General features: G+C 66.0%; 81 protein-coding genes, 3 pseudogenes and 1 riboswitch (2 of these 85 running past the window's edge). Of the genes and pseudogenes, 51 read left to right on the forward strand and 33 right to left on the reverse strand.

Annotated features, from left to right (window positions below; translation table 11 throughout):
- On the reverse strand, window positions 1-1,197 hold the 5' portion of the coding sequence (locus tag IDT60_RS05870) for an SDR family oxidoreductase (RefSeq protein WP_164201398.1). 315 nt of this gene lie to the left of the window's left edge; 1,197 of the gene's 1,512 nt are visible here — the first part of the coding sequence; the start codon lies at window positions 1,195-1,197; its stop codon lies beyond the left edge, outside the window.
- A gap of 230 nt (window positions 1,198-1,427) precedes the next feature.
- Here IDT60_RS05870 and IDT60_RS05875 point away from each other — a divergent pair, with 230 nt between their 5' ends.
- The 4 genes from IDT60_RS05875 (at window position 1,428) to IDT60_RS05890 (ending at window position 12,239) form a co-directional block, all read left to right on the forward strand.
- Window positions 1,428-6,287, forward strand: a complete 4,860-nt coding sequence (locus IDT60_RS05875) for a peroxidase family protein (protein WP_223883900.1) — start codon at window positions 1,428-1,430, stop codon at window positions 6,285-6,287.
- 348 nt (window positions 6,288-6,635) lie between these two features.
- The gene (locus tag IDT60_RS05880) at window positions 6,636-7,574 is read left to right on the forward strand and encodes a BTAD domain-containing putative transcriptional regulator (protein WP_223883901.1); all 939 of its coding nucleotides are present in this window, start codon (window positions 6,636-6,638) and stop codon (window positions 7,572-7,574) included.
- A 153-nt stretch (window positions 7,575-7,727) separates the two neighbouring features.
- Window positions 7,728-11,426, forward strand: a complete 3,699-nt coding sequence (gene mfd, locus IDT60_RS05885; protein WP_191081242.1) for a transcription-repair coupling factor — start codon at window positions 7,728-7,730, stop codon at window positions 11,424-11,426.
- Window positions 11,427-11,432: 6 nt separating this feature from the next.
- Window positions 11,433-12,239, forward strand: coding sequence for a metal-dependent hydrolase (locus tag IDT60_RS05890; protein WP_191081243.1), 807 nt, complete (start codon window positions 11,433-11,435; stop codon window positions 12,237-12,239).
- 84 nt (window positions 12,240-12,323) lie between these two features.
- Here the strand turns inward: IDT60_RS05890 and IDT60_RS05895 are convergent, their stop codons facing one another.
- The 6 genes from IDT60_RS05895 to nirB all read right to left on the reverse strand — a co-directional run bounded on the left by IDT60_RS05895 (window position 12,324) and on the right by nirB (window position 19,354).
- Complete coding sequence (locus IDT60_RS05895; protein WP_191081244.1) at window positions 12,324-12,569, reverse strand: hypothetical protein; 246 nt, start codon at window positions 12,567-12,569, stop codon at window positions 12,324-12,326.
- A gap of 51 nt (window positions 12,570-12,620) precedes the next feature.
- Complete coding sequence (gene deoC / locus IDT60_RS05900; protein WP_191081245.1) at window positions 12,621-13,346, reverse strand: deoxyribose-phosphate aldolase; 726 nt, start codon at window positions 13,344-13,346, stop codon at window positions 12,621-12,623.
- Between the two features lie 115 nt (window positions 13,347-13,461).
- Window positions 13,462-14,337 (reverse strand): FAD-dependent oxidoreductase, encoded by an 876-nt coding sequence (locus IDT60_RS05905; RefSeq protein ID WP_191081246.1) that lies wholly within the window; start codon window positions 14,335-14,337, stop codon window positions 13,462-13,464.
- A gap of 189 nt (window positions 14,338-14,526) precedes the next feature.
- Window positions 14,527-15,672, reverse strand: coding sequence for a uroporphyrinogen-III synthase (locus IDT60_RS05910; RefSeq protein WP_164201382.1), 1,146 nt, complete (start codon window positions 15,670-15,672; stop codon window positions 14,527-14,529).
- 14 nt (window positions 15,673-15,686) lie between these two features.
- Window positions 15,687-16,721: a uroporphyrinogen-III C-methyltransferase gene (gene cobA / locus IDT60_RS05915; protein WP_191081247.1), complete on the reverse strand. Its 1,035-nt coding sequence runs from the start codon at window positions 16,719-16,721 to the stop codon at window positions 15,687-15,689.
- A gap of 2 nt (window positions 16,722-16,723) precedes the next feature.
- Window positions 16,724-19,354: a nitrite reductase large subunit NirB gene (gene nirB / locus IDT60_RS05920; RefSeq protein ID WP_191081248.1), complete on the reverse strand. Its 2,631-nt coding sequence runs from the start codon at window positions 19,352-19,354 to the stop codon at window positions 16,724-16,726.
- 283 nt (window positions 19,355-19,637) lie between these two features.
- Here nirB and nirD point away from each other — a divergent pair, with 283 nt between their 5' ends.
- On the forward strand, window positions 19,638-20,012 hold the full coding sequence (gene nirD, locus IDT60_RS05925; RefSeq protein ID WP_164201376.1) for a nitrite reductase small subunit NirD: 375 nt from the start codon (window positions 19,638-19,640) through the stop codon (window positions 20,010-20,012).
- Between the two features lie 9 nt (window positions 20,013-20,021).
- On the opposite strand, the gene IDT60_RS05930 is transcribed toward nirD, so the two are convergent.
- Together IDT60_RS05930 and IDT60_RS05935 are read right to left on the reverse strand one after the other, a co-directional pair.
- Window positions 20,022-21,794, reverse strand: a complete 1,773-nt coding sequence (locus tag IDT60_RS05930) for a phospho-sugar mutase (RefSeq protein WP_191081249.1) — start codon at window positions 21,792-21,794, stop codon at window positions 20,022-20,024.
- Between the two features lie 66 nt (window positions 21,795-21,860).
- Entirely contained in the window at window positions 21,861-22,679 is an 819-nt protein-coding gene (locus tag IDT60_RS05935) for a purine-nucleoside phosphorylase (RefSeq protein ID WP_164201372.1), read from the reverse strand.
- 117 nt (window positions 22,680-22,796) lie between these two features.
- On the opposite strand from IDT60_RS05935, the gene IDT60_RS05940 reads away from it, so the two are divergent.
- The 3 genes from IDT60_RS05940 to IDT60_RS05950 all read left to right on the forward strand — a co-directional run bounded on the left by IDT60_RS05940 (window position 22,797) and on the right by IDT60_RS05950 (window position 25,039).
- Window positions 22,797-24,215, forward strand: a complete 1,419-nt coding sequence (locus IDT60_RS05940; RefSeq protein ID WP_191081250.1) for an NAD(P)H-quinone dehydrogenase — start codon at window positions 22,797-22,799, stop codon at window positions 24,213-24,215.
- 23 nt (window positions 24,216-24,238) lie between these two features.
- Window positions 24,239-24,424, forward strand: a complete 186-nt coding sequence (locus IDT60_RS05945) for a PspC domain-containing protein (RefSeq protein ID WP_164201368.1) — start codon at window positions 24,239-24,241, stop codon at window positions 24,422-24,424.
- Window positions 24,425-24,487: 63 nt separating this feature from the next.
- On the forward strand, window positions 24,488-25,039 hold the full coding sequence (locus IDT60_RS05950) for a flavodoxin domain-containing protein (protein WP_191081251.1): 552 nt from the start codon (window positions 24,488-24,490) through the stop codon (window positions 25,037-25,039).
- 21 nt (window positions 25,040-25,060) lie between these two features.
- On the opposite strand, the gene IDT60_RS05955 is transcribed toward IDT60_RS05950, so the two are convergent.
- The 4 genes from IDT60_RS05955 to IDT60_RS05970 all read right to left on the reverse strand — a co-directional run bounded on the left by IDT60_RS05955 (window position 25,061) and on the right by IDT60_RS05970 (window position 31,093).
- Entirely contained in the window at window positions 25,061-25,768 is a 708-nt protein-coding gene (locus IDT60_RS05955; protein ID WP_191081252.1) for a hypothetical protein, read from the reverse strand.
- 81 nt (window positions 25,769-25,849) lie between these two features.
- Complete coding sequence (locus IDT60_RS05960; RefSeq protein WP_191081253.1) at window positions 25,850-27,412, reverse strand: FAD-dependent oxidoreductase; 1,563 nt, start codon at window positions 27,410-27,412, stop codon at window positions 25,850-25,852.
- Window positions 27,409-29,616 (reverse strand): molybdopterin oxidoreductase family protein, encoded by a 2,208-nt coding sequence (locus IDT60_RS05965; protein WP_191081254.1) that lies wholly within the window; start codon window positions 29,614-29,616, stop codon window positions 27,409-27,411. The genes IDT60_RS05960 and IDT60_RS05965 overlap by 4 nt, the downstream gene beginning before the upstream one ends.
- Window position 29,617: 1 nt before the next feature.
- The gene (locus IDT60_RS05970) at window positions 29,618-31,093 is read right to left on the reverse strand and encodes an MFS transporter (RefSeq protein WP_191081255.1); all 1,476 of its coding nucleotides are present in this window, start codon (window positions 31,091-31,093) and stop codon (window positions 29,618-29,620) included.
- 275 nt (window positions 31,094-31,368) lie between these two features.
- On the opposite strand from IDT60_RS05970, the gene IDT60_RS05975 reads away from it, so the two are divergent.
- Window positions 31,369-32,781, forward strand: coding sequence for an MFS transporter (locus tag IDT60_RS05975; protein WP_164201357.1), 1,413 nt, complete (start codon window positions 31,369-31,371; stop codon window positions 32,779-32,781).
- Between the two features lie 136 nt (window positions 32,782-32,917).
- On the opposite strand, the gene IDT60_RS05980 is transcribed toward IDT60_RS05975, so the two are convergent.
- The 6 genes from IDT60_RS05980 to IDT60_RS06005 all read right to left on the reverse strand — a co-directional run bounded on the left by IDT60_RS05980 (window position 32,918) and on the right by IDT60_RS06005 (window position 40,078).
- Window positions 32,918-33,649 carry a glutamine amidotransferase gene (locus tag IDT60_RS05980; RefSeq protein WP_164201356.1) on the reverse strand — a complete coding sequence of 244 codons (732 nt, stop codon included), beginning with the start codon at window positions 33,647-33,649 and terminating at the stop codon, window positions 32,918-32,920.
- Between the two features lie 131 nt (window positions 33,650-33,780).
- Window positions 33,781-34,233, reverse strand: a complete 453-nt coding sequence (locus tag IDT60_RS05985) for a nuclear transport factor 2 family protein (RefSeq protein ID WP_164201355.1) — start codon at window positions 34,231-34,233, stop codon at window positions 33,781-33,783.
- Between the two features lie 18 nt (window positions 34,234-34,251).
- On the reverse strand, window positions 34,252-36,069 hold the full coding sequence (locus IDT60_RS05990; protein ID WP_223883902.1) for a biotin carboxylase N-terminal domain-containing protein: 1,818 nt from the start codon (window positions 36,067-36,069) through the stop codon (window positions 34,252-34,254).
- Between the two features lie 129 nt (window positions 36,070-36,198).
- On the reverse strand, window positions 36,199-36,870 hold the full coding sequence (locus tag IDT60_RS05995) for a nucleoside triphosphate pyrophosphatase (RefSeq protein WP_164201354.1): 672 nt from the start codon (window positions 36,868-36,870) through the stop codon (window positions 36,199-36,201).
- A 9-nt stretch (window positions 36,871-36,879) separates the two neighbouring features.
- A complete protein-coding gene (locus IDT60_RS06000; RefSeq protein WP_191081256.1) occupies window positions 36,880-39,405 on the reverse strand; it encodes an MMPL family transporter in 2,526 nt (841 codons plus the stop codon).
- Between the two features lies 1 nt (window position 39,406).
- Window positions 39,407-40,078: a TetR/AcrR family transcriptional regulator gene (locus IDT60_RS06005; protein WP_191081257.1), complete on the reverse strand. Its 672-nt coding sequence runs from the start codon at window positions 40,076-40,078 to the stop codon at window positions 39,407-39,409.
- Window positions 40,079-40,237: 159 nt separating this feature from the next.
- Between IDT60_RS06005 and IDT60_RS06010 the strand changes: the two genes are divergently transcribed.
- On the forward strand, window positions 40,238-40,810 hold the full coding sequence (locus IDT60_RS06010) for a hypothetical protein (RefSeq protein WP_191081258.1): 573 nt from the start codon (window positions 40,238-40,240) through the stop codon (window positions 40,808-40,810).
- Between the two features lie 89 nt (window positions 40,811-40,899).
- Here the strand turns inward: IDT60_RS06010 and IDT60_RS06015 are convergent, their stop codons facing one another.
- From IDT60_RS06015 to IDT60_RS06030, 4 genes are all read right to left on the reverse strand, one after another.
- Window positions 40,900-42,348: a dicarboxylate/amino acid:cation symporter gene (locus IDT60_RS06015; protein ID WP_191081259.1), complete on the reverse strand. Its 1,449-nt coding sequence runs from the start codon at window positions 42,346-42,348 to the stop codon at window positions 40,900-40,902.
- A gap of 154 nt (window positions 42,349-42,502) precedes the next feature.
- The gene (locus IDT60_RS06020; protein WP_191081260.1) at window positions 42,503-44,188 is read right to left on the reverse strand and encodes a DUF885 domain-containing protein; all 1,686 of its coding nucleotides are present in this window, start codon (window positions 44,186-44,188) and stop codon (window positions 42,503-42,505) included.
- Window positions 44,189-44,197: 9 nt separating this feature from the next.
- Window positions 44,198-44,452 carry an acyl-CoA carboxylase subunit epsilon gene (locus tag IDT60_RS06025; RefSeq protein ID WP_191081261.1) on the reverse strand — a complete coding sequence of 85 codons (255 nt, stop codon included), beginning with the start codon at window positions 44,450-44,452 and terminating at the stop codon, window positions 44,198-44,200.
- Window positions 44,449-46,032 carry an acyl-CoA carboxylase subunit beta gene (locus tag IDT60_RS06030; protein ID WP_191081262.1) on the reverse strand — a complete coding sequence of 528 codons (1,584 nt, stop codon included), beginning with the start codon at window positions 46,030-46,032 and terminating at the stop codon, window positions 44,449-44,451. The genes IDT60_RS06025 and IDT60_RS06030 overlap by 4 nt, the downstream gene beginning before the upstream one ends.
- Window positions 46,033-46,269: 237 nt before the next feature.
- Here IDT60_RS06030 and IDT60_RS06035 point away from each other — a divergent pair, with 237 nt between their 5' ends.
- The 24 genes and pseudogenes from IDT60_RS06035 to IDT60_RS06150 all read left to right on the forward strand — a co-directional run.
- A complete protein-coding gene (locus IDT60_RS06035) occupies window positions 46,270-47,199 on the forward strand; it encodes an NAD(P)-dependent oxidoreductase (RefSeq protein WP_191081263.1) in 930 nt (309 codons plus the stop codon).
- Window positions 47,200-47,263: 64 nt separating this feature from the next.
- Window positions 47,264-48,172 carry a biotin--[acetyl-CoA-carboxylase] ligase gene (locus IDT60_RS06040; protein WP_191081264.1) on the forward strand — a complete coding sequence of 303 codons (909 nt, stop codon included), beginning with the start codon at window positions 47,264-47,266 and terminating at the stop codon, window positions 48,170-48,172.
- Complete coding sequence (locus tag IDT60_RS06045) at window positions 48,165-48,764, forward strand: PH domain-containing protein (RefSeq protein ID WP_191081265.1); 600 nt, start codon at window positions 48,165-48,167, stop codon at window positions 48,762-48,764. The genes IDT60_RS06040 and IDT60_RS06045 overlap by 8 nt, the downstream gene beginning before the upstream one ends.
- Window positions 48,754-49,875 (forward strand): adenylate/guanylate cyclase domain-containing protein, encoded by a 1,122-nt coding sequence (locus IDT60_RS06050; RefSeq protein ID WP_191081266.1) that lies wholly within the window; start codon window positions 48,754-48,756, stop codon window positions 49,873-49,875. The genes IDT60_RS06045 and IDT60_RS06050 overlap by 11 nt, the downstream gene beginning before the upstream one ends.
- A 278-nt stretch (window positions 49,876-50,153) precedes the next feature.
- Window positions 50,154-51,218, forward strand: a pseudogene (locus IDT60_RS06055) (hypothetical protein); the annotation flags it as partial.
- 98 nt (window positions 51,219-51,316) lie between these two features.
- A complete protein-coding gene (locus tag IDT60_RS06060; RefSeq protein WP_191081774.1) occupies window positions 51,317-52,564 on the forward strand; it encodes an IS256 family transposase in 1,248 nt (415 codons plus the stop codon).
- A 64-nt stretch (window positions 52,565-52,628) separates the two neighbouring features.
- Window positions 52,629-57,701 carry an Ig-like domain-containing protein gene (locus IDT60_RS06065; protein ID WP_223883903.1) on the forward strand — a complete coding sequence of 1,691 codons (5,073 nt, stop codon included), beginning with the start codon at window positions 52,629-52,631 and terminating at the stop codon, window positions 57,699-57,701.
- Between the two features lie 163 nt (window positions 57,702-57,864).
- Window positions 57,865-63,972, forward strand: a complete 6,108-nt coding sequence (locus tag IDT60_RS06070; protein ID WP_191081267.1) for an Ig-like domain-containing protein — start codon at window positions 57,865-57,867, stop codon at window positions 63,970-63,972.
- A 44-nt stretch (window positions 63,973-64,016) separates the two neighbouring features.
- A complete protein-coding gene (locus IDT60_RS06075) occupies window positions 64,017-64,988 on the forward strand; it encodes a MoxR family ATPase (protein WP_191081268.1) in 972 nt (323 codons plus the stop codon).
- A gap of 53 nt (window positions 64,989-65,041) precedes the next feature.
- Window positions 65,042-66,373, forward strand: a complete 1,332-nt coding sequence (locus tag IDT60_RS06080) for a DUF58 domain-containing protein (RefSeq protein ID WP_191081269.1) — start codon at window positions 65,042-65,044, stop codon at window positions 66,371-66,373.
- Window positions 66,370-68,979, forward strand: coding sequence for a transglutaminase domain-containing protein (locus IDT60_RS06085; protein WP_191081270.1), 2,610 nt, complete (start codon window positions 66,370-66,372; stop codon window positions 68,977-68,979). The genes IDT60_RS06080 and IDT60_RS06085 overlap by 4 nt, the downstream gene beginning before the upstream one ends.
- A gap of 218 nt (window positions 68,980-69,197) precedes the next feature.
- Window positions 69,198-70,508, forward strand: a complete 1,311-nt coding sequence (locus IDT60_RS06090) for an RDD family protein (RefSeq protein ID WP_223883904.1) — start codon at window positions 69,198-69,200, stop codon at window positions 70,506-70,508.
- Entirely contained in the window at window positions 70,505-71,407 is a 903-nt protein-coding gene (locus tag IDT60_RS06095; RefSeq protein WP_191081272.1) for a PP2C family serine/threonine-protein phosphatase, read from the forward strand. Before IDT60_RS06090 ends, IDT60_RS06095 begins: the two co-directional genes overlap by 4 nt.
- A 1-nt stretch (window position 71,408) precedes the next feature.
- Complete coding sequence (locus IDT60_RS06100; RefSeq protein WP_191081273.1) at window positions 71,409-73,214, forward strand: FHA domain-containing protein; 1,806 nt, start codon at window positions 71,409-71,411, stop codon at window positions 73,212-73,214.
- Complete coding sequence (locus IDT60_RS06105) at window positions 73,211-75,007, forward strand: serine/threonine-protein kinase (protein ID WP_191081274.1); 1,797 nt, start codon at window positions 73,211-73,213, stop codon at window positions 75,005-75,007. Before IDT60_RS06100 ends, IDT60_RS06105 begins: the two co-directional genes overlap by 4 nt.
- Before the next feature lie 60 nt (window positions 75,008-75,067).
- Window positions 75,068-75,772: a hypothetical protein gene (locus tag IDT60_RS06110; protein WP_164201316.1), complete on the forward strand. Its 705-nt coding sequence runs from the start codon at window positions 75,068-75,070 to the stop codon at window positions 75,770-75,772.
- On the forward strand, window positions 75,769-80,214 hold the full coding sequence (locus IDT60_RS06115; RefSeq protein WP_191081275.1) for an FtsK/SpoIIIE domain-containing protein: 4,446 nt from the start codon (window positions 75,769-75,771) through the stop codon (window positions 80,212-80,214). Before IDT60_RS06110 ends, IDT60_RS06115 begins: the two co-directional genes overlap by 4 nt.
- Before the next feature lie 123 nt (window positions 80,215-80,337).
- Complete coding sequence (locus IDT60_RS06120; RefSeq protein ID WP_191081276.1) at window positions 80,338-80,931, forward strand: hypothetical protein; 594 nt, start codon at window positions 80,338-80,340, stop codon at window positions 80,929-80,931.
- Window positions 80,932-81,096: 165 nt separating this feature from the next.
- Window positions 81,097-81,360 carry a WXG100 family type VII secretion target gene (locus IDT60_RS06125; RefSeq protein WP_164201313.1) on the forward strand — a complete coding sequence of 88 codons (264 nt, stop codon included), beginning with the start codon at window positions 81,097-81,099 and terminating at the stop codon, window positions 81,358-81,360.
- 192 nt (window positions 81,361-81,552) lie between these two features.
- The gene (gene ligA / locus IDT60_RS06130; protein WP_223883955.1) at window positions 81,553-83,805 is read left to right on the forward strand and encodes an NAD-dependent DNA ligase LigA; all 2,253 of its coding nucleotides are present in this window, start codon (window positions 81,553-81,555) and stop codon (window positions 83,803-83,805) included.
- Window positions 83,802-84,620, forward strand: a complete 819-nt coding sequence (locus IDT60_RS06135; protein WP_164201309.1) for an inositol monophosphatase family protein — start codon at window positions 83,802-83,804, stop codon at window positions 84,618-84,620. Before ligA ends, IDT60_RS06135 begins: the two co-directional genes overlap by 4 nt.
- A gap of 26 nt (window positions 84,621-84,646) precedes the next feature.
- Window positions 84,647-85,150: a GNAT family N-acetyltransferase gene (locus tag IDT60_RS06140; protein WP_191081278.1), complete on the forward strand. Its 504-nt coding sequence runs from the start codon at window positions 84,647-84,649 to the stop codon at window positions 85,148-85,150.
- A 47-nt stretch (window positions 85,151-85,197) separates the two neighbouring features.
- Window positions 85,198-85,582, forward strand: a pseudogene (locus tag IDT60_RS06145) (RidA family protein).
- 66 nt (window positions 85,583-85,648) lie between these two features.
- Window positions 85,649-87,182 (forward strand): annotated as a pseudogene (locus tag IDT60_RS06150) (DUF222 domain-containing protein); the annotation flags it as partial.
- Window positions 87,183-87,237: 55 nt separating this feature from the next.
- Here the strand turns inward: IDT60_RS06150 and IDT60_RS06155 are convergent.
- Together IDT60_RS06155 and IDT60_RS06160 are read right to left on the reverse strand one after the other, a co-directional pair.
- Complete coding sequence (locus tag IDT60_RS06155; RefSeq protein WP_191081279.1) at window positions 87,238-87,900, reverse strand: response regulator; 663 nt, start codon at window positions 87,898-87,900, stop codon at window positions 87,238-87,240.
- Window positions 87,893-89,716, reverse strand: coding sequence for an ATP-binding protein (locus tag IDT60_RS06160; protein ID WP_191081280.1), 1,824 nt, complete (start codon window positions 89,714-89,716; stop codon window positions 87,893-87,895). The genes IDT60_RS06155 and IDT60_RS06160 overlap by 8 nt, the downstream gene beginning before the upstream one ends.
- Before the next feature lie 209 nt (window positions 89,717-89,925).
- Between IDT60_RS06160 and IDT60_RS06165 the strand changes: the two genes are divergently transcribed.
- From IDT60_RS06165 to IDT60_RS06185, 5 genes are all read left to right on the forward strand, one after another.
- Window positions 89,926-91,425, forward strand: coding sequence for a CitMHS family transporter (locus tag IDT60_RS06165; RefSeq protein WP_191081281.1), 1,500 nt, complete (start codon window positions 89,926-89,928; stop codon window positions 91,423-91,425).
- Window positions 91,426-91,568: 143 nt separating this feature from the next.
- The gene (gene gatC / locus IDT60_RS06170) at window positions 91,569-91,865 is read left to right on the forward strand and encodes an Asp-tRNA(Asn)/Glu-tRNA(Gln) amidotransferase subunit GatC (RefSeq protein ID WP_056348187.1); all 297 of its coding nucleotides are present in this window, start codon (window positions 91,569-91,571) and stop codon (window positions 91,863-91,865) included.
- 2 nt (window positions 91,866-91,867) lie between these two features.
- Window positions 91,868-93,430 carry an Asp-tRNA(Asn)/Glu-tRNA(Gln) amidotransferase subunit GatA gene (gene gatA / locus IDT60_RS06175; RefSeq protein ID WP_191081282.1) on the forward strand — a complete coding sequence of 521 codons (1,563 nt, stop codon included), beginning with the start codon at window positions 91,868-91,870 and terminating at the stop codon, window positions 93,428-93,430.
- A complete protein-coding gene (gene gatB, locus IDT60_RS06180; RefSeq protein WP_191081283.1) occupies window positions 93,430-94,938 on the forward strand; it encodes an Asp-tRNA(Asn)/Glu-tRNA(Gln) amidotransferase subunit GatB in 1,509 nt (502 codons plus the stop codon). Before gatA ends, gatB begins: the two co-directional genes overlap by 1 nt.
- A gap of 195 nt (window positions 94,939-95,133) precedes the next feature.
- The gene (locus IDT60_RS06185) at window positions 95,134-95,769 is read left to right on the forward strand and encodes a hypothetical protein (protein ID WP_191081284.1); all 636 of its coding nucleotides are present in this window, start codon (window positions 95,134-95,136) and stop codon (window positions 95,767-95,769) included.
- A gap of 9 nt (window positions 95,770-95,778) precedes the next feature.
- On the opposite strand, the gene IDT60_RS06190 is transcribed toward IDT60_RS06185, so the two are convergent.
- Complete coding sequence (locus tag IDT60_RS06190; RefSeq protein ID WP_164201293.1) at window positions 95,779-96,690, reverse strand: LysR family transcriptional regulator; 912 nt, start codon at window positions 96,688-96,690, stop codon at window positions 95,779-95,781.
- Between the two features lie 143 nt (window positions 96,691-96,833).
- On the opposite strand from IDT60_RS06190, the gene tdh reads away from it, so the two are divergent.
- The 5 genes from tdh (at window position 96,834) to IDT60_RS06215 (ending at window position 102,382) form a co-directional block, all read left to right on the forward strand.
- Complete coding sequence (tdh, locus tag IDT60_RS06195; RefSeq protein WP_191081285.1) at window positions 96,834-97,880, forward strand: L-threonine 3-dehydrogenase; 1,047 nt, start codon at window positions 96,834-96,836, stop codon at window positions 97,878-97,880.
- Between the two features lie 8 nt (window positions 97,881-97,888).
- The gene (locus IDT60_RS06200) at window positions 97,889-99,097 is read left to right on the forward strand and encodes a glycine C-acetyltransferase (RefSeq protein ID WP_191081286.1); all 1,209 of its coding nucleotides are present in this window, start codon (window positions 97,889-97,891) and stop codon (window positions 99,095-99,097) included.
- Between the two features lie 40 nt (window positions 99,098-99,137).
- Window positions 99,138-100,286, forward strand: coding sequence for an FAD-binding oxidoreductase (locus IDT60_RS06205; RefSeq protein WP_191081287.1), 1,149 nt, complete (start codon window positions 99,138-99,140; stop codon window positions 100,284-100,286).
- Window positions 100,287-100,297: 11 nt separating this feature from the next.
- The gene (hutI, locus tag IDT60_RS06210) at window positions 100,298-101,509 is read left to right on the forward strand and encodes an imidazolonepropionase (RefSeq protein ID WP_191081288.1); all 1,212 of its coding nucleotides are present in this window, start codon (window positions 100,298-100,300) and stop codon (window positions 101,507-101,509) included.
- Window positions 101,510-101,593: 84 nt separating this feature from the next.
- Window positions 101,594-102,382 (forward strand): DeoR/GlpR family DNA-binding transcription regulator, encoded by a 789-nt coding sequence (locus IDT60_RS06215; RefSeq protein ID WP_191081289.1) that lies wholly within the window; start codon window positions 101,594-101,596, stop codon window positions 102,380-102,382.
- 22 nt (window positions 102,383-102,404) lie between these two features.
- On the opposite strand, the gene IDT60_RS06220 is transcribed toward IDT60_RS06215, so the two are convergent.
- Entirely contained in the window at window positions 102,405-103,085 is a 681-nt protein-coding gene (locus tag IDT60_RS06220; RefSeq protein WP_223883905.1) for a histidine phosphatase family protein, read from the reverse strand.
- A gap of 142 nt (window positions 103,086-103,227) precedes the next feature.
- Between IDT60_RS06220 and IDT60_RS06225 the strand changes: the two genes are divergently transcribed.
- Entirely contained in the window at window positions 103,228-104,007 is a 780-nt protein-coding gene (locus IDT60_RS06225) for a CPBP family intramembrane glutamic endopeptidase (protein WP_191081290.1), read from the forward strand.
- 160 nt (window positions 104,008-104,167) lie between these two features.
- Here the strand turns inward: IDT60_RS06225 and IDT60_RS06230 are convergent, their stop codons facing one another.
- Window positions 104,168-104,806, reverse strand: a complete 639-nt coding sequence (locus tag IDT60_RS06230) for a VOC family protein (RefSeq protein ID WP_164201275.1) — start codon at window positions 104,804-104,806, stop codon at window positions 104,168-104,170.
- 204 nt (window positions 104,807-105,010) lie between these two features.
- Between IDT60_RS06230 and IDT60_RS06235 the strand changes: the two genes are divergently transcribed.
- Both IDT60_RS06235 and IDT60_RS06240 read left to right on the forward strand, forming a co-directional pair.
- Window positions 105,011-106,348 carry a bifunctional o-acetylhomoserine/o-acetylserine sulfhydrylase gene (locus tag IDT60_RS06235; protein WP_191081291.1) on the forward strand — a complete coding sequence of 446 codons (1,338 nt, stop codon included), beginning with the start codon at window positions 105,011-105,013 and terminating at the stop codon, window positions 106,346-106,348.
- A 67-nt stretch (window positions 106,349-106,415) separates the two neighbouring features.
- Window positions 106,416-106,530, forward strand: a riboswitch (SAM riboswitch).
- Window positions 106,531-106,543: 13 nt separating this feature from the next.
- Window positions 106,544-107,659 (forward strand): homoserine O-acetyltransferase, encoded by a 1,116-nt coding sequence (locus tag IDT60_RS06240; protein WP_191081292.1) that lies wholly within the window; start codon window positions 106,544-106,546, stop codon window positions 107,657-107,659.
- A gap of 49 nt (window positions 107,660-107,708) precedes the next feature.
- On the opposite strand, the gene IDT60_RS06245 is transcribed toward IDT60_RS06240, so the two are convergent.
- Genes IDT60_RS06245 through IDT60_RS06255 form a run of 3 tightly spaced genes read right to left on the reverse strand, consistent with a single transcriptional unit; the run spans window position 107,709 to window position 110,269 of the window.
- A complete protein-coding gene (locus IDT60_RS06245; protein ID WP_191081293.1) occupies window positions 107,709-108,197 on the reverse strand; it encodes a hypothetical protein in 489 nt (162 codons plus the stop codon).
- Between the two features lie 48 nt (window positions 108,198-108,245).
- Window positions 108,246-109,454, reverse strand: a complete 1,209-nt coding sequence (locus IDT60_RS06250; RefSeq protein WP_370590725.1) for a winged helix DNA-binding domain-containing protein — start codon at window positions 109,452-109,454, stop codon at window positions 108,246-108,248.
- 20 nt (window positions 109,455-109,474) lie between these two features.
- The gene (locus tag IDT60_RS06255; RefSeq protein ID WP_223883956.1) at window positions 109,475-110,269 is read right to left on the reverse strand and encodes an SGNH/GDSL hydrolase family protein; all 795 of its coding nucleotides are present in this window, start codon (window positions 110,267-110,269) and stop codon (window positions 109,475-109,477) included.
- Window positions 110,270-110,418: 149 nt separating this feature from the next.
- Here IDT60_RS06255 and IDT60_RS06260 point away from each other — a divergent pair, with 149 nt between their 5' ends.
- Window positions 110,419-111,069, forward strand: coding sequence for an alpha/beta hydrolase (locus IDT60_RS06260; RefSeq protein ID WP_191081295.1), 651 nt, complete (start codon window positions 110,419-110,421; stop codon window positions 111,067-111,069).
- A gap of 55 nt (window positions 111,070-111,124) precedes the next feature.
- Here IDT60_RS06260 and IDT60_RS06265 read toward each other — a convergent pair whose 3' ends face one another.
- Complete coding sequence (locus tag IDT60_RS06265; RefSeq protein ID WP_164201264.1) at window positions 111,125-111,358, reverse strand: RNA-binding S4 domain-containing protein; 234 nt, start codon at window positions 111,356-111,358, stop codon at window positions 111,125-111,127.
- A 33-nt stretch (window positions 111,359-111,391) separates the two neighbouring features.
- Between IDT60_RS06265 and IDT60_RS06270 the strand changes: the two genes are divergently transcribed.
- From IDT60_RS06270 to IDT60_RS06280, 3 genes are all read left to right on the forward strand, one after another.
- Window positions 111,392-112,354 (forward strand): DMT family transporter, encoded by a 963-nt coding sequence (locus IDT60_RS06270; RefSeq protein ID WP_191081296.1) that lies wholly within the window; start codon window positions 111,392-111,394, stop codon window positions 112,352-112,354.
- 159 nt (window positions 112,355-112,513) lie between these two features.
- Window positions 112,514-113,899, forward strand: coding sequence for a glycine--tRNA ligase (locus IDT60_RS06275; protein WP_164201260.1), 1,386 nt, complete (start codon window positions 112,514-112,516; stop codon window positions 113,897-113,899).
- 2 nt (window positions 113,900-113,901) lie between these two features.
- On the forward strand, window positions 113,902-114,930 hold the full coding sequence (locus tag IDT60_RS06280) for a GNAT family N-acetyltransferase (RefSeq protein WP_191081297.1): 1,029 nt from the start codon (window positions 113,902-113,904) through the stop codon (window positions 114,928-114,930).
- A 105-nt stretch (window positions 114,931-115,035) separates the two neighbouring features.
- Here the strand turns inward: IDT60_RS06280 and IDT60_RS06285 are convergent, their stop codons facing one another.
- On the reverse strand, window positions 115,036-115,343 hold the final stretch of the coding sequence (locus IDT60_RS06285; RefSeq protein ID WP_191081848.1) for an alpha/beta hydrolase. 487 nt of this gene lie beyond the right edge of the window; only the last 308 of its 795 coding nucleotides appear in the window; its start codon lies beyond the right edge, outside the window — the gene reads right to left on this strand; its stop codon occupies window positions 115,036-115,038.

Genomic DNA, 115,343 nt, shown 5'->3' on the forward strand with positions numbered 1-115,343 from the left:
GGAAACGAGGCTGCCGGGGTGCCGCCGGCCCCGCAGGAGCCCTGCGCCCCCGGTGAGTTTGTCCAGCCAGCCACGGACCTGCCAGGCCAGGGGCAGGGAGTACCAGCCGTTCCGGCCCCCGATTCCCTCGATGATCTTCCAGACGTGCGCGGGATCAACGTCCCCGTGGAACGTCCGCTCATCCACGAAGACCTTGTGCCCTGACCAGTCCGGATCGCTGGGCAGCGGATCGGCATCGGCGCCGGCATTGGCCCACGTGGTTTCCACCTGGCCGTCGCGTTCCTTGCCCAGTGCCAGAGCAACGGCCCGGCGGTACGGTGTCAGGCCGCCCTCAGGTGCGGGAATGACGGAGTCGATATCGTGCTCCCGGGACACGGCGTCGTGCTGCAATGACTGCACCAGCGGAAGCGACATGGACAGGGGAATCGGAGTCGTGAGGGCCACCCACAAGCCTGCGAGTTTCGGCGCAGGAACCGGCAGCGCGAGCACCACCCGGTACGGCAGACCGGCTTCGGCGGCGTACTCCTTCATCATGCCGGCATAGCTGAGGACCTGGCGGCAGCCGATGTCGAACGTGCGGTTGATGGGCCCTGTCAGGGACGCGGCTCCCACCAGGTAGTGCAGCACATCCCGGACCGCAATGGCTTCAATTTTGTTCCGCACCCAGCTCGGGGCCGGCATCAGGGGAAGGGTTTCGGAGAGGTGCCGGATCATTTCGAAGGACGCGGAGCCGGAACCGATCACCACCCCGGCCTGGAAAACTATCGCGTCAACCGGGCTGTCCAGAAACACCTTGCCCACAGCTTCCCGGGACCGCATGTGCGTGGACAGTTCCACGTTGGACGGATGCAGGCCGCCCAGGTAGACGATCCTGTCCACGCCTGCCTCGGCTGCAGCCTTCGCGGCCGTCTCCGCCATCGCTTTTTCCTTGGCCTCAAACCCTGACCCTGCGGCCATGGAATGGACGAGGTAGTAGAGCACATCCACGCCCTCCAGCGCATCGCGGAGGGCGGCGCCGTCGTCGAGGCCGCTCTGGACCACCTCCACCTGGTCCAGCCATGGCACGCCGGAGATCTTGGCCGGCGTCCGGACCAGCACCTTTACGGTGTGCCCTGCCTCAAGCAGCCGTGGAACCAGACGGCCACCGATGTAGCCGGTGGCGCCGGTCACCAGGACGGTCCTGCGGATGCCGTTCATGTTGATCTCCTCGGAAGCTGGTTCAAGGCGGAATTGCTAAGCCAGCGTAGCAATTTCAACTGGGAGGGCCAGGCGTTGAAGTCGGCGGCCCAAGTTTTTCCAAAGGCCGTTCCTCGAAGCTGGGCGCATCCAGTAAGCAAGCTGAGCGACCACGATGAGGGGGAAGCCGGTGGGTATTCGATGGAGGAAAGATCATGGCACAACATCGCAAGTCTCGAAAGGGGGGCAGCATGCCGGGTTCAAAGGCTTCAGTTACGGCAGTGACGCGTAAAGTCACCGCGAGTGCGTTAGCTTTCATCATCGGGGCGGGGGTCATACCCTCCGTGCTGGCGCCCGCTGTTTACGCCGCTCCGACCGGTCAGGGCTTTACGCTGAACGCCGGCGATATGCGGTTCATCCTCAAGCAGATCAAGATTGCAGAAAACCACGCCACTAAGGAGAACGCGCAAGGTCAGGATGTTCCGGGCCAGCCGCTCGTCGGGCCTGGCGCGAATCAGATAGCCAACCCGCTCCTGCCATACGGCCTTCGAACGGTAGACGGGACTGAGAATAACCTCATCGCCGGTCAGGAGGACTATGGCTCCGCGAGCCGGGAATTCCCCCGGCTGGCAGAGCCGCAGTGGCGCACCACGCCTGACGGCCAAAGCTACGAATCCGTCAACACCAGCGTCACTGACAACGGTCCGCGGTTTGTGAGCAACGCGATCGTCGACCAGACCATCACTAACCCGGCTGCAGTAGCAGCAGCCGGCAAGGCCCACCGGACAGTTAATGACGGTCCCACCGCTGTACCGTGCGAAAGCGAGGGCGTGCCGGAGAACTGCGTTCCGGAAGGTGAGACCCTTGATATCCCCAACGTCACTACCGACTTCGGCCTGTCGCCGCCCTACAACGGCATGTTTGCGCTATTCGGTCAGTTCTTCGACCACGGTGTCGACTTCACCAAGAAGACCAGCAACTACGTCATGATGCCGCTGTCCGAAGATGACCCCCTTTTTGTTCAGGGTGGCCGGACCAACTTCATGCTGCTCAGCCGTGCGGAAAACCAGCCCGGTCCCGACGGCATCCTAGGTACCGTCGACGACGTGCAAAACGCAACCAACACCGACTCACCATGGGTGGACCAGAGCCAGACCTACTCGTCACATTCGTCGCACCAGGTGTTCCTGCGCGAATATTCCCTGAATGAAGCCGGCGATCCCGTTGCAACGGGCGAGCTCCTCGAAGGCGGACCGGGAGGAATGGCCACCTGGGCCGACGTCAAGCAGCAGGCAAGGACACTGCTTGGTCTGGAGCTGTCCGATTACGACATTGCCGATATTCCCAAGCTGGCGACGGACCAGTACGGCCGCTTCCTGCGTGGCCCGAGCGGCCTGCCACAGTATGAAACCGCCAGCGGTCGCGTTGAAGGCAACCTGCAGGCACCCGTGGCGCCGCCGGCCGATGTGGAACGGATTGGCATCGCATTCCTGGACGACATCGCCCACAACGCGGCTCCGTTCAATTCGCAGACCGGCCGGCCTCTGCCGGCAGACACAGACAAACTTGCTAACCCGGTAGCCCAGCCGCTCACAGAGCCCGGGGTCTACGACAATGAGACGCTGGAAGCGCACTTTGTTGCCGGTGATGGACGAGTCAACGAAAACATCGGCCTTACTGCTATCCACCAGATCTTCCATTCAGAGCACAACCGGCTGGTGGACTACATGCAGACTCTTGTTACGTCGGAGAATATCGACGTCAACGAGTGGAAGCTTCCGAACGGGCAGTGGAACGGTGAGAGGCTGTTCCAGGCTGCACGCTACGTGACCGAGATGCAATACCAACACATTGTGTTCGAGGACTTCGCCCGCAAGATCCAGCCCGGCATCAACGCGTTCAACCCCTTCACCCAGTCGGACACGGCGATTGACCCGGCCATTATGGCGGAATTTGCACATGCCACATACCGGTTCGGCCACTCTATGCTGACTGAAACTGTTGACCGGAAGACGAACAATGGCACGGACATTGGGATGCCACTGCTAGATGCCTTCCTGAATCCGGCAGCCTACTACTCAAGTCCAACTGGCCCCTTGACCCCGGAGGCGGCGGCCGGTGCCATCGCCATGGGCATGACGGACCAGGTCGGTGCCGAACTCGACGAGTTCGTCACCGATACGTTGCGCAATAACGTCCTGGGCCTGCCGCTGGACCTCGCCTCACTGAACATTGCCCGCGGCAGGGAAACCGGCGTCCCGTCACTGAATAACTTCCGTACGCAGCTGTACGCATCCACCGGTGAATCTTCCCTGAAGCCTTACACGAGCTGGGTCGACTTCGGGCAGAACCTGAAGCACCCGGATTCCGTGGTGAACTTCATGGCTGCCTACGGCGAGCACGACACGATCAAGGCGGCAGCCTCCATTGCGGACAAGCGCATCGCTGCTCAGCGGTTGTTCGACATGGACACCAAGGACGCGGCCACACCGGCAGACGCCTATGACTTCGTCAACGCCACGGGAACGTGGGCGGGCACTGCCACCGGCCTTGACAGTGTTGACCTGTGGGTCGGAGGCCTGGCCGAATACCAGAACCTGTTTGGCGGCTTGCTCGGCTCGACCTTCAACTACATCTTCGAGCGCCAGATGACGGACCTGCAGGACGGGGACAGGCTTTACTATCTGTCACGCACTTCCGGCCTGAACCTGCGTACGCAGCTGGAAGGTAACTCCATGGCCGAACTCATCATGCGCAACACGGACGCCGCAGCGCTCAAAGCAGACGTCTTCGGCGTGGCGGACTGTGAGTTTGAGATCGGCAGGATTTCCGCCAGCACCGGTAACTCCGTGGCTGACGACTTGCTCTCCGCCTGCGACGAGTCCGCGCTCCTGATGAGGATGTCCGATGGCACCATCCGATACCGCCTCACCAACTCGGTGGACCGGCCGGGTCTTAACGCCCAATCCACGTTCAACGGAACGGAATTGGGGGACCGGATCTGGGGCGGCATCGACAACGATACGTTCTGGGGCAACGGTGGCAGCGACATCATCGAAGGCAACGACGGCGCCGACACGGTTCTGGGCGGCGACGGCAACGACCGCATCACCGACTCACATGGTGACGACGTCCTCAAGGGCGGCAACGGAAACGATGCCATCGACGCCGGGCCGGGACTGGACATCATCATGTCCGGTGAAGGCCATGACTTCTCCAATGGCGGCCTGAACGGCAATGAGACCTTCGCTGGAGAGGGTAATGACCTTGTCATCGCCGGCGACGGCCCCGACACTGTGTTCGGCGGTGGCGGCGATGACTGGCAGGAAGGCGGAAACGCCAACGATCTGCTGCAGGGCGACAGTGGAGCACCGTTCTTCGACGATATTAATGCTCCGGGCCATGACGTCCTGATCGGTGATTCGGGTGAGGACGATTATGACGCCGAGGGCGGCGACGACGTGATGGTTGCCGGGCCGGGCATCGAACGCAACCACGGCGTCTTCGGCTTTGACTGGGTCACGCACGCCCGCTCGGTCGAAAGGGCCGATGCGGACATGCGCCAAATCATCGTGGACGGGCCCAACGCCCTCAAGGACCGCTTCCTCCTGGTTGAAGCACTCTCGGGCTGGGACAAGGACGACGTGCTCCGGGGCGACGACGAAGTGCCGTCCGAACCGAACGGGGAAGTCAACGTCCCTGGCCTGACAAATGAACTGGATGCCGCCGGAATTGCGCGCATCAGGGGCCTGGCCGACCTCCTTCCTTCCGGAGCCACCAGCTTCGGTGCAGGCAACATCATCATCGGCGGTTCAGGCAGTGACGAGATTTGGGGCAATGGCGCCGACGACATCATCGACGGCGACAAGTGGCTCAATGTCCGTCTTAGCGTCCTTGATGCAGCGGGTCAGCAGATCAGGACAGCAACATCCCTGACGGAGATCCAGGCAGACATCATGGCTGGCAAAATCGACCCTGGCAACGTGGTGATCGTTCGGGAAATCCTCTCCACACCGGGCGCTTCCGACGTCGATACTGCTGTCTTCTCCGGAGCGCGGACCGAGTACGACATCACCACTGTCAACGGGGTGACCACCGTGGTGCATGCCCGCGGTTCAGGTGACGACGGTACGGACCGGATCACCAACGTCGAACGGTTGCGGTTCACCGACCAGACTGTGAACGTTGTGCCCGTCGAAGTTCAGGCTCCGCTGGCTCCGGCCATCGGGACGGCTGAAGCCGGTGACACCACCGCCACAGTGCGCTTCTCGGCTACTGCCGGTGAGTTCGCTGCCGACACATTTACCATCCTGGTCCGTGAGGGGGAGACGGTTGTCCGAACGATCGCGGATATCGCGTCGACGCAGTCCAGCCTCACGGTGACAGGCCTGACCAATGGTACGGCCTACAATTTCCAGGTGATTGCGGTCAATGCCGGCGGTCAAAGCCCTGCTTCGGCCGCATCCAACGCGGTGACGCCAACGGCATCTGTGGTTGTTCCTCCCGAATTCGTTCCGCCTGCGGTCTCGCCGTTTGCGGACGTGGCCACAGACCACACCTTCTACAAGCAGATTGCGTGGCTGTGGGACCAGAAAATCTCGCAGGGATGGAGTGAAAACGGAGTCGTGACCTTCCGTCCTGCAGAGCAGATCAACCGGGACCAGATGGCGGCGTTCCTCTACCGGATGAGCGGCACGACCGACGCCCAGTACACGCCGCCTGCGGTCTCGCCGTTCGCAGACGTGTCAACGGACCACACCTTCTACAGGCAGATTGCATGGCTGTGGGACAAGGAAATCTCCCGGGGATGGGTCGAGGGCAACCAGGTGACCTTCCGTCCTGCAGAGCAGATCAACCGGGACCAGATGGCGGCGTTCCTCTACCGGATGAGCGGCACCACCGACGCCCAGTACACGCCGCCTGCGGTCTCGCCGTTCGCGGACGTGTCCACGGACCACACCTTCTACAGGCAGATTTCGTGGCTGAGGGCACAGGGCATCTCCGAAGGATGGGTTGAGAACGGAGTGCGGACCTTCCGTCCCGCAGAACAGATCAACCGTGACCAGATGGCAGCCTTCCTTTACCGGATGAGCAACCCTACGGCAGGCTGATAAACAGCAGGCACAGGCAGGCCCCGGAGAAATCCGGGGCCTGCCTTTTGCCGCTTTCACCCACTTTTTGTACTTAGCGGGCTACTTACCTGCCATCGGTGATAGGCGGCAACGGTACTTGTTCGGAGCAATAAGTACCTGCCGGGGCTGCGGGCGGGTTACGGGTGCTCAGGGACCGTCTACGCGTCTTTGGCTCCTCGGCAAAAACAGGTACTGGCGAACCTTGTTGGCCACATCTCCCCGTGTCACGGTGGTTCTGAAAAGCCGGAACCAGCAGCACGCACTTCTGCTCTTCCGACCGGAAAGCCGCACTCAGTTTTGGGTGGCTTGGGGGATATGGGGACAATCGTGGGGAATACTCCTGTACCAAAAGAACTGGTCGCCGTACGCCTGTTCGGCACCTTTGAACTGCGCCGCAGGGGAGTTGCGCTTTCCGCGGCAGACATCGGCGGCCGCAAGCCAAGGCAGATACTGGAGATACTGCTGCTGAACCTGGGCAACCCGGTGTCCAAGGACCGAATCATTGAAACATTGTGGGGCTCCGGGGCCGGCAAGGGGACGGTCGCAACGCTCGAAAGTTATATCAGCGGTATTCGGCGCGCAATTCAGCCGGGAAACACCAAGACCGGACCGCTCCGCACCGCGAACGGGGGCTATGTTATCGACCCGGCGCTTGTGGACCTGGACCTCTTCCGGTTCCGCCAGCTAGTTGGGAAGGCGACTCAGGCACCGCCCTGCGAAGCATACTCATTTCTGACGGAGGCCCTGGAACTCGCTGCTGAGCCCTTTCTTGCTTCAGAACTGGCCTCCGACTGGGCCGACGAGGCAAGGGCACACCAAGGGGCAGAACGGCTGGCCGCGCAAATCCAGGCCGCGGAGACTGCTGCTTTGCTGGGCCTCGCATCGGATGCTGTCGGCTGGGCACGGCTGGCAGTGGCCTCCGATCCACTCAACGAGCGGGCCTGGACAGTGCTGGTGACAGGCTACGAGCAGTCCGGGCTGCCGGCAGAGGGACTGTCCGCTTACGCGCGGTGCCAACTGATCTTCGACCGCGACCTTGGCTGCGCGCCCGGTCCGTCGTTGCAGGCCGCGCACCTGAGGCTTCTGCACCAGCGCGCTGACGCAAATACTGAGCTCGCGGAGGCGATGGCGGCGTTGGTATATCTAGGGGACAGACTGTCCGGCCAAGGTCACACCCGCCGGTCCACAACCGACTACGGCTTCACCCATGAAGATGCGGGCAGGATTCTCGCCTCATTTCTCCAGAGGGCCAGGGCCGCAGTCTGACCTACAACACGTGGGGCGGGTCGTCCGTGGAAGCAGAGACGCGTTCCGAGTGGGCGCCGGGGCAGGAGTAGGCTGGGAGGACCCGGCATTCGCAGCGAATCTCGGGTTTTCGCGTTGCCTGCGCTGCCCACGAATCCCACAGGAGTTTCTGCCATGAGCCCGAGCGCCTCCCGCACTGGTGCCTCCCTTTCCGGTCCGTCGCTTGCCGGACTGCGCAGCGCCCTGGCCGAGGACCACACCTTCGCCCGGGTCAGAGCCGAGGCTGCACGGGGGTTCGATGTCCGCGGCCAGGACTACCAGATCAGCGCACCGGCCGGCCTCCGCGCCGCGCTGCTGGCGGAAATGGCAGACGGCCTCACCGCCGCGGGCGCCAGTGCTGCGGACGGACCGCCCGACGGCGGGATCCCGGCCGTGGTGCTCGCCGTCACCGCTACGGGACGTGAGGCTGAGGACCTGACGGCGGCCCTCCGGGCCTACCTTCCGGCGGATGCTGTGGCCGAGTTCCCCAGCTGGGAAACCCTGCCGCACGAGCGGCTCTCACCCCGCTCGGACACTGTGGGCCGGCGGCTGTCCGTCCTGCGCCGGCTGGCACACCCGGAAAGCTCGACGGCGGGTCAGCTGCGGGTGGTGGTTGCCCCGGTCCGCGCGGTGGTGCAGCCGATTGTCGCCGGGCTGGGTGAGCTGGTTCCCGTGACCCTGAAGGTTGGCCAGGACATGCCGTTCACCGATGTGGTGCGCCGGCTGGCAGACGCTGCCTATGCACGTGTGGACATGGTCACCCACCGCGGCGAGTTCGCCGTGCGCGGCGGCATCATCGACGTGTTTCCGCCCACCGAGGACCACCCCATCCGCGTTGAGTTCTTCGGCGACGAGGTGGACCAGATGCGCTGGTTCGCCGTCGCGGACCAGCGCTCGCTGTCGGCTCCGGGCATCCACCACCCCACGGAACTGCACGCGCCGCCCTGCCGCGAAATCCTGATTACGCCGTCGGTGATGTCACGGGCGGCCACCCTGAAGGCCCAGCTCCCGGCCGCCGCGGACATGCTGGAGAAGATCGCCGGGGGCATTGCCGTGGAAGGCATGGAGTCGCTCGCGCCGGTGCTGGTGGACGCCATGGTTCCCTTTGTGGAGCAGCTGCCCGCCGGATCGATCTCGGTGGTCATTGAACCGGAAAAGGTCCGCACCCGGGCGCATGACCTCGCGGCCACCAACGAGGAGTTCCTGGAAGCGGCCTGGTCCACAGCCTCGGACGGAGGCACGGCTCCCTTGGATCTGAGCTCGCAGGCGTCCGCCGCCCTGCACTCCGCCAGCTTCCGCTCCCTTGCCGAAACCCGCAGCTTCGCCCTGAACCATGAGGTGTCCTGGTGGTCCATCACGTCGCTGGCCACTGATGAGGAGCTGCTGCCGGAGATCGACGTCCTGAACCTGCATGCCCGGGAACCCCGGGGATACCAGGGCGACGTCGCCGAAATGATGGAGTTCATCGGCTCGCACGTCCGGGACCAGTGGCGGATCGTTGTGGTCACCGAGGGCCCCGGTCCCGCGCAGCGCCTGGCGGAACTGTTCCACGACGCCGACATTCCGTGTGCCCGGGTGGACACCCTGGAGAAGGAACCGCAGGCGGGCATCATCGAGGTGACCACTGCCGCCGTCGGACGCGGTTTTGTCCTGGACAGCCTCAAACTCGGGCTGCTCACCGAGGCCGATCTGCTGGGACGGACGTCTGCAGGCTCCACCAAGGACATGCGGCGCATGCCGTCCAAGCGCCGGAACGCCGTGGACCCCCTGCAGCTGGTCAACGGAGACCACGTGGTGCACGAACAGCACGGCATCGGCCGGTTCGTTGAACTCATCCAGCGCAAGGTTGCCGGAGGCGGGGACGGCGTCCGCGAATACCTGGTCCTGGAGTATGCCCCGTCCAAGCGCGGTGCGCCGGGGGACCGGCTCTTTGTTCCCACCGACCAGCTGGACCAGGTGACCCGGTACGTCGGCGGCGATACCCCGGTGCTCAGCAAGATGGGCGGCTCGGACTGGGCCAGTACCAAGTCCAAGGCACGCAAGGCCGTCAAGGAGATCGCGGGCGAACTCATCCGGCTGTACTCCGCACGGATGGCCTCCCGCGGCCACGCCTTCGGTCCGGACACCCCCTGGCAGCGCGAGCTGGAGGAAGCCTTCCCGTACGTTGAAACGCCGGACCAGCTGACCACCATCAACGAGGTCAAAGCGGACATGGAGCGCGAGATCCCCATGGACCGGCTCGTCTCCGGCGACGTGGGCTACGGCAAGACCGAGATCGCCGTGCGCGCAGCTTTCAAGGCGGTCCAGGACGGCAAGCAGGTGGCGGTGCTGGTGCCCACCACCCTGCTCGCCCAGCAGCACTACGAGACGTTCACCGAGCGCTTCTCCGGTTTCCCGCTGCGGGTCAAGGCCCTTTCCCGATTCCAGAACGCCAAGGAATCCAAGGAAACCGTGGAAGGTGTCAAGAGCGGCTCCGTGGACGTGGTCATCGGCACGCACCGGCTGCTCTCCAAGGACTTCGCATTCAAGGACCTTGGCCTGGTGATCGTGGATGAGGAGCAGCGCTTCGGCGTCGAGCACAAAGAGGCGCTCAAGAAGATGCGCACCAACGTGGACGTCCTGGCCATGAGCGCCACACCGATCCCGCGAACGCTTGAGATGTCCCTGACCGGCATCCGGGAAACGTCCACCCTGGCCACTCCGCCCGAGGAACGCCACCCCGTGCTGACCTACGTGGGCCCGTACACGGACAAGCAGACCTCGGCGGCCATCCGGCGTGAGCTCATGCGGGAAGGCCAGGTGTTCCTGGTGCACAACCGAGTGTCCACCATCGAACGGACCGCCGCGAAGGTCCGCGAACTGGTTCCGGAGGCGCGCGTGGAAGTGGCGCACGGGCAGATGTCCGAGAGCCGGCTGGAGCAGATCATCGTGGACTTCTGGGAGAAGCGCTTTGACGTGCTGGTGTGCACCACCATCATCGAAACCGGCCTGGACATCTCCAACGCCAACACCCTGATTGTGGACGGGGCGGACAAGTACGGCCTCTCCCAGCTGCACCAGCTCCGCGGCCGTGTGGGCCGTGGCCGCGAACGCGCCTACGCCTACTTCCTCTACCCGTCCGAGAAGCCGCTGGGCGAAGTGGCGCTGGAACGGCTCAAGGCCGTCGCCACTCACAACGAGCTGGGAGCCGGCATGCAGCTGGCCATGAAGGACCTCGAGATCCGCGGCGCCGGCAACCTGCTCGGCGGCGAGCAGTCCGGGCACATCCAGGGGGTGGGCTTCGATCTGTACATCCGGCTGGTGGGCGAGGCCGTGGCGGACTACCGCGGCGACGCCGAGGAAAAGGCGGCCGAAATGAAGATCGAGCTGCCGGTCAACGCCCACCTCCCGCACGACTACGTACCGGGGGAACGGCTGCGGCTGGAGGCGTACCGCAAGCTGGCCTCAGCACTGACCAACGAAGCCATCGAGGAAGTCCTGGCCGAGCTCGTGGACCGCTACGGGGAGCCGCCGCTGCCGGTCCAGAACCTGATCGCCGTGGCCCGCTTCAGGGTAGGGGCCCGCGAGGCCGGCCTGTCCGACGTCGCGCTCCAGGGGAACTTCATCAAGTTCTCACCTGCCCAACTGCCTGAGTCGAAGCAGATGCGGCTGACCCGGATGTACCCGGGTTCGCAGTCCAAGCCGGCCCTGGACGCCGTGCTGATTCCAAAGCCCAAGACCGCCAGGATCGGCGGCCGGGACCTCCAGGACGCCGAAATCCTGGAATGGGCCAACGGCGTCATCCGCAACATCTTCTCCGACACTCCTTTATCAGCCACGCAGGCGGTGAGCTGACCGTTGATGGGAGGACATCACGCCGCGTCGGGAGCCGCGGCGTGGGTAGCTATTGCCTCGACAGGGCCGTACACCCTGGGCTGGTATCCGTTGGATGCCACCGGCATCCTGATCGGGGGCATGGCGACGGCGGGCACAGCCCTGGTGTGCGACTGGGACCACCGGCACAGCACGGTGGCGAACTCGCTGCCCCCGCTGTCCAACGTCATTGCCAGGGGAATTGAGAACGCCAGCGGCGGACACCGTCAAGGCACCCACTCCATCCTCGGAGCGGCCTTCTTTGTGGTGCTGGCCATGATGGCGGGACAGATCCAGCTCCAGACCGACTGGGGCCTGCTGTCCGTCGGTGCCGGCCTGCTGTGTATGTTCATGATCAACATCGCCGCCAAGGCGCTGAAGCTGTTCCCCAGGTCGGGCTTCATCAGCAACTGGATTTTCGCCCTCACAATGGCCGGGCTGGTGACGTGGTTTGCCCCGCACCAGTGGACCTGGCTGCCGGTGTCCATGCTGACCGGCGTGGTGGTCCACATTGTGGGGGACATGATCACCACCGGCGGCGTGCCTCTGCTCTGGCCAATCGTCATCAAGCCACCCCGGTTCCTGCGGAAACTCCCGGTGTTCAACGACATCTGGAAGTCCAACGGCGCGTTTTCCCTGCCTCTCCTCGGCCGGGCAGGATCACGGCGGGAGTGGCTGGTGCTGATCCCCGTGAGTGCTTACGCCATGGTGGGGATGTGCGTGGCGGCCTGGTCTGCGGCAAAGCAGCATGGCCCGGGAGTTCTCGCCGCGCTCGGCAACGTGATCCGCACTTAAACAACCAACGCGGGGTCACATAATGCCCAATGCATCCTTGAGGATGGGCATTATGTGACCCCGCGTTGCTGTGGAAAGCAGGTCTTACTTCTCGCCCGCTGAATCGGAGCGGCCCAGGATGGTCTGCGGAATCCAGTACGCCAGGAAGAAGAGGCCCAGGCAGACGGCCATCGGCCACGGGTTGTCCAGGGTGAGGAAGGACAGCGAGTAGACGGAGCCCAGGAACAGGGCAATCATGACCAGAAACAGGCCAATGCTCGTGACGAGGCTGTTCTCGTTCTCCGGGGTCTGGACTTTCGTAACGCCGGACGCTGTGGTCTTGCTGGACATTCGTTCCTCCTCGGCCCCTGGGGGCTCAAATCTAGGGCGGCTCCGGCAGCGTCAGTAGCTGGTTGAACCCTGTTCACCCTTGACGATTGCAATGCCGGAGCTGGCACCAATACGTGTTGCACCAGCAGCAATCATAGCCTGAGCGTCAGCCAGGGAGCGCACGCCGCCGGAAGCCTTGACGCCCAGATCAGGGCCGACGGTCCGGCGCATCAGGGCGATGTCTTCTGCCGTGGCGCCGCCGCCGCTGAAGCCGGTGGAGGTCTTCACAAAGTCTGCCCCGGCCTCAACCGCAGCCTGGCAGGCAAGGACTTTCTGGTCGTCGGAGAGAAACACAGTTTCGATGATGACCTTCAAGGCGGCCCCGCTCGCGTGGACAGCCTCGGCGACCGCCGAAATGTCCTCCACCAGCGCGCCCTTGTCCCCGGCCCGTGCAGCGGCGATGTTGATGACCATGTCGATTTCATCTGCGCCGTCGAGTACGGCACCGCGGGCTTCGAATGTCTTCACATCGGTGGGCGTGGCGCCCAGTGGAAAACCGATCACCGAACACGTCAGCACCCCGGAACCCTTGAGGGCCGTCTTGACCGTCTTGACCCACAGGGGATTCACGCAGACCGACTTGAAATGGTATTCGGCGGCCTCGGCACACACCTTCAGGATGTCCGCTTCGCTGGCTTCGGGCTTCAGCAGCGTGTGGTCAATGTAGGACGCTATGTTCCCCGGTGCTGAGTCCGTGCCGGCTCCGCGCTGGCCGGCAGAAGTGGCTTCGTTGCTCATGGTGGTCCTTTTCCTCGTGGCCTTGCGGGCCGTCGGCGGGCTGCAGCGTGCAGGGCTCTTTCGGGAACCATCTTGCCACAACGGCGATGCCGCCATGAGGGGTGCGCGCAGGAGCTCAGGCCGCTGCCTGCAGGACCGTTCCGGCCGAGGACGCCGACATCAGCTGTGCGGCGCAGGCACCGGCTGCAGAGGCCGCGGCCACCAACAGGCCCAGCCGGACGCCGTCGAACGTTGCGGCGTCACCAATGGCCCAGATCCCCGGTACGGAGGTCCGGAAGTCCTGGCTGATGGCAATGCCACCGCCGGGAGCCGTGCGGAGGCCGGCGCTGGCAGCGAGCCCGTCCCGGGAGACGCGTTCCTCCGCCAGGACCACAATGTCGCCGTTCATGCTGCTGCCGTCGGCGAAGACGATCCCTGCGGTGTTCAGCTCCGGGCCAGGCTTTCGCGGCTTCACCACGGCAGGCCGCACCGTGGTCCGGACCGGGCGGACGCCGCGGGCGCGCAGCACCGCCTCGGCCTGCCCCGCGGCGGCACCGGTGCCCACCAGGATTCCCAGCGGCCGCCTGCCCAATTCACTGGTCAGGTCCTTCACCGCTTCGCCGATCCGGGCGGCGTCATCGATTGTGGAGTAGCTCAGGCAGTGGCCCGAACCCTCAACAGGGGCTTCCTCCGGCGCGGAACCCGTTGCGATGACCAGCTGGTCGTAGCTGAATTCCATCCCGTCAGCCGTGGTCACGGTCCGCGTTGCGGCCTCGATGAAGCTGGCGGGCTGGCCGAACCGGAGCGAGACCTGCGGCAGGGCTGCCACCTCCAGGAGTTCCTCAGTCACGTCGTCACGGTTGCTCAGGATGGTGATGGTTCCGGTGAACCGTGCACGGTCCAGCTGCCTCGCAAGGGCCTGGGCCGCCGGGCCGGCACCTGCAATGACGATGCGTGGCGCGGTGCTGGAGATGGCGGCGGAGTGGGAGATGGAGGATGCCGGAGCGGACATGTGCTGGCCCTTTCGCTGGCGGCCGCAGGCTAGCCCCGGCCGGGAAGTTCGTGATGTTCCCCAGCGTAGGGTGCCCGTTTTTCCAGCGTGTTTCGCCCCAATTACGGGAGCGGGAGTTTTTGTCCAGATGATGTGCTTACCGTATGGCCTTGGTCACATTATTCGGACAAAAACTCCCGTGGGGACGGTTCAGACGCGGATCCGGTAGCCGCGCTTGACTACCGTCTCCACCAGGCGGCCGTCCGGCAGCGAGGAACGGAGCCGGCTGACAGTCATGTCGAGGGCGTGGACGGAGCCTTTGAGTTCGAGCAGGTCGGAGAGGGCCTCCCGGGAGAGGACCGCCCCGCCGGCCCCCAGCAGCGCACGCAGCAGCAACAATGGCGCGGGCGCCAGCTCAACGGGCTGGCCATCGATCCGCAGGCTGCGGCCGCGGAGTTCGATGTTGCCGGAGGTTGTGTCGAGGCGCCGCACGTGGTTCAGGGCGAGGTGCTCGCACACCAGGCGGATCAGGGCGCCCATCCGGAACCGCTCGGGAATGAGCGGGGTGACACCGGCGTCAAGGAGCGGCTGTGCCGTTACGGGGCCCACCACGGCCGTAGTGACGTTGGTCTTCAGGCTGTGGATCAGCTCTTTGTACAGGCCCATCTCGTGCGCGGTGCTCCACATCGCGTCCACGGCCGGCGCGCTCGTGAAAGTGAGCACGTCCAGGTTGCCGCTGCACGCGGCCTCAATGAGGCGCGGAAGCCGGTCTTCGCCGTCGGGCTTTACCCAGCGGTAGGGGGTCACGGTGAGGACGGTTGCCCCGGACATGCGCAGGCGCTCGAGTTGACGGACGTCGGTGTAGCCGTGCAGCTGCACGGCCACGGTCTTGCCGCGGACGCCTTCGGCGAGCAGCATGTCCACCAGCGTTGCGGTGGTTTCGTCGCTGCTGATTCCGACGTCGGCGAGACCGGCGGCGCGGACGGCGCCGCGGGCTTTGGGGCCGCGGACGAACATCCGGCAGGCGCCGAGTGTTTCCAGTAGTTCCTCACCAATCCCGAACGAATCGGCCGCCTCGCACCAGCGGCGCATGCCATACGCGGTGGTGGCGATGCAGAGGTCAGGGCGGGCCGCGATGACGGCCTTGGTGTCCTCAATCAGGCGGATGTCTTCCTGGACGGGCGCGATCTTCAGTGCCGGGGCGTGCAGTACTTCAGCGCCGCGCCGTTCCAGGGCCTCGATAAGGTCGCGGGACCGGCGGTGCGAGGTCACCCCGATGCGGAAGCCCTCCAAGGGGGAGCTTCCGGCATCCGATGCTTCGTCTGCCTCGGGTTCAGCTGGTGCCAGTGCGTTCATGGGGGTCAATCCTTTCACGAACCCAGCAGCGAGGCCGCCAGCCTGTCCAGGTCGGCGGCGGCCTCAGCATGCCCGCGGTTGGCTTCAGCCACCCGGACCACCTCGCCGATGACCAGCACGGCGGGGTTGTTGCACCCGGCCGCGGCGGAGGTGATGGTGCCCAGGTCGGCGATGGTGGTGCGCTGGCCGGGACGGTAACCGCGTTCGACGACGGCCATGGGCATATCGGGGCGCATGCCGGCTTTGCGCAGCCCGGCGGCGAGCTGGTGCAGCGTGCCGATGCCCATGAGGACCACGATGGTGCCGCCCAGGCCGGCAAGATGCATGTGTTCTTTTTCGGTGAGCGGGGCGTGGCCTGAAACCACGGTGAACATGTGGCTGACCTCGCGGTGCGTGACCGGGATGCCTGCCGCCGCCGGGACGGAAATCGCACTGGTAACGCCCGAGATGACGCGGACGGGTACGCCGGCGGCGACGCAGGAGGCAACTTCCTCGCCGCCGCGGCCGAAGACGTAGGGATCGCCGCCTTTCAGCCGGACCACATTGTTGCCTTCCAAGGCGGACGCGACCATCAGCTTTTCGATGTCAGCCTGGCTGACCTTGTGGTGGCCGGGCTTCTTGCCCACATCCACCAGTTCGGCCGAGGTCAGGACAGGCAGGTCCTGGCACGGCGCGAGGCGGTCGTAGAACACCACATCGGCATCGCGGAGGGCGTTGACCGCGGCGACGGTCAGCAGGTCCGTGGTGCCGGGACCGCCACCCACCAGGGTTACGTGGCCTACGGGGCCGGCGGCCGGTTCGGCCGCGACCGGGATACCGGTTACGCGGCACCGGCCGAGCAGGGCCTCCCAGCCCGGCTGGCCGTCGTCGACTGCTGCCACCAGGAAGGGACGCTCGGGAAGCGGGCCGTCATGCGCGGCACCCTGCGGGGTGCTGAGGCGGTAGACGACGGCGCCCGCGGCTTCGTAGCGGCGCACCGCCTGGCGTGCGGCGTGGTCGGAGCCGGTGACCAGGACTTCCCGGCCGGTCAGATCAATGCTGAGCTGCATGGCTATACCTCGTTCTCGTCGCGGGGCCGCATGGGGATGGAAGCGCCAATGAGGACCTTCCCTTTTTCTTCAGCGGTGGCCGGCCGGAACTGGCCGCGCTCGTCGGAGACGAACGTGATGGAGTCGTCCTTCTGGTCCGGGGCGTTGACGAAGGACCGGAACCGGCGCAGGCGCTCGGGGTCCTTCAGGGTGTCGGCCCATTCGTCGACGTAGGTGTCCACGTGCTTGGCCATGGCTGCTTCGAGTTCCTCGGCGATGCCCAGGGTGTCCTTGACCACCACGTCCTCGACGTGCTTGATGCCGCCGTCGAGCTCTTCCTGCCAGCGTGCGGTGCGCTGCAGTCGGTCGGCGGTGCGGATGTAGTACATGAAGTACCGGTCGATGTACTTGATCAGCGTCTCGTCGTCCAGGTCCTTGGCCAGCAGCTGGGCGTGGGCCGGGGTGGCACCGCCATTGCCGCCGACGTACAGGTTCCAGCCGTCGGCGGTGGCGATCACGCCAACATCCTTGCCGCGCGCTTCGGCGCATTCGCGGGCACAGCCGGAGACGCCCATCTTCAGCTTGTGCGGGCTGCGGAGGCCGCGGTAGCGCAGCTCAAGCTGGATGGCCATGGCCACCGAGTCCTGGACGCCGAAGCGGCACCAGGTGGAACCAACGCAGGACTTCACCGTGCGCAGGCTCTTGCCGTAGGCCTGGCCGGACTCGAAGCCTGCGTCCACCAGTTCCTTCCAGATTTCCGGCAGCTCTTCGAGGCGGGCACCGAACATGTCGATGCGCTGGCCGCCGGTGATCTTGGTGTACAGGTTGTACTTCTCGGCCACCGCTGCGATGACGCCGAGCTTCTTCGGGGTGATTTCGCCGCCGGCGATGCGGGGGACCACCGAGTAGGTGCCGTCCTTCTGCATGTTGGCGAGGGCACGGTCGTTGGTGTCCTGCAGGGTACCGCGGCCGGCGTCCAGCACGTAGGCGCTGTTCTGGCTGGCGAGGATGTTGGCGATGGTGGGCTTGCAGATGTCGCAGCCGGCGCCGGTGCCGTACTTGGCCATGATCTCTTCGAAGGAGGTCAGTTCCAGGACGCGGATGGCGTCGAACAGTTCCTGGCGGGAGAGCTCGATGTGCTCGCAAAGGGCCTTGGAGACCTCGACGCCGGACTTGGTGAGCTCGGTTTCCAGCAGCTTCTTGAGCATCGGCACGCAGGAACCGCAGCTGGTGCCGGCGCGGGTGCAGCCCTTCAGCTCACCGAGTTCCTGGACCGGTGCGTTGCCGTCGCAGGCGCCGCAGCCGTTGACCGTATCGCGGATGGTTCCGGCGGAGACGTTGTTGCAGGAGCACAGGATGGCGTCGTCCGGGAGCTCGGTTTCCGGGGCCTCGCCGCCGCCGGCCGCGGTGAGGTACGCGCCGGGCTCGGCGCTCAGTTCGCGGCCCAGGAGCGGGCGGAGGCTGGTGTAGGGGCTGGCGTCGCCCACGAAGATGCCGCCCAGGAGGGTCTTGGCGTCGTCGGTGGTGACAATCTTCTGGTAGACGCCGCGGGCGGGGTCGGCATAGACGATCTCGAGCGAGTGCTCGGTCCTGGCGAAGCCGTCACCGAAGCTGGCGACGTCCACGCCCGAGAGCTTGAGCTTGGTGGCGGTGTCGAAACCGGGGAAGGTGGCCTCGCCGCCGTGCAGGCGGTCGGCCACGATCTCGGCCATGGTGTTGGCGGGGGCAACGAGGCCCAGGCACATGCCTTCGAAGTTGGCGACTTCACCGATGGCCCAGATGCCGTCTACTTCGGTGGCGCAGTAATCGTTGATGACCACACCGCCGCGCTGGCCCAGGCTGAACACCTGTTCTTCGCCGTCGGCGGCGCGGAAGAGTTCGTCGCGGGGCCGGACGCCGATGGCAACGATCACCATGTCGGCGTCGATGATGCGGCCGTCCGCCATCAGGACACCGGTGACCTGGCCCTCGTCGTCGGAGAGGACTTCCGAAGGAAAGACGCCGCCGTGAACTTCGAAACCCTTGGCTTTGATCAGCCGGCCCATTGCCTGGCCCGCACCTTCGTCCAGCTGGGTGGCCATCAGCCACTGCGAACCGTCGATGACGATCGGCGTGGCCCCGAGCTGCTCCGTGCCTGCGGCCGATTCGAGCCCGAGGAGGCCGCCGCCGATGGTGACGGCGTTGACCTTGCGGCCGAGCTTCTCAGTGAGTTCGGTGATGGTCTTGTTAATGGCCCAGACGTCTTCGAGGGTGCGGTAGACGTGGGTGAGCTCGTTGCCGGGGATGGGGAGCCGCGCAGCATTCGAACCGGTGGCGACCACCAGGTCGTCATATTCGAAGGTGCTGCCGGCGGCTGTTTCCACCGTCTTGGCCCCGGCGTTGATCTTCACAACGCGCTCGCCGGTCTTAAGGTCCAGGGAGGCGTGGTCCCACATGGACGCTGATCCAAGCGTCAGGTCGACGTCGGTGTCGGTGAGGGCCTTGGACAGCGCCACGCGGTCGTAGGGGAGGTGGGCTTCCTCGGTGAGGACCGTGACATGCCAGCCTTCGAGGCCACGGGAGTGCATGGCATCGGCGAAGCGGTGGGCGGCTGGACCGCCACCGGCGACGACGATGCGGCGCGTGTTCTCTGTGCGTGAAGTCTGTTCGGTCACTGTGGGCCTTTCGCATGGGCCGCAGACGGAGTTCTGCGACCTTCTCTGACGAGGTATGCATTCAGACTACGGAGACGCAGTTTCGCTTCAGTTTCCCAATTGTTTCGTGATCTTAACTTCTGCATCACGAACGCGTTTCCGACCGGGTGAGGTCTCTTTTACCCGCCGGACACATTTACTGCACGCCTTTGAAACACCCGCTGCCTAGGTTGTTAGTGCGGCCATAAACGTGGCCGGGCAGACAGCCAAAACAGACAGACAAGCACGGGGAGTTGAACCGGACATGACGGCAACACTGGAAATTGGGGCGCTCACCGCCGACACCACCGAAACCGCTGCCGGCTGGCACCGGGTTTGTGCCGTTGCCGAACTTGAGCTCGCCTGGGGCGAAGCGGCGCTTATTGCGGGCCGCCAGGTGGCGCTGTTCCGGACCGGCCCCAGTGAGGTTTTTGCCGTCGCCCACGAGGACCCGGCGACGGGTGCCCACGTGATGGCGCGCGGCATCCTGGGGTCCCGCGGCACCAGGCCCACCATCGCGTCGCCGCTGCACAAAGAGGTCTACGACCTGGAAACCGGCGAATGCTTCGGAACAGCAGCCGTGCGCCTCGAGACGTTCCGCACCCGCATTGCCGACGGCTTCATCGAAGTGGCGGTCTAGCAGGATCCGTCACAGCCCGAGGGCCTCACGGACATCACTGATCACGGCATCGAGGGCGAGGCGGGCCGCCTGCCGGGCTTCCGGCAGTTCGGCCGCGGACTCCACCGGGTGGAGGACTTCCAGATAGCACTTGAGCTTCGGCTCTGTTCCGCTGGGCCGGATGATCACGCGGGTCTGGTCCCGGGTCAAATACAGCAGGCCATCCGTGGGCGGCAACTGGCCGCTCCCTTCGGCCAGGTCCACAAACGATTCAACCGCCGATGATCCGAACGCTTCGGGCGGGCTGACCCGCAGCCGGTTCATCATGGCATCGAGCAGGCCCAGGTCCGCCACCCGGATGCTCAGCTGGTCACTCGCGTGCAGGCCATGGCGGAGATAGAGCTCATCCAGCGTGTCGAAGATGGTTTTGCCTTCAGCCTTTGCGGCCGCAGCCATTTCGGCGATGAGGACAGCGGCCGAGATCCCGTCCTTGTCCCGGACCAGGTCTGGCGCAACGCAGTAGCCCAGGGCTTCCTCGTAGCCGTACAGCAGCCCCGGCACGCGGGAAATCCACTTGAAGCCGGTCAGCGTTTCCTCGTGCGCGTAGCCTGCCGCCGCGGCAATCCGGGCGAGCAGCCGTGAGGACACAATGGAATTGGCGAACACGCCGGCAGTCTCGGTGTCGGCGGCTGCCTGGCCGGTGTCGCCGGGTTTGTCGGGGCTGTCAGCCGCGAGCCGGGCCACGATGTGCGCCCCCAGCAGTGCCCCCACTTCATCCCCGCGCAGCATCCGCCAGGCGCCGGTGTCAGGATCCTTTGCCGCCACGGCAGCACGGTCGGCGTCGGGATCGTTGGCCAGGACAATGTCAGCATCCAGCCGGGCGGCTGTCTCCAGCGCCAAGTCCAGGGCACCCGGCTCCTCCGGGTTGGGGAAGCTCACCGTGGGAAAGTCCGGATCCGGTTCGGCCTGCTCCGCCACGAGCGTGACATCACCGAAGCCGGCCGCCTTCAGCACCGCCACGGCCGTTTCACCGCCGACGCCGTGCATGGGGGTCAGGACAATCCGCAGGTCGCGGGAAGGGAAGCGGGCAGGGTCGGCGAGCGCCGCCGTCGCGCGTTCGTAGTCAGCGGCAACTGACTGGTCCAGCACAGTCCAGCCGTCCGCGGCGAGGCCGATGGACTCGAGCGCTCCCACGGCCTCGATCCGTGCGGCGATGCGGGCGTCATAGGGCGCCACGATCTGCGCGCCGCGGCCGCTTTCCTCCACTGCGTGGCGGCCAAGGTAGACCTTGTAGCCGTTATCCTGCGGCGGGTTGTGGCTGGCTGTGACCATCACGCCGCCGTCGCAATCCAGCGCCCGCACGGCGAACGCGAGCAGGGGAGTGGGCAACGCGGCAGGCATCAGGAAGGTGTCAATCCCGGCAGCGGTGAAGATGGCTGCCGATTCCTCGGCGAAGATGTCCGAGTTGTGGCGGGCGTCGTAACCGACGACGGCGCGTGGCCGTGTTCCCGGCGCAGCCTCACCTACGGCGTCAGCGAGGAAGGCAGCAAATCCGGCGGCGGCCCGGCGCACCACCACCCGGTTCATCCGGTTCGGGCCGGGTCCGAGGGCGGCGCGGAGGCCTGCGGTGCCGAACTGCAGGGTGCCGCTGAAGCTGTCGGCCAGTTCCTGCATGGCGGCGGGGGAACCGTCCTCGGCGAGCTGCAGCAGCTCCGTGAGGGCGGCGGCTGTGGCGGGATCCGGATCTTTGGCAGCCCATTCGCGGGCGTGGCTGTACAAGGAGGCGGCATCGGAGGACGTCATGGGGTCCACGGTATCGTCATTGCTCCCGGAACGGTCCTGAACACTCGGTGGCGGCCCCGCTTTGACTTAGAGTTTGGCGATGATGCCTGCCAGTAGCTTGGAGATGCGCGGCCCGGCTTCCTGACCGGATTCGAGGACTTCCTGGTGGCTGAGCGGCATGGGGCTGATACCCGCGGCCAGGTTGGTCACCAACGAAATGCCGAAAACCTCCATGCCCGCGTGGCGGCCAGCGATTGCTTCCAGGGCTGTGGACATGCCCACCAGGTCCGCGCCGATCCGCTTGGCGTACTGCACCTCGGCGGGCGTCTCGTAGTGCGGTCCGGAGAACTGGACGTAGACGCCCTCGTCAAGTGAAGAATCCACTTCACGGGCGAGGGCCCGGATGCGTGGACTGTAGAGATCTGTCAGGTCCACGAACGTGGCGCCTTCCAGCGGGGACGTGCCGGTGAGGTTTATGTGATCTTTGATGAGCACCGGGGTGCCGGGAACCCAGCTTTCGTTGATGCCGCCGCAGCCGTTGGTGAGGACCAGGGTCTTGCAGCCGGCGGCGGCGGCTGCGCGGATGCCGTGGACGACAGCGCGGACGCCCTTGCCTTCGTAGTAGTGGGTCCGGGCGCCGAGGACCAGGGCGCGCTTGCCTTCCGTGGTGAGCACGGAGCGGATGGTGCCGACATGCCCCACCACGGCCGGGGCGTGGAAGCCGGGGACCTCGTCCGCGGCCAGGGTCGCGGTGGTCTCGCCGATGAGGTCGGCGGCTTCGGCCCAGCCCGATCCCAGCACCAGGGCGACGTCATGGCTGGCCACACCGGTCTTCTCGGCAATGTACTCAGCGGCTTCACGGGCGGCGTCAAAAGGGTCCATGGTCAGGAAGTCTGCATTACTCACTGGTACAAACTATCGTGCCGCCACCGATGTGCACAGCGTCACGGGTGCCGGTGATGCGCCCCATGAATCAGGCACTTTATTGATGTCCCGGCGCAATTGGGGAGAGAATGGTTGATTGTGACTACGCACCCAGACTTCAGCGCACCCCGGATCGCAATCCTCGGAGGTGGACCTGGCGGATACGAAGCCGCCATGGTCGCGGCCTCCCTCGGAGCGCAGGTCACCATTATCGAACGTGCCGGGCTCGGCGGCTCGGCGGTGCTCACCGACGTCGTGCCTTCCAAAACGCTGATCGCGACGGCGGACCTGATGACCCGCGTCGGTGAGGCGGGGGAGCTGGGAGTGAAGTTTGACGTTGACGGCGGGGACTTCGTGCCGGTGATGCGGGCCGATCTCAAGCACATCAACGACCGCCTGATGGGCCTGGCCCGCCAGCAGTCCCGCGACATCACGTCCGGTTTGGAACAGCACCAGAACATCCGCATCCTGCTGGGCTCGGGCAGGCTGGTGGACAACCACACCATTGAAGTGCTGACGGCCGACGGAACTGAAACCGTCGAAGCGGACACCATCCTGCTGGCTGTTGGCGCGCATCCCCGTGAATTGCCCACGGCGCGGCCCGACGGTGAACGCATCCTGAACTGGGCCCAGATTTACGACCTCGACGAGCTGCCGGAGGAACTCATTGTGGTGGGTTCCGGCGTGACCGGGGCCGAGTTCGCCTCCGCGTACAACGGCCTGGGCTCCAAGGTCACCCTGATTTCCAGCCGCGACCGGGTGCTGCCCGGTTCGGACACCGACGCCGCAGTGGTGCTGGAGGAAGTGTTCGAACGCCGCGGCGTGCACGTCCTGTCCAGGGCCCGCGCGGAGAGCGTTGAGCGCACGGACGACGGCGTGGTGGTCACCCTTGGGGACGGCTCGAAAGTCACCGGCAGCCACTGCCTGGTCTGCGTGGGGTCCATCCCCAACACCGCGGGCATCGGGCTGGAGGAAGCCGGCGTGGAGCTCTCAGAGAGCGGCCACATCAAGGTCGACGGCGTCTCCCGCACCAGTGCGCCGAACATCTACGCCGCAGGTGACTGCACCGGCGTCCTCGCGCTGGCTTCGGTCGCGGCGATGCAGGGCAGGATCGCGATCGCCCACTTCCTGGGTGACGCCGTGACGCCCATCAAGCTGCACCAGGTGGCATCGAACATCTTCACTTCACCGGAAATCGCCAACGTGGGCGTCTCCGAGGCCGAGATCCAGTCGGGGAAATACCAGGGCGATGTGGTGAAGCTGTCGCTGAAGAGCAACGCCCGCGCCAAGATGCGCAACAACAAGGACGGCTTCGTCAAGATCTTCGCCCGCAAGGGTTCCGGCACCGTCATCGGCGGCGTTGTGGTGGGCCCGAACGCCTCGGAGCTGATCTTCGCCATCTCCATCGCGGTGAAGCAGAAACTGCACGTGGACGATGTCGCCAGCACCTTTACGGTGTACCCCTCCCTGAGCGGTTCCATCTCGGAGGCGGCACGGCGCCTGCACGTCCACATCTGACCGTTCTGCGGTAGCGTGGCCACATGACTACAGCACTGGAGCGGCCCCGCAGCGGAAAACTCATCGGTGGCGTGTGTGCCGCGCTGTCTGCCCGTTTCGGGGTTCCGAAGTTCCTGGTCAGGCTCGGCTTTGTCATCTTCGGCCTGGTGGGGATCGGTGAATTGGTCTACATCGCGCTGTGGATCATGATCCCCAAGGCCCCGGCCTAGGCTCAGTTTCCTGCGGGACGTTTGGCCCTGTTTGCCCTGCTCCGTGCGGGGACACAGTGGAGCATGGCCAAGATCTACATCCCGTATGGAAGCGTTGAGGGGCAGACCGCCCGGATTGTGGAGTACATCGCCGAGCTGGTCGGGGCCCACGGGCACGAAGCGGAAACCGTGGACCTCAAACACGCCGGAGACTCACTCCCGGACGGTCAGGATGCCGTCATCGTGGCAGCGTCCGTCCACATAGGCAAGCATGAGAAATATGTCGTCGACTTTGTCCGGAAGAACCGCTCAGAACTGGAGCGGTTGCCGTCGGCCTTCATCTCAGTCAGCCTGGCCGCCCACGGAGACGAGCACGGTGGGGAGGGCTATGTGGCGGAGTTCGAGGAACAAACGAACTGGCATCCCGCCCACGTAGGAATGTTCTCCGGGGCGCTGTCCTACACCCGCTACAACTTCCTCAAACGCCAGATGATGAAGAAGATTGCCAAGGACAGGGGCTCCACAGATCTGGATACGTCCCGCGATTACGTCTACACGGAGTGGGACGGGGTGAAGCATTTCACCGAAGACTTCCTGGCGGGGCTGCCCGCACCATCCGGGGCAGCACAGGCGTAGTGCCCGTCAGGACAGTTCCCGTCAGGACCGGGCGTAGGCCGGGACCACGTCCCCTGGTGCAAGGGGCTTGAACCACTGCTCGACGTGCAGATCGCCGCGGTCTTCTGATGGAACGTCGGGGCCGTCCGGGTGCGGCCCGGTGTAGAGCGCCTGGCTGTCCGCATCCTCCAACAGGATTTCCTCAACCTGTGCCCGCCAGTCTTCGGGCAGCTCCAGTTCGTAGATGTCCTCGGTAATTTCCGCCTGGTCAAGCAGGCAACGGACAGCCAGCTCTGCTGCGAGGCATCCGGGGGCGGTCCAGCCGCGGCCCAGGGATGCGGCGACGTCGGAGGCGACCACGATGAACTTCTGCGTGAACGTCGTGTCGTAGCTGGCCGCGAATTGGGGCGGCAGCGAGGACAGCACCGACGAGGAAACGATGTCCGACGGCGTAACGGCGTCCAGCCCGCGCAGCGTTTCGAGGTCGCGGAAGAGCTGATCGAGGAGAACGCCGGATGAGTTCCAGAGGAGGCCCGCCAGCAGCCGGGTCTGCGTCACGGCCTTCTGGCGCTCGCCCGCAGGGACGGCAGCCATTTCGGCCAGGTCCTCCGGATCGAACAGGAGCCGCTGGTCTTCGGTCATGTCATCCGGATGCGGATCAAGGCCCAGCAGCTCCAGGCTCAGCCCGGTCAGCTTCTGCGCGTCGGCAAGCAGTTCTTCGGTGATGTCGTCGTCTTCGTCGGCATTCATGGCCCCGATGCTACCTTCCGCACGCCACCGTGCCGATTCGCGTTACGCACTCATGTCCGGCCTTTCCGACTTCAGCTCACGTCAGGCGGCGGGAGCCGCCTGGAAGTGTTTTTCGATGAGCCCCTTGATGTCGTCGTGGCAGCCGCCGCAGCCGGTGCCGGCGCGGGTTGCCTTGGACACCTCGGCCACGGTGGAGCAGCCCTCTTCGACGGCGCCCTGGATCTTCGTCCCGCTGACCCCGGCGCAGCGGCACACCGTCCCTGCAGGATCGGCCGGGCCGGCGGACGCCAGCTGGTCCGGACCGTCCAGCCGCAGCAGCAGGGACCTGTCTGCCGGCAGCTCCGCACCACGTTCGAACAGTCCCGCCAGCTCCGCGGCCGTCCGCGGCATTCCCACTGCCACCAGGCCCTCGAGCACGCCGCCGCGGGTGGTCATTTTGACATAACGGCCGTGCTCGGGATCTGCCCACTGGGCGATCTGCAGGCGCGGGCGGCCGTTGACAGCGCCGGCCGTCAGGGCTTCCTCGTCCCACGGATCGGCCGCGTTGTCCCCGGCCACTGCCATGTTCATGCCGCGGGCCTTGAGCACAATCACGCCGGCCTGTTCCTGGGGCAGCTCCGCCAGAGCGTCGGCCTCGTCCTGCGTGGCGGTGGCCAGCAGGGTCAGGTATTCGGCCAGCCATTCGGCCTGCCGCCACCCCGGTCCCACCAGACCGGACGGGCCCTTCGCGGTGCGGCACTCATTGCAGGCGGGGTCCGGGCAGCGCACCTCGGCGCAGTCACCGATGGCAAAGATGTGCGGCTCGTGGTGCGCACGGAGCCGGTGGTCAACGAGGATTCCCGTGCCGGTGGACAGGCCGCAGCCCTCTGCGAGCTCGGTCCGCGGCCGGACGCCGCACGACAGCACCAGGAGGTCGCCGTCGATTGCGGAACCGTCATCGAGGAGCAGTGCCGAGAAGCCGCCGTCGGGAGCGTTGTGCTCTACCCCGGTGGACCGGGCATTGCCGGCCATCCGCACGCCGCACCGGCGCAGGCTGGCCGCGAGAACGGCACCGCCGCCGCGGTCGATGTTGCGGCCCAGCGGGTGCGGACCGTTGTGGACCACGGTGACGGTGGCACCTTCCTCGGCCGCGGCGAGGGCTGTCTCGAGGCCCAGGACACCGCCGCCGAGCACCACCACGCGCTTGCCGCCGTCGACCGCTGCGCGCAAAACCGAAGCGTCGCGCAGGTCCCGGAGTGCCGTGACGCCGGCCGGAAGGACGGGGGAGGCGGGGTCCGGGTTGATGCCGGTGAGGTTGGGAATGACAGGACGGGAACCCGTGGCGAAAACGAGGCGCTCGTAGTGGGCCGTGCTGCCGTCCGTGAGGAGCACCTGCTGGCGAGCCCGGTCCACGCGGCGGACCCGCACCCCGAGGCGGACGTCCACGCCGTCGGCGATCAGGGCAGCGGCGTCGGAAAGCGCCAGGGCATCGGCCGTGGTGCGCCCCACGCCCAGGTCGGCAACCAGGACGCGGTTGTACGCGGCTTCTGCTTCTTCGCCCACCACCGTCAGGCGGACGTGCCCGTCGCGGACCGCAGGCAGCAGTTCATCGATCAGGCGGGCTGCCACCGGGCCGAATCCGACAATGACAATCTGCTCGCTCATGAGGCCTCCGTCGTTTGAAGAACGTTGTGCTGAAGATCGGCCGGAGCCGCGGCCCGGACCCAGACCTTGTTGAACTTGAACTCGGGCATCCCCGAGACGGGGTCCGTGGCGGCCTCCGTGAGGCGGTTGGCGCTTTCGAGTTCCGGGAAGTGGAAAGGCAGGAACACCGTCTCCTGGCGGATCGCGGTGCTCAGTTCGGCCCGGCAGACCACCTCGCCGCGTTCGTTGGCCACCGAAACAAAGGAGCCCTCGGTGATGCCCATCGCGCTGGCGGCGGCCGGGTGCAGCTGCACCTTCGCCTCGGGCTGGGTTGCCAGCAGCTCGGACACTCGCCGTGTCTGGGAGCCGGACTGGTAGTGCTCCAGGAGGCGGCCGGTGATGAGGGTCATGGTTGTCGCGGCCGGATCAGGATTGACAGCAGGCGTACGACGGCGGCGTGGCGTCACCGCGGTCATGACCGCCTTTCCGTGGGGGTGCGCAAAGCTGTCCAGGAAGAGCCGCGGCGTGCCGGTGCTACCAGCGGGGTACGGCCAGTAAGCCGCCTCGCCGCGGTCCAGCATGGCGTAGTCGATGCCCGAGTAGTCGGCCAGGCCGCCGGCGGAGGCCAGACGAAGCTCCTCGAATACCGTTTCCGGGTCCTCGCTGTAGGTGGAGGGGGCATCCAGGGCCTCGGCCAGCCGGGCCATGATCCACAGCTCGCTGCGGGCGCCGACCGGCGGCTGGATGGCCCGGCGGCGGCGCAGGACACGGCCCTCAAGGTTGGTCAGTGTGCCTTCTTCCTCGGCCCACTGCAGGACCGGCAGGATGAGGTCGGCTTCGGCGGCGGTCTCGGACATAAAGAAGTCGCACACCACCAGGAAGTCCAGGCTGCGGAGCCCGGCGATGACGGCGTTCGCGTCGGGGGAAGCCACCGCGATGTTGGAGGCATGCACCAAAAGGCAGCGGACGCCGTCGGGCTGTCCCAGTGACTTCAGCAGCTGGACGGCGGGGAGGCCGGGGCCGGGAATGGATTCCTCCGGGACGCCCCAGACGCCGGCCATGTGGGCGCGTGCGGCGGGGTCGGTGATCTTGCGGTAGCCGGGGAGCTGGTCCGCCTTCTGGCCGTGCTCCCGCCCGCCCTGGCCATTGCCCTGGCCGGTGAGCGTGCCGTAGCCGCTGCGACGTGAGCCGGGCAGGCCGAGGACGAGGCTGAGGTTGATCGCTGCAGTGGCGGTGTCCGTGCCGTCGACGTGCTGTTCCACGCCGCGGCCGGTGAGGATGTAGCTGCCGCCCTTGCGGGCGCCGTCGGCAAGCCTGCGGGCGGTTTCGCGGATGAGCTCCGCCGGGACGCCGGTGATGGACTGGACCCGCTCGGGCCAGAAGGAGTTGACGCTGCGGACCACGGCGTCGTAGCCGGTGGTGCGGGCCGCGATGAAGCCTTCGTCCGCCAGGCCTTCGTGGATGATCACGTGCGAGAGGCCCAGCAGGAGGGTGAGGTCGGTGCCCGGGAGGGGCTGCAGGTGAAGTCCGCCGCCGTCGGCCGTGAACTTCGCCGTGGCCGACCGGCGGGGATCCACCACAATCAGCCCGCCGGCGTCGCGGGCGCCCTGGAGGTGCTGCACAAACGGCGGCATCGTCTCGGCGACGTTGGAACCCAGCATCAGGATGGTGCTGGCGGCGTCCAGGTCCGTGAGGGGGAACGGCAGGCCGCGGTCAACGCCGAAGGCCCGCATCCCGGCGGCCGCCGCTGAGGACATGCAGAACCGGCCGTTGTAGTCGATACGCGAGGTGCCGAGGGCCAGGCGGGCGAACTTGCCCAGCATGTAGGCCTTCTCATTGGTGAGGCCGCCGCCGCCGAAAACGCCGACGGCGTCCTTTCCGTAGCGTGCCTGGGTGTCCCTGACCGCTGTGGTGACCAAAGCAAGGGCCTGGTCCCACCCGATGGGACGGTGGATGCCGTCTGCGCCCTTCAGGAGCGGTTCGGTGACGCGTCCGGCGTGGTTCAGGAGCGTGGCTGAGGTCCAGCCCTTCCGGCACAGGCCGCCGCGGTTAGTGGGGAAGTCGCGTCCGGATACCTCGAGGAGAGGACCCGATACAGCGGCAGGGTCGGCGGGCACGGGGACTGACCCCGGCTCGGAAGCCGGGGTCAGTTCCGCTGGAGACGTCAGCGTCATGGCGCACTGCAGGGCGCAGTAGGGGCAGTGCGTGTCGGCGCTTTTGGTCATGTTAGACGTGTCCCATCGCGTTTCGGTTGGCGTTGCGGATGTAGAAGAACCAGCAGACTGCCAGCATCAGGACGTAGGCTCCGACGAAACCGTAGAACGCCGGGGTGTAGGAGCCGCTGGCTGTGTTGGAGGCGTTGAGGACCTGGGGGATCACGAAGCCGCCGTAGGCGCCGATGGCCGAGATGAGGCCGAGGGCCGAGGAGGCGAGCCGCTGGGTGGCCACCGAATCGGCACCCTTCCGGGCGGCCCGGCTGTTCGTGGCGAAGATGATGGGGATCATCCGGTAGGTTGCGCCGTTGCCGAAGCCGCTGGCGGTGAAGAGCATCAGGAACAGGACCAGGAAGAGCCAGAAGTTCTTCAGCGGCAGTGTCCAGATCATGGTCAGCGTGATCACGGCCATGGACGCGAACGCAGCCACGGTCATCCGGGCGCCGCCCATGCGGTCAGCCATCCGTCCGCCGTAGGGGCGGGCCAGTGAACCGACCAGCGGCCCGAGGAAGGCCAGCGACAGTGCCACGGTGCCGACTCCGATGGAGGAGAACGCCGGGAAGTAGTCCTTGATGAGCTTCGGGAACACACCGGCGAAGCCGATGAACGAACCGAACGTGCCGATGTAGAGCAGGGCCATGATCCACAGGTGCGGTTCCTTCAGGGCGGCCACGGAACCGGCCACGTCCCCCTTGGCGCTGGTGAGGTTGTCCATGTACTTCCAGGCACCAAATGCGGCGATCAGGATGAACGGGACCCACATCCAGCCGGCCATCGGCAGGTTCACGCTGCCCACCGCGAGCAGGGTGATGACAATCGGGACGGCGAGCTGTGCCACGGCGGCACCCATGTTGCCGCCGGCGGCGTTCAGGCCCAGCGCCCAGCCCTTTTCGCGGGCGGGGTAGAAGAAGGTGATGTTGGCCATCGAGCTGGCGAAGTTGCCGCCGCCGAAGCCGGCCAGGGCTGCCACGAACAGCATGACGCCGAACGGGGTTTCCGGGTTGGAGACGCAGAGTCCCAGGCCGATGGCGGGGATCAGGAGGAGGAGCGCGGACACGATGGTCCAGTTCCGGCCGCCGAAGCGGGGAACCATAAAGGTGTAGGGGATGCGGAGCGTGGCGCCCACCAGGCTGGGCATCGAGATCAGCCAGAAGATTTCCGAGGTAGTGAAGGTGAAGCCGGCTGCCGGGAGCTGGACCACCACGATGGACCACAGCTGCCAGACGACGAAGCCGAGGAACTCGGCGAAGATGGACCAGTTCAGGTTGCGGCGGGCGATCGCGCGGCCGGCGGACTCCCACTGCTCTTTGTTCTCGGCGTTCCAGTTGCCGATCCAGCGGCCGGGAAGGAATTCCAGGGCGGGTGCATGGGTTGTACGGGTGGAGCCGGGCTGTGCGCTGGCGGATGAAGACACGCCTTTGTGCAACGGGTCGGTGTCTATATCTACGGAATTGCCGGTGCCGGCATCTGCGCTGCGATCAACAGTCACGGTGTACCTCCTCTTGGGGATGTTGTTCTTCCAAGGTAGGGACAGCGCGTTTCGCGGACGGTCGCGCTTTGTTAACGCGCTGTGACATTTGCCTATCTGGGGGTCCCGCAACGGTGTGAGGCGGCGTAGAGTAGCCCGAAATGAGACGAAGCCCACAAGTCCACATCCTGGACCTTTTGTCCATTGACTGGACGCCGGGAACTAATATTGAACTCTAACTAAACGCGCGCCGGGCTGCCCCCATGCCCGGGCCGGTTCTCATGAAAGTGTTCATAATGTCATCCACACAAACCACCGCGGAGCCAGGATCGCCCAAGGCGGTGAACTCGCGCGGCCGCGTGATTGTGGCCAGCCTGATCGGCACCACCGTTGAGTTCTATGACTTCTACGTCTACGCGACCGCCGCTGTGCTGGTCTTCCCGGCGCTGTTTTTCCCCAACCAGAACGAGACCACGCAGCTGCTGAGCTCCTTCGCCGTCTTCGGCGTGGCCTTCGTCGCCCGCCCGCTGGGGTCCATTGTCTTTGGCCACTTCGGTGACAAGTTCGGCCGCAAGGGCACCCTGGTGGCCTCGCTGCTGACCATGGGCATCGCGACCTTCCTGATCGGCTGCCTGCCTACGGCGCTCGTTCCGGGCTGGCAGTTCTGGGCCCCTGCCCTCCTCGTGGTGATGCGCTTCGCCCAGGGCCTGGCCCTCGGCGGCGAGTGGAGCGGCGCGGCCCTCCTGGCCACCGAGAACGCCCCCGCCAACAAGCGCGCCATCTACGGCACGTTCCCCCAGCTTGGCGCGCCCATCGGCTTTATCATCGCCAACGTCATCTTCCTCGTGGCCAGCTACGCCCTGTCACCGGCCGACTTCCTCGCCTGGGGCTGGCGTGTGCCGTTCCTGCTCAGCGCAGTTATGGTCATCATCGGGCTGTACGTCCGTCTCAAGCTGATCGAAACGCCTGCTTTCACCAAGGTCCTCGAGTCCAAGGAAGTTGCCAAGCTGCCCCTGGCCCGCGTCTTCAAGACCAGCTGGCGCAGCCTGATCCTGGGTACGTTCATCATGCTCGCCACGTACGTGCTCTTCTACCTGATGACCACGTTCACACTGACCTACGGCACCCGCGCCTCAAGCCTGGACGCCGCCAAGGCAGCCGCAGAAAAGGCCGGCAAGCCCATGTCCGAAGCAGCAGCCGCTGCATTCGTTCCGGGGCTGGGCTTCACCCGCAACGACTTCCTCTGGATGCTGATTGCCGGCGTTGTGTTCTTCGGCATCTTCACCCTGGTCTCCGGGCCGCTCGCCGAAAAGTACGGCCGCCGCAAGATGCTGCTTGCCGTAACGGCCGGCATCTTTGTCTTCGGCCTGCTGTTCGTCCCGCTCTTCAGCGGCGGCTTTGTGGGCACCATGGCCCTGCTGATCATCGGCTTCTCGCTGATGGGACTCACGTTCGGACCTATGGGCGCCATCCTGCCGGAGCTGTTCCCCACCAACGTCCGGTACACCGGTTCGGCCATCGCCTACAACTTCTCCAGCATCCTGGGTGCGGCCGTTGCACCGTTCATCGCCGTGTGGCTGTGGGAAATGGCGAAGGGCAGCCCGGTGCTGGTGGGCGTCTACCTCACCTCGATGTCGGTCCTGACGCTGTTCGCGCTGTTCGTCAGCAAGGAAACCAAGGACACGGACTACGAGAACAACGTAGCCTGACGTTCCAGCCCGGTTAGTGCCGGAAAGCCCGGCGCGTTCCCTGATATTCCGGGGAACGCGCCGGGCATTTCTGCGTCCGGGGCCAGGCAACCGGGCAGGAACGCACGACGGCGGTGCGCACCCTGCGTGCGGTGGCTCAGCTTGCGTAGCGGGCGGCGAAGTTCTTCAGGATGGTCATGGGCTCCGTGACCGTGAACCGGCGGGCCGCCGCCATGAGGTCCTCCGCGGACTCGGGCGGGAAGTACCCGGCATGGCGGTAGATATCGATCCGGGTGACCAGGCCCTCAACATCCAGTTCGGGATGGAACTGCGTGGCGTACAGGTTTTCTTTGATCCGGAACATCTGGACGGGGCAGGCCTGGGAGGACGCCAGCAGCACCGCATGCGGGGGCAGCGAGGTGCAGGCCTCCTTGTGGCCCGTGAAGGCGGTAAACCGGCGGGGCATCCCGCGCAGGACAGGGTCCGCTGCGCCGGCGTCCGTCAGTTCGATCTCCACGCCGCCCAGGGGCTCGCCGAACGTCCTGTCGATGACCGCACCCTGGTGGGTTCCCAGCGTCCCCACCCCGTAGCAGGCGCCGAGGAACGGAAAGTCCTGGTCCACGATCCGGTCCAGCAGCGCGGCAAGTTCCCGCTCCACGCGGTGCTGGGTGGCGCTCTTGTGGTCGGCAGGATCACTCGAGGTAAAGGGACTGCCGCCGACAATCACGCCGGAGTATTCCGAGAGATCCAGGTCCGGCAGGGGAGCAGCCTCCAGCCGGATGCGCCGGAGCTGTTCAGGTGCCAGGCCGCCGTACCGGAGGTAGGCGGCATACTCGTCCTCGGCGGCGGCGTCTTCGGCCCGGGAGGCCAGGAGCAGGAAAGGCTTCACACGCTAAGTGTGCCCGCGGCCCCAGCTCAGCGCCAGAGCGCGGCCCCGCCCTCCCAAGTAGGTAGCGCTATCTGTCGTTGTGAGCACTCGTAACGACAGATAGCGCTACCTAGTTGGAATGGACAGTGGTGTCAGTGTCCGGCAGGCTGACCTGTCGGCTGAACGAAGGACCGCCGGGACTGCGGCCGGGCGGCGGGATCGGCATGCCGGTGGACCAGCTTCCAATAGCCCTCTTCGCGGCGGAAGACGCTGGTCACCCGAAGCGCGAACTCCTCGGTCAGCGGGGCGCCCTCCAGGCGGGCCCGGAAGTGTTCGGTCTCCACAAGGAAGGCGGTGTCGCGTGCGGTATAGGACGTGATGGTGTCAAAGCCCAGCATCTCGCCGTCCTGGAACTGCCGGGAGGCCTGGTCCAGCCGGGCCTCCACCTGGGCCCAGCCGCGGGCTATGCCGCCGAACGGATTGGCCAGTGTGACGTCGTCAAGCCGGGAGTAAAGGTCCTTGACCGGCCCGGGATTGCCGCGGGTGATCTCCGGAACCGCCAGGTGGTATCGGTCAACTTCTTCTTCAAAACTGGGTGCGAGCATGGATGCCTCCGGCGGGATCTAGTCTTCGATCGTGGCGATGACGGCGCCGGCCGAAACCGTCTCACCGGCCACGGCACCGAGTCCGGTAATGGTTCCGGAACGGTGGGCGGTGAGGGGCTGTTCCATCTTCATGGCTTCCAGCACCACCACAAGGTCGCCTTCGGCCACAACGTCGCCGTTGGCCACGGCAACCTTGACGATGGTGCCCTGCATGGGCGAGGTCAGGGAATTGCCGGTGGCGGCCGCCGCAGCGCCGCCCGAGCGGAGCCGTTTTTTGGACTTGCCGGCCTTGGCGTTGCCGCCGCCGGAACCGGTGCTGATGGCGCCCAGGGAGGCCGGCAGGACCACTTCGAGCCGCTTGCCGCCAACTTCAACCACCACTCGCTGGCGTTCCTCAGTGTCGTCGGCGGACGCGCCGGTTCCATCCGGCGTCCAGGCGGGAAGGTTGTTGACGAATTCGGTTTCGATCCAGCGGGTGTGGACCTTGAAAGGTCCCTCGGCCGGGGCAAAGTCGGGGTCGCTGACCACGGCAAGGTCGAAGGGGATAACAGTGGGGATGCCTTCCACCACCATTTCCTCCAGGGCACGGCGGGAGCGCTGCAGGGCCTGGGCGCGGGTGGCGCCCGTAACGATCAGCTTGGACAGCATCGAGTCGAAGTTGCCGCTGATCACGTCGCCCTGCTCCACGCCGGAGTCGATCCGAATGCCCGGGCCCGTGGGGTTCTTCAGGGTGGTGATGGTTCCCGGGGCAGGCATGAAGTTGCGGCCCGGGTCCTCGCCGGTGATGCGGAATTCGATCGAGTGGCCCCGGACTTCGGGGTCGCCGTAGCCCAGTGCCTCGCCGCGGGCCAGCCGGAACTGTTCGCGGACCAGGTCGATGCCGGTGACTTCCTCGGAGACGCAGTGCTCCACCTGGAGGCGGGTGTTGACCTCGAGGAAGGAGATGGTGCCGTCCTGGCCCACCAGGAATTCGCAGGTGCCGGCCCCGAGGTAGCCGGCTTCCTTCAGGATGGCTTTGGAGGATTCGTAGAGCCGGCGGTTCTGCTCTTCAGTGAGGAAGGGCGCCGGGGCCTCTTCGACCAGCTTCTGGTTCCGGCGCTGCAGGGAGCAGTCGCGGGTGGATACCACCACCACGTTGCCGTGGGCGTCGGCGAGGCACTGGGTTTCGACGTGGCGCGGGGCGTCCAGGAAGCGCTCGATGAAGCACTCGCCGCGGCCGAAGGCGGCCGTCGCTTCACGGACGGCGGAGTCGAACAGTTCGGGAATTTCCTCGCGGGTGCGGGCCACCTTGATGCCGCGGCCGCCGCCGCCGAAGGCGGCCTTGATGGCCACGGGCAGGCCGAACTTGTCCACGAATTCGAGGATCTCCTCGGCCGACTCCACGGGGTCGGCGGTGCCGGGGACCTGGGGTGCGCCCACTTTCTCGGCGATGTGGCGCGCCTGCACCTTGTCGCCGAGGGCGGAGATGGCCTCGGGGGAGGGGCCGATCCAGGTGATGCCGGCTTCGATGACCTTGGCGGCGAACTGGGCATTCTCGGCCAGGAATCCGTAGCCGGGGTGGATGGCGTCGGCACCGGACTGGCGGGCAGCGTCAATGATCTTGTCCATCACCAGATAGGACTCGGCAGCGGTGTTGCCGCCCAGCGAGTAGGCCTCGTCGGCAAGCCGGACATGAAGGGCGTCCCGGTCGGGATCGGCGTAGACAGCCACGGAGGCGATGCCTTCATCACGTGCCGCGCGGATGATCCGAACTGCGATTTCGCCGCGGTTGGCGATCAGCACCTTGGTGAGGTTCGACTGCACGGGACTTGCGGACTGCTCCAAAATTGCTGACAAGGCGTCTCCTTCTTTCCTTCAGGGAGCCTAGCGCGATTTTGAGGGTTCCGCCGATATTACTTGCGGTTTCCGCGTGTAAACGGGCATGGCTTTGTAGGGAACCTACAAAGCCATGCCGAATCGGCCCGATTATTGGGCAGGTGACCGCGCAGGCCAAAGCTCCGTGATGCGCACGTTCGCCTGGCCCAGGAGTGCGCGCAGCGTCGAAATGGAAAGCCCGACGACGGTGTGCGGATCCCCGTCCACCTTCCGGATGAAGGCCCCGCCGAAGCCGTCGATAGTAAACGAACCCGCGCAGTGCAGCGGCTCGCCGGTGGCGATATAGGCGTCGATTTCCTCCGGGTCCATGTCGGTGAAATGGACCTCGGCGGAGGTGACCGCCCCGAGCGTGGCGCCGGACCCCGGTGCCGTGATGCCGTCGTCGTGCGTTTCGTCCGCGGCCGTCGCACGGCAGTCCACCAGCCAGTGTCCGGTGTGCAGCACCCCGCTGTTGCCGCTCATCCGGAGCATCCGTTCGCGGGCGACGTCGGCGGTATACGGTTTGCCGTGCGACTCGCCGTCGAACTCGAACACCGAGTCGCAGCCGATCACCAGCGTGCCCTCCGCGTCGGGCAGCGCGGCGACGGCCTCGGCCTTGGCGCGGGCCAGCAGCAGCGCGGTATCGTGCGCATCCGTGACTCCGTAGCGGGCCTGGATGGCGTCCTCATCCACGTCGGACACCAGCACGGTGTGCTGGATACCGGCGTCGGTGAGGAGTTTGGTGCGGGCGGGGGACTGGGATGCAAGGATCAGTCGGGTCACGGATTCAGCCTAGTGGACCGGCTGGTCCAGCTTCTGCGGCGTTGTGTCCAGGCGTTCGAGCCGGGCGCCCTCGACGTCCACGTCCGGCAGGATCCGGTCCAGCCACTTCGGCAGCCACCAGGTCTTTTCGCCGAGCAGGTACATCACGGCAGGCACGATGGTCATCCGGACCACAAAGGCGTCCAGCAGCACACCGAACGCCATGGCGAAGCCGAGGGGCCGGACCATGGTCAGGTGGCTGAAGATGAAGCCGGCGAACACGGAGACCATGATGATGGCGGCGGCCGTCACCACGGCACCGGCATGGCTGAAGCCGATCCGCACGGCGTTTTTGGCTGAGGCGCCGTGCATGTAGGACTCACGCATGCCGGAGGCAATGAAGACCTGGTAGTCCATGGCCAGGCCGAACAGCACGCCGATCAGGATGATGGGCAGGAAGCTCAGCACGGCTCCGGGGTTCGCGACGTCGAACACGCCGCCGAGCCAGCCCCACTGGTAGACGGCCACTACCAGGCCGAAGGCAGCAGCCAGCGAGAGCAGGAAGCCGCCGGTGGCCAGCAGCGGGACCACGATGGACCGGAACACCAGCAGCAGGAGGATCAGGGAGAGCCCGACGACGATCGCCAGGTAGGGCGGCAGGGCATCGCCCAGTTTGGTGGAGACATCGATGTTGCCGGCCGTCTGGCCGGTCAGCCCGATGGTGACACCGGTTTCGGCCTGGATCTGCGCGCCGCGTTCGCGGAGCTCGCTCACCACTTGGACGGTGCCTGCCTTGGCGGGGCCCTCCTCCGGGATGACCTGGAAGACGGCGGTGCGCCGGTCGTCACTCAGTGCCACCGGAACGGCGGCCACCACGTTGTCCACGCCCCGGATGAGGTCAGCGACGTCGTACTGCAGCTCCTGGGCCCGGGTTTCGTCCAGGCCGGCCGGGAACTCGCCTACCACCACGATGGGACCCGTGACGCCTTCGCCGAAGCTGCGGGCCGTGACGTCGTAGGCCTGGTAGGCCTCGGAATCGACCGGCTCGGATCCGCCGTCGGGCAGTGCGAGCTGCAGCTGCGCGGCAGGCAGGGCCAGGGTGCCCAGCAGAAGCACACCGGCGACGAGCGCCACGATGGGATGCCTGGTCACCAGCCCGCCCCAGCCGCGGGTGCTCTTGGCTTCGTCCCTGGCCTGGTCGGCTGCTTCGTGGCCGGCTTCGGCGTTGTGGGCCTCGGCTTTGGCCCAGGCCCGCCGGGAAATGATGCGGCGGCCGATCAGGGACAGCATGGCCGGGGTCAGGGAGAGCGCCACCAGGACGGCTACCGCCACGGTACCTGCTGCCGCCAGGCCCATCACGCTCAGGAACGGCAGGCCCGGAACCACCAGCGCGGCCAGGGCGATGATGACGGTCAGGCCGGCAAAGAGCACGGCGTTGCCTGACGTTCCGGTGGCACGGGCCACGGATTCCTCAGGGTCCATACCCGCGAGCAGCTGGGTCCGGTGCCGGTTGACGATGAAGAGGGAGTAGTCAATGCCCACGGCCAGGCCAAGCATCAGGGCGAGCATGGGGGAGATGGAGCTCATGTCGAACGCTCCGGACAGGGCGAACGTGATGCCCACGCCCACGCCGACGCCGATGATAGCCATCAGCAGGGGCAGCCCGGCCGCGATCAGGGTGCCGAGCATCAGGATCAGGACCAGGGCGGCCACGGCGATGCCGATGATCTCGGCGGTGCCGAAGAGTTCCGAGATGTCCTCGGTGATTTCCTTGCTGGCCAGCGCGGTGACGCCGGCTGACGAGGTTTGATGCGCGAAGTCCTGGACCTGCTGGCGGATGGCGGGCGTCAGGGCATTGATGGAGGTGGTGAACTGCACCTGGGCCACCGCGGCCTGGTTGTCCAGGGAGACGAACCGGATACCGGCGGAGGCCTCAGCCTGCCGCTTGCCCAGATCCAGCTTGGCCTTCGCGGCCTCGAGTTCCTGGGCGCCGGCAGCAAGCTGTGCCTGACCTTGGGCCAGAGCTGCCTTCTGCTGTCCCAGCCGCGCCTCGATGACCGCTGCGGGAGCGCCGGCGGCGGTGAGCTGCTGCTCTGCGGCACTGAGCTGCGCTGCCCCGGCGTCGAGCTCTGCCTTTGAGGCGTCCAGTTGGGACTGGCCGGCGGCGAGCTGCTGCTCACCGTCGGTAATCGACTGTCCGGCCTGGTCCAGCTGCGCCTGCGTGGCAAACGGATCGGTGGTGGCCTTGACGTCCGGCAGTTCCCCGAGCTCGGTCAGCGCGGCCGTGACGGCTGCGCGGCTCTCGTCGGTAAAGCCGCCGGCGGGGGCTTCGAAGACGATGCTGGCCGAACCGCCCGACGCCGCCGGGAGTTCCTCCTTCAGTTTGTCCGCGATGCGCTGTGTTTCGGTGCCGGGAATCTGGAAGTTGTTGGAGAGCGTGCCGTGGAAGGCGGCAGCCGAGCCGCCGACGGCCACCAGGACGGCAAGCCAGAGCGAGATGACCAGCCAGCGGTGACGGTAGGAGAACTTGCCGAGGCGGTAGAGCAGCAGGGCCATGTCAGAGCCGTTCTTTGAGGAGGGTGGGTGCAGTAATGGGAGCGGAGGTGGCTGGACCGCCGAAGCCTGTGCCGAGGTGGCCCATGGCATCAATCAGCAGCTGGCGCAGGACGGCGAGCGAGGCAGGCGAGAGGTCGGCGCCGCGTTGGGCGAACCACACGTCCATGGCGGCTTTGCCGCAGGAGATGACCGAGCCGGCCAGTGCACGCAGATAGAGTTCGTCGACGGCGGTGCCCGGGGTTTTGGTGAACCGGTCGCGGGCGGCAGCGATGATCTGTTCGGTGCAGTGGTCCCATGCCTCAAGTTCGGAGCGGGACAGGAGCGCGTTCTCCTGGGTGAGGGTGGACAGTTCCGCAAGCGGTGCCACGGTCATGGGATCTGCCAACTGCATGAGGGCTGCGCGCGCGGACTCAAGGATTGGTTCATCGGCGGGGCGCTGCCGGAACTGCTGCAGCGCGCTGTCCAGGAACCCGTGCGTCACCGAGGCCAGTGCCGCTTCGATGCTGGAGAAGTAATTAAAGAAGGTGCGCCGGGAAATCCCTGCCGTCTCGGCGATGTCTTCCACGGTGAAGTTGCCCGGACCTTTTCCGCGCAGGAGTGCCAGGGCGGCGTCAGTGATGGCCTGGCGCGTGGCCGCTTTATTCAGCTCACGGCGCGAAAGGAGTTCGGGCATGAAGTTACACTACGTGCAAGTTTGCACGCCGCGCAAATTCATTCACAGGAAGATGAAAGGTTCCCGACAGGTCCGCCTGATGCTGCCGTTTGAGACTGGAAGAGTCCCCGTCGGGACACACCACCAGCCGTCACCGGACGGCAGATCCAGGAGACAGAAATGGTACGGACAAAAAGAGTTGCCGTTGGCCTGACGGCCACCGCCCTGGCCCTCGGAGCAGGGATCGGAATCGCCGGGGTGGCGTCAGCCACCACTACGCCGACGCCCGCCCCCAGCTCCAGTTCGACTGCGCCGTCGGATGGCAGCACCAGCCCCTCTGAAGGCAAGGGCGGACGTGGCGGCCATGGACATGGAGGGTTCCGCGGCGTCGACGCTGCCGCCCTGGCCACCAAGCTCGGGGTGGAGGAAGCCAAGGTGACCGATGCGCTGAAGGCATTCCGTGAAGCCAACAAGCCTGCAGCCGGTACGGAGAAGGCCAAGCCGGCGGAGGGGACACGGCCCGACCCCGCGGTGCAGCAGGCTGAGCTTGCCAAGTCCCTCGGGGCCGCACTTGGCGTGGACGAGGCGAAAGTGACGGCGGCGCTGGCGGAACTGCGGACCGCTGACCAGGCAGACCGTGCTGCGGCGCTGAAGACGCGTCTGGACCAGGCCGTTACCGACGGCAAGCTGACCCAGGCCGAGGCGGATGCTGTGACCAAGGCAGTGGAGAACGGGGTGATCGGCGGCCGCTGACTGGCGGGCAGGGCGTAGCAAACAAAAGAAGCCCCCGGGGAACAGTCAGTTTCCCGGGGACTTCCTTTGTGTGCACTTACCGGCTGGCGTCAGGCCTTCGCGTCGGCGAGCTCACGCCCGGCTTCGGTCGGGTCAGTACCCCGAACGGCGGCGGAGGGATCCGCAACCGTGGAGTCGTCGTCGTCCGCGAACGGGTTGCCGTTACGGGGCGCGTTGTAGAGCGTCTCGTCCAGGATGCCCTGGCGCTTGGACACGATGGCCGGGACCAGCGCCTGGCCGGCCACGTTGAGGGCGGTGCGGCCCATGTCCAGGATGGGGTCAACTGCCAGCAGGAGGCCGACGCCGGCGAGCGGCAGTCCCAGCGTGGAGAGCGTCAGGGTGAGCATCACCACGGCGCCGGTGGTGCCCGCGGTCGCTGCGGAGCCGAGGACGGAAACCAGTGCAATGAGCAGGTAGTGGCTGAGGTCCAGCTGGACGCCGAAGAACTGGGCCACGAAGATGGCGGAGATGGCCGGGTAGATCGCGGCGCAGCCGTCCATCTTGGTGGTGGCGCCCAGCGGCACGGCGAAGGAGGCGTACGCACGGGGAACGCCCAGGTTGCGTTCGGTGACCCGCTGGGTCAGCGGCAGCGTTCCGATGGACGAGCGGGACACAAAGGCCAGCTGCACTGCCGGCCAGACGCCGGAGAAGTACTGCTTGACGGAGAGGCCGTGGGTACGGACGAGGACCGGGTAGACAACAAACATCACCAGGGCCAGGCCAACGTAGATGGCGAACGTGAACTTGCCCAGCGCCCCGATGGTGTCCCAGCCGTACACGGCCACGGCGTTGCCGATCAGGCCGACGGTACCGATGGGAGCGATGCGGATGATCCACCACAGGACCTTCTGGATGACGGCCAGGGCGGCGACATTGAGGGTGAGGAACGGCTCAGCGGCCTTGCCCACCTTGAGGGCGGCGACGCCGACGGCGATGGCGATGACCAGGATCTGGAGCACATTGAAGCTCACAGCCGTGGTGACGGCACCGGATTCAGCCACCGTGGAGCTGGCACCGAGGCCAAGGAAGTTCTTGGGGAACAGCCCGGTGAGGAATGCCCACCAGTTGCCCACCTTGCTGGGTGCTTCGCCTTCGCCGGTGATGCCGGTGTTCGCACCGGGCTGCAGGAGCACGCCAAGCCCGATGCCGATCAGGACCGCGATCAGGGATGTGATAGCGAACCAGAGCAGGGTGTTCCAGGCCAGCTTGGCGGCGTTGGACACCTGGCGGAGGTTGGAGATGGAACTGACCACCGCGGTGAAGATCAACGGCACAACGGCAGTCTGCAGCAGCGAGATGTAGCTGGAACCGACGGTCTGCAGCGTGGCGCCCAGGCCATTGGGCTCTGCCTTCGTGCTGCCGGTGTACTTGGCCAGCAGGCCGAGGCCCAGGCCCACAATGAGGGCGGCAATGATCTGGAAGCCGAACGAGCCAGCCCATTTGGGAAGCTGGAAGCCGGTCTTTCCTGCGGATTCGGGGGTGCGGGTTTGAGTGCTCACCAGAACACGCTAGGTCCGAAGCCCTTATCACTCCGAAAGGATGTTGAGAAATGTTACGGGGCCATGAAGCCACGTCAAGCGCTAAACGCCCGGATTCCCGCCGTCATCCTAGGTAATTGTGAAGTTATTCCCGGCGGCCGTGTGGCAAAGATCTCTAGGAAAGCAGTGCCCTGCGGAGGGTGTCCAAGCCCACCGAGCCGATGTTCAGTGCCTTGGTGTGGAAGGCCTTGAGATCGAAGCCGGACCGGGATTCGAGGTCGGCACGGATCTGTTCCCAGAGGCGCTGGCCCACCTTGTAGGACGGTGCCTGGCCCGGCCAGCCGAGGTAGCGCGTGAATTCGAAGTTGAGCTGGCCTTCGCTGATAGCCAGGTTCTCCTGGAGGAAGCCGTAGCCCTTCTCCGGCGTCCAGGTCCCGGAGCCCCAGCGTTCGGGCATCTCAAGTTCCAGATGGACGCCGATATCGAAGACCACGCGGGCTGCGCGCATCCGCTGCATGTCCAGCATGCCCATGTGGTCGCCCGGGTCGGAGAGGTAGCCGAGTTCCTGCATCAGCTTTTCGGCGTACAGGGCCCAGCCTTCGCCGTGGCCTGACGTCCAGCATACGTTGCGCCGCCACTTGTTCAGAAGCTCCCGCCGGTACGTGGCCGTGGCTACCTGGAGATGGTGGCCGGGGACGCCTTCATGGAAGACCGTGGTGGTTTCGGCCCAGGTGGTAAATGTGTCCTCGCCTGCGGGAACGGACCACCACATCCGGCCGGGCCGGCTGAAATCATCGGAGGGGCCGGTGTAGTAGATGCCGCCCTCGTCGGTCGGTGCGATCAGGCACTCAAGTTTCTTCATAACGTCGGGGATCTCGAAGTGCACCCCGGCAAGGTCGGCCACAGCCTTATCGGAGAGTTCCTGCATCCATGCCTTGAGGGCGTCCGTGCCCTTCAGCTGCCGTGCGGGGTCGTTGTTAAGGACGGTCTTCGCTTCCGCAATGGTGGCCCCCGGCTTGATGGCGGCGGCCACCTGCTCCTGCTCGGCGATGAGCCTGTCGAGTTCCTGCACTCCCCAGGCATAGGTCTCTTCGAGGTCGACGGCGGCGCCGAGGAAAGAGCGCGAAGCCAGCTCATAGCGTTCCCGGCCTACAGCATCTTTCGCCGGCGCGGCAGGCAGCAGTTCCGTGCGGAGGAAGTCCGCAAGGTCGAGGTAGGCGGAGCGCGCAGCGGCAGCACCGGCGTCGAGCTTTCCCTGCACAGTCGCCGGAAGGGGGCCCTCGGCGGTCCGCGCCCCGGCGGCGAGCTTGGCGAAGAAGCCATCGTCCGCGGCGTGTTTGGTGGTCTGCTCGATGACGATGGAAACCTGGCGGGCGGCGGCAACCTTGCCGTTGTCCCGTGCCTTGCGGAGGGAATCGGTATAGCCGGCGAGGGCACCGGGAACATTCAGCGCGCGCCCGGCGATGTGCTCCCAGTGCTCGGCGGTTTCTGTGGGCATCAGGTCGAAGATGGCCCGGATGTCCTGTGAGGGGGAGGCGATGTTGTTCAGGTTCGCTTCGTCCCACCCGGAGGCGTGGATTTCCAGCTGTAGGCCCAGGCGCTCGCGCATGGCGTCCAGGGTGACGGCGTCCACGTCATCCTGCGGTTCCAGTCCGGCCAGGGCGGCCAGGGCCTTGACGGCTTCCGCCGCGAATCCGGCGATGCCTGCAGGGGAGTAATCGGGGTACTCGGTCTCGTGGCCGGGGAGCCCGAGCTCGGTGGCGAAGGACGGATTCAACCGGATAAGCGTGTCGGTGTACTCATCTGCCACGGCATCGATGGCGGAGTGCGGACGGACAGCGGACGGGGTTTCGGTAGTCACCCCACGAGCCTAACCCCGGCTTCGCTTCCAGGCGCCGGGACCCGGCGTCGGCGCGAGCCGCAATTGCTGCCGGCGCACCCAGTGCCGGACCGTGGGCTTGTCCGACTCCGCAGCATCCATGCCGCCGAGGGAAAGTACGACGGCGGTCAGGGCCGCGAGTTCCTCGGCCGACGGGTCGCCCTTAACAACAGAGAGCAGTGGGCTGCTTTCCGGGACCGGTGCATCAATTGAGGCCTCGGACACCGGGTTCCGGTCCTCGTTCACAGCGGGATGTTCCCGTGCTTCTTGGTGGGCAGGGCGGCCCGCTTGTCGCGGAGCGCGCGCAGGCCCCGGATGATCTGGACCCGGGTCTCTGAGGGGGCGATGACCGCGTCCACGTAGCCCAGCTCGGCGGCCTGGTAGGGGTTCAGCAGCTCTTCTTCGTACTGCCTGATCACCTCGGCACGGCGGGCCTCAACATCCCCGCCGGCCTCGGCAACGGCCGCAAGGTCGCGGCGGTACAGGATGTTGACCGCGCCCTGGGCGCCCATGACGCCGATCTGGGCCGTGGGCCAGGCCAGGTTCAGGTCAGCGCCGAGCTTCTTCGAACCCATCACGATGTAAGCCCCGCCGTAGGCTTTGCGGGTGATGACGGTCAGTTTGGGGACAGTGGCCTCGGCATAGGCGTAGAGCAGCTTGGCCCCGCGGCGGATGATGCCCTGGAACTCCTGGTCCTTGCCGGGCAGGAAGCCCGGAACGTCCACCAGCGTGATGATGGGGATGTTGAAGGCGTCGCAGTGGCGGACGAACCGGGCGGCCTTCTCGGAGGCGGCGATGTCCAGGGTGCCGGCAAACTGCAGCGGCTGGTTGGCCACGATCCCCACCGTGTGTCCCTCCACGCGGCCGTAGCCGATCATGACGTTGGGGGCGTACAGGGACTGCATCTCCAGGAAGTGCCCGTCATCCACAATCTGCTCGATCACGGTGCGCATATCGTAGGGCTGGTTTGCCGAGTCCGGCACGAGGGCATCCAGGGCGAGGTCGTCGGCGTCGGGCTCCAAATCCTGCTGGTGCTCCAGCACCGGCGCCTCGGCGAGGTTGTTCGACGGCAGGAAGTCCAGCAGTTCGCGGACGAAGCCGATGGCGTCGGCCTCATCGGAGGCAAGGTAGGTGGACGTGCCCGTGGTGGCGTTGTGCTGCCGGGCGCCGCCCAGGGTTTCCATGTCCACGTCCTCGCCGGTGACGGTCTTGATGACGTCAGGCCCGGTGATGAACATGTGCGAGGTCTTGTCCACCATCACCACGTAGTCGGTGAGTGCAGGGGAGTAGGCCGCGCCGCCGGCGGAGGGACCCATGATGAGGGAGATCTGCGGGACCACGCCGGAGGCATGGACGTTGTTGCGGAAGATGTCCGCAAACATGGCCAGCGAGGCAACGCCTTCCTGGATGCGGGCGCCGCCGCCGTCCAGGATGCCCACCACGGGGCAGCCGTTGCGCAGGGCGAATTCCTGGACCTTGACGATTTTCTCGCCGTTGACCTGGCTCAGGGATCCGCCGTACACGGAGAAGTCCTGGCTGTAGACCGCCACCGGACGGCCGTCCACGGTGCCGTAGCCGGAGACCAGGCCGTCACCGAGCGGCTTTTTCTTGTCCATGCCGAAAGCGGTGGAGCGGTGGACCGCCAGCGCATCCAGTTCCACAAAGGAGCCTTCATCCAGGAGGAGTTCGACGCGCTCGCGGGCCGTGTTCTTGCCGCGGGCGTGCTGCTTTTCGACGGCTTCAGGACCGGATGGCTGCTCTGCACGGGCCTGGCGGTCGCGGAAGTCGGCGATTTTTCCCGCTGTCGTGGTCAGATCGTGGCTCATCAAGTGTCTCCGGCTCTGTAGCAGATTGGTGCGTAACAAATATGGTGCTGCGTGCGGTGGTGGCAGGCCGGTCAGGTGCGGGATTTAAGTAGCTTCCACACAAAAAACGAACCCTGCTGGCTAGTCTAATGACGCATCTGCGCCGCACGGCTGTAGAAAACCTACAATTTTCCGTCCCTTCCGGCGGCCAAGACGTATGTTACTGGTCAGTAACATAACTCGGCTACAGTGGAGCCCATGACTTCCAGCAACGATGCCGCACCTCCGTCCCGGGCCGCCGTCGAAACTCCGTACCGGGCTGCCGGTTCCCTGCGTGGCCGCACCATCCTGATGTCCGGCGGCAGCCGCGGGATCGGGCTGGCGATTGCCATCAGGGCCGCCCGGGACGGCGCCAACATTGTCCTGCTGGCCAAGACCGGCCAGCCGCACGCCGCGCTAGCGGGCACAGTGCACAGCGCCGCCGAACAGATCGAAGCCGCCGGCGGCCAGGCGCTCGCCATCGTGGGCGATGTCCGAAACGACGGGGACGTGGCCGGCGCCGTGGCGGCCGCCGTCGAACGCTTCGGCGGGATCGACGTCGTCCTGAACAACGCCTCCGCCATCGACCTGTCCACCACGGACAACGTCGACATGAAGCGCTATGACCTGATGCAGGACATCAACGTCCGCGGGACCTTCCTGCTGTCAAAGCTGGCGTTGCCTGCGTTGCGCAAGTCAGGCAACGGCCACATCCTGACACTCTCGCCGCCCCTGAACCTCGACCCCAAATGGGCCGGCAGACACCTGGCGTACACCATGGCCAAATACGGCATGAGCCTGACCACCCTCGGTTTGGCCGAGGAGCTCAAGAACGATGGCATCACCGTCAACTCCCTCTGGCCGTGCACCCTCATCGATACCGCCGCCATCCGTAATATGCCCGGCGGCGAGGCGATTGTGCAGGCAGCCCGCGGGCCGCAGATCATGGCCGATGCGGCCCATGCCATCCTGACCGGCGGCAATCACGGCGGCGCTGCGCTGCCTGGTGCCGCCGCTGCCGGAGAGATGCCGGCCAGTGGCAACTTCTACACCGACGAGCAAGTGCTCGCGGCTGCGGGAGTCACGGACTTCCGTCCCTACAGTCTCGGGGCCGCCGAGGACCAGCTGGTTCCGGACATTTTTCTCTGACACCGTTCCGGTCATGTGCCGCCGGAACAGCCGCCGGTGGTCCGTGAGTCGATAGGATTCAACCATGGCTGACACACACACCCCAGGAAGTCCATTGAACCGTGGGGCCCTGGCGGAGCAGGATTTCCTGGCCGCCAGCGGCATCGCGAAAATGGTTGTGGTGGACTCCACCGGATCCACGAATGCAGACCTCCTGCGGGCCGTGACTGTCGAGCCTAAAGAGTGGCCTGATCTGTCTGTGCTGACGGCTGAGTACCAGACCGCAGCGCGCGGCCGGCTTGACCGGAGCTGGGAAGCGCCGCCGCTGAGTTCCGTGTCAGTTTCCATCGTGCTGCGACCGGTCAACGCGGAGGGAAGGCCCTTGCCCACGCAAACCTATTCGTGGCTTTCATTGTTGGGCGCGCTGGCGCTGCGGCAGACGCTCCTGGAGACGGCCGGCCTCCCGGCTGAGCTCAAATGGCCCAATGATGTCTTGGTCCGCGGCCGCAAGATCGCCGGGATCCTGGCGCAAATGGGGCCGATGGGCGACGGCTCAGTGCCGGCGGTCATTCTGGGGACCGGGCTGAATGTGACTCTGACGTCCGAGGAACTGCCCGTGCCCACCGCAACGTCCGTGGCACTCGAGCAGCCGCTGACGGTTGACCGGACCCAGCTGCTCAAGAGCTACCTGGCGCACTTCGCGGTGCTCTACCGCAGCTTCTGCAACGCCGATGGCGATCCCACAGCCGGGCTGGCAGGCGGCCCGTCCCTCCACAAACGGGTGGAGTCCGTGATGGTGACGCTGGGCAGCCAGGTCCGCGCGCAGCTGCCGGGCGACCACGAGATCATCGGGCATGCCACCAGGCTGGATGAGTACGGTTCGCTGCTCGTGGTGGATAAGGACGCCCGGGAACATGTGGTGACCGCCGGGGACGTGGTGCACCTGCGTCCTTGGACCCCGCCGGGCCAGGGTACCGATGGCGGGTATGCGTAGAGACCTCGCGCCGGGCGAGCAGGTCATTACGATCACCCGTCCGCAGCCGAGGAAACTGGCCGGTCCGGCCGCTGCCTTCATCGCCGCACCCGCCGCTGCTGCGTTTGCCAGTGCCTGGACGCTGCGGGGCGAGGCTACCCGCCTGGTGCCGGCGGTTTCCGCAGACTGGACGCCATGGATCGTTCTTGCCTGCCTGCTGGCCGCCGCCTGGGTCTGGCTGGCGTATTGCCTGCCCGGGCTGCTCCGGTGGCAGGGAACGCGATACATCCTCACGAGCCGGAGGGTTATGGCGCGTTACGGCATGATGCGCCGCCGGGACGAACAGGTTAATCTGGCCTCCGTCCGCAACGTGACGGTCCACCAGTCGGTGGTGCAGCGGATATTGCGCTCCGGGAATATATCCTTGGAAACCGGGTACCAAAGTGTGGTGACCATCCCGGACGTCCCGGAAGCCGCACGGTTCCGGGACTTTGTGCTGGATGCCGTTGCTGACCTGCCCGTGGGCAGGGATCCGGAGACTGACGACGTGTCGGATTATGCCGACGACATCCTGCCGTGGGAATTGAGAGAAGGTGGACACGATGAACGATGAGGACGAAGAGGGCCAGGCCGCCCTGCCAACCCCCGCAGCCGGGAGTGCCCACCCGCCAACCGGCACGCTGTCCGTCGAACGGCTGGCGGCCAAGGCACTTGAGGCCAGGCTCCTCGGCGGGGAGCGGAAGCTCCGGCGCCGCGAAGTGGCGGCTGGCGCCGGTTTGTCGCTCCTGTCTGCGCGGAAGCTGTGGCGGGCCCTCGGTTTCCCGAACTTCGGCGACGATGACGTGGCCTTCACCGAACGCGACCAGGCAGCGCTCTCCACTGTGGTGGACCTGGTCCGCTCCGGGGTCCTCACCGAAGAGGCCGCCATCTCGGTGACGCGCTCCATCGGGCAGATGACGGACCGCATGGTGGTCTGGCAGATCGAGGCCCTGGTGGAGGACATGGTCCACGAGCAGGGTGTCACCGATGCCGTGGCCCGCAAGCGCCTGGTCCAGGAACTGCCGTCCCTGCTGGACGCGCTCGAGCAGATGCTTGTTTATTCCTGGCGGCGCCAGCTCAACGCCGGCGTCCAGCGGCTGGCCGTCCGCGCCGAGGCCGGTCTGCAGGCCAGCGAGGAAGGCCGTGAGGGCGACGAGGATGACGCTCCGCTGCCCCTTGCACGCGCAGTAGGGTTCGCTGACCTGGTTTCATACACGAGCCTGTCCCGCCGGATGAACGAAAAGACCCTCGCCCGGCTGGTCCAGCGCTTCGAGAACAAATGCGCCGAGATCATCTCGGTGGGCGGTGGCCGGCTGGTCAAGACCGTCGGCGACGAAGTCCTGTACATTGCGGAAACGCCGGCTGCCGGCGCCGAGATATCGCTCGCCCTGGCGCAGGCATTCACCGAGGATGAGATCCTTCCCGAAGCACGCGTGGCCATGGTCTGGGGACGGATCCTGTCACGGCTGGGTGACATCTACGGTCCCACGGTGAACCTCGCGGCCCGGCTCACCACCCTCGCTGACCCGGGCACGGTCCTGATCGACTCCATGACGGCATCAGCGCTGGACCAGGACGAACGCTTTATCCTGGTTCCGCAGCCGGCCGAAAATGTGCGCGGGTTCGGCGAAATCCACCCTGTGCTGCTGAAGCGCGGCGCGGGCAGGGGCCTGGTGCTCGACTAGTTTGGCGGCTCCGGAAAAGCTGGTGCGGCGTACGCCGGGGGCTGGGGGATCCGCTGACCTGCGGGTTTATCCAGTTGTTGGTGTATCGCGCTATAGTCGTCTGTGGCGGCTGGCAGGTTTCTGCGGGGTGAGGGTCGGGAGCCCCATCGCAGACCGTCAGGCAATGTCAGCATTATTCCGGCGTCTCTATGGGGGAGTGGCGGAACCGGCCCGTGGTGGCTACCAGGGGCAATGTAGCTGCCATCAGGCAGCGGTGATTTCAGGGGAATAGTAAAGCTGTGACAAGTCTGCTGGGGAAGCTTGGTCTCAAGAAACGCCACAACAAACTGGTTACCGGTTCGGCTTTTGCCGCGGCTGGTGCTGTGTTGGTGGCCGGGGCGATCATCTATCCGGGGTTTAAGACCACTGAGGTGGAGTTGAACGACGGCGGTGTGTGGGTTGTCAGTAAGTCCAATAACGCGGTGGGGCGGTTAAATTATCCGTCGCGTGTTCTTGATGGTGCTGTGACGCCGGCGAGTACGACGTTCGATATTCTCCAGCATGCCGGGGATGTGTTTGTGGATGATGAGACGGGTTCGACGTTGAACCAGGTTTCTCCTGCGAACATGCGCCTGGGCGGGGACAAGCAGCTGCCGGGTTCTGCCGACGTCAGTTTTGGCACCGAAGTCATTTCCGTTACCGACGCCGCCAGGGGCAAGGTCTGGGCCCTCTCCCCGTCCACAGTAAACGGGTTCAATGAGGAATCCACGGAACCGGTGCTAGCCGCATCGCAGGGAACCGTCTCCGCGGTGGGGGCTGACGACCGGATTTACAGTGCCGATCCCAAAACCGGAGCAGTGACCGTCACCTCGGTCAGCGCGGACGGCCAGGCCACGTCCGACTCGAGCACCTGGGGTGAGTTGAAGGGTGCGGGGGATCTGCAGATCACGGTGGTGGGGGATGAGCCGGTGGTGTTGGATGCTGCGGCGGGGAACCTGTTCCTGCCGGGCGGGAAGCGTTTGCAGTTGGCTGAGGCGCGGGATGCGAAGTTGCAGCAGAACGGGCCGGCCGGTGATTTTGTGGCTATTGCGACGCAGAAGGCGTTGTTGAAGCAGCCGTTGGATGGTTCGACGGCGAAGACGGTGTCGTTTGACGGCGAGGGGGTGCCGGCTGCGCCGGTGCAGTTGGGCGGGTGTGTGCATGCGGCGTGGTCGGGGGCGAATAAGTATGTCCGTGATTGTGTGAATGATGCTGATGATAAGAATGTGGACGTGCCGAAGGCGAGTGCGTCGCCGTCGTATGTTTTCCGGGTGAACCGGGACCTGGTGGTCCTGAACGATGTGAACTCGGGGAATGTGTGGCTGGAGGGTGTTTCATTGAGTGTGTAAGGGTCCGGTCTCTAACTAGGGTGTGACCTGCGGTTTCGCCCCTGAAAGGACGGGCCCTCTTGGCCGAAATCAGTATGACCACCAACCCCCTTGAAGGCGTTTTGAGCGCCGATCAGATCGATGCCCTCGTCACGGCTGCGGAGGACCTCGGGGAGGGCCGCAACGGAGTTGAGGAACTGCTCTCCCGGATGACCCGTGCGGTCCTGGAACGGGCCCTGGAAACCGAGATGAGCGACCACCTCGGCTACGAGTCCGGGGACCCCGCAGGGCAGGGCACGGGCAACTCCCGCAACGGCAAGACCACCAAGAGCGTTCAGACCCTCCAGGGGCCGGTGCAGGTCACCGTGCCGCGGGACCGGAACAGTTCCTTCGAGCCGGTGATCGTGCCCAAGCGGGCCCGCCGGCTGGGCAAGGTCGAGGACATGATCCTGTCCCTCTACGCCCGCGGGATGAGCACCCGGGACATCGGCTCCCATCTCGATGAGATCTACGGGACCAAGGTCTCCGCGGCGACGATTTCGAGGGTGACCGACGTGATCGCCGATGAGGTCGCCCAGTGGCAGAACCGGCCGCTGGAATCGGTCTACCCGATCGTCTACATCGACGCGATCTGGCTGAAAATCCGGGACGGCGGCGTGGTGGTGAACAAGGCCTGCCACGTGGCCGTGGGCGTGGACGTGGAGGGCCGCAAGCAGGTCCTGGGCCTGTGGCTGGGCACCAGCGAAGGGGCGAAGTTCTGGGCCAACGTGCTCACCGAAATCCGCAACCGCGGAGCGACCGACATCCTGATCCTGTGCTGCGACGGGCTCACCGGGCTGCCGGCAGCGGTGAACAGCATCTACCCCCAGACCGTCGTGCAAACCTGCGTGGTGCACCTGCTGCGCTCGGCCATGAAATACGCCTCCTACGGCGCACGCAAAGCCATGGCCCGGGACATGCGCCCGATCTACACCGCACCGACCGTGCAGGCGGCCGAGCTGGCCATGGAGGCCTTCGCGGAGACCTGGCAGAGCACAGCTCCCGGGGCGGTATTGGCGTGGCGGAACGCGTGGGAGGACTTCACGCCGTTCCTGGCGTTCACCCCGGAGATCCGCAAAGTCATCTACACCACCAACCAGATTGAATCGATCAACTACCAACTGCGAAAAATCACCAAAACCAGGGGCTCATTTCCCTCCGACGAGGCCGCAATCAAGCTGGTCTACCTGGGGATCCGGAACATCGAGACCACCCGCGGCGGCGAGCTCGGAACCGGCACCCAAGGCTGGCACCAGGCCCTGAACGCTTTCGCCGTTCAATTCCCCAACCGACTTCCGATCTGACCACCCGGCAGACCGGATAACCGACCGGTCCCTTACACAGAAAACTTGACACCCCCTGTGGCTGGTGAACCAGAACATGCAGCTGGTGAACAACTGGGAGGACGTCATTCCGCCGAAGGAAACCTCCGATGACGCGGACAAGGATTCCGCCGACGAAGTCCAGCAGACCGTCCTGCCGGACCGCACCAAACCCAACAGTGCACCTGTGGCAAACCCGGATGCCTTCGGTGTCCGGGCAGGCAAGACGACCGTGCTCCCTGTCCTCGACAACGACACCGATCCCGACGGCGACATCCTGACAGTCCGGGCGGCCGCAGACCTGAAATCCGGCGCACTGTCGCCGATCTACGGTTCAACGGGTTTCCAGATCGCCGTGCCCGCCGACAAGTCCGGCAGCGAAACGTTCAAATACACCGTGGATGACGGCCGCGGGCTGTCTTCCACCGCGGACGTGGCCCTGACCATCTTGCCGCCGGGCGAGAACACTGCGCCCCGTCAGAAGCCGAACCGCAACACCACGCTCGTCCTGCAGGCCGGAAAGAGCGCCACCCAAAACATCCTCACCGACTGGATCGACCCCGACGGCGACGATCTCTTCGCCGTTGCCGCCACAAGCACGGATCCGCTGGACCAAGTCAGGATCCGGCCCGATGGCCAGCTGACCTTCCAGGACTCAGGCTCTGCCCCGGGACGTAAGGTCCTCTCGGTGACAGTATCCGACGGGCAGGCGACCTCCGAAGGCAAAATCACTGTGGACGTCCGCTCCCCGGGCGCCCTTCCGCCCATCGCCAACGCCGACCACGTGATCGCCGTCGCGGGAGCGGACACGGTGGTCACCCCACTGAAGAACGACTCCGACCCGCAAGGGGGCGTGCTGAGGCTGGCGCAAGCGACGGCAGACGCGCAGTCGTCGGCAACGCTGAATCCCGACCAACAGACATTTACGTTCAATTCCAACTCGGTGGGCGCGCATTACGTCTCGTACCTGGTGACCAACGGGCCCGCCAGCGCGCAGCAGCTGGTTCGGGTTGACGTTGTGGCAGGCGATTCCGAGGGCGCTCCGGTGGCGGTCCGTGACATCGCACTGCTGCCCACTGGCGGCGACGTCCTGGTGGATGTGCTGGGTAACGATGCCGACCCGTCGGGCGGGGTTTTGGTGGTGCAGTCTGTGACCGCGGACGCAGACCTTCCGGTCAGCGTGGCGGTTCTGGACCACTCGGTGGTCAGGATTACGGATGTCCGGGCCGAGGGCAAGCTGACTATCAAGTACACGATCTCCAATGGGCGCGCCTCCGCGACCGGCGAGATTTCGGTCCTGGTGGTCCCGGCACCCACCAAGCTCCAAGCGCCCCAGGCCAAACCGGACGAAGCCACTGTCCGGACCAACGATGTTGTCAGCATCCCCGTGCTGGCCAACGACACGGACCCGAACGGCCGAAAGCTCACCCTCCTGCCCGAACTGGCGCAGCAGCCGGACGCCGCCGACGGCCGAATGTTTGTCTCCGGCGATTATCTGCGGTTCATTGCGGGCGCTGAGCCCAAAACCGTCTACGCCATCTACAAAGTTCAGAACGAGTCCGGCCAGGTGGACTCCCAGCAGGTCACCATCCGCATCCAGGCCCGCGACGATGAACGAAACTCCCGTCCGGAGCCGAGGAACCTTACTGCCCGCGTAGTGGCGGGAATGATGGTGAAGATTCCCGTTCCGATGGACGGCATCGACGCCAACGGCGATTCAGTCCAGCTCCTGGGCATCGACAAAGCACCCGGCATGGGCACTGCTGTGGTCAGGGACGGCTATCTGGAGTTCACTGCCGCAGGCGACGGAGCCGGAACAGATTCTTTCACCTACCGGGTCCGGGACCGGATTGGCGCCGAAAACACAGGCACAGTGATCGTGGGCATCGCCCCGCCCGAACCCAACAACCAAAAGCCGATCGCCGTGGACGACGCCGTGGACATCAGGCCGGGCAGAAAAGTGGCCGTTGAGGCCCTCTCCAATGATTCAGACCCTGACGGTGATCCGTTGAGCCTGGTGACGAACGGTTTCGAGGCAAAACCTGAACTGCAGGTGGAGGTATCCGATGGCGCCAAGGTTCTTTTCACCGCGCCCGATGCCGCCGGCAACGAGAGCATCAGCTACCGGATCCAGGACGACAAAAAGGCGTCAGCCGGCGCTGTCATCCGGATCCGGGTCAGCCCTGACGCCGAGCTGAAGCGTCCCGTCGCCAAGGACGACCGCGTCACGGTATCGGAGACCCTTGGAAAAACGGCTGTTGACGTTCCGGTCCTGAAAAATGACTCGGACGCCGACGGTGTGGCGGCAGATCTCAAGATCAGCCTCCCGGACGGCAACCCAAATGCCCGTGATGGCGGCTCCGGGAACGTGGTGGTCACCCTGACTCCCCAGGACCAGCTGATTCCTTATAGCGTCACCGACATCGACGGACTCTCCTCAACGGCCCTCATGTGGATCCCGGGCCAGGGGGAGCAATACCCGACGCTCGCCAAGATCGAACCGGTCGAAGTGATGGCCGGCAAGGAGGTCATCCTTGACCTTGCCGAATACGTCCGGGTGCGCGATGGCCGGCGGCCGCGGGTTACCGTGGCGGATGCGGTCCGTGTTCAGGGTGCATCGTCCGAGGACGTCATCCAGTCCGACGGTTCGGCGCTGCGGTACGCTGCGCGGGCGGACTATGTCGGTCCCGGATCGGTGACCTTCGAAGTCACCGACGGTGCCGGACCCGACGATCCTGCCGGCCTGAAGTCAACCCTGGTAATCATGACCTCTGTGATTCCGGACCCCAACGCCAATCATCCGCCCACCTTCAGCGGCACGTCCGTGGACGTTCCGAAGGCTGAGAAGGCCTCCGTCGACCTGTCCGGGCTCGCCCGGGACGTGGACGAACAGGACAAAGGCAAGCTCACATTTGCGCTGGACGGGACCCTGCCTGCAGGCTTCACCGCCACGATCGAGGGTGCTGTGCTGACCGTAGGGGCGGACAGCTCACTGGGCATCGGGTTCACCGGGAACATCCCGGTGAAAGTCACTGACGGCCGCTCTCCGGCAGTCACGGCGTCCATGCTGGCCCGGCACGTTGCCTCCAACCGGCCCATGCCGGTGGCCAACGACGACGTGGTGGACAAAGCCAATGCGGGCAAACCGGAGACCATCAACGTCCTGGCCAATGACTTCAACCCCTTCCCGGACACGTCTCTCAAAATCGTGGCGGCCACTGTTGAAACCGGGTCAGCTTCCGGCCAGCCCGCCGCAGTGGGGGACTCCATAGCCGTGACCCCGGCAGTCGGCTTCAAGGGCGTTATGGTGGTCCGCTACACCGTGGCCGACAAAACCGGCGACCTGTCACGCCAGGTTGACGGCAGGCTCCGGCTGACCGTGCGGGATGCCCCCGATGCCCCGTCCGCCCCCAGTGCCACAGAGGTCCGCAGCCGGACCGCTGTGCTCAAATGGGCGCCGCCGTCGGACAATGGAGCCTCCATCACCGGCTACACGGTCCGCTCCAACAACGGCTTCGAGCAAGAGTGCGCCACCACTACCTGCACCTTGAACGGACTGACCAACGACGTGAAGTACGTCTTTACGGTTACCGCCACCAACGAGGTGGGGGATTCCCCTGCCTCCGCACAGTCCAACGAGATCCGGCCCGACGAAAAGCCGTCGCCGCCGGAAGCGCCGAGCGTCAAGGCCGGTGACAAAAACATGGTGATCAACTGGCCTGCCGCCAAATCCGAGGGCTCGGCCGTCAAGCACTACAACCTGGAGATCTCGCCGCCACCGGCGACCGGCATCGCCGTGAAAAACGACGTGGCAGGGCTGAACTACACCTGGACCGGGCTGACCAACGGCGTGAAATATAAGGTCCGGGCCCAGGCTGTCAACGAATTGGGTCCCTCCGACTGGGGAACGTACTCAGCAGAAGACAACCCCGCCGGTGTTCCGGCCGCGCCCGCCGCACCCAGCTCCGCAGTGACAGAATCCGTGGGCACACAGAACCAGCTCAAAGTGAGCTGGGCCGAACCCAACACCAACGGTGATCCCATCAGCAACTACTACGTCACCATGAGTGGCGGCGACGGTCCAGCCCAGACGCAGACCGTTGCCGGGACGGTACGGACGGCCAACTTCTCGGCCAACAACTCCGAGGCCGCTTACGCGTTCACCGTGCAGGCAGAAAACAAGGCAGGCAAAGGCGGGGTCAGCCCCGCCTCAGCACCACGCCGTGCCACTGGCAAACTGGGCCAGGTCTCGGGCGTCAGCTCCACTCCAGCCAACACCGGGGGCGCAGGAAGGTCGGTGACCGTTGACTTCCGGCGGCTCACTGCGGCCGAGCGCAACGGTTCCGCCGAAAACGAGGTCAGCTACAGCTACAACGCCAGCAACGGCACCAGCGGACCCATTGCTCCGGGACAGACCATTGCGGGGTTCGCCAACGGCGCCTCCGTCAGCATCACGGTGATCGCCAACTCGGCAGTAGCGCCAAGCTCGAACGCCAGCGCCCCTGCCTCCGCCACCCCGTACGGGTCACCTGGAACGCCTTCAGCGTCTGGCCAGGACGGTGCCATGAACCAGAAGTCCGTCACGCTGAACTGGTCATCGCCGTCTCCAAGTTCCTTCGACGTCGCCCGGACAAAGATCAATGTCGGCGGCCGCGGATGGGAAGACGTGGCTGCATCGGGCAGCAGGACCGTCAACACCAATGGCTACGAAGAGACCGTCACCATCCAAGTCCAGACCTTCAATTCCGTCGGGACCGGCGGCCCTGTCGCGGGTGCCAGCGCGAAATCCGGGCGAATCGGCCAGTGGACCACAACCCTGGTTCAGGACACCGGACTAGTCCGGACCTGCAGCTACACCCTGGGCGGGTCAAACTACCGGCCCAACCCCTACTTCGACTGCGACCGCGTCACGGGCGACAACCCGCCGTGGTTCTACGTCAGTACGCAGGACACCATCGTTGTGAAGTGTTACGTGGTGCAAAACGACAACTGGTCCGGCGGACCCGACCAGCCGTATTACCGTGTGGAGTCCGGTTCCTCCCGAAACGTGGGACGTTATGTAATTTCGGGGCACACCAAGCTTGGATGGCCTGGCGGGCCGGGGGTTCCGCATTGCTGAAGCCTATTCTGGGCAGCACCAAACGTGCCGCGGTGGGGGAGCGCTCCCCATCGCGGCCGCCATCCTGCTTCGGTAGGCTAGCGCGGGAACAGAGAGCCCTATACCGGGTCTTTGGACGGGCTGGCCTGGGGGCCGCCACAAATTTCAGGGGAAAAGAAACACTGTGACAACTCTGCTGGGGAAGCTTGGTCTCAAGAAACGCCACAACAAACTGGTTACCGGTTCGGCTTTTGCCGCGGCTGGTGCTGTGTTGGTGGCCGGGGCGATCATCTATCCGGGGTTCAAGACCACTGAGGTGGAGTTGAACGACGGCGGTGTGTGGGTTGTTAGTAAGTCCAATAACGCTGTGGGGCGGTTGAACTATCCGTCGCGTGTTCTTGATGGTGCGGTGACGCCGGCCAGTACGACGTTCGACATTCTTCAGAGTGCCGGGGATGTGTTTGTGGATGATGAGACGGGTTCGACGCTGAACCAGGTTTCTCCTGCGAACATGCGCCTGGGCGGGGACAAGCAGCTGCCGGGTTCTGCCGACGTCAGTTTTGGCGCCGGGGTGATTTCGGTGACCGATCCGGCGGCCGGGAAGGTCTGGGCCCTCTCGCCGTCGACTGTCAATGGGTTTGACCAGGAATCCTCTGAGCCGGTGATGGTGGGCTCTGAGGGCCTCGTGTCAGCGGTGGGTGCCGACGACAGGGTGTACTCGGCCGACCCGAAATCCGGTGTGGTCACGGTGACCACTGTGGATGCCAACGGCGAGGTGGTCAGCTCCGATTCGAGTACCTGGGGTGAGTTGAAGGGTGCGGGGGATCTGCAGATCACGGTGGTGGGGGATGAGCCGGTGGTGTTGGATGCTGCGGCGGGGAACCTGTTCCTGCCGGGCGGGAAGCGTTTGCAGTTGGCTGAGGCGCGGGATGCGAAGTTGCAGCAGAACGGGCCGGCCGGTGATTTTGTGGCTATTTCGACGCAGAAGGCGTTGTTGAAGCAGCCGTTGGATGGTTCGACGGCGAAGACGGTGTCGTTTGGCGGTGAGGGTGTCCCGGCTGCGCCGGTGCAGTTGGGCGGGTGTGTGCATGCGGCGTGGTCGGGGGCGAATAAGTATGTCCGTGATTGTGTGAATGATGCTGATTATAAGAATGTGGACGTGCCGAAGGCGAGTGCGTCGCCGTCGTATGTTTTCCGGGTGAACCGGGACCTGGTGGTCCTGAACGATGTGAACTCGGGGAATGTGTGGCTGGTGAACCAGAACATGCAGCTGGTGAACAACTGGGACGATGTTGTCCCGCCCAAAAACGAGTCCGATGAGCAGGACCAGGAATCGGCGGACAACAACACCATCAACGTCCTGCCGGACCGCACCAAACCCAACCGGCCGCCGGAGACAAAACCGGACGTTGTCGGCGTCCGTCCCGGACGCACCACCATCCTCAGTGTCCTGGACAACGATTCCGATCCCGACGGCGACGTCCTGACCGCCGCCGTCGGCGAATCCGGCCCTAAGACGGGAACGCTGCAGAGCATCTACGGTGGCACGGCCTTCCAGATCGCCGTCCCGGCAGACGCCCGGCCCGGCACCGAGACCTTCAACTACAACGCTGCTGACGGCCGGGGTCTTTCCGCCGGCGGCCAGGTCACGCTCAACATCGTGGGCGACGAGGAAAACCGGCCGCCCGTCTTCAAACGCGGCGGTGACCCCACCACCATGCTGGTGGAACAGGGCAAAACCGTCAGCCAGAACATCCTCACCGACTGGACCGATCCCGACGGCGACGACCTCGTCCTGATGGATGCCAAAGCCGACAACGACCAGGACCAGGTCAAGGTCCGCCGCGACGGACTGCTGACCTTCCAGGACTCCGGTGCAACGGCCGGGAAGAAGAACGTGGAAGTCACTATCTGGGATGGCCGCGCCTCGGTCACGGGAAAGGTTGTGATCAACGTCCAGCCGCCCGGTGCCCTGGCGCCGGTAGTCAACGCCGACCACGTCACGGCGGTGGTGGGCCAGGACCTGGTGATCGCACCCCTGAAGAACGACGTCGATCCCAACGGCGGTGCCCTCCGCCTGGCGCAGGTGGAGGCGAACGGACCGGCCGAGCTGGGTCCCGTCACCGACGGCGGAACCTTCACTTTCCGCAGCACCACTCCCGGTCCGGTCTACCTGACGTACATCGCCAGCAACGGACCGCAAAGCAGCCAGGGACTCATCCGCGTTGACGTTGAGTCCGGTAATGACTCCGGCGATCCCGTCGCGGTGCATGATGTTGCGCTGATGCCGACCGGCGGCAGCGTCCTCCTGGACCCGCTGGCGAATGACTCGGACCCGTCCGGCGGCGTGCTGGTGCTCCAGTCCGTGCAGCTCCCGGAGAACAACACCGCTTCCGTGAGCGTGATCGACCACGGCGTCCTGCGCATCACCGATGTCCTGGGCACCAAGGAACCTTTCCGCTTCGAATACACCATGTCCAACGGCAAAAAGTCAGCCACCGGCAGTGTCTCCGTGGTCCCGGTTCCGGCTCCCGCCGTCGTCGAAGCACCCCAGCCCAAACCGGACGAAGTGAACGTCCGCGTCAACGACGTCGTCACCATCCCGGTGCTGGAGAACGACACCCACCCCCAGGGCCAGGAACTGACCGTCGACCCGGTCCTGCCGCAGGCCGTGGACGAACTGGACGGCAAGAGCTTCGTCTCCGAAAATACGGTGCGGTTCATCGCCGGTGCCCAGCCGAAAACGGTGCGGGCCATCTACAACGCGGTGGACCCCCAGGGACAGAAGAGCGCCGCCGCAGTGACCATCCACATCCTTCCCCTGGAAGGCGCGGAGAACTCCCGTCCGCAGCCGCGTAACCTCACGGCCCGCGTGGTGGCCGCCGGCACCGTCCGGATCCCCGTCCCGCTTGACGGGATTGATCCCGACGGCGACTCCGTCCAGCTCACCGGCATCGACAGCACCCCCGCGATGGGTACCGCAACCGTAGGAAGCAACTTCATCGATTTCACGGCCGCCGGCGACGGCGCCGGAACAGACACTTTCCGCTACAAGGTGGTGGACAGGCAGGGAGCGGTCAACACCGGAACGGTGACCGTCGGGATCGCGCCCCGCGGCGAAACCAACCAGAACCCCACACCCGTCGATGACGAGGTGAAGGTCCGTCCGGGGCGGCAGATCGCCGTCGACGCCACGGGCAACGACACCGACCCTGACGGGGACCGCATCCGCATCCTCACGGAAGGGATCGAGGCTGACGCAGCCCTGCAGGCCACCGTCAGCAAGACCAGCGGACGCATCATCCTGCTGGCCCCCAACGCGGCAGGAACAGTCAACGTCCGCTACACGATCGCCGACGACCGGGGGGCCACCGCCCAGGCCGCCATCCGCGTGGTGGTGGACAACGAGGTTCCCCTCAAAGCCCCCATCGCCCGTGACGACCGTGTGACCTCCGCCCAGGCCATGGGCAAGACCGCCGTTGACGTGCCCGTCCTCAAGAACGACGAAGACCCGGACGGCGTGGGCGAGAACCTCAAGATCACCACCGAGGCCCTGACCGCGCGCCCCGGGACTGAAGGCAACATGATCGTGGAGCTCACCGAACAGCCGCAGCTGATCCCGTACTACGTCGAAGACGTGGACGGGCAGAAGTCCACGGCGATCATCTGGGTGCCCGGGCTGGGACAACAGGTTCCTACCCTGGCCAAGGACGAGGTGATCGAGGTCGTCTCCGGCCAGTCCATCGACGTGGACCTCAAGGAGTGGGTGAAGGTCCGCGAGGGACGCTCTCCCCGCCTGACCCAGACGGACCGGATCAAGCTCATTGGAGCTGACGGCAGCAACCCCGTCTCAGGCGACGGCACCGCCCTGAAGTACATGGCGGGAACGGACTACGTAGGCCCTGGCTCGCTGAGCTTCGAAGTCACTGACGGTACCGCCGTTGATGATCCGGCCGGGTTGAAGTCCACCCTCAGCATCCGCACCAAGGTGCTGCCCGATCCAAACCGGAACAACCCGCCCGAACTGCTCGGCGCCACCGTTGAGGTGCCGAAGGGTGAGTCCGCCGACACGGACCTGAGCCGGCTGACGTCCGATCCGGACCGTGACGACGTGGACACCATGAAGTACGAACTGGTGGGCGGCAGCCCGGCCAGCTTCAACGCCCGCATCGACGGAAAGGTCCTCAAGACCTCCGTGGACGGCGCAACCGCCACGGGTACCTCGGGTGCGGTGCAGGTCAAAGCTACGGATTCGCGTGGTCTGGAGGCAACCGCCACGTACCAGCTGGCCGTGATCGCCTCCAACCGGCCCAAGCCGGTGGCGAACGACGACCTTGAACCTAACGCTGCGGCGGGCAAGCCGCTCACCGTCAATGTGCTTGCCAACGACTCGAACCCGTTCCCGGAAACGCCGCTGAAGATCATTGCTGCGGCCACCGAAACCGGCAGCGGCAACGTTGAAGTATCCGGCGATTCGCTGACCGTGACGCCCGCCCCGGGATTCAGCGGGTCCCTGGTGGTTTCCTACACGGTGGCCGATAAAACCCAGGAAGGCTCACGGCAGGCCACCGCCCGGGTCCGGCTCACTGTCAAGGACAAGCCGCTGGCACCGAGCACTCCGCAGGCCCAGAGCGTGGGGGACCAGACGGCCCTTCTGACCTGGAGCGCGCCCGCCGACCGCGGGGCGCCCATCACCAAATACACGGTGTACGGCGCCGGCTTCAGGCAGGACTGCCCGGCCAACACCTGTACCCTCACCGGGCTGGTCAACAACACCAAGTACACGTTCGAGGTGACGGCCACCAACGAGTTCGGCGAGTCTGACCGCTCACCCGCCTCCGCGGAGGTCCGCCCTGACGTCAAACCGGACACGCCCCTGGCTCCCACCCTCAAGTTCGGTGACAAGCAGCTTGCCGTGAACTGGGTGGCACCGGCCAGCAAGGGCTCGCCGGTCAAGTCCTACGACCTTGAGATTTCGCCTCCGCCTGCCGGACAGAATGCCCAGATCCAGAACCTGACCGCTGTCAGCTACGTCTGGAAGGGACTCCAGAACGGCGTGTCCTACAAGGTGCGGGTCCTGGCCCGGAACGACGCCAAGGAACCGTCCGAGTGGAGTGCCTATTCGGCCGCTGAGGTGCCTGCCGGTGTGCCGGCCACGCCTGCGGCTCCCACGGCATCACAGGCTGCACAGCTTGGTTCCACGAGCCAGCTAAAGGTCAGCTGGACCGCGCCGAACAACAACGGCGACGCGATCTCCTCCTACACGCTCAACACCTTGCAGGGCGGGGCCGTGGTTGCCACGCAGCCGGTCACGTCGGGCACCACGCAGAACGTCACCGTGAACAACTCCGAGGCCAATTACACCTTCACCGTCTCCGCCACCAACAAGGCCGGAACGTCCGGGACCAGTGCTCCCTCCGCTGCCATCCGTGCAGCCGGCAAACCGGGTCAGGTGAGCGGCGGAACGGTAACCGCGACAGGCACCAGCGGTCAGTTGCGCGTAACGTTCACGCCGCTGACCCAGGCCCAGCGGAACGGTTCGACCGAAACTGAGATCCAGTATTCCTACAACGCGGATGGCCGCTCCGGCGGTATCCAGGCCGGCGGCGGTACCATCGGCGGCCTCACCAACGGCCGGGACATTACCGTCACGATCGTCGCCACGTCCACCAAGAACAACATTTCAGGCGACGCCCAACCCATAGGTACCGGTAACCCTTACGGTTCGCCCGGCGCGCCCAACGTGGACGGCAGAACGTCGGCCAAGGGTGATGGCGACGTGCACTGGACCTGGAATGACGCCGCCCCCAATGGCCGGCCACTGAGCCACTACGAAGTGAGCTATGAAGGTGGCGGCTGGATCAACGTCGGCAGGGTTAACCGCTACGATCGTGCTGCCGGTGGCTGGGACCAGCAGCGCAACCTAAAGGTCCGGGCAGTGACGGTGGACCCCGGTCCGGCAGGTTCCGCGAACTCACGCTCCGGTGCGGACCCGACGCCTCCGCCCCCAACATCGTGGAGCGTTACTGCACCCGTGCGCACCTGCACTGAACCGCGTTACGGCACCGACAGCTACCGCAACACGAATCCGGATCAGTGCCTCAGCCCTGGTATTTGGTTCAATTCCGGTGTTGTGGCCCAGACCGATGCCTACGTGGTCTGGTACAAGACCACGTCCAACCCCTCGGGCATTTGGTACCACCTGACTTCGGGCGGAGCGGCAGGAAACTATGCCCGCTGCGACACTGTTTCCCTTGGCTGCAACCCGCCAAACAACATGCCCAAACGGTAAGCCGGCCCCATGACATCCAGCACCATTAGAAAAGGAACATTTTCATGACGATGACCACCGAGCAGGCCGAATGGTTTGCAGGCACTTTCGAAAAGCTCGTTGCCAACGTGGGGCAGGCGGTGCTGGGTAAGGAACACGTCATCCGGCTGACCTTCACCGCCATGCTGGCTGAGGGACACGTGCTGTTCGAGGACGCGCCCGGCACGGGCAAGACCATGCTGGCCCGTGCCATGGCCGCCACCGTCCAAGGGTCCAACAACCGCATCCAGTTCACCCCCGACCTCCTGCCGTCGGACGTGACGGGTGTAACCATCTACGACCAGAAGACGCAGAAGTTCGAGTTCCACAAGGGCCCGATCTTCAACAACATCGTCCTCGCCGATGAGATCAACCGTGCCTCGCCCAAGACCCAGTCGGCGCTGCTGGAAGTCATGGAAGAGTCCCGTGTCACCGTGGACGGCGTAACCTACGAGGCCGGCCGGCCGTTCATGGTGATGGCCACCCAGAACCCCATTGAGCAGGCCGGTACCTACCGCCTGCCCGAGGCCCAGCTGGACCGCTTCCTGATCAAGACGTCCATCGGCTACCCGGACCACGCGTCCACAGTGCGGCTGCTGGGCGGCAACAACCTCAAGGACCGGTCGAAGGAACTCTCGGCGGTCATCACCACGCAGGCCGTGGCTGACATGGCTGACCTCGCGGCCACCGTTCACGTGGATACGGCCGTCCTGGAATACATCTCCCGGCTTTGCGAGGAGACCCGCAACGCCCCGGAGAGCCGGCTGGGCGTCTCCGTCCGCGGCGCCATCGCCATGGTGCGGGCAGCCAAGGTCTGGGCGGCGGGGCAGGGCCGCAACTTCGTCCTCCCGGACGACGTCAAGGACCTGGCCGCTGTGGTCTGGACCCACCGCTTTGTGATGGACCCTGAAGCGGAGTTCTCCGGAGCCACGGCCGAGGCGGTCCTGGCACGGGTGCTGTCCGACGTTGCGGCACCGCAGCAGCGCGCCGCCGTCTAACGCTCCCCGGAGCCCCAGACCAACCATCCTCCAGCGCGAACAAAGGTACCTCTATGTCCAGCAGCACTCCGTTGATCCGGCTTGCTGAACGCCTCCGGGAACCCTTCCACCGGAACGGCAAACCCACCAGGCTGCATCCGTCGTCTGTCTGGTCTGAGGCCACCGGCACGGCCGCCCTCGCCCTCACCCCGGCGTGGGAGAAGGTGCGCGGCCTATGGCTGCAGTATGCGTGGCCCGTGCTTTCGGTGGTCAGCGTCCTGGGCTGGTCCGTCCTGGCCGCCTCCATCCTGCTGTGGACTGCGGGCCAGGCCTTCGGCTGGCAGGAGGCCAAAGCCGCGGCCATCGCTGCCTTTGTCTTGTTCCTGATCGCCATCGGGTTCATCCTGGGCCGGTCCTCGTACGGCGTGATCCTGGACCTTGCCCGGACCCGCGTGGCAGTGGGGGACAGCGCGGTGGGAAGCATCGCAGTTTCCAATACCTCCACGCGCCCCCTGTTGCCGGCAGCGCTGGAACTGCCGGTGGGCAACGCCACCGCCGTCTTCCACCTGCCCCGGATGAAGCCGCAGCAGGTTCACGAGGACCTCTTCACCATCCCCACGGCCCGGCGCGCCGTAATTGTCGTGGGACCGGTCCGCTCTGTCCGGGCCGACCCGCTGCACCTGCTCCGCCGCCAGGTCATGTGGACGGAACCGGAGGACCTCTTTGTGCACCCCAAGACGGTTGCCCTGGCCGGTTCAGCAGCCGGCTTCATCCGCGACCTTGAAGGCATGCCCACCACCGACCTCTCCAGCGCGGACGTCTCCTTCCATGCCCTGCGCGATTACGTCCCGGGCGATGACCGGCGGCACATCCACTGGAAGACCACCGCACGGACCAACAAGCTGATGGTTCGCCAGTTCGAGGAGACCCGGCGCGCCCACCTGGCCATCTCGCTGTCCATCAACACTGACGAATATGCGTCGGAGCAGGAATTCGAAATGGCCATCTCTGCGGCCGCCTCGATCGGCCGGCAGGCCATCCGCGAACAGCGCGAGCTCGATGTCCTCACCCAAAAAGGGCCGCTCCGCTGCGAAACGGGCCGGAACCTGCTGGATGACATGACCCGGATCGCCGGGGCACCCATGCGCCGCACCGCCGTCGACCTCGCCCGGACACTGGCAGACACGGTGCCCAACGCGTCGGTGGTCTTTTTTGTTGTGGGCAGCAATGTAACGCCCACGCAGCTCCGCTCTGCGGCGGCATCCGTGCCGCCGGGCGTGCGCAGCCTGGCCGTCCGCCTCCAGATCGGGGCGGCCCCCGGCCGCGCCAACATCGCAGACCTGACCGTCCTGACCCTCGGCGACCTCGCCGACCTCGCGATCGTCCTCAGAAAGGCGGCCGCATGAGCTCCGCATCCGACCTCCGGCCCCGGACACCGTCACGGCGGCAGAACGAGTCAGCTTTCGCCGACGGCCAGCCCGCCTGGCATTTTATGCTCGACGCCGGCGCCCTCACCGTGCTGCTCGGGCTCGGCCTCCTGGGTTTCAGCCTCAGCTTCGGCGGCGACCCCTACTACCTTGTCTCCGGGTTCGGCGGCATCATCCTGGGCCTCGGCATCGCGGCGGCCAACGCGCACCTGCGCCTCGGCCTGCTGATCACTGCCGCCCTCACCCTTGGCGCCTACCTGGTATTCGGGACGCTCCTTGCCGTGCCGGATGCCGCGATTGCCGGGTTCGTCCCCAGCCTCGACTCCCTGCGTACCCTCCTCCTGGGTGTGGTGTTCGCGTGGAAGGACATGCTCACCGTGGGTGTCCCCGTAGGCACCGCCGGCGGGGTCCTGATTGTGCCCTTCCTGAGTTCACTGCTCACCGCCCTGGTTGCCGGCCTGCTCATTTGGCGGCTGAAGAGCCCCTACTGGCCGCTACTCCCGGTGCTGGTCCTGTTTGTCACCGGCATTGCCTTCAGCACCAACGCTGCGTTCCTCACTGTTGAGCGCGGTATTGGCCTGACGGTCGTCGCCATTGCCTGGGCAACCTTCCGCCGGGACGCGCTGCGCCGCAGCGACACCCGGAAAGTCTCGGTCAACCGCCCGCAGGCGGACACTGCCACAGCCCAGCGGGCCAAGCTCCGCCGGATCGGGATGGCCGCGGCTGTCATCGCAGCCAGCGTGGCCATCACCGCAGTGGCCGCGCCCCTGGTAACCGCGGGCAGCGACCGCAAGGTGCTGCGCAACGTGGTGGTCCCGCCCTTCGATCCCAAGGACTACATCACCCCCCTGGCCAGTTTCCGGACCTTCGTCAAAGACCAGAAAGACGACACATTGTTCGTGGTCAAGGGACTGCCCAGGGACGGCAGGGTCCGCTTGGGTGCCCTGGATGCCTTCAACGGCACCAACTACAACATGGACCCCAACGGCTCGGGCAGTTTCAGCAAGGTTGGCGACACGAAGTCCATCAACACGCTGGCTGACACGTCCAGTGTTGTGCCCACCAATGACTACTCGATGGACATCACCATTGAGGACTACCAGGGGTACTTCGTTCCGGGCGGCCGGAAGACCACCGGCCTGAGCTTTGACCAGAGTTCGTCCGCCGCAGCCTCGGGCCTGTACTTCAACGCAGGCACGGACACCGCAGTGACCACCCAGGGCCTGTCCCAGGGGGATTCCTACAGCGTCCAGGTATCGGATCCGGTCAAGCTCGAGCATGGCCAGCTGACCCAGTACGACTTCGCCAAAGTCACCCTCCCCGAGGCTCTCGAGGTCCCGCCGGTGATTGGCTCCCAGGCCAACGACCTCTCGGCTGATGCGCCCACCCCGATTGACCGGGTGCGGCAGATCGAGGCGCACTTCCAGAAGACCGGTGCCTTCAGCAACGGGCTGGTCACCGAGGGCCAGTTGCCCAGCGTGTCCGGCCACAGCTCGTCCCGCATCAGGAACCTGCTGACGGCCAAGCAGATGCTTGGCGACGACGAGCAATACGCCGTCTCCATGTCCCTGATGCTCCGGCACCTGGGCATCCCCTCACGCGTGGTGATGGGTTTCTACCCCGATCCCACCAGCCCGGAAAACGGAGCCGGTGAAGTCAGGATCACGGGTAAGGACGTCCATGCGTGGGTGGAAGTGGCGTTCGACCGGGTGGGCTGGGTCAGCTTTGACCCCACGCCCCCGAAGGACAACATCCCCATCCCGCCGGACCCCGAAAACAAGTCCAAGCCCAAGCCCCAGGTGCTGCAGCCGCCGCCCCCGCCGCAGGAGCCCGTGGACCTGCCCACGGATTCTTCGCCGGATGCCCTGGACGCGGATGAGAAGAAGGACAACCCCTGGCTGTTCTGGGGTGCCCTGCTCGGGGCCCTGGGTGTTGCGCTGATCCCGTTGGCGATCCTCGCGCTGCCGCTGCTGCTGATCGCGCTCCTCAAATCACGACGCCGGAAGGCGCGTTTCAGCGACGGGCACCCTGCGCAGCGGGTCGGCGGAGGCTGGAACGAGGTCCTCAGCCTTGCGACAGACATGGGTGCCGGCATCGATGCGCGCTCGACCCGCCGCGAAAGCGCGGCCGTGGTGGCGGCGGCCTTCCCCGGCACAGGACAGACCACAACCATGCTGGCGCACCGGGCGGATGCGTCCATCTTCGGAGCCGGGCAGCCCACGGAGGATGAAGTCCGGGAGTACTGGTCCATCGTGGACGGCTCGCTGAAGGAGATCACCGGGACTGTAGGATTCTGGCGCCGGCAGCGGGCCAGGTTCTCGCCCCGGTCACTGCTGGCCGACGGCCGTGCCGCCCTGAAATCGCGCAGTGCGCGGCTGGGGCGTCTGCTGCCGTCCCGTTCCGCCGGCCCGGGTTCGGCGGCACGGCCGTCCCGCACCGGTAGGGTGGAGACCGGCCCGGACGTTACAGCAGGGCCTGGTCCTGCTGTGCAGGGCGGCGGAGCCGGTATGGCGGCGCCCGCGTCCGAAGCTGATGAGACCACCGTTCTGCGGAACCCTGGCAGGAAGAACCACACTGAGTCATGATGAACGAGCCTGAGCGCTGCCAGCGGTGCCAGCAACTGATCCGCGGCGGTGCCACGTTCTGTACGGCCTGCGGCGCTCCGCTGCCCAACAGGTCTGCGCGCAGCGGCCGCAACGTGGACCATGCACAGCGGGCCGTGATGGAAAGCGCTGCGGCGCACGGGGGACAGAATCCCGGTACTATCCCGGTAGTACAAACGGCTCCAGGGGGAGGAACGGGAATGGCAGCCAATCTTGAGCTGGTTCCGGCCACGGCCGGCAAACGGCTCGGCGCCGCAGTGCTGGACTGGCTGGCCCCCGTCGCAGTCCTGGTGGTGACGTTCGCCATCGGCTTCGCGGGCATCACCCGCACCCTCAGCGGCGGGTTCATCATCTATGACACAGCCTCCGTCGTCCTGTTCGGCAGCATCGGCCTGGGCCTGACGATCGTCTACCTGGTGGTCCTGCTGGGCATGGAAGGCCGTTCCGGCGCCACCATCGGCAACCGGGTCATGGGCATCCGCAGCGCTGACACGGACGGCTACGCCCCCGGCACCGGCGCGGTGTTCCTGCGGGGCCTCATCACAGGCGCCGGTATTGTTCTGGCGTTTGTGGCGGCCGTGCTCATCGTCATCTTCAAATGGTTCGACATTGCCCTGTTCATCCTCGGGCCGCTGGTCCTTCTCGGTACCGTCTGGGCTGTCCTGGTGGTGGTTTCCAACACCTGGGACGCCAACGGGAAACTGCGCGGCTGGCATGATGCCGCCGCTAAAACCCTGGTCTTCGACGTCAGCGCAGGCCGCAACCCCATCACCTCGGGCGGGATCCAGGGCCCGTACAGTTTCGCGCCGCTGGACCTGCCGCCCGTCCAGCAGGTCGCTTCGCCCGTGGCCCGGCAGGCCGCTCCCGTCCAGCCATATGCTGCACCTCCTGCCCCGGCACCCGCACAGTCGGCAGCCGCACAGCCGGCCACCGAACAGCCCGCACCCGCGCAGGCGTACGCAGCGCCGCAGCCACCCGCCGCACAGCCTGCACCCTCGCAGCCTTACGCAGCGCCGCAGCCCTATGCGCCGGCGTCGTTCTCCCCACCTGCCGCCCCCGCGTCCCACATACCCGAAACTCCTGCGGCCACTCTTCCCGTACCCGCCGCCGCCACCGCACATCCGGACGACGACCTGGACCGCACGCAGATGCGCGGCGGTGCGCCGTATGCGCCTCCGGTCGCGGTGCTGCGGATAAAGCTCGACGACGGCCGGGACTTCCAGCTCGATCAAAACGTCCTGGTGGGACGGAACCCCGTGGGCCAGGCGGGCGAGCAGCAGGCGCAGCTCCTGGCGGTCAACGATCCGGGCCGCTCGATTTCCAAAACGCACCTGCACCTGCTGACCGACGGCGCGGGCATCTGGGTTACGGACCGAAACTCCACCAACGGCAGCGCCGTCACCACGCCGGACGGCCGGCGCACGCCCCTTCAGCCGGGCGTACCCGCCTTTATCAGCCCGGGATCCACAGTCCACTTTGGTGACCGCTCCTTCCACCTAGGACAGGCATGAACTCACAGCCCGAAAGTGACTCTTCCGACGCAGAAACCCGGTCCGGCCTCAGCCTGAGTTACGGCTACGGTACGGACCGCGGACTCCGCCGGGAACTCAATGAAGACTCCTTCATCGCCTCGGACCCTGTCTTCGCCGTGGCAGACGGCATGGGCGGGCACGAAGCCGGGGAGATCGCCAGCGGTATGTGCGTGCGCGCGCTGGCCGCGATGCCGCAGCTTGCCAGCGGAGAGCGCAGCGTCACGGCGGCTGTGCTGCAGCAGTACCTGCTCCGAGCCGACAGCTCCATCCGGGAGGTGACCGGTGCCCGTGCCGGGACCACCCTGACGGGCGCCGTGGTGGTGGAACAGATGGGCATGCCGTACTGGCTGGTCATGAACATTGGTGATTCCCGGACATACCGGCTGAGCCAGGGAAATTTTGCCCAGGTCAGCGTGGACCACTCGGAGGTCCAGGAACTTGTGGACGCCGGCGAGATCACCCCGGAGCAGGCCACGGTCCACCCGCGCCGCCACGTGGTTACCAGGGCGCTTGGCACCGGCGACGAAACTGAAGCGGACTACTGGCTGCTGCCCGTGGAGGAAGGCGACCGGATCCTGATCTGCTCGGACGGCCTCAACGCCGAACTGACGGACGAACACATCCACCGGATCCTGAGCACCGTCGGTCATCCCCAGGACGCCGTGGACGCCCTGATCCAGGCAGCACTGCGCAACGGCGGACGGGACAATGTCACCGTCATTGTGGTTGACGCCAAAAACCTGATGAACGACGCCGGCATGGCCACCACAGCGCCCAGGCCCTCTGCCGGCGGCGAAGACGAGGACACGCTGCCCAGGTCGCAGATTGTTGATGCCAGCCGGCGGGCTGCCGAAGATGACGAACCCGGGGAGCGCTGAGATGGCCACCGTCGAATACACCACAGGCGCCTGGCTGGGTCTGCTCCGCTCCCGCACTGCCGTTTTCCTGGGGCCCGAGACCCCGCCGGCCCTCGTCCGGTCCCTCTGGGACCTGCTCGAGGATGCTCCGGAAGTGCACGAGGTACTGCACGCCGTCACCAGTAGCTTCGGGGTCTCGCTCGCGCAGATCCCGTCCTTCGGCATTGTGGACTACCGTGACGAGCTCCGGGTCTTCCTGCGCGGTGACCTGGACCTGACAGTGCAGCTGCCCGGCGGACCGGTGGAACTGAACGGGCGGGACGTCACCACCTGGGCGGAGCGTCGCCTCGACCTTCCTCAGTGGTACCGCCTTACTGTCGCCGGGGAAGCCCCGGCCGGACCGGCCCTTCCGCTCACTGAGGGCGTTGTCCTGTTGCAGTCGTTGACTGTGGCACTGACTGATGCGCCGGCTGACGCTCCGGCCGCGGCACCCGTTGTGCTTGCCGCCGCAGGTCTGGAGGCAGCCGGACCGGACGCCGCCGTTCCATCCGACCCTGCCGTTGTGCCCGCGGCTGACGTTGCTCCGGCCCCGCCCGTTGCGGACTTGCCGGCTGTCCCGGAATCAGGCCCCGAGGCCTCCGCCGAGACAGTGATGGCGCTGGATGATGACGCACATTATGACGCTGAAACGCCTGAGCCGGAGCAGCAGGCCGTGGCGGCCGGGGAGCTTGCGGAGGTCCCGCAGGACGGCGGGCTTTCAGAGGATGCCGGGCCCTCACAGGATATTGAGCCGTCCCACGCTATTGAGCCGTCCCACACTATTGAGCCATCCCATGCGGACCAGGTGCCCGCCCACGAGTTGACCGGCACCTACGACCACCTCTGGGAGAAGACCGTGGTCCGCCGCATCGAGGATGCTGCTGTTCGCGACGAGCCCGACGAAGCGGACGCCGGCGCACCACGGCAGGAAGATACGCCTGCGCCTGCAGCCGAACCTGATGCACCGGAAGCCATTAACCTTGTTCCGCCAGCACCCGCACAGCACGCACCCGTGCCCCTGCCAGGCGCAATCCCGGCCACCGGCCCGGGTGGCGGCCTCATCGACTCGGTCCCGTGGCGGACCAGTGGGGGCAGCCTACCGGCAGCCCAGGTCCCGCCGTCGTTCGAGCCTTCAGTTCAGGTCCCGGCGCACGCCCCGGTACAACCCCAGGCGCACGCCCCGATACAGCCACCGGTGCCGGACGCTGGAGCCGGTTCAGCAGATGCCGCCGGCTTTGACGGTGACCACGACGGCCACACCATCATGAAGAGTGATCTCGCCGGCATGGCAGCAAGCCCGGCACCGGCAGCAGAGACTGACGCGGGCACCGGAACCCTGGTGCTGGCACGGGTCTGCGACCGAGGCCATGCCAACCCGCCCACCCATGCCCAGTGCTCTGCCTGCAGCCTGCCGCTCCCGTCGGATGCCGTGCAGGTGGCGCGGCCACGGCTGGGCAGGATGCGCGTCTCCACCGGTGAACTGGTTGACCTTGACCAGTCCTTGGTGATCGGGCGGCAGCCTTCTGTGTCGCGGGTGCAGGGCGGCGTGATGCCACGGCTCGTTCAGGTGTCCAGCCCGAGCGGGGACATTTCCCGTTCGCACGTCGAAGTCCGGCTTGAGGGCTGGCACGTCATGCTGTGCGATCTAAAGGCCACCAACGGGACCGTCCTGGTCCGTGAGGGCCAGCAGCCCCGCAGACTGGCCCAGAACGAGATGGCCATCCTGCTCGACGGCGATATCGCGGAACTGGGTGACGACGTCTCATTGCGTTTTGAGGAGATTCTTTGAGTTCCAAACGGCCGGTTGCGCCGCCGCCCCCTATCCCGGGGTTTACGTACATCAGCCTGCTCGGCTCCGGCGGGTTCTCCGACGTCTACCTTTATGAACAGGACCGCCCGCGGCGCAAGGTGGCCGTCAAGGTCCTCCTGTCCGACCTGAAGACCGAAGGCGCCCGGCGCAGGTTCGAGTCCGAGGCCAACCTGATGGCCCAGCTCTCGTCGCACCCGTACATCGTGACCATCTTCGAGGCTGAAGTCACCGAGGCCGGGCACTCCTACCTGGCCATGGAGTACTGCTCCCGGCCGAGCCTCGACGTCCGCTACCGCCGTCAGCGTTTCAGCGTGGACGAGGTCCTGGCCGTCGGCATCCAGGTGGCGTCAGCCGTCGAGACCGCCCACCGCGCCGGCATCGCCCACCGGGACATCAAGCCCGCCAACATCCTGGTGACCGATTACAACCGGCCTGCCCTGACGGACTTCGGAATCTCGGGAACCCTTGGCGGGGACACCGACGAAGACGCCGGAATGTCCATCCCGTGGTCGCCGCCGGAACAGTTCACTGACGGCCCCGTCGACGGCGTGATGGTGGATGTCTGGGCGCTCGGCGCCACGCTGTACACCCTGCTCGCCGGCCGGTCGCCGTTCGTTATGCCCGGCACCGACAACTCACAGCGCGAACTGATTTCCCGCATCACCAGCGCGCCGCTGCCGCGCCTGGGCCGCGCCGACGTGCCGGAATCACTGGAACGTGCACTCTCCACGGCCATGGCCAAACCGGCTGCGTCCAGGTACTCATCCGCCCATGCCTTCGCCCTGGCCCTGCAGCGGATCCAGGCGGAACTGAATTTGTCGGTCACGCCCTTCGAAGTGCTCGAAGAGCCCAACCACGATGACAGCCACCCCGATGACGGCTTCGAGGAGACCCGGGTCCGGAGCATTGCCGCCATCGATCCGGAACGGACCGGCAGCGCCCCCACTTTCCCGGCACGCACCCGGCCGCAGGGCCCCGGTGCCGGTTCGCCGCCGTCGGACTCTCCCGCTGGTGGATTTGCCGCAACAGGTGCACCCGCGGCGGCGCCCCGCCCGCAGGTTCCGGGCAGTCTGTTTGCCGGTCAGCCGGAAGGAAATCAGGCTGCAGGCAACCCCGCAGGGGAATGGGCCCACGCCACCATGCTCCGCGGGAGCGCGCCTGCCGACGCCGACTACGGCTCCGCGCCGGACTCCACTGTTCAGCGGCCGGGACTTCTCCCGGCACAGGCAGGGCAGCAGGCAGCACACCAGGCCGGACGGCTGCCGGGCCGGCCGGAACCCGAAATCGACGCAACGGTCAGCCGTCCGGCCACTGTCCCGGACGCGGCACCGGAAACCGCCCCTGACCACGGCAAACGCAACCTCTGGCTCGCCCTGGCCGGCGGGACGGCGCTGGTCCTGGCCATCATTGTGGGGATAGTGCTGGCATCTACGGCATCGGAGCCAAAAGTGATCGAGACCGACCAGGTCAGTAAGCCCCCGGCAGATGCCCTGGACAACGGGATCGTTCCCGACGTCGAGGACCTGGCCGGAACGGCTGACGGCGGCCGGGCCACCTTCACCTGGACCAACCCGCAGCCTAAGACCGGGGACGCGTACAAGTGGCGGGTGTACGCCCTGGGCAGCCAGGGCGAGTACCAGTCCGCTGCCGAGCCAACCGCCCAGGTGGCGTTGAACCCGGGAGAACCCACCTGTATCCAGGTGATGATCGTCAGGAGCGACGGCACGTCCTCGCCGCTGGAGGATGAATCGATCGCCTGCGTCGGCCAGTAACGGCACGGCACACCGAAACGACAGTGAACGCGGGCGACGCCCGTCGAGGAGGCACGGAAAATGGGGGATCTAGCAATAGATTTCTGTGGTGAATGGTACGAACCGTCCGATGAGGAGATCTTCAACATCGGCCGCGAAGGCGATCTCGAGGTTGACGACAACCCGTACCTGCACCGTCAGTTCCTGCAGGTGGCCCGCTACGACGGCATCTGGTGGCTCAGCAACGTGGGCAGGATGCTCTCGGCCACCGTTGCCGACGGCTCCGGCGGCATGCAGGCCTGGCTCTCACCCGGGGCCCGCATTCCGCTCGTGTTCAGCCACACCAACATCATCTTCACCGCCGGGCCCACCACCTACGAATTCGCCGTGCACCTCAAAACGCCGTCCTTCCGCCAGCAGTCACGCGAGGACGACAGCAACGGCGACACCACCATCGGCCCCGTCGTTTTCACCGACTCACAGAAGGCGCTCATCGTGGCCCTCGCCGAGCCCATGCTGCGGCGCGAGGGGACCGGCTTCAGCGCCATCCCGTCGTCGGCCGCCGCCGCCAAGACCCTGGGCTGGGCCCTGACCCGTTTCAACCGGAAGCTGGACAACGTCTGCGACAAACTCGACCGCGTCGGCGTGGTGGGGCTGCGCGGCGGCGGCGGAAAACTGGCCACCAACCGCCGTGCCCGGCTCGTCGAACACGCCGTAACCACCCACCTGGTTACCGCCGAGGATTTGTACCTTTTGGAAAAGATGAGGGGCGTGGACGAAGGATGAGGATCCGGCTGACACTCCGCCGGGATCCGGCGGAAACCAAGGACCTGGCCGTAACGGTTGACGGCCTTGCCACCGTGGCGGACATCGCCACCCAGCTGTGGGTGGCCGATCCTGACAGGAAGGGCTCGCCGGCTCCGGAGAACCTTTCCTTGCGCATCGATGAGGCATTTGTGGGCGGCGGAATCCGCGGCAATGTCCTGACCCGCACGGACAACCTGCTGGAGTCCGGGCTGCGTCCGGGGTCCGTGGTTTCGCTGGCCGAGGTCAGCGAACACTTCAATGCCCCCGGCGCCAACCGCGGTCCCGCTGCCGCCACCCTGCGCATTCTGTCAGGGCCCGACGTCGGACAGGAATTTTCGCTGCCCTCCGGCACCAGCTACATCGGCCGGGACCGGGACGTGGACATCCGGCTGTCGGACCCCCTGACCTCCAAACGCCACGCCCGCATCACGGTGGGCGAGAGTGTGGAGATCGTCGACACCAACTCGGCCAACGGCCTCCTGATGGACGGCCTGCCCGTCACCCGGGCCACCCTGAACTCCTCGGACACCGTTACCCTGGGGGAGACCACCGTGACGGTGGTGCCGCTGGGACATAACCATGCGGCAGCACCGACGTCGCCCCTTGTCGATTTCAACCGCTCCCCGCGGGTTGTTCCCCGCTTTGATGCGCCCAAGCGCGTGCCCCCTGCCGGGCCCAAGCGGCCGGACCACCAGGCATTCCCGTACATCATGCTGATGGCGCCGCTCCTGATGGGCGCCATCATGTTCGCGGTCACCCGGAACATGCTCTCCGTCATCTTTATGATGATGATGCCGCTGTTCATCGTGGGCCACTATGTGGACCACAAAATGCAGTCCCGGCGCCAGCAGAAGGAACAGCTTAAACGGTTGCGGGAGTCCATGGCCGCCTTCCGGGAGGACATCACCGAACTCCAGCATGTGGAACGTGCAGTCCGCCTGCAGGAAGCGCCGTCCGTCAGCGACACCGTGGATTCCATCTATAAGCTCGGCCCGCTGCTGTGGACCCACCGCCCCGAGCACCTCGGCTTCCTGGGCCTGCGGTTCGGGCTCGGCACCAGTCCGTCCCGCATCATGTTCGAGGAACCCAACAACAACGAGACCGAAGCTGAATACATGCGCGAGATCCAGGACTGCCTCAAGCAGTTCCGGGACATCGAGGGTGTGCCTGTGGTTTCGCAGCTGCGGACGTCGGGCGCTTTCGGTGTGGCCGGAGCACGTGGCCTCGTGGATGACGTTGCCCGCGGCATGGTGCTGCAGTTCGTCGGGCTCCACTCGCCGGCGGAAGCGGTGGTCACAGCCATCACCTCGGCGCAGTCCAGGCAACGCTGGGAGTGGCTGCAGTGGCTGCCCCACGTCGGCTCGGGCCACAGCCCCCTCGCGGGCGACCACCTCGCCGCGGGTTCTGCCAGTGGCTCCACCCTCCTGGCCCGGCTTGAAGACCTGCTCGATGCCCGGGAGGCTGCGGCCAAGCGTGCCGCGCCGCAGCACAGGGGCTCCATCGACCCGGCCAAGCACGAGGTGCCCGCTCCGGTGCTGCCGGCCGTCCTGGTCATTGTGGAGGACGACGCCCCGGTGGACCGCGGCAGGCTGACCCGGCTCGCCGAACGCGGGCCGGACTCCGGGGTCCATGTCATGTGGGTTGCCACCGATATCCAGGCCCTCCCGGCCGCCTGCCGCGACTTCATGGTGGTGGACGGCGAAAACGGCACCACCACGGGTCAGGTCCGTTTGGGCCGGCACACCTATCCCGTCAGCTGCGAAAGCCTCGACGCCGACCTGGCCGCCCAGCTGGCCAGGATGCTCACCCCGGTGGTGGACGTGGGCAAGCCGGTCACGGATGATTCGGACCTGCCGCGCGCGGTTTCCTACGCCACCCTGATTGGCAAGGACTTCCTGGACAATCCGAAGGCCGTCGCGGAGCGCTGGGAAGAGAACAATTCCGTCCATGCCTCCGCAGTGCCGAACCGCAAGGACAACGGAACCCTCCGGGCGCTGGTGGGTTCGAAGGGCATCGAGCCTCTGTACCTTGACCTGAAGAACGAGGGTCCGCACGCGCTGGTGGGCGGTACCACCGGCGCCGGCAAATCCGAGTTCCTGCAGTCCTGGGTCATGGGAATGGCCGCGGCCTACAGCCCGGACAGGGTCAGCTTCCTGTTTGTGGACTACAAGGGCGGCGCCGCGTTCGCTGACTGCCTCAACCTTCCCCACACCGTTGGCCTGGTCACCGACCTTTCCCAGCACCTGGTCCGCCGCGCGCTGACGTCCCTCCGGGCGGAACTGCACTACCGGGAGCACCTGCTGAACCGGAAGAAGGCCAAGGACCTCCTGGCACTCCAGCGCGAAGCCGACCCCGAAGCCCCGCCGTACCTGATCATCATTGTTGACGAGTTCGCTGCGCTGGCCACCGAAGTGCCCGAATTCGTGGACGGGGTGGTGGACGTCGCCGCCCGCGGCCGGTCCCTTGGCCTGCACCTGATCCTGGCCACCCAGCGTCCGGCAGGCGTCATCAAGGACAGCCTGCGCGCCAACACCAACCTCCGGGTGGCGCTCCGCATGGCCGATGAAGACGACGCCACCGACATCCTGGGCGTCCCGGACGCCGCGTATTTCGATCCGTCCATTCCGGGCCGCGGTGCGGCCAAGACCGGCCCTGGCCGCATCCAGGGTTTCCAGACCGGCTACGCCGGCGGCTGGACCACGGAAAAGCCCCAGCGCCCGCAGATCGACATCGTGGAAATGGCGTTCGGATCCGGGCCAAGCTGGGAAGCACCCGCTCCCGAAAAGCCGGTCAGGGAAGCACCTGCCGGTCCCAACGACATTGCCAGAATGACCACCAACATCGTCCGGGCAGCCGAATCACTGGCCATCAGTCCGCCGCGGAAGCCCTGGCTGGACGAGCTCGCCACTACGTACGACTTCTCCAAGCTGCCCAACCCGCGGACCGACGAGCGGCTGCTGCTGGGCGTCGCGGACGATCCCACCCGCCAGGAACAGCCCACCGTGTTCTATGAACCGGACAAAGACGGCAACATGGCTATCTTCGGCACCGGCGGCTCCGGCAAGTCCGCGGCCCTGCGCGGGATCGCGATTGCTGCCGCTGTCACGCCGCGCGGGGGTCCGGTGCACATCTACGGGATTGACTGCGGATCCTCCGGGCTGAAGATGCTCGACGAGCTTCCGCACGTCGGCGAGATCATCGACGGCGACGACGTGGAACGTGTTGGCCGGCTCCTGCGCCTGCTCCGCGACATTGCCGACGAACGGTCCGCCCGCTTCGCCGACGTCCGGGCCTCCACCATCGTTGAGTACCGCACCCTGGCGAACCGTCCCGATGAGAAGCGCATCTTTGTCCTGCTCGACGGCATGTCTGCCTTCCGCGAGACGTATGAATACAGCCGCTTGTCCGTGCTCTGGGATATCTTCCTGCAGCTGGCCACGGACGGCCGGCCCCTGGGCATCCACCTGGTCATCACCGGCGACCGGCCCAACTCGGTGCCGGCCTCCCTGCTTGCCTCCATCCAGCGGCGCCTGGTGCTGCGGCTTTCCTCCGAAGACGACTACATGTCCATGGACGTCCCCAAGGATGTCCTCAGTGCTACTTCACCGCCCGGACGCGGCCTGCTGGACGGCCTTGAAGTACAACTGGCCGTCCTGGGCGGGAACTCCAACCTGGCCCTGCAGGCCCGTGAGGTGCACAAGCTGAGCCAGGCCATGCTGCGGCAGGGACTGGACCAGGCGCCCAAGATCCAGCGGCTCCCGGAACAGGTGGACCTGGACCTGCTGCCCGCCGGCGGCCCGGACCTCCCGGTCATCGGCGTGGACGACGAAACCCTGCAGCCTGCCGAGATCATGGCCCAGGGCCCGCTCCTGCTGGCAGGGCCTCCGGGTGCCGGGCGCACCGTGGCGCTGGTCAGCCTCGCCTACGCGCTGCGCCGTTCCAATCCGGACACGGAGCTCATCTACATCGGCTCGCGCCGGTCCGCGGTGGCGTCCCTGCCGCTCTGGAACCGCTCGGTAGTAGGCGCGGACGACCTCTCCGAGGTGGTGGAAGACCTGGTGGAGCACTCCAGCGGCAACCCGGGCAAGGTGGCCATCTTCATCGAGGGCCTGACCGAGTTCACGGATACCGTGGCGGAATCCGGCGTGTCACAGCTTGTCACCGCCTCCATCAAGGCTGACCAGTGGGTTGTTGGCGAGTCCGAAACATCCACGTGGTCCTCCGCCTGGTCACTCTCCCAGCCCTTCAAATCGGGCCGCCGCGGGCTCCTGATGAACCCGGGGGACATCGAAGGAGACAGCCTGCTCAGCACGCCGCTGGGCCGGGTCAGCCCGGAGTTCATCCCGGGCCGCGGGTACATTGTGGGACGCGGCAAGGCCCGCAAACTGCAGATCGCTTTGCCGCCGGAAAACAGGGACTGACGCCGGGTGGTTGCTGCGGGCCCGCAAATCCAGTGATTTGCGGGCCCGCAGTGCGTTGTAGGAGACTACGGGAAACACTCGTTCGCCGCGGAAGGGTGCCGCGCGCCTTTCCCAAAGGTAACCATGATCCGATCCTCTTCCGTGCTCCGCGACGCCTCCGCCGCGGCGGTCCTCGCTTTCCTGGCGCTCACCGTGGGACTGTCGGCGGCCGTTCCCGCCAGTGCGGACGACGGCGATCCTGGACCGTCCTGCGGAATCGGAATCGTCTGCGAGCTCCTGCCCGGGGACCAGAAGCCACCGCCGGACACACCCGGCACGGGGAAGCCCACCGAGCCGTCGTCGGAAACTCCCGCCCCGCCACCTGCCGTGCCGGCGCCCGCTCCGACGGTTCCTGCCGTTCCGGTAGCACCTGCCCCCGCTCCCGTCGTCACCACGGACCCTGCGGTTGCTGCCGATGAGGAGACGCCGACGCCGGAGGCCACCGCCAGCCCGGTGTCACCTACGGCGACTTCCGCGGGCCCGTCCGCTGAATCCAACTGGGACAAACCCGTCACGAAGTCGGCAAGGCCAACCCAAGCCGCCGCCGTGTCCCGGAACGATGGCTCCGGGCTGTTCGGCGGTCCGAAGCTGCTGGCCATCATGGGGGGCGTGCTGCTGGTGGGTACAGCCGGCCTGGCGTTTGCCTGGTTGGGCAGGAACCGCTTCTCCTCCCACTGAGTGCCTGGGGGTGCCCGCTTATGGGGAGTGGTGCATGGGCAGCGGTGCCCATCGACAGTGTTTTGGGGCCGGGATAGGTTCTAGGTAATGGATCTTCCGGATGAGCCGGGGGCCGCTGGGGATGCCGATCCGGATCGGATCCAACGAACACATGAGGAGAAACTGATGGCTATTTGGGGCGCAGATGTAGAGCAGCTCAGGACTCTTGGCACGAAGCTGCAGGCCGGTGCTTCGGAGATCGAGCAGCAGCGGACCAACCTGTCCCGCCTGCTGGACAGCACCACCTGGGAAGGCCCGGACGCGAAGCACTTCCGCAGCGAATGGTCCGGCACGCACACCAGTGCACTGAACCAGGTCATCCAGGCGCTGAAGGATGCCGGCACCAAGGCAACCAAGAACGCCAACGAGCAGGACCAGGCTTCACGCTAACCACAGCATGAACCGAGGGCCCGGACACAGCAAAGTGTCCGGGCCCTTCGTGTGCCCGTTGCAATTGTGGACGGCCGGCCGGGACGGACCGGCGAGACAGCGTTTACGCCCAATGTCCGGGCCGTAAGGCAAGATAGGTCTGTGAGCACAGCACCGGGCCCCGCAGAGGCAACAGCCGCCAGTACTGAGACCCTGACAGAACCGGACGCCGTCCCTTCCGGGTCTGTCCGCGAAGAGTATGAGAACCTCGTGGACCTCGTCAGGAAATACCGTTTCGCGTACTACCAGGAGGACGAACCCCTGGTATCCGACGCCGAGTTTGACGCACTGTTCCGGCGCCTGGAGGAGATTGAAGCGCTGCACCCGGAACTCGTTGCGAATGACTCGCCCACGCAGGAAGTGGGCGGCGAAGTCTCAGCCGCGTTCGCCGCCGTCGAACATCTGCAGCGGATGTACAGCCTCGAGGATGTCTTCTCCCTGGAGGAGCTCGAAGCCTGGATTACCAAAGCCGAGGCCGGCATCGCCAAACTCGGGGACAACGGCAGGCCCGCCTGGCTGACTGAACTCAAGATCGACGGCCTCGCCGTCAACCTGCTCTACCGCGACGGGAAACTCGTTCGGGCGGCAACCCGCGGTGACGGAACCACCGGCGAAGACATCACGCACAACGTGCTGACCATCAAGGAAATTCCGCAGGAACTCACCGGCAGCGGCTTCCCGCCGGAGATGGAAGTCCGGGGCGAGGTCTTCATCCCGTCCAAGGCCTTTGCAGAGTTCAATGAAGCGCTGATCGAGGCCGGCAAGGCACCACTGGCCAACCCGAGGAACGCAGCAGCCGGTTCCCTCCGGCAAAAAGACCCCGCGGAGACGGCCAAGCGACCCCTGCGGATGTTTGTCCACGGCATCGGCGCGCGTGACGGCCTGGAGACGGTCAGCCAGTCCGAGACGTATGCCTTACTGGAGAAGTGGGGACTGCCCGTCAGCCCGTATTTCGAGGTCCTCGGGAGCCTGGACGAGGTGCTGGCCTTCATCAAGCGCTACGGCGACAAACGGCACAGCCTGATGCACGAGATCGATGGCATTGTGGTGAAGGTCGATGACCTCGCCACCCAGCGCGCCCTCGGTTACACCACACGTGTGCCCCGGTGGGCTGTGGCGTACAAGTACCCGCCCGAAGAAGTCCACACCAAACTGCTGGACATCGACGTCAACGTGGGCCGCACCGGACGCGTGACCCCGTTCGGGGTGATGGAGCCCGTAAAAGTCGCCGGATCCACGGTGGCGATGGCCACGCTGCACAACCAGGACGTTGTGAAGGCCAAGGGCGTGAAGATCGGCGACATTGTTGTGCTGCGCAAGGCCGGCGATGTGATCCCGGAGATTGTCGGCCCCGTGCTGGCCCTCCGCGACCAGCAGCAACCGCCGGTCAGGGACTTCGTGATGCCCACCGAATGCCCCTCGTGCGGAACGCCCCTTGCCCCCGGCAAGGAAGGCGACGTGGATATCCGCTGCCCCAACGCCAGGTCCTGCCCGGCCCAGCTCCGGGAACGGGTCTTCCACCTGGCCGGCCGCGGCGGGTTCGACATCGAGGCGCTCGGCTGGGAAGCGGCCATCGCGCTGACCCAGCCTGCCGAGCCTGAGGTTCCGCCGCTCGTGTCCGAGGCGGCATTGTTTGACCTTAAGCCTGAAGACCTGGCCGATGTCCGGATCCGGCGCGAGAAGCGCTCCAAGGGCGTTGCCACGGGCGAGTTTGAGTTGGTCCCGTACTTCTACAGCAAGGGCACGGCCAAGTCCCCGTCGAAACCCACCGCCACCACGGAGAAACTGTTCAAGGAGCTTGAAAAAGCCAAAACCCAGCCACTGTGGCGGGTCCTCGTGGCATTGTCGATCCGGCACGTGGGTCCCCGGGCATCGCGGGCCCTGGCCACGGCTTTTGGCAGCATGGAGGGCATCCGGAATGCTTCGGAGGAAGACCTCGCCCATGTGGATGGCGTCGGACCCACCATCGCTGCGGCGCTCAAGGAGTGGTTCGCCGAGGACTGGCACCTGGAAATCATCGACCGCTGGGCTGCGGCCGGCGTCCGGATGAAGGATGAACGTGATGAGTCCACGCCACGGACTTTGGAAGGGCTGACCATCGTGGTTACCGGTTCCCTTCCTGACTTCAGCCGCGACGAGGCGAAGGAAGCCATCCTCATCCGGGGAGGCAAGGCGGCGGGCTCAGTCTCCAAAAACACCAGCTATGTGGTGGCCGGCGAGAATGCAGGCACCAAACTCGACAAAGCCGAGCAGCTGGGCATTCCTGTGCTGGACGAAGACGGCTTCCGCGAGCTGCTGGCAAACGGCCCGGCGGCGGCGTCGGACGCTGCCGGCGCCTCCGATGATGAATCCGAAAACGCCCTTGAATCCCAGGCAGCTGCCGAATCAGAAGAGGTAACAGAATGAACCAACCGAACCTTATAGCGGAGTTGCTTGCGGTGGCCCGCCAGGCGGCAGCTGCCGGCGCAGCAGTACTGGCAGAACGCAATGGCGAGGCCCTGGACGTCAGCAACAAGGGCGACGCCGGTGACTGGGTCACAGCCTTTGACGTCGCCGCCGAAAATGCGGTGCGGGAAGCCATCACCGCCGCCCGGCCGCAGGACACCATTACCGGCGAGGAACACGGGACCACGCGGCCCGACGATCCCAGTGGCTACCGCTGGTCAATCGACCCGCTGGATGGGACCACCAACTTCATCCGGAACATTGTCTACTACGCCACCTCCGTGGCAGTGGCGGATTCCGACGGCGCCTGGCTGGCCGGCGTCGTGAACGCACCCGCGCTGGGCCGCGTCTACTACGCCGCCCGCGGCCAGGGCGCGTGGCTGGAAGAGGGCGGACGGCTGACGCGGCTCCAGGGTCCGGTGGCGGGACGCACCGGCCAGATCCTGGCCACGGGCTTCAGCTACGATCCCGCGGTGCGCATCGAACAGGCCGCGCTGCTGGGGGAGCTCATGGACGGGTTTGCGGACGTCAGGCGGCTGGGTTCAGCAGCGCTGGACCTGTGCCTGGTGGCTGACGGAACGCACGACGCTTTTGGCGAACGAGGGCTCAACGAACACGACTACTCGGCCGGGGCACTCATCGCGGAGGAAGCGGGCTGCTGGGTTCGTCGTCCGCGGCTGGACAGCCCCCTCGACGGCGGTCCCACCGATGCGGACCGGTTGGCGGCATGGACCTGTGCCGGGACACTGGAGCTCGCGGGCAAGTTTCCGCTCTGACCCTGATGCGGCACTAACATTGACAAGTGCAATCGCAAATAACCATCCGACCGGCCGTTGAGGCAGACTTTTCCGCCATCGCCAGGATAACTGTCGATTCCTACCTCGCAGCGGGTCACTTCGACAACGCAGACCATCCCTACATGCAGCAGATCCAGGAGGTGGCCGCGCGGGCGGCCAAGGCCACGATTTGGGTGGCCGAGCGAGCGGGGCACGTGGTGGGCTCCGTGACGCTGGCGCTGGCCGGGGAACCTTACGCCGACATCGCGCTTGACGACGAGCTGGAGTTCCGGATGCTCGTGGTGGACCCCGCCGTGCAGCGCAGCGGGGCAGGCCAGGCGATGGTGGAGGCCATCATCGAGCACGCCAGGTCCCTCGACGGGATCAGGGGAGTCGCACTGACCACCGGCCGGACGTGGGAGAGCGCCCATGGCCTGTACCGGAAAACGGGCTTCCGGCGCGCCCCGGAGCGGGACTGGCTGATCCCGGGCACCGACATAAAGCTGCTGGTTTATCGGCTCGACGTGTAGTCACCCTAAAGTGGTGCCGACTCATTTTCCGCACTGAAAGGCCCTCCATGCGCAAAACATTCGGCACTGGCTCCGTCTGGGAACAGACCCTCGGCTACTCCCGGGCCGTCCAGGTGGACAACACCCTCTACATTTCGGCCACCGCGGCGAGCGGTGAAGACGGCATCGTGGGCGAGGACTTCTACACCCAGACGCGGTTCATCCTCCAGAAGCTGGGAACCGTCCTGGCCGACGCCCGGGTTCAGCTTCGAGGACGTGGTGCAGTCCAAGCTGTACCTGACGGACATCAGCAAATGGGAAGAGGCCGGCCGTGCCCACGGCGAGGTCTTCGGCGGGATCCGCCCCACACTCTCCTTAGTGCACGTCCTACCGTTCCTGGACCCGAAGATGCTTGTGGAGATCGAGCTTGTAGCCCAGAAGAGCGCCGCCTAAAGCGGGTTATCCACATAGGGGTAATGCCTCCGCGCTGTTGCCGTACCGCTCTGTGATGCTGGAGGTATGGATAGCGCAGCGGCTGCGGAGATTTTGGAGGCCATCGCGGCTTCTGCTTTGCAGCTGGCCGGTGTGCTCCGCGGGACGACGGCAGATCCGCGTGCCCGTCTGGCCGATGGCATGGCTCATGACATCCCATCGGGCCCGGCGGGCCGCTCGTCCTCAACGACGTTTCCGTTAGCCACGGTTCCGTCAGCCATTGGCTCGTCAGCAGCCGGTACCTCGGCCGTAGATCCGGCTTGGGACTCGTTGCGTTGGCAGGCTGAGGCGTGTCTGACGGTCCTGTCCGGGGCGGCGGGGTTGGAGGCGATGGTTGCTGGGGTGAAGGTCTATGCCGCCGGCGGGTATGACGAGGCCGCCCAAGTGATCGCGGGGCCCATCATGTCCCCGCAGGAGCAGGCCGCCCAGGAAATGGGCACGGTGGCCGAGGTCGGCTGCGCCCTGATGGTCAGTGAACGTACGGCCGGCGGGCTGCTGGGCGAAGCCCACCGCCTCACCACCGCACTGCCGCTGACGTTGGCGGCCCTTCAGGCCGGGACGTTGTCGTGGCAGCATGCCCGGATCATGGTCGACGAAACCACCAACCTCGAGCCCGCCGCCGCCCATGCCCTGGAGGCGCATTTCCTGGACCCCGAGGCGCCGAACCCGGCCCGCGGCGCGGCCGGTGGGATGGTCCCGGGCCGGTTCCGGGCCAAAGCCCGGACCTGGCGGGAGCGGAATCACCCGGAAAGTATCGAAACACGCCACACCCGGTCTGCCGCGGACCGTCGGGTCGAATTCTGTCCGGACCGGGACGGGATGGCCTGGCTCTCGGCTTACCTGCCCGCCGATCAGGCTTCCGGGATCTGGAACCGGGCCACCGCAGACGCCCGCGCCCTCCAGTGCCCTACCGAAGGCCGGACCCTCACCCAGCTACGCACGGACATCCTCGCCGGCTTACTCCTCGGCGCCGACCATCACACGGGCGGGACCACCGGTGGGGCAAGCGGCCTGAACAGCACTCGGGACGGCACTCTGAATGGTGCTTCCGGGATGATCCCGTCGCCGACAGCCCAGGTCCTCGTCACGGTTCCGGTGTTCGCGCTGATGGGCCTGACCGGTGAACCCGCCATCCTCGACGGATACGGACCGATCCCGCCCTCCATGGCCCGCGCTCTCGTCGCTAATGGTGCCGAGTCGTTCCGCCGGGTCCTGACCGATCCCCGGGACGGGGCACCGTTGGAGATCGGGCGGGAAAGCTACCGGATCCCCAAGGCACTGCGTCAATGGCTCCGGCTCCGGGACGGCAAATGCCAGTTCCCCGGCTGCTCCAACCCATCCCTGGACAACGAAGCCGACCACCTGAACGCCTGGGCCAACGGCGGGGACCACCGGGATTTCAAACCTGGCCCAGCTCTGCCCAAAACATCACCGGCTCAAACACGCCAGACCCTGGCAACCCACCGAAGCCACCAAGGATGAGCCGCCCGGCTGGATCTCACCCACCGGCCGCCACTACAACAGCGAACAACCCGACCAGGAACCACCACACTGGCCAGATATCATGACCGCCGGGGGCAGCCTGAAGGATGACACGTTGGTGCCCACCTGACTGGCTACTGGGTGGGCAGACCGTAACGGTGTTCGGGGCGCCCGGTGGTTCCGTACCGGAGTTGAATGTCGACGGCGCCGTCGTCAGCCAGCGAGGACAGGTACCGCTGTGCCGTGGCCCGGGAGACCCCCACCCTGGTGGCCACCTCCGCCGCCGAGTACTGCTCGCCCGCGACCAGGGATTCCAACACCGCAGCCTCTGTGGCGGACCTCGGCTTGGCCGACGGCGTCACGTCCCCGGGAATCAGCGCCCGCTTGGCCCGCTCCACTGCGCCTTGGTCCAAGACACCGGGCTGGGCCAACAGCCTCCGGTAGCGGGCATAGGAACGCAGCTGCTGCGAAAGCGACTCGGACGTGAACGGCTTCAGCAAGTACCCCAAAGCCCCGCGACGGAAGGCTTTGCGAAGCGACTCTGCGTCGGACGCTGCACTGAGGATGATGGTGTCCACGTCCAGCTGCTGCAGCAGGTCCAGCCCCGACGCGTCCGGAAGGTAGACGTCCAACAGCACCAGGTCGGGGCGCAGGCTGTGGATCGTCTGCAGGGCCAGCGAGGCCGTACCCACCGGCGCCAGCGCCAGGAATCCCGCTACCGAATCCACATAGGCTGCGTGAAGCTTGGCCACGTGGAAGTCGTCGTCCACGATCAGCACCCTGAAATCCTCAGGCATTGTTCTCCTTTTCAGCTGTGGTGTTTCGGGCACCGGTTGAGGCCGTGGTGCGAGGCAGGGAAGCCATAAACACGGCACCGGGTCCACCTTGCGTGCCCGTTTCCAGAACTTTGATCTCCCCGCCACGGCGCCTGGCCAGTTGGCGGGCTAGCGCCAGGCCCAGGCCTTGGCCGCCACTCCGCCGGGTACCCCTGTCCAGAGCAGCACCTTTCAAACCAGCACCGTTCAAACCAGCACCATCCAAACCAGCACCATCCAAACCAGCACCGTCCAAACCAGCACCATCCAACCCGTCCGACTGCGCCGCCGTCGTATACCCCTCGGCGAAGACAGCCTCCGCATCCGTCCCGGGAGCCAGCCCGTCGCCTGAGTCTGCGACGACGATATGAAGTGTCCCGCCGTCGTCGTGCGGTTCGTCCAGCACCTCCAGCTCCACCCACCGGTCCGCGGAGGAGCCGGCAACGGCGGCATTCACGGCGTTGTCGATCAGGTTGCCCAGCACAGTGGTCACATCCTGCGGCTCCGTGACCTGCCCGCGGATCAGGGTTTCCGGCCCGATCCGCAGCGTGACACCGCGTTCATCGGCCTCCACCCCTTTGGCCCCCACAAACGCCTGAAGGTAGGGATCCTGGAGGAGCTCTGCCTGGTCCACCGGAAATTTCAACGGGCCCGTGGCAGCCAGGCCGGCCAGGTAGTCGCGGGCCTGCTGGTGCTGCCCGATGCTCATCAGGCCGGCGATCGTGTGCAGCTGGTTGGCAAACTCGTGGCGCTGGGCCCGAAGAGCCGTGGACATGGTGCCCACAGCGTCGAGCTGCCTGGTCAGCTGCTGCAGCTCGGTGCGGTCCCGGAGCATCACCACCCAGCCCAGGTCCTCCCGGCGGTGCAGTGCCTTGCGGGCGCTGGCCACCACAACGCGCCCGCCCGCCACGAGCTCAATCGCGTCGGCCTCCGCGGCGTCCGCCCTGGTGAGGGCCTTCAGCTGGCCGGGGACCGGAGCAGAGGCCCAGGGGGTCCCGGCGAGGTCCGGCAGGTCCAAAAGCCGGCGCGCGGCTGCGTTGAACACGCTGATCCTGCCGTCGGCACTGACGCCGATGACGCCGTCGTCCACACCCTGGAGGACGGCCACCTGGTCGTGCACCAGGGTGCTGATTTCCTCCGGCTCCAGGCCCAGCGTGAGGCGCTGCAGCCGCCGCCGCAGCAGGAATGAGGCCAGGACGCCCGCGAGCAGGGCCCCGGCAGCGGTCAGGGCGACCGGCCCGATGTCACGCTCCAGGCTCTGGCCGACGGTTTCCATGGAGTAGCCCACACTGACTTCACCCACCACGGTGTCAGTACCGGGCCCGTAAACCGGCACCTTGGCGCCGGCCGACGGACCGAGCGTGCCGGTGTTCCGTGTGGTGATTTCCTGCCCCGCGAGCGCCTCAGACGGGTCGGTGCTGACTTTTTCCCCAAGCCGCGCAGGATCGGGGTGGGCCAGGCGAAGGCCGGTTTCGTCGGTGATCACCACAAAAAGAGCCCCCGTCCGGAGCCGCGTTGCTTCGGCGGCAGCCATGAGGGGTCCGGTGCGGAGCTCGGACGGCGGGGGAGTGCCTTCCCGTTCACTGATGGCCAGGACGTCGGCCTGGATGGAGGCGTCGGCAGCGACAGCACGGGCGAGGGTCAGTGCCTGGTTTTCGGCTTCCCGGCCCACCCTGTCGTATGTCAGCCAGGCGTGGACAGCAGTGCTCAGCAGCACCACCAGCAGGACCACTCCAAGCTGCAGCAAGAGCGTCTGGGTGGAGAACCGCAGCGGCAGCGTGCGAGCGGGACGGTGCATGGTCCTCCTCCCTTGGTGGTCCGGTTTCATCAGGTAGTTCAGAACGGCACGGCTCACAAACCCGACGGTGTGAGCACAATGCGCAAAATGCTCCGAATAAGCAGTATGCCAATCAATTGAGCCAAAGGCACGGCCGTGACGGCGGCCACTCTACAGTCTGTAGCACGCGTCACACCGCTGTGCCGCTGTTCACAAAGAAGGAGCCGGCCGTGCTGGTATTACTTGGATTCGCAATGATCGCGGTATTCATGGTGCTGATCATGACGAAGAAGTTGACGCCAGTGCTGGCGCTGATCATCGTCCCCACAGTTTTTGGACTTTTCGCGGGCGCCGGGCTGGGCATTGGCGACATGGTGATGGACTCGATGAAGTCCATGACCTCAACCGCCGCCCTGCTGATGTTCGCCATTATCTACTTCGGCCTGATGATCGACGTCGGGCTGTTCGATCCGCTGGTCCGGTTCATCCTGCGCAAGCTCGGCAATGACCCCGCCAAGGTAGTCCTGGGCACTGCCCTTCTGGCGGCCGCCGTCTCCCTCGATGGTGACGGTTCCACCACCTTCATCCTCACCACCGCCGCCATGCTGCCGATCTACCTTCGGCTGAAGATGAGCCCCGTTGTCCTCACCTGTGTGGCCGGCCTGGCCAACGGCACCATGAACATCGTGCCCTGGGGCGGCCCCACGGCCCGCGCCGCCAGCGCCCTGAAGATCGACGTCAACGACGTCTTCGTCCCCATGATCCCCTCACTCATCGCCGGCCTCGCCATTGTCCTGGTCTTCGCCTGGGTCCTCGGCCTGCAGGAGCGTAACCGCCTCCGCGCCACCGAACCGGAAATCTGGGGCGTGCCGTCCTCCGCAGAACCCTTCACCTCTGACGCGTTCGACGGCGGCACCACCGCAGGCGGCAGCCGCACCTCCCGCGGTGGTTCAGGCCGCAGCGGTTCCGCACCTGTTCCGGCAACGGGAGGCCCCGCCGTCGGAGGCGCAGCTCCCGTGGCTGGCGTCGCGCTGCTGGAACGCCCCGAAGAGCACGTGGATGACAGCGCCGCGATGGCCGGCACTGCCCTGGACCCCAACCGCAAAACCCTCCGCCCGAAGCTGCAGTGGTTCAACCTGGGCCTGACTGTGGCTGTCATGGGCATGCTCATCGCTGACCTCGTGCCCCTGCCGTACGTCTTTATGGTGGGCTCCGCGATCGCCCTGCTGGTGAATTTCCCGCACGTCAAGGACCAGGCTGCCCAGATTGTTGCCCACGCGCCGTCCATCGTCGCAGTGGTCAGCATGGTCATGGCCGCCGCAGTCCTTACCGGCGTCCTGACCGGCACCGGCATGGTTGAGGCCATGTCCGCGTGGCTGGTGCAGATCATCCCGTCCAGCATGGGCCCGCTCATGGCCGTCATCACCGGTGTGCTCAGCATCCCCATGACGTTCTTTATGAGCAACGATGCGTTCTACTTCGGTGTGCTTCCGGTCCTGAGCGAGACGGCAGCGCACTACGGCATCAGCAGTGCCGAAATGGCCCGCGCCTCCATCACAGGACAGCCGTTCCACATGCAGAGCCCCCTGGTTCCGGCCATCCTGCTCCTGGTGTCGCTGGCCAAGGTCGACCTCGGCGACCACCACAAAAAGGTCCTGTGGCGCGCCGCCGTGGTTTCCCTCGTCATGTTGGCAGTGGGAATGCTGACCGGAGCCATCGGTATCGGTTAGTCTTATGCTGCCTGTGCCCGGTCCCTGACCGGGCCCACGGCACCGAGGTGCCCGTCTGACGCCCGCTGGGGGTCGTCAGACGGGCACTGACGTTTCCCCACTAGACTGGTTCGGAAAACAATCCGAACTTGCAGGGGAGATCCATGGCTGCGATCAACCGTGACGATGTTGCGCACCTCGCGCAGCTCGCTCACATCGAGATGAGTGCTGAAGAGCTGGACAGGATGGCCGGCGAACTCGCCGTCATCGTGGATTCAGTGAAGTCCGTGAGTGAAGCCGCCGGTGATGACGTCCCGGCAACCTCCCACCCGATCCCGCTGACCAACGTGTTCCGCGAGGATGTTGTGGGCCACACTTTCACCGCGGAGCAGGCACTCTCCGGGGCTCCTGATTCCGATGAGAACCGTTTCAAGGTCCCGGCAATCCTGGATGAGGCATAACCATGACAGACAACAACGAACTCATCCGCCTCTCGGCTGCCGAGCTGGCCGTGAAGCTCCGTGCCGGGGAGGTCACCTCCGTCGAGGTCACGCAGGCTTTCCTTGACCGGATCGCAGCGGTCGACGGCGGCGAACGCGGCGTGAACGCCTTCCTGCACATCAACTCGGAAGAGGCCCTCGCGGTCGCCGCCGAAGTGGACGCCATCCGCGCCGCCGGCGGCGCCGCAGCCGGGGAGCTGCACGAACTCGCCGGAGTGCCGATCGCGGTCAAGGACCTCATCGTCACCATCGGCCAGCCCACCACGGCCGGCTCCAAGATCCTGGAGGGCTGGCACAGCCCGTACGACGCCACGGTGGTCAAGCGCCTCCGTGCCGCCAAGATGCCCATCCTGGGCAAAACCAACCTGGACGAGTTCGCCATGGGGTCCTCCACGGAACACTCCGCGTACGGCCCCACCCGCAACCCCTGGGACCTGGACCGGATCCCCGGCGGTTCCGGCGGCGGTTCGGCAGCCGCCGTCGCCGCTTTCGAAGCTCCGCTGGCCCTCGGCACCGACACCGGGGGGTCCATCCGCCAGCCCGGCGCCGTCACGGGTACCGTTGGCGTCAAGCCCACCTATGGCAGCGTCTCGCGCTACGGCGCCATCGCCATGGCCTCCTCCCTGGACCAGATCGGCCCGGTCTCCCGCACCGTACTGGACTCGGCACTCCTGCACCAGGTCATCGGCGGGCACGATCCGTTCGATTCCACCTCACTGCCGGATCCCTTGGAGGACCTGGTGGCGGCTGCCCGTGTGGGCAACGTGGAGGGGCTGCGGATCGGCATCATCAAGGAACTGCACGGCGAGGGTTTCCAGGCCGGCGTCGAGAACCGTTTCAACGACTCGCTGGACCTGCTCCGTGAGGCAGGTGCGGAAATCGTTGAGGTGTCCTGCCCCAACTTCCAGTACGCCCTCGGCGCCTACTACCTGATCATGCCGTCGGAGGCCTCCTCCAACCTGGCCAAGTTCGACGGCGTCCGCTACGGCCTGCGCGTCCTTCCCGAGGACGGGCCCATGACCATCGAACGCGTGATGGGAGCCACGCGTGCCGCCGGTTTCGGCGACGAAGTAAAGCGCCGCATCATCCTGGGCACCTACGCCCTGAGCGCGGGCTACTACGACGCCTACTACGGCTCGGCCCAGAAGGTCCGTACGCTGGTGCAGCGCGACTTCGACGCCGCGTTTACGGTGGCCGACGTCCTGATCTCGCCCACCGCCCCCACCACGGCCTTCAAGCTGGGGGAGAAGCTCAACGACCCGCTGGCCATGTACCTGAACGACATCGCCACCATCCCCGCCAACCTCGCCGGTGTCCCGGGCCTGACCCTTCCGGGCGGCCTGGCGGACGAGGATGGCCTGCCCGTCGGCATCCAGCTCCTGGCACCGGCCCGCGAGGACGCCCGCCTCTACCGGGTGGGTGCTGTTTTGGAATCACTGCTGGAGGCGAAATGGGGCGGCCCGCTGCTGGCCCAGGCACCGGAACTGGCTGGCTCACCGGTTATCGAAACCCAGGAGGCAAAATAATGAGCACCGACACAATCCTGAGCTTCGAAGAGGCCATGGAGAAGTACGATCCTGTCCTGGGCTTCGAAGTCCACGTGGAACTCAACACCAAGACCAAGATGTTCTCCTCTGCACCCAACGTCTTCGGCGACGAGCCGAACACCAACGTGAACGAAGTGGACCTGGGCATGCCCGGCGTCCTGCCGGTGGTGAACAAGACAGCGATCGAGTCCTCCATCAAAATCGGCCTTGCCCTGAACTGCAAGATCGCCGAGTCCTGCACGTTCGCCCGGAAGCAGTACTTCTACCCGGACACCCCGAAGAACTTCCAGACGTCACAGTACGAAGACCCCATCGCGTATGACGGCTACCTGGACATCGAGCTCTCGGACGGCACCATTTTCCGTGTGGAAATCGAGCGCGCCCACATGGAAGAGGACGCGGGCAAGCTGACCCACATGGGCGGGGCAACCGGCCGCATCCAGGGCGCGGACTTCTCGCTGGTGGACTACAACCGCGCCGGCGTGCCGCTGGTGGAAATCGTCACCAAACCGATTCAGGGCGCCGGCAGCCGCGCCCCGGAACTGGCGAAGGCGTACGTCGCCGCCGTCCGGGAGATCGTGAAGAACCTCGGCGTGTCCGACGCGAAGATGGAACGCGGCAACGTGCGCTGCGACGCGAACGTCTCGCTCCGTCCGCACGGCCGCGAACGCTTCGGCATCCGCTCGGAAACCAAGAACGTCAACTCGCTGCGCGCCGTCGAACACGCCGTCCGCTACGAGATCCAGCGGCACGCTGCCGTGCTGGACTCCGGTGAGCCGGTCATCCAGGAAACGCGCCACTGGCACGAGGACACCCGCACGACGACGTCGGGCCGGGCAAAGTCCGACGCCGACGACTACCGGTACTTCCCGGAGCCGGACCTGGTTCCGATCGTTGCGTCCCGTGAGTGGGTTGAGGAGCTCCGCGCCACCCTGCCCGAGCCGCCGGCAGCCCGCCGCAAGCGCCTGCATGCGGACTGGGGCTACTCGGACCTGGAATTCCGCGACGTCGTGAACGCCGGTGTTATGGACGAGATCGAGGAAACCATCGCCGCCGGCGCCTCGGCGACCGTGGCCCGCAAGTGGTGGATGGGCGAGATCGTCGGCCGCGCCAAGAACGCCGACGTCGATCCCGGCCAGCTGGGCGTGAAGCCCGCCACCATCGTCGAGCTGAACAAGCTGGTGGAAGACGGCAAAATCAACAACAAGATGGCCACTGAAGTCCTGGACGGCGTGCTCGCCGGCGAAGGTACTCCTGCGGAAATCGTCGAGAAGCGCGGCCTGGCCGTGGTGTCCGACGACGGTCCCCTGCTGGAAGCCATCGATGCCGCCCTGGCCGCGCAGCCCGGCGTCGCGGACAAGATCCGCGGCGGCAAGCTGCAGGCCATCGGTGCGATCGTCGGCGGAGTCATGAAGGCCACCCGCGGCCAGGCCGACGCCGCCCGCGTGCGCGAGCTGATCCTCAAGAAGCTCGGGGTGGAAGGCTAAGCCACCCGTTTTAACCCAACTGGGTAGCGCTAACTGTCGTTTTGAACCCTCATAACGACAGTTAGCGCTACCCAGTTTGGCGTTAAGTACTCACTTTTCCGTGCGCGCAAACTACTCGTGTGCAGAGGTGGATCCCCGTCCTACACTGAAGATCCGGGGCGCCCGTGCCCTGCCTGTGCTCGGGGAGGTCTGGCCATGTCAGTTCGGGAGCCGTCGAGGCTGCGCAAGGCATTGTTGGCCGGAGCTGTGGCGCTGGCGCTGACCGGCGCGGGCTCAGCCATAGCCTGGTCCGCCTCTGACACGCCTACTCCGACGCCGTCGCCGTCGCAGCCTGCCCCGGGGAAGTCGGACAAAGCGCCGGGCAAGGAGAAGCCGGCGAAGTCACAGCGCCCCCAGCACCTGCACAGTGAAAGCGTGGTGAAGAAGGCGGACGGCACCTTCGAAACGCAGCTGACCCAGCAGGGCACGGTGGAATCCGTCAGCGAAACCTCCGTGACTGTGAAGAGCGAGGACGGTTTCACCCAGGCCTACACGGTCAACGCCGAGACCAGGATTATCAAGTTCCCGGCAGCCGCGGCTGACGGCTCGCCCGCAAAGGACGCCGACGGCAAACGGCTCAGGCCCGCAGAAGTTGCCATCGGGGAAATCGCCACCGGTGTATCGGTCCGGGTCTCCGGGGTAAAGAGCGGCGACACGGTCACGGCTGAAGGGATCGTGGAAGGCTCCGGGACCGGCCCTGGCAAAGGCATGGGGCTGGGCAAGGGGCTTGGCCTGGGCCAGGGGCACGGCAAGGAGTCAGCCAAAGGCCACGGGCGAGGGCTCGAAAAGTAAGCAGCCGGGTCAGCTGTCTTCCACCAGACCGGTCATGATCGCCTGCAGCGCCTCGCACACAATCATCACCGCCCGGCGCTTCAGGTTCTCCGGGCGGGCAAGGATGTCAATCCGCCGCCGGGTGCTGATCCCTTCAAGCGGCCGCAGGACAATGCCCGGATTGAGCACCGGCCGCGCGGTATGCCGCGGCAGCAGCCCCACCACGCCGCCCGCCGCCACCAGCGCCGCCACGGTGGAGTAGTCGTTGATCCGGTGGACGATGTTCAGTTCTTTGCTGGAGACGGCCGCGACGGCGGACAGCACATCGGCGGGGGAGTACCCGGTGTGGCTGGTCACCCAGGGTTCCCCGACGACGTCGGCCGCGGTCACCGTGCCCTGGCCGGCCAGGCGATGGTCCGCCGGGAGGGCCACGTCCAGCGGTTCGTGGGCCAGCGGGATCACCGCCACCCGTTCCTCCGGCCACCGCGGGCTGTGGTCCATCCGGTGCGCGAGGACCAGGTCATAACGTGCGGTCAGCGCCGGGAAGTCCTGCTGCGCCACGTCCTCGTCCGAGAGCTGGATTCTCGGCTGTCCCGGCGCGTCCAGCCGCCGTGCGAGCGGCGCAAACAATGCCTGGCCTGCGCTGTGGAAGCCGCTGACCGTCACGGGCGCAACCGGTGAGCCGTGATAGGCGCCGATCGCGGTCCTGGCATCTGCCATGGCGCTGACGACGGCGGCGCCGGCATCGGCGAGCACCTGGCCTGCCTCGGTGAGCACCAGGTTCCGCCCCTCCTTCCGGGTCAGCGGCACCTCCACGTTGCGCTGCAGCAAGGCGAGCTGCTGGGACACCGCAGAGGGCGTCACCATCAGGGTCTCAGCCACTGCCTTCACGCTGCCGAGGGCGCCGAGCTCGCGGAGGATTTCGAGCTGATGAATTTCCATCCGTCCAGTCTACGCATTAGCAAAACCTTCATCGTCGATTGAGAAAATACTGCTTGTGCTAATGCTTTGGAATGGCTCTAATGAAGGTAGATTTCCGCCCTGGACCACCGAACGCAGGGCCCCCGCCAACAGTCAGGAAGCCAATGAAGGCCCTCTACAAGTCCGGCGCCCACGCAGGGTTCGAGCTGGTTGACCGCCCCGAGCCCGAAGCCGGCCCCGATGACGTCAAGATCCGGGTCATGACCACCGGCATCTGCGGCACGGACCTGCACATCCAGTCCTGGGACTCCTGGGCACAGGGGATGATCGAAGCGCCGCTGATTGCCGGCCACGAGTTCTACGGCGAAGTAGTGGAGACGGGCGCGGACGTCCGGGACGTCAAGGTAGGGGACCGGGTGTCCGGGGAAGGCCACGTGGTCTGCGGGATCTGCCGCAACTGCCGGGCCGGCCGGCGGCAGATGTGCATCCACACTGTCAGCGTGGGCGTCCAGCGGGACGGGGCCTTCGCCGAATACGTGGTCATCCCGGAGACCAACGTCTGGGTCCACCACGATCCGTCCATCACCCCGGAACTGGGCGCCATCTTTGATCCATTCGGCAACGCCGTGCACACGGCCCTCAGCTTCCCCCTGGTGGGCGAGGACGTCCTCATCACCGGAGCCGGCCCCATCGGACTCATGGCCATCGCCGTCGCCCGCCACGCCGGAGCCCGCAAGATCGCCATCACCGACGTCTCCCGGCCGCGGCTGGACCTGGCCCGGCAGTTGGGCGTGGACCTCGCCATCGACGTCTCCACAACCCGCGTCCGCGACGCCCAGCGCGAGCTCGGCATGCGGGAGGGCTTCGACATCGGGATGGAAATGTCCGGCCACCCCACCGCACTGCCTGAGATGATCGACAACATGAACCACGGCGGACGCATTGCCATGCTCGGCCTGCCCAGCCAGGACATCACCATTGACTGGGGCAAAGTGGTCACGCACATGCTGACCCTCAAGGGCATCTACGGCCGCGAAATGTACGAGACCTGGTACGCCATGAGCGCCATGCTCTCCTCGAACCCGGTGCTCCACGCCGGCATCTCGGCCGTCGTGACGGACAGGCTGCCGGCCCGCGAGTGGGAAAAAGGCTTCGACATTGCCCGCGCCGGCGTCGGCGGAAAAGTTGTCCTCGACTGGACCGAACTCTAAGGAGCACCATGTACACCGCCATCAAGGACCAGCTGCAGACCGAGCTGGACGAGATCCGCACCGCCGGGCTCTTCAAGACAGAGCGCCACATCGATTCACCCCAGTCCAGCCACGTCACCGCGGGCCAGATCGGCAAGCCGGGCACAGCCGTTCTGAATTTCTGTGCCAACAACTACCTGGGCCTTGCCGACCACCCGGACATCATCGCCGCAGCCAAAGAAGCCATGGACACCCGCGGCTTCGGCATGGCCAGCGTGCGTTTCATCTGCGGCACCCAGGACCTGCACCTGGAGCTCGAGGCCCGGGTATCGAAGTTCCTGGGCACCGAGGACACCATCCTGTTCTCCAGCTGCTTTGACGCCAACGGCGGCGTGTTCGAGTCGCTCTTCGGACCCGAGGACGCGGTCATCTCCGACGCCCTCAACCACGCCAGCATCATCGACGGCATCCGGCTCTGCAAGGCCCAGCGGTTCCGCTACGCCAACCAGGACATGGCGGACCTGGAGGCCAGGCTCATCGAGGCCACCACGCAGGACCAGCCTGCCCGGCGCAAGATCATCGTCACCGACGGCGTCTTCTCCATGGACGGCTACCTCGCCCCGCTCGAGGCCATCTGCGACCTCGCCGACAAGTACGACGCCCTGGTCATGGTGGATGACTCCCACGCCGTCGGCTTTATGGGTTCCACCGGCGCCGGAACCCCGGAACACGCCGGCGTTTCGCGCCGGGTGGACATCTACACCGGGACGTTCGGCAAGGCGCTGGGCGGCGCCTCCGGCGGCTACGTGTCCGGCCGCAGCGAAGTGGTGGCCATGCTCCGCCAGAAGGCCCGTCCTTACCTGTTCTCGAACTCCCTGGCACCCGCCATCGTGGCCGCCACCATCAAGGCACTGGACCTGGTGGAGAACTCCGGCGAGCTGCGGACCAAACTGTTCGAAAACGCGGGCCTGTTCCGCCGCCGGATGACCGAGGAGGGCTTCGATCTCCTGGACGGCGAACACGCCATTGTCCCGGTGATGTTCGGGGACGCCGTGCTGGCCGCCAAAGTGGCGGACCAGATGCTCCAGCACGGCGTTTTTGTCACCGCTTTCAGCTTCCCCGTGGTTCCGCGCGGCGCCGCCCGGATCCGCGTGCAGCTCTCGGCATCACATTCAGCGGACGACGTCGAAGCCTGCGTGGGTGCCTTTGTCGCCAGCCGTGCCGCTGTAGCGGGCTAAAAACCGTCCGCGCGTGAACCGGTGATGGTTAGATGGAGCCATGGCAGCACAATATGACGTTCTGATTGTCGGCGGCGGCATAGCCGGCCTCTCCCTGGCATCCGCGCTCGCCGGCACATGCAGCGTGGCCCTGGTGGAAGCAGAGCAGGATCTGGCGTATCACTCGTCCTCCCGCTCAGCCCGCCAGCTTCACGTCCACGGCCCGGAAGTGGTCCAGCAGCTGACCCTCCGGTCCTTGGAACTGCTGGCGGCGCGGGACGCGGAACTTCCTGAACCTGTCCTGTCGCCGCGCAGCTTTATGCTGATCGGCTCGGAGGACGCCGTCCGGGCGGAGGCCGGCGGCACCCTGCAGCCCATCACGCACGCCCGGGCTCTGGAGCTGTGCCCGGTCCTGGTGCCGGAATCCTTCGCTGCCGCCGGCCTGGACGAAGGATCCTTCGGCTGCGATGCACGGCTGTTGATAGCGGACCACCGGGCGCGTGCCGAAGCTGCCGGGGCGGACATCATCACCGGTGCCCGGGTGCATTCGGCCCAGAGGCTGGGCTCGGGCTGGGAGATCGGGGCCGGGCAGGAAGGGTTCCAGGCAGCGGTCCTGGTCAACGCCGCCGGGGCGTGGGCTGACGAACTGGCGGTGATCAGCGGGGTGGAGAAGCTCGGGCTGCAGCCGTACCGGCGCACAGCGGCGATTGCCGACGTCGAACACTCCCTTCCCGAGGGCAGCCCCATGGTGGCGGCGGCAGACAACTCGTTCTACTTCCGCCGCGAGCGCGCAGGGGTGCTGATCTCGCCGTCGGAAGCGGTCCCCAGCGGCCCTGAGGATGCGCGCCCCCGTCCCGGCGACATCGAACGCCTGATCGAAAAACTCAACCAGGTGACCACGCTCGGGATCCGCGGCGTTCGGAGCGCCTGGACCGGCCTCCGGACCGAGGCGGCCGACGGCCTCCCGGTGGCAGGTTTCGATGCCGAGGCCCCCGGCTTCTACTGGCTCGCGGGACAGGGCGGCTATGGCCTCCAGATCTCGCCGGCAATGGCGGAACTTGCAGCCGCCCAGATCCTGGCAGGCCAGGGCGCGGCGCAGGGACAGGAGCCACGAGCGCAGGGCCAGGATCCACGTGCCGATACCGGCCCGGGTCCGGAATCCCGGACAGCGGAGGCAGTGGCTGCCACACGCTGGTCCATCCGGCGCTGAAGAATGGGTGCATGAGTACCCTGATAACCAACATCGCCGAGCTGATGACCCAGGACCTGGAACACCGGGTCCTGAAAAACGCCGCGGTGGTGATCGACGGTGAGCGGATCGCCTGGCTTGGTTCGGCGGCGGATGCTCCGGCGGCCGACGACGCCGTGGACGCCGGCGGCCGGGCAGTGCTGCCAGGCTGGGTGGATTCCCACACGCACCTGGTGTTTGCAGGGGACCGCACCGCGGAGTTCGAGGCGCGGATGGCAGGGGAGGCCTACTCGGCCGGCGGCATCGCCGTGACGGTGGACGCCACCCGGCGCACCTCCGACTACGACCTCACCAAACTGGCCATGGCCCGTGTCTCCGAAGCCGTTGCGCAGGGAACCACCTATGTCGAGACCAAAACAGGGTACGGGCTGGATGTCGAGCACGAGGCACGCAGCGCCAGGATTGCGTCCACGGTGGCCGATGAAGTGACCTACCTGGGCGCGCACCTTGTGCCCGCCGGCATCGATGCCGACGCCTACACCGACCTCGTCTGTGGCCCCATGCTGGACGCCGTCCGGCCCTATGTCCGTTGGGCGGATGTCTTTTGTGAGGAAGGCGCATTTACCGCTGAACAGTCCCGCCGGGTTCTTGAGACCTGCCGTGCTGCCGGGCTGGGTATCCGGGTCCACGGCAACCAGCTCGGCGCCGGCCCCGGCGTCCGGCTGGCCGTGGAGCTGGGCGCGGCGAGCGTGGACCATGCGAACTACCTGTCCGCCGGTGACGTCTCGGCGCTCGCGGACAGCTGGTCGGGCTGGAGTCCGGCGACCGGGACGGGCGCGCGCGGCACCGTCGCCACCTGCCTGCCCGCATGCGACCTGTCGACGCGGCAGCCGCTTGCCCCGGGACGGGAACTGCTGGATGCCGGGGTGCAGCTGGCGCTGGCCTCCAACGCCAACCCGGGCACGTCGTACACAAGCTCCATGGCATTCTGCGTGACCACCGCCGTCCTGCAGATGCGGCTCAGTGTCCACGAAGCCGTGCGTGCCGCCACCTACGGCGGGGCGCTCGCGCTGCACCGGGAGGCAGGGAACGACGCCGACGGCGAACGGGCGGTGGGCTCGCTCGCCGTCGGGCACCGGGCAGACGTGCAGATGCTGAATGCTCCCTCCGCCACGCACCTCGCCTACCGTCCGGGCATGCCGCTCACGTACGCCGTGTGGCGGGCAGGGGTCCGGGTGCGGTAGCCAAAGTGACGTTTGATGATTGTTTATCTCTGTTATGATCAAAAACGTCACATTTCGGTGATTGTTTGATGCTGGAAGGCCCCCATGACCCGCACTGACCGCCTGACGGCCATCCTGGATATCCTCGCCAAGACCGGCCAGGTGGAGGTGGATGAGATCGTCTCGCAGCTTGGCGTTTCACCGGCCACGGCGCGCCGGGACCTTGACAGCCTCGCCAACCGGCGGCTGTTGACCAGGACCAGGGGCGGTGCCACCATAGGGGCCCTCGCGTATGACCTGCCGGGGCGCTATAACCGTGACGACCACGCGGAAGCGAAGGAGCAGATAGCCCAGGCCGCTTCGGCGCTCATCCGGCCAGGCGCTGTGATCGGACTCTGCGGCGGCACAACCAGTACCGCACTCGCGCAGATCCTGGCCACCCGCGAAGACCTCAACGCACCCGCGAACCAGCCCACGCTGACCGTCGTCACCAACGCCATCAACATTGCTTCCCAGCTTGCCGTCCGGCCCAACATCAAAGTCATGGTGACCGGCGGCATCCTCAACCCCCGCTCCTACGAACTGGTGGGGCCATACACGGACATCATCATGCAGAAGGTGGTCCTGGACATCGCTTTCATCGGTGTCAACGGCATCGACCCCGAGGTGGGACCCACCAACACCGGCGAGGGCGAAGCCTCGGTGAATGCCCTGCTGGCCAGCCGGGCAAGGGTCTCCTACGTGCTGGCAGACTCCTCCAAGGTGGGAGTCCGGGCCTTTGCGACGATGGACGGCTACGCCTTCACCCGGCTTATCACCGACTCCGGCATTTCCGCCGCGGACAAGGCCGCGTTCGAGGCGAACGGCACCGAAGTGATTGTGGCGCCGCACTAGCCACGCCAGTGCGTTAGCGGCACTAGTACAACACCGGCGGCGCATCCAGGACGGTCTCATCCACCCGCCGCTCCACCCACTGGGTGAACGGAATATCCAGCTCATACTTATCGAGTTCCGTGCGCACCAGGGTCCTTACCTCGGCGTTGTTCGGGTTGTTGAGCGATTCGAAGTACTCCACCGACCAGTGGAACCAGCGCATGCAGAACAGCCGCATGGTCAGCCCGTGGGTCACCAGCAGCGTGTTCGGGGCGTAGTCCGGTTTGGACCAATGCCGGTAGAGCGTTTCCATAAACGATGAAATCCGGTCGTAAACGTCCGACCCTGATTCGCCCTCCCGGAACCGGTAGAAGAAATGGCCGTAGGCGTTGCGCAGCTCCTTCTGGTCCTCAATTTCTCCGCTGATCTGGAAGTTGGCCCAGTCCTGCTCACGGAGGCGCGGCTCTTCGATGACCCGCTCGGTGAGACCGCCAAGGTTGAGCGCCTCCAGGGTCTGGTAGGCCCGCAAATAGGGAGATACATAGACGCACACCTGCCGCCCGTCCAACTCCCGCCGGATCTTCTCGCCGGCCGCGGCGGCCTGCTCAAGCCCGAGCGGAGTCAGCGGAATCCGGTAGTCCGGGACCCTGTTGTAGATGGAGGTATCGACGTTGGCCGTGGACTGGCCGTGCCGGATCATGATGATTTTCCCTGGCGCGCTCATAAGCCCCAAGCATAAGTCTCCACTCCGGACGCTCTCTCACTTGATGTGGGTTTTTGGCGAACGCTCTCTCACTTGGGTGTGCCCGGCGGGCCGGGCTGTCGCTAATCAGCGAAGAACCAGCCACAGCAGGCAAGATGGAACCATGTTGGTTCCCTCCCGCCGTCGGCTGCGGATCGAAGTCTGGATTGTCCTGGGACTGTCCCTTGGTCAGTCCGCCGTGTACTCCGTTGTTCAACTGCTCGACAAGATGTCGCGGGCGCCACTGGCAGAGGGAACCTCAACACTGAACCAGTCGCGGAGCAGCCGCGAGTATTTCGACCTCACATACCAGTTGCTGGACATTGTCTTTGCCCTGGTGCCCGTGCTGCTGGTCATCTATTTCCTCACGGACCAGCGGCAGCCCGGAACTGGCGCGGACGGACACGGCGGTTCGGCCTTCCAGAAACTCGGCTTCAACTTCGCCAGGCCGGGCCGTGACTTGCTGCAGGGCCTGGGCCTTGCAGCACTAATCGGGATTCCCTCCCTCGGCCTTTACGCCGCCGGCCGGGCACTGGGGATCACCACCGCCATCATTCCCAGCGCACTGGACGCCCACTGGTGGACCATTCCGGTCCTGATTCTCTCCGCGCTGCGGCATGCCGTGGTGGAGGAGGTTATTGTGGTGGGCTACCTTTTGGACCGCTTCGGCAAGTTCGGCTGGAGCATGCCCCTGGCCATAGTCACAAGTTCCGTGCTCCGGGGCACCTATCACCTGTATCAGGGCTTCGGGCCGTTCATCGGCAACGTGGTGATGGGGCTGGTGTTCGCCTGGCTGTACACCCGGACCAAGCGGGTGATGCCGCTGGTGATCGCGCACGCACTGCTGGACATCGTGGCGTTTGTTGGCTTCAGCCTGTTCGGCAGGGCAGTGGGCCTGGGCTGACCCAAGGGCTGGCCGGCCCGGACTGATGAGAAGCGGCTCCGGGCTTAAAGCGATTCGGCCGCCGTCAGCGGGTGGCGTCGTTGACACCCGCTGAAGGCGGCCGAAGTTGTTGCCCGGGCGGCGCTGCCCGGGAGAGTAGGGATTCGGTCAGGTGGAACCGTCAGATGGTGACGGCCCCGGTGGCGGTTTCGAAGGTTACGGACAGGATGCCGGGGGTGCCCTTGGGAGCGACCCACTCAACAGCGACGTCCTCCAGCGGCTTCTCCACGGGTTCCCCGAGCCACTCCGTAACGCGCTCGGCAGAGCCGGCGATGGTCAGGCAGCTCATCTTGACGTTGCTTTCGTAAGCATTCGACGGATGGAGGGCGGGGTCGCCTTCCCACTTGAGCATGTACGGAACCTGCGGGTCCGCGATCAGGCCAAGGATGCCGATCTGCTTCCAGATCAGCTCGCGGCCGTCCGGAAACTTGCGGTTGCCGTTGACCGCCGCACGGCCCAGACGTTCCTCGAAGGGGGCGAGATCGTCCACTTCGACGCACCAGCCCATCCAGCCGCCGCCGGCTTCGGACCGTGCCCGGACAGCCTGCCCGAAGGGAGCCTTGTCCGAGGCCGGGTGGTTCAGGACCTCCACAACTTCCAGGTATTTGTGTCCGGCGAGGGGAATGATCATGTTCCGGGTTCCGAAACGGGGGTGCACTCCACCCTTCACGGCTTCAACGCCGAGGGCGGACGAAATACGTTCGGTGGTGGCAACGAGGCCATCTTGTTCACAGGCGTAAGAGACGTGATCCATGCGCATGCCATCATCTTGGCACTTTGTGATGAGCCTCTCAGCTAAGGGTAGCCTTACTGGGATTTTGTGTTGCGGCCGTTGAGGAAAATCCGGCACCGGGACACCGGAGACAGCCTTTTGACCACCTTCGTCACAATCATGTTCCCTGTCGGGAAGTCTTCCTATGCTGAACGCAACCGAGCAGTGCCACACCACGTCAAGGAGCATTGAATGTCGAACGGATGGTCTTTCGAAACCCGCCAGATCCACGCTGGCCAGGAGCCGGACAGCGCCACAGGTGCCCGTGCCCTCCCGATCTACCAGACGACGTCGTTCGTCTTCCCCAGCGCAGAAAGCGCCGCCAACCGCTTTGCCCTTGCCGAGCTTGCGCCGATCTATACCCGCATCGGCAACCCCACGCAGGACGCTGTGGAGCAGCGCATCGCCAGCCTGGAGGGTGGTCTCGCCGCGTTGCTGCTGAGTTCCGGGCAGGCCGCCGAAACGTTTGCCATCCTGAACATTGCCGAAGCAGGGGACCACGTGGTGGCCAGCCCGAGCCTGTACGGCGGCACGTACAACCTGCTGGCGCACACCCTGAAGAAGTTCGGCATCTCCGTGACGTTTGTGGCGGACCCCGACAACCTGGAGCAGTGGCGCGACGCCGTGCAGCCCAACACCAAGCTCTTCTTCGCCGAAGTGGTCTCCAACCCGCGCCAGGACGTGCTGGACATCGAAGGCGTGTCACAGGCCGCCCACGACGCCGGTGTGCCGCTGATCGTGGACAACACCCTCTCCACGCCCTACCTGATCCGCCCCCTCGAATGGGGCGCGGACATTGTTGTCCACTCGGCCACAAAGTACCTGGGCGGGCACGGCTCCGCAATCGCCGGCGTGATCGTGGACTCCGGCAAGTTCGACTTCGGCAAGGACCCCGCACGGTTCCCGGGCTTCAACACCCCCGATCCCACGTACAACGGACTCGTCTATGCCACGGATCTTGGCGCCGGTGGGGCGCTCGGCGCCAACCTGTCCTACATCCTGAAGGCGCGCGTCCAGCTGCTTCGCGACCTCGGTTCGGCAGTGTCCCCGTTCAACGCCTTCCTGATTGCCCAGGGGCTGGAGACGCTCAGCCTGCGCGTGGAACGGCACGTCGCCAACGCCGTCCACGTTGCGCGGTGGCTGGAGGCAAGGGACGACGTCGAATCGGTCGCCTACGCGGGCCTGCCGTCCAGCCCCTGGTACGAACGGGGCCGCAAGTACGGCCCCAAGGGCACCGGCGCGGTGGTGGGGTTCAACCTGGCCGGCGGGGCGGAGGCAGGCAAACGCTTTGTGGACGCCCTGGAGCTCCACTCGCACGTGGCCAATATCGGGGACGTCCGGTCCCTGGTCATCCACCCGGCATCCACCACGCACAGCCAGCTCTCGGCCGGGCAGCAGGCCATCGCGGGTGTGACGCCCGGGCTGGTCCGGCTGTCGGTGGGCATCGAACACATCGACGACATCATCGCCGACCTCGAAGCAGGCTTCCGGGCGGCCAAGGATGCCACCGGGGGCGGGCCCGGGGAGTAATCACCCGAAAGTCACAACCAGTCACACGCTTGGCCATAGGCCGGGGCTGTTTCGTACACTCATGGAAGGTCATGAGTGCCAGCGACAGCCCCGGCTTGCTGGCCGGCAACCCTCTTTCGTGGCGGGGTGCCCCGGGTGAGGACCTGGCCTGCCGGTCAATTGACGGCAGGCAAGCGCGTAGAAGAGGTCCTTTCCATGACGATCACCATCTCCCGAACAGCGGCTCCCGGAAACGGCGTAGTGCGCTATGCCACCGTTGGCGCCCTGCAGCTCGAGGCCGGCGGTTACCTTCCCGAGGTCACCCTGGCGTATGAAACATGGGGAACGCTGAACGCTGACGGCTCCAACGCTGTCCTGATTGAGCATGCCCTGACCGGCAGCACCCACGTGACGCGCGGCGACAGTGACGAGCCCGGTTGGTGGGAACAGCTCGCCGGACCGGGTGCACCAGTGGATACCGACCGGTTCTTTGTGGTCTCGATCAATATTCTGGGCGGCTGCTACGGGTCCACCGGGCCGTCGTCGGAGGCGCCGGACGGAAAACCCTGGGGCTCCCGGTTTCCGCTGGTGACGCTGCGCGATACAACGGCCGCTGAGGCGCGGCTGGCTGACCAGCTGGGCATCCATAGCTGGTTCGCCGTGCTGGGAGGTTCCATGGGCGGAGCCCGTGCCCTGGAGTGGGCAGTCAGTTATCCGGAACGGGTGCAGCGCTGCGCTGTTATTTCCGTGGGGGCCGCGAGCACGGCTGAACAGATCGCCTTCGCCCAGGCCCAGACACTGGCCATCCGCCAGGACATCAATTTCAACGACGGCGACTACTACGGCGGTCCGCTGCCCGAGGACGGACTGGCCCTGGCCCGGCGGATCGCCCACATCACCTACCGCTCCGCGGAGGAATTCGACGGCCGGTTCGGGCGCTCGGCGCAGCTCCCGGAATCGCCGCTTCGAGCCGCAGCGCTGGGGGAGCGCGGCCGCTACCAGGTGGAAAGCTACCTGGACCACCAGGGCAAGAAACTGGTCAGCCGGTTCGACGCCAACAGTTACATCGCCCTGACCGATGCCCTGATGAGCCACGACGTCACCCGCGGACGCGGCTCACTGGACGAGGCGCTCAGCCGCGCTACTGCCAGGTTCTTCGTCGCAGCTGTGGACAGCGACAGGTTGTACTTTCCGTCGCAGTCCCGCGAACTGGCCGATGCGCTGCCGGGTGACGTGGACGTCCACGTCATCGAGGCCCCCATCGGCCATGACGGCTTCCTGACCGAAATCGGCCAGCTGGGCAGTCAGCTGCGGAGCACGTTCCTGGTCTAGGTTCCGGCAGGATTCAGCGTCCTGGCCGGCATCAGCGTCGTGCCCCGGATCAGCCGTTCATGATGTCGGAGCGGCGCTTCATGTATTCCTCCATGGCCAGCTCGCCGTTGCTGTACTGCTGGTCCAGTTCAGCGAGCTTCCGGGCGCGGTAGCCCTGCGGGGCCGACGGCGGCGCAGGAGTTCCCGGGGCAGCGGGCGCCTTGGGTGCTTCTGCCCGCTGGTCGGGGAACTGCTGATCCATGGGCGGAACGGGTTTCATGGGAGGCAGCGGCTCGCTCGGCGGCAGGGGCTGCGGGCTCATGATCTGGCGGAAGCCGCCGCTCATGTAGTCCTGTTGGGTATAGCCGTCGCGGGGCTGCCGGTTTTGCTGTCCCGGGTTTTGGCCGTCCCCGCCGAGACCACCGCCGGGGAACTGGCCGGGGTAACCCCCGGAGAAGCCCTGGCCCTGGTTCCGTTTGTTGACAGACTTCCGGTACATCCGCATCGCCATCGGTATCACAAACGACAGGATGATGATCCAGAAAAACAAGCTGTTCACGGTGTAACGCCTCTCATATGTGTCCTTCCAGCTTAAACCCCGGCGGGCTTAAGTCCCCGGCTTCACCCGGACGGCCGGGATTCCAAGGAATGTTCCATATCGCTCCACGGCGAGTTGCACCGCGCGCTCCACGGCGTTGCTCCGGTCTGAGTCCGGACGCAAGCCCGGTTCCGGCGGATCGAACAGCCGGATGTCCAATTCACAGCGGCCCGGAAACAGGGTGTGCCGCCAGGAGCCGGCCATCCGCCCGTCCAGCAGCACAACGTGCATGGGTGCCCCGCCCAACGGGAACGCCGGGGCGGTACCGCCGAAATAGTGCCGTGTTGACGAATATCCCATCACGTACTCGTCATAGCACTGGATCAGGTCCATCCGCGGGGCTTCACCCGCAGCCCCGCCGTGGTGCGCGTGAACTTCAGTACCCGCCGCCACGTAGTGCACGACGCCGTCAATCACCGCTGTCTCCAAAACCGCCGGAGCCGAGTCGAGGACGCGCGCGAGGCCGTGACGGACATCGGTGGAGGTGAGGCCGGACCAGTTGGCGCAGTCCTTGACCGTGGCGGGACCCCGGCTCGCAAAGTACCGCCGGACAAGCTCGCCGAGGTCCTCGTCCCGGTCCAACGTCCCACCGGGTCCGGCCGGTACGCGCTCGTCGAAATGGGCATACGTCTGTTTCAAGGCGCCACCGGGACTGCGCACGGGCGTTCCGCTGGTCAATACTCCGCTGATCTCGGCGTGCATGATCAGGTAAGCCAGGCCCAGGCCGGTTGCCGAAAACCCGGCACGCTGCAGCTTCTCCGCCAGCTGCTCACGGGTGAGGTGCCGTCCGCCTTGCACGGCGTCGGCCAGCACCCGTCCGCTCCGTTCCGCGGCAGCAGCGTCGATCCCTGTCCGCCGGTATGTGCCGGCATTGATCTGATGGAGCCGGGGTGCTGACAACGCAGTCAGCCAGCGAAGATCATCCCGGTGCACAAAATGCCAGGTTGGCCGCAGAATGTGGGTGCGGAGGATCCGGCCGTCTGACACCGCCTGCTCCACATCCGCTGCGGAGGCGGTCCCGGCCGCCCCGGCAACTCCGTGCCCGCGGGTGCGTTGCGCCAGGCTCCACCGGGCGTAGGGAAACTCCTGCGCCTGGACAGCCAGGAGGTGGCGGACGACATCGTGCGGGAACTGAGCCCGGGACCCTCGCAGCAACTGCGCATGCAGCCGGCGACGCACAGCCTCATCCTGTTGCATGGCCGGTGGCGCATCTGTCACGGGGGATCCTTCGCCTGCGGCTAGCGGCGGGCTCCGGTGGTGCCCAGGGGACCTTCACCGGAACCCAAGGGGACGCCCGGACCAAACACGGGGCCCGGCGTCGGACGTTTTGCCGTGATGCCGTCTCCTGAGGACCGGTTGCGCAGCCGCCGCACCACCCACGGGACAAAGTGGGTGCGGGCCCACACCAAATCGCCGGAGCGGGCCTCCCGCCATGTGCGCTGCGGCAGGGACTTGGGCAGCAGAGGCTCCAGCGTGTGGTTCACATTAAGCGAATCGAGCACCATGGCAGCAATGGTGTGGTGGCCCAGCGGCGAAAAATGCAGGCGGTCCGCATCCCACATCTGCGGATCATTCAGCTGTTTGAGCGACCACATGTCGGCGATGATGGCGTCGTGCCGGGCCGCGACCGTGCGGAGGTTCTCGTTGTAGATGGCCACCTTGCTGCGGATCCGGCCCAGGACAGAGGAACCCGTGTCCGGGCCGTTGAACAGCACTACCGTGGCGCCGCCCATCGCCAGGATCTGGACGACGGAATCAAGCTTCTCGGCGAGGGCATCCGGGTCACCGCCCGGCCGGATGAGGTCGTTGCCGCCGGCCGAAAGTGTCACGAGGTCCGGCTTGAGCGCCAGGCACGGGGCGAGCTGCTGGTCCACGATCTGCTGCAGGAGCCGCCCGCGGACGGCCAGGTTGGCGTAGGCAAAATCTTCCTGGCCACGGCCCAGCTCCTCGGCTACGCGGTCGGCCCAGCCACGGTAACCGCCCGGGCTCGACGGTTCAGGGTCCCCGATGCCCTCCGTAAACGAATCTCCCATGGCTACATAGCGGCTCCACGGGTGGGATTCCGTGGCCGTGTCCGGGGTATACAGGGCTTTCGAGTCAGTCACGGTCCTATCCTGCCTCTTCGTTCGTAAGCTACGCCAACGTAGGTAGTTACCGGTGGGTAACTGTAAGAATGGAAACCATGACTGACGCCCAAGTATTTCCAGCCCCTGTTGTTTTGTGGTCCCGGCCCGAGGACCAGCGCTCCGGACGGCCGCTGCTGGTGCTGCTCCACGGCTATGGCGCCAACGAACAGGACCTCCTGAGCCTGGCGGATATGCTGCCCCAGGAATTTGTTGTTGCCTCGCTCAGGGCGCCGCTGCCCACCGGACCTGGCTTTATGTGGTTCCCGCTGACCGCGTCGGTCGACTACTCCCTCGACGCCGTGAAGGAAGCGGCCAGCTATGTGCAGGACTGGATCGACTCCGTCAAACCCAACCACCCGTCGGTGACGCTGCTCGGCTTCTCCATGGGCATGGCCATGGCCACCACGCTGCTCCGGTACCGGCCCGCGGACTACGCTGCCGTCGTCGGGCTGTCCGGTTTTGTGATCAACGCCGACGGCGATCCTGCCTTCCGGGACAGCGAACTGGACGGATCCGTGCCGCTGTTCTGGGGCCGCGACCAGCAGGACCCCGTGATCACACCGGACAAGATCGACTACACCATGGGCTGGGTGCGCAAGCACGTCCACCTGACGAAGGTGCTTTACACGGGCATGTGGCACGGGATCAACCAGCAGGAGATCGGTCATGTATCCGAGTTCCTGACCCATGAGGTCCTGAACAAGTAACTACAGAACGCACGACGGCGGCCCCCGGCATGGTGCCGGGGGCCGGGCTGTTGCATCAGGCTTCCGGGGCCACGACTTTCACGGTCTGCCCGTTCACCGTGACGGTATCCCCGTTGTGCAGCTGCCGGCCGCGCCGTTCGTCGATCTCGCCGTTGACCTTGACCAGTCCGTTCTTGATGAGCTCGGCGGCTTCCACACCGTCTTCCACCAGGCTGGCGAGCTTCAGGAGCTGGCCAAGGCGGATCATGCTGTCGCGGATGGGGATCTCTTCAATGTCCTGGTTGCTCATATAAGCAATGATGCCCGACGTAAGGTGGATTCAATGACGCACACCCCACGGCTGCCACTGCTTGCCGGCCTTCCGCTGGCAGTCGGCGCGGGGCTGGCCATTCCCGTCCAGGGGCGTATCAACGGGGCCCTCGGCGTGCGGCTGAACGACGGCATCGCCGCAGCCGTTGTCAGCTTCAGTACGGGCCTGATCCTGATCGCCGTTATCGCCGTGCTGCTGCCCACGGGCCGGGCCGGGCTCACGCGGATTATCCCCGCCCTCCGGGACCGCCGCTTTCCCCGGTACTACGCCCTTGCCGGCGGCGTGGGCGCCTTCTTCGTTTTTGCCCAGTCCACCACCGTGGGCCTGCTCGGCGTGGCCCTGTTCACTGTTGCCACGGTCACCGGCCAGACCCTGAGCGGCCTTTTCGTTGACCGGCTCGGGATTGGCCCGGGCGGCAAGCGGGGCATCACGGGAGTCCGCGTCATCGGCAGTGTGCTGACCATCATTGCCGTGGCCTGGGCCGTGTCCCCGCGCTTTGGCAACGCCGCCGACGTCGGCCTGCTGCTGCCACTGATGTTGCCGCTGGCAGCGGGTTTCCTGATGAGTTTCCAACAGGCCATGAACGGGACCGCAACCCTCCACTACGGCACGCCGATCGCGGCGACCCTGGTCAACTTCGTCGCCGGCGGCCTCCTCCTCTGGCTTGTCTGGGGCATCAAGGTTGCTGTCGCGGGTACGGGCAATCCGCTGCCGGGGGAGTGGTGGTACTACCTCGGCGGGCCCATGGGGTGTATCTTCATCGGCCTGGCTGCCGTGCTGGTCCGTGCCCTGGGCGTCCTGGTCACGGGCCTGGGCATGATTGCCGGCCAACTGGTGGGCTCCCTGATCCTCGATGTTGTGCTCCCCGCGCCCGGCTCGGTGGTGGCCCTGCCCACCGTCCTGGGGACCATCCTGACCCTGGCCGCGATCGTGGTGGCCACCTTGCCGTGGCCACGGGGAGCCTTCCGGAGGTAGCGGCCGGTAGGCTAGGACACGCAGCCTCTGCACCCTGATTGCTGCACCCTGTTTTCTTCGTCCGCCCTGCCCGCACCCAGCGGGACCGCACCCGTGTGCGCCGGGGCCAAGCTAACCGCGGACCGCACCCAGCGGCCCTGTAGAAATTGGAGTTCCACCATGGCACCAAAGTCCGTCCTCGACCAGGTCATTTCCCTCTCCAAACGGAGGGGCTTCGTGTTCCAGGCCGGTGAGATCTACGGCGGCTCGCGGTCAGCCTGGGACTACGGGCCCCTCGGTGCCGAGCTGAAGGAAAACATCAAGCGCCAGTGGTGGCAGTCCATGGTCCGCGGCCGCGAAGACGTGGTCGGCCTGGACTCATCCGTCATCCTGCCCCGCCAGGTATGGGAAGCCTCCGGCCACGTTGAGGTCTTCTCCGATCCGCTGGTGGAGTGCCTCTCCTGCCACAAACGCTACCGCGCCGACCACCTCGAGGAAGAGTACGAGGAGAAGAAGGGCCGGCCGGCCGAGAACGGCCTGAAGGACATCGCCTGCGCCAACTGCGGCACCCGTGGCGAATGGACCGAACCGCAGGAATTCTCCGGCCTCCTCAAGACCTTCCTCGGCCCGGTGGCCAACGAGGAAGGCATGCACTACCTGCGCCCGGAAACGGCCCAGGGCATCTTCGTGAACTTCAGCAACGTGCTCACCACGTCCCGGAAGAAGCCGCCGTTCGGCATCGGTCAGATCGGCAAATCCTTCCGCAACGAGATCACCCCGGGCAACTTCATCTTCCGCACCCGCGAGTTCGAGCAGATGGAAATGGAATTCTTCGTCGAGCCCGGCACGGACGAAGAATGGCACAAGTACTGGATGAAGGAGCGCATGTCCTGGTACACGGGCCTGGGCATCCGCGAGGAAAACCTGCGCTTCTTCGAACACCCGCTGGAGAAGCTCAGCCACTACTCCAAGGGCACCACGGACATCGAATACCGCTTCGGTTTCCAGGGCTCGGAATGGGGCGAGCTTGAGGGCATCGCCAACCGCACCGACTTCGACCTCTCCACGCACTCCAAGGCATCCGGCCAGGACCTGAGCTACTTCAACCAGGCCACCAACGAGCGTTACACCCCGTACGTGATCGAACCGGCCGCCGGCCTGACCCGGTCCTTCATGGCCTTCCTGGTGGACGCCTACACCGAGGACGAGGCACCCAACGCCAAGGGCGGCGTCGACGTCCGTACGGTCCTGCGCCTTGACCCGCGCCTGGCACCGGTCAAGGCAGCCGTCCTGCCGCTGAGCCGCAACGAGGACCTTTCGCCCAAGGCCAAGGCCCTGGGCACGCAGCTGCGCAAGAACTGGAACATCGATTTTGACGACGCCGGCGCGATCGGCCGCCGCTACCGCCGCCAGGATGAGATCGGAACCCCGTTCTGCATCACCGTGGACTTCGACACCCTCGAGGACCAGGCCGTGACCATCCGTGAGCGGGACACCATGAGCCAGGAACGCGTCTCCCTGGACAAGGTGGAAGGCTACCTGGCCGCCCGCCTGATCGGCGCCTGAGCATGGCCATCGAATACCGGGAGTGGCGCGAGGGCGATGACCTGACGCTGCTCGAAATCTGGGGCGGTCCGGAGACCGAACAGGCCCGGCAGTTCCGTGGTGCCCTGACGGTCTCCTCGGCCGGCACGGACGGCAGCCCGTGGCGCCGGACCATTGTGGCCGAAGACGTCATTGACGGCGTGGGGATTCCCGTTGCTGCCGGCGTGGTCTACGAGGCGTCCCTGCATCCCGACCGGCTCTGGGCGTACATCGAGGTGGCGCGCGATCACCGGCGCGCCGGCATCGGTGCCACGCTCCTGACCATGCTGCGCCGCGAGGCCGGGCAGGCGCCGTCGGGCGTTACCCGGCTGCGCGCCAAAGTGGAGCCGGGCAGCCCGGGAGCCGCGTTTGCCGAAGCGTTCGGGCTGCAGCCCATCCAGCGCTCGCGGCTGGTCGTGGTGGAGCCCGGCGCCCTCAAGCTGCCCGTGTTCCCGGCCAAGGACAACGGCGGCCGGCCCTCGAACGATGAAAACGCCGGGTCCGATGTGGTGATGGACCTCGCCACCGGTTCGGTTGAACTCACCGACGTGGTGGGGCGGTACTACACGTCCATCCACGGCTGGGATTCGCCCGGTGTCCTGTCGGTGGGGCAGGTGCAAAAGCTGTTCCTGGACGACCTCACCGGTGCCCACGGCGCCATTGTGCTGCGCGCCGAGCCGGCCTCCGCTTTCGGTGCCGGAGTTGCCCCCAGCAAAAAGGGCCGCATCCGGGCCTTTGCGGTGAGCTACGCGGCGCCTGCCCAGGACCCATCGGCGGGAGCCCCCGCCGAGGACAACCAGGCGACGGATGTCTTTGTGGGCCACGAACCTGCATTGGATGCCGACGACGCCGCGGCAGCGGTCCGCGACCTGCTCGCGCTGCTCGCCTACCAGCACCCGGTCATGCTGGAACTGGACGATTCGATGACAGCGCTCCGCGCCGCCGTCGAGCCCTTGCTGGAAAGCGGCAAGGCGCACCAGCAGGGGCATGACACCCTGGTCGTCTCCGACTGACGGGTCCAAACCCATGTAAGTAGCGCCATCTGTCGTTGTGAACCCTCAAAACGACGGATGGCGCTACTCAGTTAACGGGTGCCCGAGCAGCCACACCAGCAGCAGTCAGAGATTCACCTGCGTGGCGGCCGGCGGCAGCAGCTTGTCCAGCGTGCGGGTCGCCGCGTGGGCTGCGCCTGTGTGCTCCGCGAAGGCCTTCAGCACAAACCCCGTGGCCAGGGAGTGCCAGAGGCGGACCCGCCGGACCATAAAGTGCCCGGCACCGCTGAGCGACACGTACTGCATGGACGCGGCTGCGCCGGCGGCACGGCGGGCAAACTGCAGGGATTGCCTGGGGCTGGTCATCCGGTCTCCGGTGCCGTGGACAATCAGGACCTTCCGCCCGGCAACCCGGCCGGCCGGTGTCTCCGGAC

This window comes from Pseudarthrobacter sp. BIM B-2242, assembly GCF_014764445.1.
GTDB lineage: Bacteria > Actinomycetota > Actinomycetes > Actinomycetales > Micrococcaceae > Arthrobacter > Arthrobacter luteus_A.

Coding starts and splice junctions, on each gene's coding strand:
- IDT60_RS05875 (WP_223883900.1), top strand. CDS start 1,428: ATGCCGGGTTCAAAGGCTTCAGTTACGGCAGTGACGCGTAAAGTCACC.
- mfd (WP_191081242.1), top strand. CDS start 7,728: ATGAGCCCGAGCGCCTCCCGCACTGGTGCCTCCCTTTCCGGTCCGTCG.
- IDT60_RS05890 (WP_191081243.1), top strand. CDS start 11,433: ATGGGAGGACATCACGCCGCGTCGGGAGCCGCGGCGTGGGTAGCTATT.
- IDT60_RS05895 (WP_191081244.1), bottom strand. CDS start 12,569: ATGTCCAGCAAGACCACAGCGTCCGGCGTTACGAAAGTCCAGACCCCG.
- deoC (WP_191081245.1), bottom strand. CDS start 13,346: ATGAGCAACGAAGCCACTTCTGCCGGCCAGCGCGGAGCCGGCACGGAC.
- IDT60_RS05905 (WP_191081246.1), bottom strand. CDS start 14,337: ATGTCCGCTCCGGCATCCTCCATCTCCCACTCCGCCGCCATCTCCAGC.
- IDT60_RS05910 (WP_164201382.1), bottom strand. CDS start 15,672: ATGAACGCACTGGCACCAGCTGAACCCGAGGCAGACGAAGCATCGGAT.
- cobA (WP_191081247.1), bottom strand. CDS start 16,721: ATGCAGCTCAGCATTGATCTGACCGGCCGGGAAGTCCTGGTCACCGGC.
- nirD (WP_164201376.1), top strand. CDS start 19,638: ATGACGGCAACACTGGAAATTGGGGCGCTCACCGCCGACACCACCGAA.
- IDT60_RS05930 (WP_191081249.1), bottom strand. CDS start 21,794: ATGACGTCCTCCGATGCCGCCTCCTTGTACAGCCACGCCCGCGAATGG.
- IDT60_RS05945 (WP_164201368.1), top strand. CDS start 24,239: ATGACTACAGCACTGGAGCGGCCCCGCAGCGGAAAACTCATCGGTGGC.
- IDT60_RS05950 (WP_191081251.1), top strand. CDS start 24,488: ATGGCCAAGATCTACATCCCGTATGGAAGCGTTGAGGGGCAGACCGCC.
- IDT60_RS05955 (WP_191081252.1), bottom strand. CDS start 25,768: ATGAATGCCGACGAAGACGACGACATCACCGAAGAACTGCTTGCCGAC.
- IDT60_RS05960 (WP_191081253.1), bottom strand. CDS start 27,412: ATGAGCGAGCAGATTGTCATTGTCGGATTCGGCCCGGTGGCAGCCCGC.
- IDT60_RS05965 (WP_191081254.1), bottom strand. CDS start 29,616: ATGACCAAAAGCGCCGACACGCACTGCCCCTACTGCGCCCTGCAGTGC.
- IDT60_RS05975 (WP_164201357.1), top strand. CDS start 31,369: ATGTCATCCACACAAACCACCGCGGAGCCAGGATCGCCCAAGGCGGTG.
- IDT60_RS05985 (WP_164201355.1), bottom strand. CDS start 34,233: ATGCTCGCACCCAGTTTTGAAGAAGAAGTTGACCGATACCACCTGGCG.
- IDT60_RS06000 (WP_191081256.1), bottom strand. CDS start 39,405: ATGGCCCTGCTGCTCTACCGCCTCGGCAAGTTCTCCTACCGTCACCGC.
- IDT60_RS06005 (WP_191081257.1), bottom strand. CDS start 40,078: ATGCCCGAACTCCTTTCGCGCCGTGAGCTGAATAAAGCGGCCACGCGC.
- IDT60_RS06010 (WP_191081258.1), top strand. CDS start 40,238: ATGGTACGGACAAAAAGAGTTGCCGTTGGCCTGACGGCCACCGCCCTG.
- IDT60_RS06030 (WP_191081262.1), bottom strand. CDS start 46,032: ATGAGCCACGATCTGACCACGACAGCGGGAAAAATCGCCGACTTCCGC.
- IDT60_RS06035 (WP_191081263.1), top strand. CDS start 46,270: ATGACTTCCAGCAACGATGCCGCACCTCCGTCCCGGGCCGCCGTCGAA.
- IDT60_RS06040 (WP_191081264.1), top strand. CDS start 47,264: ATGGCTGACACACACACCCCAGGAAGTCCATTGAACCGTGGGGCCCTG.
- IDT60_RS06045 (WP_191081265.1), top strand. CDS start 48,165: ATGCGTAGAGACCTCGCGCCGGGCGAGCAGGTCATTACGATCACCCGT.
- IDT60_RS06050 (WP_191081266.1), top strand. CDS start 48,754: ATGAACGATGAGGACGAAGAGGGCCAGGCCGCCCTGCCAACCCCCGCA.
- IDT60_RS06060 (WP_191081774.1), top strand. CDS start 51,317: ATGACCACCAACCCCCTTGAAGGCGTTTTGAGCGCCGATCAGATCGAT.
- IDT60_RS06075 (WP_191081268.1), top strand. CDS start 64,017: ATGACGATGACCACCGAGCAGGCCGAATGGTTTGCAGGCACTTTCGAA.
- IDT60_RS06080 (WP_191081269.1), top strand. CDS start 65,042: ATGTCCAGCAGCACTCCGTTGATCCGGCTTGCTGAACGCCTCCGGGAA.
- IDT60_RS06085 (WP_191081270.1), top strand. CDS start 66,370: ATGAGCTCCGCATCCGACCTCCGGCCCCGGACACCGTCACGGCGGCAG.
- IDT60_RS06090 (WP_223883904.1), top strand. CDS start 69,198: ATGGCAGCCAATCTTGAGCTGGTTCCGGCCACGGCCGGCAAACGGCTC.
- IDT60_RS06095 (WP_191081272.1), top strand. CDS start 70,505: ATGAACTCACAGCCCGAAAGTGACTCTTCCGACGCAGAAACCCGGTCC.
- IDT60_RS06100 (WP_191081273.1), top strand. CDS start 71,409: ATGGCCACCGTCGAATACACCACAGGCGCCTGGCTGGGTCTGCTCCGC.
- IDT60_RS06110 (WP_164201316.1), top strand. CDS start 75,068: ATGGGGGATCTAGCAATAGATTTCTGTGGTGAATGGTACGAACCGTCC.
- IDT60_RS06115 (WP_191081275.1), top strand. CDS start 75,769: ATGAGGATCCGGCTGACACTCCGCCGGGATCCGGCGGAAACCAAGGAC.
- IDT60_RS06120 (WP_191081276.1), top strand. CDS start 80,338: ATGATCCGATCCTCTTCCGTGCTCCGCGACGCCTCCGCCGCGGCGGTC.
- IDT60_RS06125 (WP_164201313.1), top strand. CDS start 81,097: ATGGCTATTTGGGGCGCAGATGTAGAGCAGCTCAGGACTCTTGGCACG.
- IDT60_RS06135 (WP_164201309.1), top strand. CDS start 83,802: ATGAACCAACCGAACCTTATAGCGGAGTTGCTTGCGGTGGCCCGCCAG.
- IDT60_RS06155 (WP_191081279.1), bottom strand. CDS start 87,900: ATGCCTGAGGATTTCAGGGTGCTGATCGTGGACGACGACTTCCACGTG.
- IDT60_RS06160 (WP_191081280.1), bottom strand. CDS start 89,716: ATGCACCGTCCCGCTCGCACGCTGCCGCTGCGGTTCTCCACCCAGACG.
- gatC (WP_056348187.1), top strand. CDS start 91,569: ATGGCTGCGATCAACCGTGACGATGTTGCGCACCTCGCGCAGCTCGCT.
- gatA (WP_191081282.1), top strand. CDS start 91,868: ATGACAGACAACAACGAACTCATCCGCCTCTCGGCTGCCGAGCTGGCC.
- gatB (WP_191081283.1), top strand. CDS start 93,430: ATGAGCACCGACACAATCCTGAGCTTCGAAGAGGCCATGGAGAAGTAC.
- IDT60_RS06185 (WP_191081284.1), top strand. CDS start 95,134: ATGTCAGTTCGGGAGCCGTCGAGGCTGCGCAAGGCATTGTTGGCCGGA.
- IDT60_RS06190 (WP_164201293.1), bottom strand. CDS start 96,690: ATGGAAATTCATCAGCTCGAAATCCTCCGCGAGCTCGGCGCCCTCGGC.
- tdh (WP_191081285.1), top strand. CDS start 96,834: ATGAAGGCCCTCTACAAGTCCGGCGCCCACGCAGGGTTCGAGCTGGTT.
- IDT60_RS06200 (WP_191081286.1), top strand. CDS start 97,889: ATGTACACCGCCATCAAGGACCAGCTGCAGACCGAGCTGGACGAGATC.
- IDT60_RS06205 (WP_191081287.1), top strand. CDS start 99,138: ATGGCAGCACAATATGACGTTCTGATTGTCGGCGGCGGCATAGCCGGC.
- hutI (WP_191081288.1), top strand. CDS start 100,298: ATGAGTACCCTGATAACCAACATCGCCGAGCTGATGACCCAGGACCTG.
- IDT60_RS06215 (WP_191081289.1), top strand. CDS start 101,594: ATGACCCGCACTGACCGCCTGACGGCCATCCTGGATATCCTCGCCAAG.
- IDT60_RS06220 (WP_223883905.1), bottom strand. CDS start 103,085: ATGAGCGCGCCAGGGAAAATCATCATGATCCGGCACGGCCAGTCCACG.
- IDT60_RS06225 (WP_191081290.1), top strand. CDS start 103,228: ATGTTGGTTCCCTCCCGCCGTCGGCTGCGGATCGAAGTCTGGATTGTC.
- IDT60_RS06230 (WP_164201275.1), bottom strand. CDS start 104,806: ATGCGCATGGATCACGTCTCTTACGCCTGTGAACAAGATGGCCTCGTT.
- IDT60_RS06235 (WP_191081291.1), top strand. CDS start 105,011: ATGTCGAACGGATGGTCTTTCGAAACCCGCCAGATCCACGCTGGCCAG.
- IDT60_RS06240 (WP_191081292.1), top strand. CDS start 106,544: ATGACGATCACCATCTCCCGAACAGCGGCTCCCGGAAACGGCGTAGTG.
- IDT60_RS06255 (WP_223883956.1), bottom strand. CDS start 110,269: ATGGGAGATTCGTTTACGGAGGGCATCGGGGACCCTGAACCGTCGAGC.
- IDT60_RS06260 (WP_191081295.1), top strand. CDS start 110,419: ATGACTGACGCCCAAGTATTTCCAGCCCCTGTTGTTTTGTGGTCCCGG.
- IDT60_RS06265 (WP_164201264.1), bottom strand. CDS start 111,358: ATGAGCAACCAGGACATTGAAGAGATCCCCATCCGCGACAGCATGATC.
- IDT60_RS06270 (WP_191081296.1), top strand. CDS start 111,392: ATGACGCACACCCCACGGCTGCCACTGCTTGCCGGCCTTCCGCTGGCA.
- IDT60_RS06275 (WP_164201260.1), top strand. CDS start 112,514: ATGGCACCAAAGTCCGTCCTCGACCAGGTCATTTCCCTCTCCAAACGG.
- IDT60_RS06280 (WP_191081297.1), top strand. CDS start 113,902: ATGGCCATCGAATACCGGGAGTGGCGCGAGGGCGATGACCTGACGCTG.